The following is a 115,343-nucleotide window of genomic DNA, read 5'->3' on the forward strand; positions in this document are numbered from 1 at the left end:
GTTTCGATCCTGCTGCCTTTGACCTCCAGAGCGTCAACGAACGCCTCTTCGAGATCAAATTCTGATCGTCAAGACGGCCGTCAAATGTCGCTTACTCTCTGTCGACGGGCCTGAATTCCCTTTCCACCTCGACGTCGACGGGTATCAGCACGGCGCAAAGTGGCGTGGCTTCGTTGTCGACAGGCGTGAGTTCGCTTTCGACCGGGTTGAGCACCACCAATAGCAATGTGGCGTCGCTTTCGACTTCAACCTCGACGGGTATCAGCACGGCACAAAGCGGTGTGACCTCGTTGTCGACTGGTGTAAGTTCGCTCTCGACCGGCCTGAGCACCACCAACAGCAACGTAGCGTCGCTGTCGACTTCGACGTCGACGGGCATCAGCACGGCGCAAAGTGGTGTGATCTCGCTGTCAACGGGCGTGAGTTCGCTGTCGACCGGCTTGAGTACCACCAACAGCAATGTGGCGTCGCTCTCAACCTCGACCTCAACGGGCATTAGCACAGCGCAAAGCGGCGTGACCTCGCTGTCCACCGGCCTGAGCACGACCAACAGCAATGTGGCGTCGCTGTCGACCTCGACCTCCACTGGCATCAGCACGGCACAAAGTGGTGTGGCCTCGTTGTCGACAGGCGTGAGTTCGCTTTCGACCGGCTTGAGCACCACCAACAGCAATATGACGTCGCTGTCGACTTCAGCCTCGACGGGCATCAGCACGGCACAAAGCGGTGTGGCCTCGTTGTCGACTGGTGTGAGTTCGCTCTCGACCGGCCTGAGCACCACCAATAGCAACGTAGCGTCGCTGTCGACTTCGACCTCGACGGGTATCAGCACGGCGCAAAGTGGTGTGATCTCGCTGTCAACGGGCGTGAGTTCGCTGTCGACCGGCTTGAGTACCACCAACAGCAATGTGGCGTCGCTGTCGACTTCAACCTCGACGGGTATCAGCTCCGCACAAAGCGGTGTGACCTCGTTGTCGACGGGCGTGAGTTCGCTGTCGACTGGTTTGAGCACGACCAACAGCAACGTGGCATCGCTTTCAACCTCGACCTCGACTGGCATCAGCACGGCGCAGAGCGGCGTGACCTCGCTGTCCACCGGCCTGAGCACGACCAACAGCAACGTGGCATCGCTGTCGACTTCAACCTCGACGGGTATCAGCACGGCACAAAGCGGTGTGACCTCGTTGTCGACCGGTGTAAGTTCGCTCTCGACCGGCCTGAGCACCACCAACAGCAACGTAGCGTCGCTGTCGACTTCGACGTCGACGGGTATCAGCACGGCGCAAAGTGGTGTGACCTCGCTGTCAACGGGCGTGAGTTCGCTGTCGACCGGCTTGAGTACCACCAACAGCAATGTGGCGTCGCTCTCAACCTCGACCTCAACGGGCATTAGCACAGCGCAAAGCGGCGTGACTTCGCTGTCCACCGGCCTGAGCACGACCAACAGCAATGTGACATCGCTGTCGACCTCGACCTCCACTGGCATCAGCACGGCACAAAGTGGTGTGGCCTCGTTGTCGACAGGCGTGAGTTCGCTTTCGACCGGCCTGAGCACCACCAATAGCAATGTGGCGTCGCTGTCGACTTCCGCCTCGACGGGCATCAGCACGGCACAGAGCGGTGTCACCTCGTTGTCGACGGGGGTGAGTTCGCTGTCGACCGGCTTGAGCACCACCAACAGCAATATGACGTCGCTGTCGACTTCAGCCTCGACGGGCATCAGCACGGCGCAAAGCGGTGTGATCTCGCTGTCAACGGGCGTGAGTTCGCTGTCGACCGGCTTGAGTACCACCAACAGCAATGTGGCGTCGCTCTCAACCTCGACCTCAACGGGCATTAGCACAGCGCAAAGCGGCGTGACCTCGCTGTCCACCGGCCTGAGCACGACCAACAGCAATGTGGCGTCGCTGTCGACTTCGACGTCGACGGGCATTAGCACGGCACAAAGCGGTGTGACCTCATTGTCGACGGGTGTAAGTTCGCTCTCGACCGGCCTGAGTACCACCAACAGCAATGTGACATCGCTGTCGACTTCAACCTCGACGGGTATCAGCACGGCGCAAAGCGGCGTGACCTCGTTGTCGACGGGCGTGAGTTCACTCTCGACCGGTCTGAGCACGACCAACAGCAACGTGACGTCACTGTCGACCTCGACGTCGACCGGCCTCAGCACGGCGCAAAGCAGTGTGAGCTCATTGTCAACGGGCGTAAGTTCGCTCTCGACCGGCCTGAGCACGACCAACAGCAATGTGACTTCGCTGTCGACCTCCACCTCAACCGGCATCGCTTCGCTGTCGACAGGAATTGCTAACGCTGTTCAATACGACGACGCGTCGCATACGAAGGTCACGCTCGGCGGTGCAGGTTCGACCACGCCGGTCACGCTGACCAACATTGCCGCCGGCACGAACCCGACCGATGCGGTCAATTTCGGACAGTTGACCTCGTTGTCCACCTCGACCTCGACCGGTATCAGCACGGTGCAGAGCGGCGTGACCTCGCTGTCCACCGGCCTGAGCACCACGAACAGCAACGTGACCTCGCTCTCGACTTCGACCTCGACCGGCATCAGCACCGCGCAGAGCGGACTGACGTCTCTGTCCACCGGCCTGAGCACCACCAACAGCAACGTAACCGCGCTGTCCACCTCCACCTCGACGGGCATCGCTTCGTTGTCGACGGGAGTGGCGAACTCGATTCAATACGACAACACATCGCATACGAAGGTCACGCTCGGCGGCGCAGGTTCGACCACGCCGGTCACGCTGACCAACGTTGCCGCCGGCACGAACCCGACCGATGCGGTCAATTTCGGGCAATTGACCTCGCTGTCCACCTCCACCTCGACAGGCATCAATACGCTGTCGACCGGCCTGAGCACCACCAACAGCAATGTGACCTCGCTGTCCACGTCGACCTCGACGGGCATCGCCACGATTCAGAGCGGCATGACGTCGCTGTCCACCGGGCTGAGCACCACCAACAGCAACGTCGCATCGCTGTCGACCGGCCTCACCACCGCCACCAGCAGTGTCAGCGCGCTGTCGACCGGCATCGCCGCCGGCACAGTGGGCCTCGTGCAGCAGGTAGGCGGCGCACCGGGTAACGGTGTGCTCACGGTGGGCGCAAATACGGGCGGCACCAGCGTCGACTTCGCCGGGACCGCGGGTGCGCGTCAGCTCTCCGGTGTCGCCGCCGGCACGGCGCCGACCGATGCGGTGAACGTGAGCCAGTTGCAGGCGGTGGCCTCGGTGGCGAGCGGCGCGGTGCTGTACAACAACGCCGCACACACGAGTGTCACGCTCGGCGGTGTGGGCGCAGGCTCGGCGGTCGCACTCACCAATGTCGCGGCGGGGACGATCTCCGCGAACAGCACCGATGCGGTCAACGGTAGTCAGCTGTTCGCGCTCGAAACGCAGGTGAATACGCTCACCGGTTACTCGATCGGCAGCGGTTCACTCGGTAGCCAGACGGCAACGGGACCGCAAACGGCGTCGAGTTCGCCGTACGTCGCGGTGAATTCGACCGGCAGCGCCGCAAGCGCGACGGGCACGGAGTCGGTGGCGGTCGGCGGCAATTCGACCGCGAGTTCGAGTAACAGCGTTGCGGTGGGCTCGGGCGCGAAGTCGACCGGCGCGAGTTCGACCGCGATCGGCTCGAACGCCTCGGCGTCCGCACCGAACTCGGTGGCGCTCGGGGCCGGCTCGATCGCCGACCAGCCGAACTCGGTGTCGGTGGGTTCGCCGGGCAATGAACGCACCATTACCAATGTGGCACCGGGCGTGAATCCAACCGACGCGGTCAACATGCAGCAGTTGAACTCGGTTCAGCAAGGTGTGAACGCCGTGGCACGCCAGGCATATTCCGGCATCGCGGGTGCAACCGCCTTGACGATGATTCCGGATGTCGATCCCGGCAAGACGCTGGCGGTCGGGATTGGCTCGGGTAACTACATGGGCTACTCGGCGGTGGCGATCGGCTTCTCGGCGCGCATTACCGACAATCTGAAGGTGAAGGGCGGTGTCAGTACCAGCGCCTCGGGTACGGTCTACGGCGCCGGTATCGGCTATCAGTGGTAACGCGAAAACCCGTGCGATGAAGGAGCGGCCATGAGTGTCCTGGATTACACCGATCGTTTTGTTACCAACCTGTTGGTGGGGGCACTCGTGACCTGCTGGACGATGTCGGCAGTCGACTACTTCGACTGGTTCGACGATGCGGCCGCCGGCCTCGAGCCTGAAGTCGTGCAGGTGTGTCTGGCCGCGGTACTGGTGACGGCGCTTCTGTTCGTCTTGCCGTGGCTGTGGCATGCGCTGGCACGCTACCGGCGCGCGCCTTTCGGCGTGACGCAAGGGTGTGCCGGGGCGTGCCCGGGTCGGGTGACGGGCATGGCGTTCGGCCTGTTCGCCGCCGTGTCGATCCTCGCGCAGATGAGGTAAGCAGGGTGCCAATGCAACAACTAGACTGGATAAACAAGGCATCCCGAGCGCTCAAGGGCCGGCATGTCGAGGGATCGATCGCAACGGGTCGTGAAATAGCGTCGATGTCTCTGTCGGTCGCGGCGGATCGGGTTGGACACCTTCGCCGCGAGCGAAGGTTCGTCACATTGCATAGAGGTTGAATCGTGCGAATCGGAATTTCTGTCGTGACGCATGCCGGCCAGAATATCTGGCAGAACGGCCTGGGTCAGAACGTCATCTTTCTTGCTGAGTTGTTTCAGCGCCTGCCGTTCGTGCAGTCGGTGGTGCTGATCGACGTCGGCGATCAGGGCGTCATGCCGGCCCAGGTCGATCTGGCCGCGCGCAATCTGCGTTTGATGAGGACGCACGAGGCGACCGACCAGGTGGACGTGATCGTCGAAATGGGGGGCGCGCTCGATATCGAATGGCTAGACCTGATGCGCGCACGCGGCAAGAAAGTCGCGTTCTACTGCTGCGGCCAGCCGTATGTGGGTCTCGCCGAGCCGGCAGTGTTCTCGAAACCGACACATGCATCGCGGCCCGATCGTTGCGACGAAGTCTGGTATCTGCCGAAGGACGCTGCATTCGCGCCGATGATGCGCATGCTGCATCGCTGCGAGGTACATGAAGCGCCGTTCGTCTGGCATCCGCAGTTTATCCAGCAACGTATGCAGGAGGTCGAGGCGCTCGGCATGCGCTACGGCTACGCGGCGCACGACACGACGACCGCCGGCGCACGTCGCGGCCTGCGCGTGGCGATTTTCGAGCCGAACATTTCAGTCGTGAAGACCTCGCTCGTGCCGATGCTCGTCTGTGACGAGGCCTATCGGGCCGATCCCGGCGCGGTGGAAACCATGCATGTGCTGAACACGCTGCATCTGAAAGACCATCCCACCATGCTGTATCTGGCCAATTCGCTGGATCTCGTGCGCGAGCATAAAGCCACGTTTCATGGCCGACACGACATTGTCGGCTTCATGGTGCAGCACGCCGATGCCATCGTGTCGCATCAATGGCAAAACGATCAGAACTATGGCTATCTCGATGCGCTGTACGGCGACTATCCGCTGGTTCATAACTCGCCCTGGCTCAGGGACGCGGGTTACTACTATCGCGGTTTCGACGCGCGCGCGGGCGCCGCGCAATTGCAGCACGCGGCGGTGGGTCATGCGAGCGGTCTCGACGATTACCGTGCCCGCTCGCAACGGCTGTTCGCCGAGGTCGATCCGTTCAGTCAGCACAATCTCGACGCCTACGCGGACCGGCTTTTGCATCTGTGCCGAGACGCGAAATTTGTCCATCGTGCGAGTCACTCATGAACGTTAAACCAGGCCCGCAATCCCAGCCCCGAAAACTGCGCGTGGGTGTGTCGATCTTCGTGCGCAAGGGCGAGCAATCGGTATGGGAAAACGGCATTTACCAGAACTGCATTTTTCTGGTGATGCTGCTGATGCGCTCGCCGCTCGTCGAAGCGACCTATCTGGTCGCGGGCGGCGGCGATGGCCAGCCCGAGGACGCGCGAAATTTTCTGGCGGATTCACCGGTGCCGTTGATCGATATGGACACGGCGGCAAACACGCTCGACGTAATGATAGAGATGAGCGCACAGTTGGCGCGCGAATGGGTCGTGGCGTTTCGCGAGCGCGGCGGCAAGGTCGTGTCGATGCGAGTGGGCAACGACTATGTGATCGACATCGAGCGCATGATTTTCGATAAGCCGCATGGATTACTGGTCACCGCCGCGCCGTATCACGAGGTCTGGACGCTGCCCGAATACGAGAACACCTGTGTGCCGTATTACGCCAGCACCGCCCGCTGCCCCGTGCGCACGATGCCGCATCTATGGAGTCCGGTGGTACTGGAGCGCGAAGTGGCGCGTCTGCCGGACGGCCTGAGCTTCGGCTACCGGCCGGGCCGCCACCGTTGGCGGGCCGGCATATTCGAGCCCAACATCTGCATGGTGAAGACGAGCTTCATTCCGCTGCTGACCTGCGAGGCGGCGCATCGCGCCGATCCCGACATGCTTGAACGCGTTTGGGCGTACAACACGTTCCATCTGAAAGAGCACGTGAGTTTCAACGGCTTCGCTCGCAGTCTGGATATCGTCAAGCACGGTCTGAGTTCGTTCGAAGGGCGCTTTCCGCTCTGCCGCGTGGTGGCGGAGCAGGTCGATGTCGTCGTGAGCCACCATTGGGAGAACGCGCAGAACTATGTCTACTACGAAGCGCTGTACGGCGGCTACCCGCTGGTTCACAACTCGCATCTGATCGGCGAGTGCGGATATCGCTATCACGACTTCGATTGCGAGGAGGGCGGCCGGGCCCTGCAGCGGGCCTACGCGGAGCATGACACCCATCTCGACGCGTACCGGCGCACGGCCAATGACTTCCTGCACGGACTCCATCCCGAGAACGAGAACAACGTGCGGATTTACAGCGATGCGCTTGCGGCGCTCTATGAACATGCCTAAGTGGAGTGCGACATGAATGGGCTACGCATCGGCATTACGATCGGATTACATCATGCGGGTGAAACGTTGTGGAACAACGGCATCAAGCAGAACGCCGTGTTCCTCGCCGAGGCGCTGCGGCATTGTCCGCAGGTGGCCAGCGTCGCGTTGGTCAATACGACGGCAGTGGCGGTTACGTCGGCGTTGCCGTGGGATCTCTCCCGCTATCCCACGATGAGCTTCGACACCGCGAAAGACGTCGTGGATGTGCTGATCGAACTCGGCGGCCAGATCGACGGCGCGCAGACCGATTACCTGAAACAGCGCGGCGTGCGGCTGGTCTCCTACTGCTGCGGCTTCGAATACGTCCACGCGATGGAATCCGTGCTGTTTCGCCGACCGCTGTGGGGCGAGCACCTGTTCGTCAACCAGCGCTACGACGCCCTCTGGGTCATTCCGCAGGTTGCCAGTATCAGCCAGTCCTACTTCGAGGTCTTGCGGCGTCAAATCGCTCGCGTCGTACCGTTCGTGTGGAGCCCAATGTTTCTCGACGAGCGCGTCGCCGCGCTTGCGCATGCCGGCGAATACCACGTCCGGCCCGGCGCTAAACGCCTGACCGTGATGGAACCGAACCTCAATATCGTGAAGTTCTGTCTGTACCCGACGCTGATCGCCGAATTGGCCTACCGCGAGCGACCCGAGAGCATCGCCATGCTGCAAGTGACCAACGCGGACACGATTGCGAAAGAAAGTCTCGAGTTCATCACATTGATGAACCAGCTCGATATCGTGAAGGAGCACAAGGCGGTCTTTCTCGGCCGTCGCGATACGCCGACATTCCTGGCCGAGCAGACCGATATCGTCATTTCGCACCAGCTTGAAAATCCACTCAATTACTTCTACCTGGAAGTGTGCTGGCAGGGTTATCCATTAGTCCATAACGCACCGCTTTGCGACGATCTTGGCTACTACTATCGCGACAACGACGCCGAAGACGGCGCGCGGCGCGTCATCGAAATCATCGACACGCACGATGCGCAGGCTTCGGCGTATCGGGTGCGGCAGCGGGCGCTGATCGACCGGTACTTGCCGGATAACGAACACCTGATTGCGACATACGCCGCGCTACTCGACGAATTGATGACACGAGCGATTCGCTGAAAGAGGCCTGTTAATTGCGCCCCATCGGAAGCGGACTTCGATGCAGCCCTTTTATCGCGCCAGACGCATGACGTGCTGGGCTCGTGCTTCAGGGCAGACGCCCCCCACCCAGTCACGCCCTGCCCCCCCAACAGGGGGGCTGTTTTGCCACACGCCAGCGTTTATCGTTATTTCACAAAAGTTCACTAGAACCATGCGCGGCGGATGCATCGAGCGCGCAAACCCGATCACTGCCGATTCCGAGCCTTGCAAGTCCCTTTCGCGCTTGCCTGAATCGACCATTCGCAGGGTCTCAATCCCAATCCTGCAGTCTTTCGCCCGCTCTGTCGGGCGTTGGATTCGCCGGTACGCAAGCTAGAAAGTAGAAGGTGAGACGTGAATATTCTTTTGGTGGAAGACGATCCGGCGCAAGCTGACGCCGTGGTACGAGTCATGCAGCAATCCGGGCACATCATCAACAAGATCGATCGCGGCGAGAGTGCAATACGCTTTCTCAAGGCGAACGAGGTCGATCTCGTGGTGCTCGACTGGCAGTTACCGGGAATGACCGGCTTCGACGTGCTGCAGTGGATTCGCCGCAACCTGGGTTCCGAACCCGCGGTGCTGTTCGTCACGAGCAGGATGCTGGAGGTCGACATCGTGCAGGCGCTCGAGGCCGGCGCGGACGACTATGTCGTCAAGCCGTTCAGGACGATCGAACTGGTGGCCCGGATCGGCGCGCTGCTGCGTCGCATTTCGCGCGCGGAGAAGATCGACAACACGCTGACGGTTGGGCCGTATGTTCTCGATACGGTGCGGCGCAGCCTCTCGCTGCATGGCAAAACAGTCGTGCTGACGGCCAAGGAATTCGATGTGGCGGCGTACCTCTTCGCCAACGTCGGGCGAGTGGTGTCCAAACATCTATTGACGAAGCTTGCGTGGGGGCGTGAACTGGACAGTAGTTCTCGCACGGTCGATACCCACATCTACCGGCTTCGGCGAAAGCTCTCGCTGCGTCCGGAAAATGGCGTGCTTCTCAGTACGGTCTATACCCACGGATGGCGGTTGAACGAAGTGGCGTCGACTAACGCGACGAGCGAGGCATCAAGCGACGCATCGAGCTATCCGGCGGCGGAAGATCACGTCGGGTAGCGTCCTGGCGTCACTCAGGGGCGCGTCGATCCGCGGCGACTCTGTGTCCGAGAGCCGTCTGCACCGCTTCGATACGTGAACTGACGTCGAGCTTGTCGAAGATGTTCTTCAGATGCCATTTGATCGTCTCGGGCGCCACCTTCATCAAGCGGCCGATTTCCTTGTTCGACAGGCCGCGCGCAACGTAGTGGAGCACCTCGAGTTCCCTGGTGCTGAGCATGGCCCCCGCCGCCGTGACCACCGAGGTCGGCAAGAGCGATGCGGGGGCGGCATCGACCTTGTGGAACGCCGACAGCAAACGGTCGGCGTAGGTGGTTTCGTCGCTGGACGCGTTCCCCGGATCCCGGCGAAACCTTTGTAATAGCGCACGAACCTTGGGCCCTTCGTCGACGAAGCTGGTAATGATGCCGATCGGCTCGCCGAGGCGCAGCGCACGCCTGAGCGTGACGAGCGCCTGATCGGCGGCGCCGCATTGTTCGAATGCGACGGCGAGCAGCAGGGAAATGACGGCTTCCTGATAACGCCAGCCCATGCCGGCCACGGTATCGAGCGAACGCGCCAGAAAGTTGACCGCTTGATCGGGGAGGTTTTCAGCGAGCAGAACGCGGGCGTTCAGGATCGAGTAGCTAGTCCAGGTTTCCACCGCGGACCCCGGCCGCGTCTCGTGCGGGGTCAGCAAGCTCGCGCTGAGGTCATTCGCAATCCGCCGTGCCTCGACGAGATTTCCGCCTTCGATGAGCAATCGCACTGTCTCCACGTCGCATGCCAACTTCAGACGCGACCACTGGCGAGTGATGGCGACCTGCCGACCATCTTCGAGAACGGCCAGCGCCGAACCCGTCTCGCCTTCACGCCACAAAAGACGTGACGCGGCAAAGGTATGTCGTATCAGCGAACCGACCGGGCAGGCCTCCAATGCAACAGCCGTACGACCGGATATCATCTCCCGTGTTCGCTCGAGTTCATTGCATTCGTAGTAGATCGTCGAGAGGCAACAGGATAACGCCACTGTGCATGCCGCCGAACGACCCAGCAGTTTTTCCGCTTTCGGGAGCGCCATTTCGAGTGTGCGTCGGGCTTCCGGGAAGTCGCCGTGTATTAGTGCGGCAAGACCGAACATGCAATTTCGAACCATATCGGAGTAGCTCGCATCCGGACTCTGTTCCATCCGATTTTTCGCGACGTTCCTGATCCGTAGAATCTCGTCGAACTTTCCTCGATACATCAAGCCATAGAACTGCATTGTTTGCGCGCAGCGCTTGACCCACGGCGCCACCGGCGCGGTCGAGGCATCCGCGGTGCGCCCGAGTTCAAGGGCACGTTCGCTGTCGTCCGTAATGGCGGCGATCAGGGCGCCGACCGCGTTCGCCTCCGTCAGGGTGCCGTCGTCGATCGAGCCGCTATCGTCACTAAGCATCCGCTCGATGTCGCCTGTCACAGAAGACATTTCTCTGACTGCGTGGGTGATCTGAAGCGACAGCCCGAGTGCCCATGCTTTCGCGAGACGCAAGCGCAACCGTCCTTGCAAGACCTCCGGGGGCAGTCTGCCGATCCAGGCGAGCAAGGTATGCGGGTCGCCACGCTCGAGCATTTCCATGGCGCAATGCTCGACCCACTGCGCAGCCAGTTCCAGTTCGCCGGCAGCCAACGCATGCCTGACCGCCTCGGGCCAGAGATTAGCCTGCGCAAACCATCGGCATGCGCGACCGTGCAACAGAGGGACTTCGTGCGGCATCTGGCGAATCAACCGGCGCCGAAGCGCGTCGGACAGCAGCGCGTGATAGCGGTACCACTCGTGCCTTTCGTCGAGCCGCCGAATGAACACATTGTGCCGTTCGAGCCAGTCAAGCTTGCTTGCGCTTGCGCGTCGTCCCCCCATCACCGCGTCGCATACGGCGGGAGAAAGACGTTCGAGTATTGACGTGTTCAGCAGGAATTTCAGCACCGACGGCGGCAAGTGGGCAAGCACGGTATCGTTCAGGTATCGATCAATGCCGGCGCCGGTTCTGACAAAGTGATCGGCGACTTTAGCCGCGTCGCCCGCTTGACCCAACGCAAGGGACGCCAGTTGTAAGCCCGCCACCCATCCTTCGGTCGCCTCGTTCAATAACCGGACGCTGGTTCGGTCGAGCGAGCGCGTGCCGGTCTGGTCGAAAAACGTTTGGGCGTCGTCGATCGAAAAACGCAGATCGTCGATGTTGATGCGCGTTAAGCTTTCCGGCGCTCTGTATTGTCCGGGCATCAATGTAGTCTCACCGCGCGCGCCGAGCAGAACGTGCAGGTTATTGGGCGCATAGCGTAGCAGGCGGGAGACAATCGCCACGACGGGTTTGGCGGTGAGGCGATCGGCGTCGTCGAGGATAAGGAAGACGTTTCGTCCACACGCGGCGATGCCATTCAGGAGCACCGATATGACGGTTTGGATCGGGGTCAACGCATCGTAATTCAGGAGTTGTTGCGCCTGGCCGGCGATGTCCTCCGACGCTCGGGCAAGTGCCGCCACCAGGTAGGCGCCTAGCTGGTGCGGATTGTCGTCCTCTTCGTCGAGACTGAGCCAGGCCACCGCATGTTCCTGCTCCGACAGCGCTTCGGTCCAACCGGCCAGGAGTGTCGTTTTGCCGAAACCCGCGGGCGCAGTCACGACGGTGACGCTGCGAGTCCGGCGCTGTCCGCTGAGCCGATCGAGCAACGCGAGCCGTGACACGCAGTTCTGTGGAAGGCGAGGTGGAACCATTTTGGTCTGGATCAGCGACACGTTCCACGTGCGCCCAAAATTGTCTGTAGATACTTCCATACTTGTCTCCACCAGCCCATCCCACGAACGTCCACACGTTATCCGGTGTGAATGTTATGCAAGTTACTCAGTATCTTAGTCTCTGGAATGCGTATCCGGCATCGATCGGCCCAATCATCCAGAAGCGTAGCGCACCGACTGAGCGCTCGCCGATTTGCCAAATGTTCACGGTGTGACCATGCGGCCGCTGATATCGTCGAAGTCGCCTGAAAATCAAACCGCGTCTGATGATGCAGCAGGGCATCTAAGCGCGCACAAAAATTCAATGCCAGAGGTCGCAAATTAGCGGATGTTGACCATTGTTTCCCTTACCCGAACCGGACGTGTGCTGCCCTCGGTGTGGCCGCTCGATTGTCTGCCCACGTCTGTCCATGCGTGGCGAAGGTTGCCACCGCATGTCAGCCTTCGTGCGGAGCGAGATGCGCCTTACGCGTCGGTTCAGACACTGTGCTGGGAACCGCGCCGCATGGTGCCGATTGTTGCGCCTGCAACTACGTTGACGGTACCGCGCTTGGTGCTGCGAACATTTGATGTTCCGCCTGATGCGCCAACGGTGTCTAGCCGTTCGCCAGTGAAGTGGCGTTTGATAGCCGGTGGTGTTTTTCTGATTGGGGGGGCGGCGATGTACGGCTGGCTTGAGCCGGGTTATTCACCGCTACGACCCAACACGTCGCCCGTCGAAAGCGCCAATAGCGCCAGCGTGCCATCGCACACGACGCCGCACGCTTTGGTGTTCCGGATTGAATCCGTGCCCGTGCCAGCCGTCAAAAAGACGAGAGCGGTCTTTGGTGAGCAGAAGCGCGTCGGCAAAGCGGTACTTCCGGTTTCGCATGCGCATCCATACCACCATCCGCAAGCGCCGAAACTCGCGAGGCGGCTAACCGCGTTGCTCTCATCGCGCCCGGCTTCGCGGCCCACGCCTGTTGCAACTAGCGGTCCGCTCGATAGTGTGCCGGCACGACAGGTAATGACCCTGCCCAATAGAGATGCCGCCGACTGGATGAGTCACATGACACAGCGCCGCATCACAGAGGTCGCCGAGAAGTTCTCCCAATAGCCGGGCGTTGGCCGGATCGACTCGACCGTCCGGTCATTACGGTTGTGCCAGAACAAACGCGATACGGCGATTGGCAAAGCGCCCGCTTGCCGTGGCGTTGCTGGCGATGGGGCTGGCCGCGCCATAGCCTCTGGCCGTCAACAAATCCGGTTTCACGCCCGTCTCCATCATGAACGCACGCACCGAGTCGGCACGTTTCTGGGAAAGCGCCAGGTTGGCCCGCTCGTCGCCCGCGTTGTCGGAAAACGCCTCGATATTCAACGGCACGGGATGCCCGCCGTCTGAACAGGCTTTGAGAAGTTGTGCCGTTTCGGCGAGGTTTTCCCGGGCGGAGGAGGGAATGTGTCCGCTGGATTCCGCGAAATCCACGACCTGCAAATTCAGAACCTTGATGACATCCGCGCTGGCGCATCCGCCACCTGCATCGAGCATTTTCGCCATCGCGCTCAAGAATGACACGGTCGCTTGATCGACGGCTTGATCGGCTTTGAACTGACCGATCTGCCACGACTGACCGAACACGCTCTGCAGACGTCGTTGCCAGCCAAGCGCCAGGTTCGTCGCCGCGCCGCTTAGCTCGATGTGCGTTCCCTCTATCGCGACCTCCGCGCGAGGTACGGCCATCAAGCGCAGGAGTTCGTCGATATGCGACATCCAGCTGGCTTGTCCTGAACTCAAATCGACCTTCAGTTCAGCAGCGAAGCGGCCCGCGCCGAATTGTCGAGTCAACGCCTCGGCCAGTACGTTCCGCTCGGCGTCGCTACTGACGGTTGCAGTCAAGGTCGGTAAGCCTGCCTGGTTCACACTGAAGGCGAGTTGGCCGTTCCGTGTGGCCAGGTTCGATACGGGATCCGACGCCGACTGCGCGGCCGAAGCCGCGGTTGGCGTCGAGGCGGGCGTGGTCGCGCCTGCCGGCGTGGTCGCCGAAGCGGCGGAGGGAAGCTGCGGCGAGGATGAGCCGATAGGCGGCTGGGCCGGAACCGCAAGCGCGGCGGATGCGGTCGCGGGTATGGCCGGCATAGCGGGCGTAATGACCCCCTCGCTCGACTCACGCAACGACGTTATCCGTTCTACACCCGGCTTGGCGTGAAAATAGCCGTACGTGAAAACCCCGATCAGCACGGCGGACAGCACCGCGAACAGTAACCCGACGAACCTGCGCGAAGACCGCGTACCCGTTGCAGGCGCAACCGTTTCGTGCAAGGAGGAGGGGGCCGTACGCCGGACGACATCCTCTTCTGCATGCGACGGCTGCGTCAGAGTCGTGGATACCCGTTCGAGCCGCCCGAGAATCGAAGCGTTAAAGTTGGCGGCGTTGTCGAATCCGATCGAATCGGCCGTGTCATGGGTCAAGAACTTCGAGACCGCCGGCAGTTGAGCGCCGAGCAGTGCCGGTAGTCCACTCGACGTGCCTTCTTCGAGCAGCACGTGATGTTTCAACACGCCAAACAACACAGCGCCGACCAGCGCGGTCATGACGTGTGCCGCCTGCGGGGGAATACCGGTTTGATTCGATATCGGGTCGCTGGCTACCGCAATACGTCGACCAGTACCGCGCGCAATAAGTGACTCGCCGACGACTTCAAGATCTTTAATACCCGACATGGTGCTGCACTGCTGCGCGAATTGCTCGCCGATACGAGCATTCGAGTCGGCTGACATTACGGCGGAAAATAACCCCGCCACGCCGTTGGGTGTTACCGCGCTAGCCATTAGAGATGCGATCAGGGCAGGGCCGGTATGCGCGACGACCTTCATGAGCAATTCCGCCGGCAGACCAATTTTTTCCGAAAGACCCGGCCAGAGTGACGCGGAAAAGACGTCGTTCACGGATTGGGAAAGATCGATGCTCTTCATTCTTGGCCTCTTCTCATTGCAATGCTTCGAACTTGCCGTCGACAATTCGATTCAGTTGCCCGGTGACTGGACGGTGTGCGGGATTGGGCGGTCCGGACGTGCTGCATAGGCGTCATGAGACTCGGGGCCGCGATCCCGCCATGCCGGATGTCCGTCGGGCTCCTGGCTGTTGTGAAGTCCCGGTCCCGCGTGGTGGCCATCGTCGAAAGGTTGGGCGAAAGCGGCGAACGACGTGGCGAGGAGAGACGCGATCACATGGTTCGCGATCGTTTTTGATTTCATGATGGTTGCTCGAAAGAAGATAGATGGCATGGGAGACCCTTGCCGTAGCGCCTCGATCCGGTAAATAAAAAACGGTCTACCGGGGGATAGACCGTTAACGAAGTACTGCATACCGGCAATGCCGCTCGACAGTCACAATCTCTCGACTGGGACGTGGGTTCTGCGACCCCGGCGACGCACCCACTTTAAACGCCGCGCAATTCGTTGAATGTGAACTTTGGTGAGCTTTAATTAAACGACTCGACTGGTGTCGCGGATTGATTACAGGGCTTAAAAAGCAGATTGAATTGAATCGTGGACGTGATAACTTCCGCGCTGTCTTTGGGTTGGCATGCGTTGCTGCTCATTGGCGCATGCAACCAATCAAGCTTAAATACCCGATATGTACAACCTCCCGCCCATCGCCGGGCACGTTGCCGTTAATGCACGGCAATACAGCGACCAGCGCGTGAATGTCACTCCTGCCAACCAGATCTTCACGACCGGGTGGTCGATATGAACGCACGCGATGTTCTCAAGGGAGCGCTCTGGGTTCTTGGGCTAGTACTGGTCTTGCTGATTCTGGTCTGGTGCGTTCCGCCCGTGTTCTCGCAGACCACGTTCAGGTGATCTCATTCCAGCGAGAGAAGGCGGGCGTGGTTTGTCGATTCAACGGACAGGTTGAAGCTCAACGCGACGGGATGCTCTTGCCCTCGGGCGGCCGCCAGTCGAGTCCGGCGGACTCGTCGGCACTGCGCCGGCGTCGTTGGGACGGCGGGCGTCGAACCGAACGTGCGGCCGCGTCCATGAACCGGACGTGATCGTCGAACAGTTCCCACAGTACATTGCCGAGAAGGCCGCAGCGCAACCAGATCCCGAAGTGCCGATGACAGGTCTTCGCGTTGGGAAATCTGTCGGGTAGATCGGCCCATGGTTTTCCATGGACGAGTTTCCAGAGAATACCGTTCAGGGTCGCGCGTCTATCGGCCGCGGGGCGTCCGCGCGTTTCGGTGCGGGCGTAGAACTGCGTGAACAGCGGCTCGACGTGAGTCCACTGAATATCGGTCACGTCGCCATGTTCCACGCCGGGAATCGCGTCCGATACGTGCAATACGGCCCGCAACGACTGCGGACCGGTGGTTTCCTGTTTCATCGTGCCTGGTGTTCGAAATAGCGGTCCGCGATTAACACAGTCAGTGAAATGCAATTCACTGGCTATCCGGTACGATTTCCACTCGCCGGTTTTTCGCGCGCCCGCTCGGCGTTTCATTCGATGCCACAGGATTCGCCTGGCCATACCCCGTCACGAGGAATTGCCGCGCTCTCAGGCCGTGATCTCTCAGGTACTGCGCGACGCTCAGCGCTCGACGCGTCGACAGCGCCTGGTTATAGGCGGCGCTTCCAGTCGAATCCGTGTAGCCGTTCACGGCGACCGTATTAAGCGTCGCGCCCACCGCTGCATTGATCAGCGCGTCGAGACGGTTGCGCGCATCCGACGTCAGCGTGGCCTTATCCAGATCGAAACTGGCGTCGCCATTCAACGAGACTTTTTGTGGTGCCGGCGGAGTAGGGGAAGCCGTTGGCGCTGCCGGTTGCGCGACCGGCGCCGCGGGAGCGACGACAGGCGCTGCTTGCGTGACAGGTGTCGGGACACACTGGAACATCAGGGTGTGCACGTCGCGCTGGCTGCCGGCAGCCGCGAGCGGCGAAATTTCGCGGAACGGGTGCACGGGTCGATTACCGCAGATTTCACGCGCCTTCGAGTAGCAGGTGTTCGAACTGTCGAAAAGCCCATTGCAATTGACCTGGAATGCCTTTTCGTTATTCGGCAGGGCGATCGTGTAGGCGCTAAATGTGGGTCCCGACGCGGCGGAACATCCCGCAAGCGTACCCGCGGCCAACAGCATCAATCCGAGTTTCCGTGTCATTTCAACCCTGCTCGTCGTAGTCAATTTCATCGCCATTTATCGTCTCTTCGAAAAGTCACGCACGCGTGCCTCGTTGCACGCTTAAAGGATTGCAATCCTCATGCTGCAACGCAGAGTTGATGCTAGCGATTCCACAGACGTCGAATGTCACAGAATGTCGACTGATGCGGCCATCCGACGTGCGCCGACCGAAATAAAACCCGGGTACGCCATGCAGGCAATGAAGTGACATTTGTTCGCAACGTCGCGACTCTTCGGGTCGTAAGATCGTTTTTGATGATGCCGTTCCTCGGCGGCAGCCATCGCTCTCGTTGGACGAAGTATTTCCGTCAAGCGCGCCGATCCCTCTCTCCGTCGGCGCGCCTTTTTTTGTTTTTCCCTCGATGCGAGGCAAGCGTGCTCGCCTTGGGGCGACGGCCGAAGTGGGTTATTTGCCACCGCTCCGCTCTTGCGAGGTAATGGCTACGACGCCATGATCGAATTTCTGAGCCCTTGCGCCATGCCCGAACTTCTCCCGGTATGCGGCCGGACTCGTGAGCGCGATACGTCGGAAGTGCCGGCGCATTGATTCCTCCGAGCCGAACCCCGCCAACTCGGCGATGCGGCCAATCGGCAAGGGCGTTTGCGCTTCGAGCATCTCACGGGCCACCGCCACGCGTTCACGCACAAGCCATTCGTACGGTGCCATGCCGGCGGTGTCATGAAATTGCCGTTGCAACGTACGCGGGCTCATCGCAGCCCGTTCTGCCAGCGAGCGCAGCGTGTGCGGCAAAGCAGGGTGCTGGCGCACCCAGTCCATCAACTTCGCCAGACGTCCGCTCTCGTCCCGCGGCATGGGACGCGGCACAAACTGCGCCTGACCGCCTTCCCGATGGGGCGCCACCACGAGCCTCTGTGCGACCCGATTCGCCACCGCGCTACCGTAATCGCGTCGCACCAGATGAAGCAGCATGTCCAGCCCCGCAGCCGAGCCCGCCGACGTGATGATCTGTCCTTCGTCGACATACAGCGCATCGGACTGCACGCGCACTAGCGGGTAGCGCTGCTGCAGTTTCGTCGCGTATCGCCAGTGGGTTGTGACGGTTTTGCCGTCGAGCACGCCAGCCGCTGCCAGTACGAACACGCCGGAGCAAATCGAGCAAAGACGCGCGCCCCGCTGGTAGGCAGCGCGGATCTTCTTTAGTAGCGCGTCGGGCGGCAATTCGTCCGCGTCGCGCCAGCCGGGCACCACGATCGTATCCGCGAGCCCGAGCAGCTTGAGCGTGTAGGGCGCGGCGACCGTGATGCCGCCTGCGGCGCGGAGCGGTCCGGGCTCGCTCGCGCAAACCGCGAACCGATACCAGTCGACACCGAGCTCCGGACGTTCGAGCGCGAACAGTTCGGTCACGCAGCCGAATTCGAAAGTACAGAGCCGGTCGTAGACCAGTGCGACGACGAGATGATTGTCCATGGCGCGATGTTACTGGAGATTGACGATTACGCCACTTATGCGGTTCGCGACCCGACGCCAGAATGAGGCTCCTGGATCACTTTGCCAGGGCCATGTTCATCGGAGCACTCATGCAGGATTCAAACATGCTGACTACCAACGCCGTCACCGCCGTTCCCGCCGCCGATAGCGCGGCCGCGCTTGCTCACTTCCGCGCGACGCTGCAATTCGAAACCGATTGCTCCGATATCGCCAGCGCGCTCGCCAGCGGCGCGCCCGGTTTCGTCCTGCTCGATGTGCGCAGTCCGGCGCTGTTCGCGAAGGGCCATGTGCCGGGCGCGCTCAATCTGCCGCACGGCAAAATAGTCGAGTCGAAGCTGGTGACCTATCCATCCGATACGCTTTTCGTCACGTACTGCGCGGGTCCGCATTGCAACGGGGCGACACGTGGCGCGATACGGCTTGCGCAACTGGGCCGGCCGGTGAAGGTCATGATTGGCGGGATCACGGGATGGCTCGACGAGGGCTGCAGCCTCACGGTGAGCGATGCTGTCGGGTGATCGCGTTGAAGGACGCCAAATGACGGTGCCTTGAAATCGTGATGGGGGAATAGTCACGGCTCCAATTGCGCCGAAGGTCGGCTCCCGATTTGGAGCCGACCGGTGGCTGCGTAGGGTGCCGTTGGACCGCTACGCTACTTCCGGTCGATTGCCACCGTTCCGGCCTTGCGAGGTCGTGGCGGCGAACCGGCGAAACGCGGCCACGCCCAAAATTGCGCGAAATAGGCTATGTCGTAATCGATGCCCGACTCTATTGCATCGTCTTCACGCAGCGCGGCGAAACCTTCCGGGTTATCAGTCTGCGCAAAGCCAACAAGCGGGAGATTGACCGATATAAAAAAGCAACCAGCGTTGATTCGTAACACGCAGGAAGAGGAGGCCGCGATCGCACGCGGCATCGCGGCCGATCCTGACACGTTTGAGCCAACCGACGAGCAGTTCGCGCAGATGAAACGTCGAGGCGACCGGCCGAAGCTCGCCAAGCCGAAAGAGGCCGTTACCGTGCGCTATGACGCCGATATTCTTGAGCGATTCAGGGCCAGCGGCGACGGATGGCAAACACGCATGAACAACGCGCTGCGCGACTGGCTTCAAACGCACCACGTCTGAACGCAGCGAAACGCGATCCGGCTTGCGGGGGCGCTAGACGCCCCTTTCTCTTTTGCCACTGTAAATGCGGACGGCATAACATTGTTTCTCACAAGTTTTTTTGAACATTAGAAATCTCTCCTGTGATAGCGTTCCATCGCCAATTGCCGAATTTCATTCACAGGAGCCGAAATGCCGTTCGACAAATCTGCCGCAGCTCAATATGCAGATATCCACGCCGAGTCACAAAGTACAGGCAACTGCGCGAGATACGTTCGCCTCGCTGTTGAGGCCGGAGGAATATCTCTGCATCACGCACATTTTGCGAAAGACTACGGTCCGTTACTTGAGGCTATGGGTTTTCGTGAAACCAGCCTCGCACCGCAGCAAGGCGACGTAGTTGTGATCCAGCCGGCTCCAGGGCATCCCGCAGGGCACATGGCGATTTTTGACGGTTCGATATGGGTTTCTGATTTCAAACAGACGCATCCCGGTCCGCAAGGGTTTTATCCGGGACCGGCCTATCGACAGGCACACCCGACCTACAAAACCTACCGATACAACTGAGACGGAAGATGAAGAAATTATTGACGCTCGCTGTCTCTCTTGTCCTGCTCATTAGCGCAACGATTTTTCAGCATTCGGCGTTCGCGGATACCTCAACGCCAGGCGACAGTACCAAAGCGTTTTACAGTTGGTATATCAAGGTGCAATCAGGCGCGAAGTATCCGCTACTGGACAAAAACATTTACAGCTACGTGATGAAGGCAACTGTCGACAAGTTGCGGGACGACTATCACCATAACCGCCTGCCCGGCGACAGCGACTATTTCACGAAAGTCCAAGACTACGACGACAAGGACTGGGCGAACAACATCGCGACGCAACCGACACTGATGCTCGGCGATGCGGCTGTTGTTCCTGTGACGTTCGGATCGACGGATAAGGTCAGTGTGCTGGTATTTCTGCGAAAGCAAGGGAGCGCCTGGAAGATCGTCAAGGTTGACGACACGCTCGACTACAAATAGCCCGTCAAGAAAACGGGGGATTTCGAAAGTGAGCATGCAAAAGCCTGCGAATTGCAGGCTTTTTTGCGGGTAGGGCCGCCTACGCAGCCGCAATGCGCTTGGTGCGCGGAATTAGGAAGGCTCTCCGCCCCGTTAGAGCTAAGGCCTGTGCTTTCGTGCATGTAGGCCGGGGGCAATACCGGAAAACATTCGACCTGAGCGCCACATGCGCGGCAGCTCGAAAGCCTGCTCATGCCAACGCGCAAGCACCGCTGAAAACCGGCCTTCGTGCTTGGCACGCCGGATTTCGTCGACGACATTCAATCCGCCAACATAGAGCGCGAAGCTGCGTCGGCTAGACAGAAAGTGCGGCGCCTACACGCCAATCCAGGCAAGCAATTCGGCCAGTGGGACGTGGGGCGCTGCGGGTTCTGGATCGATGTTCGCGACTACAGCAGGTTCGTCGGAAGACGTAGGGACGTTCTGATTCTCAAATGCTGAGCGCGTCGAGCGCGAGCCGGCAGAGCAGTTCGATGCGATTTCACTTGTAAGCACCGTCGAACGAAGGTTAGCCGTTTAATTTGACATAAGATAAACGAACTTACTAACTAAAAGCTGGCGTTACACCTGCGGAGCCCAAGCCCCACAAGCGTTAGCGGGTAGCGCCAGCCACCGAAAACCCGTGGAAAATTTTTCCCAAGCACCCATCCAGATCGACTGGACGTCGGGCGATTTCGCGCGCTCGTAAGCAGCCGCCGCGATAACTTCCATCGGTTCGATACCGCAAGCCACAGCGATTTTCAGAGCAGTCGTTTCGTCGAAATGGCTGCGTCCTGCACGGTAGCCGCTGATCGTCGAGGCGCGAATATTCAGCGCTTTCGCAAGCGCGTAGTCAGATTCGACTTTGAGACAACGCTTCGCGTCGTCCAGATAGTCAACTGTTCCTTTCATCTTGTAACCCCTTGAAATTCAAGATTAACCCTGATGCGTAGCGTAGTTCGATGTTCGAGAATATGCAACGATCGAGGGTTACGAATGATTCGAGCCCTTGACATAGTTTTAGGTCTCGAACTATCCTCCGCCTGTCGCCTTGGCAGCCGGTGTTCTACCCCGCCGGTGCTGGAATTGCTCCCCAGCCGCCGGGCGACTTCTGCGCTTCAAATCGTTCAAGGGGTAGAGCAAGGGGAGGTTACATGCGACACATTTCGTTGCAAGTTACACACGCCGGTATCAAGTTGCCGGTAACAGACCGATGCGTTTTTGACGATGCCGAAGCAATTCGGCGTGAGCTGAACACGCATAATCAGCTGCAGCGAGCGCGCTACCGCGCACGCCAACAAGGTCGGCCGCACCTGACTGTCGTGGGTACGGCATGACGAACGCAGATATTCAACAAGCAAAGCCGCGCGTAGTCGCACCGGGCGTCCTGGAATGCGGCCCGTACTTCGAGCAACATGCGCGCGGTGGCTACTTCATCGTCGGTCGCCGGCAAATCCACTGGTACGAAGAAACTGCGCTGCGCGGTGATCCGTTTTTGCTGACCCGCGACGAGGCGCTAAACGCCGCTCTGCACGAAACGGCGGGGCGCAAATGAATCCCAACGTCACGCCAATCGATCAACAGCCGGGCCGTACCGAGCTGATTGAAGACCTCGCATCGTTCGGTGTCGGCGCCGGGGTCATGATTCCTCCATTCGTCCTTTACGCACCGCCGCGCACGGCTTGCAGTGATCGCGCGGCGGCTCGTGCGTTGGACGAACTGCGCCCCCTCCTTGGCAAACTGGCGCGACGGCACCGCGTCATCCGGTAAAACATCTCATGAAAGACAAGCAGATCCGCAAGCCGATGCCCCTGTGGGCGATCTGGCTACTGTCCGTGCTTGCTGTTCTCGCGTGGAGCGCCATCAACGGCGAACCGCAATCAAGCGAGCCCGCGGCAGTTCGCGTGCTTATCCGCGCCTGATTGCAAGGGAGACAGGCGTAATGTGGATCTATGCGAATGCGGTGAATTCGGAGTTGCCGAAGCTTGCCGCCATGCAGAAGGCGCGCAAGCGTCTGCCGTATAAGTGGTACCGGCGGGCTTATCGAAATGCTGAGAGCGCGGGGCGTGATAGCGCGAGCAAGCGCGGTGCGGCGCATCTGTTCGACATGAACGCGGCCAATCGCAGCATGGCTGCGTTTGTAGATGAACACGCCCCGGATTCGATGCCGGTGCGCCCCGACGCATCCGATTACGAAATCTGCATGAAGGCGCGCACGCTCGCCAACGATTTTGTGCTTCGCGCGCTCGGGCTCGACGCCAATCAAGCGCTCGTCGTTGCGGCTCGTACCTGTGCCGCTTACGGCGTCGCGCTGCCGGCCTTCGACAATCCGGCGCAACAGGTGCTTCGCGTGAAGTGCGAACTATGGTGGCGGCGGCAATTACGGCGTCTGCACATCCGTTCGCTGGAGCATTCGAACATCCGTCTGCATTACGTCCACTACAAAGCCGAGCCTTACGCGAGCGATGAAGCGGTGCGCCGGCGCATCGCGCAGAACCGGCGCAACACGGCAACCCTCGAATCCGTCACGCTGGAAAACGAACTCGGCCACCGTTTCACGCTCGCCGAACTAGCTGCAAAGAGTGTTTCCAACAAAGCACTGAAACGCGGCGAGTTGATGACGCGTTTGCGCGGCTGTGAAGACCTTGCAATCGCGGCGCACTTCCAAGGGGTGATGTTCACGCTGACTTGCCCGAGCCGCTTTCACGCGATTCGCCAATTGGGTAACGGCACCCGGTTCATTCCGAACAAGAAATACAACGGCGCATCGGCTCGCGACGGGCAGGTGTATTTGCGCAAGGTGTGGGCGCGGATTCGTGCGCAGCTCAAGCGAGAAGGCGTGACCTACTTCGGCATGCGTGTGGCGGAGCCGCACCACGACGCTACGCCGCATTGGCATGGCCTGATTTTCTCGGACAACGTCGATCGCGTGTGCTCGGTGATGCGCGCTCATGGTCTGCGCGACTCGGGCGACGAGGCTGGCGCGCAGGCGCGGCGTGTGAAGTTTGAGCGCATCGACAGCGCGAAGGGCTCGGCGGTCGGCTACATCGCGAAGTACATCGCAAAGAATATTGACGGCCACGCGGTGGGCGACCACAAGACACAAGAGGGCTACACCGTCCAGGCGGATATGTGGGGCGAAGACGAAATCACACCGTCGCAGCGTGTCGAAGCGTGGGCGGCGCTGTGGGGCATCCGCCAGTTTCAGCAGTTCGGCGGTGCGCCTGTTGGCGTGTGGCGTGAGCTGCGGCGTGTGAAGGTCGAAGACCTCCCAGCCGCCGAAGAATCACCGGCGATCGTGGCCGCATGGCATGCGGCGCAGAAAACCGAAATGCACAAAGCGGACTGGGCGGAATACGCGCGGGCTATGGGTGGCATCGCGGGTGAAGAGCGTCTGATTTACGTTAAGCGCACCACGCAGCATCGTGAAGGCCGGTACGGTATCGCGCCGGTCAAAGTACCGCACGGCGTCGCGGCAACTGGCGTTGCGTACATCGTCGACGGTATGTGCGCGTACTCGAAGGAAACAGAAATTTTCGTTCCGGCAACTCGCTTTGAGTGGCGGAAGGTTCAGCGCAGCGGCGAAGCCGCGAGCACTCGGACTCGTGTCAATAACTGTACGCGCAGCGTTCGGCCAGGGGTGGCTGACCGGGCTGCCCAGTTGGATCGCAGCAATGAAATCAGCGTCAGTGGGGAAGGGGACTGCGCGGAATGGGGTCAATGGAACCTGTAGAGCGAGGAATTCCCATGACACAAATGAAGATCGATTGCCCTTGCTGCGGCGGCGAATTTGACGCACGCCATACAGAGGGTCTGTCCACAACGCTGCGGCGCATGTATTTCGTTTGCGAAGACTGCGGCTATCGCACGCCGGCGGGCTTCGAAATCCTTTTCTCACTGTCGGCGTCGTCCCGGCCGCGGGAAGGCGTGTTGCTGGAGGTTCGACCGTCGCCGATGCTGCGCGGCGCGGTGAACGCGCGCACGACAATGAATCGGGAGAACCGGCCGTGAGATTCACGATCGCTTGCCCGCATTGCGGCGCTCGCGGTATCGCGCGAGCGATGGAAAAGAAGTCGGAAACGGATTGGGAGATTGACTTCCAGTGCGACGACGTGACGTGCGGTCACACATACCGCACGAAGCTCGAAATGTTCCCGCCTGAACTGCCGATACCTAAGCGGCAGAGGCGAAGCAATACCGAATTGCAGTTTGATCTTTAACCAGCTCCGGGGGGAGCGATGAACTACGAAATGACCATGCCAACGAGAGCCCAACCAGCCTTACTAGCGCTCGCGGCGACGGTGGCTGCTGCCTGTTTGTCGCTACTCGCCGGCTGGCAGCGTGGCGGGTTGCTCGCAGAACGCTTGCTTCTGACCTGTATCGGCGTCGTGTTGGTTGTCGCCGCTCACCTACTCCCTGCCTTGTGCCGCCCGCATGGCTGGCGCATTCGGGCGCTCGGCGCTTTACTGTGGATGGGCTGCATGGCGGCAACCTGCTACGGCCACGCGGTGTTTTTCGTCATGGCCCAGCAACATGCCGGCGAGATTCGCGCGGCAGCCGTCCCGGTAATCGTACCCGCAGTCTCCGCGCCCGGTCGCGATCTGGTCGCGATCGCCAGTGACCGCGCCGGCGTCGTGGCACGGCTGGCCCGCGTGGCTGAACGCAAGTGCGGCGAGAAGTGCGCGGCGGTGCGCATCGAACACACGACTCTTACTGCGCGGCTCGCCGCACTCGACGTCGAGTCGGCCGAAGTCACGCGTTGGGATCTGGCGCTGGAGCGCGCGGACGCCGAACGCGCCGCGGCGAAAGCTGATCCGGTCGCCGAGTTACTGACCACTTTCGGCGTGGCCGCCAGCCGCGTCGATCTGGTCGCCGGCATGGCGTTCGCCGTGGTCCTTGAGGGTGTCGCATGTTTCTGCTGGTTTCTTGCGCTGCGGCCTGCCGAAGCGCCCGCCCAGGCAGTCACGCCCGCACGGGAAGCCAGTCACGGCCTTAGAGTCACGCCAGTCACGGCCGCCAGTCAGGCCGTTGCGCCGGGTGGCAATGATGCGATCAAACCGGAGCAAACCGCCACGGCACCAACCGCCGAGCAAGCGGCTGACGTGACTCGGGTGCTTACCGCGATCCGCGACGGAACGCTACGCGGCACTGTCGCTGAGATTCGGAGGTACGTCGGATGCTCGCAAGCGAAAGCCGCGGCCCTTCGCAAACAGATCGCGCAACAGGCACAAGCCAGTCAAGCGAAGACGGAGTCCATTGCAGGGAAACGGAATCTCTAAACTCCACCAAATCTTGTGAGACCGGCGATATCCTCGAGATTCGGTACACATTTGTACGACGATACTTCGCTGCGATGCGTGGTGCGGCTTGAAGATGCTGCGCCATCGCCGCATAGTATCCTGTCTGCAATTTACAATGCGAGGAAGCCCACTTGTCCATCGATATCGACGCATTTGCGCATGCAATTGAAAGCGACCTCACAAGCAATCCGCCCACATATAATGAATCTCCTTATTACAGCAAGGTGCAATTGACTGCAAAGCCCGACTCGTCGGCGCAGATATTTTTAGAGAATGACGAGTTCACGAAACCGTATTTGAGTAAAAATATTTACCACGGTTCGGGACAGACAAAAATTCAAGCTTGGGCACTCGCGTCCTGCGCATTAACGTACGCGAAAGAAAAAACCCCAAAAGAAGCAGCAGAAGCGATTGATGCCATATTCAAGGCCATTGATGCACCAGTAAACGATATTGCTTTAATATCGGGAGTATTCGTATCAAGAGTCCATGAAATTACAGATAATATATGGCTCGCTCCGATATCAGAATCCCCTTCATTTCAAATTAAAGCTGCCGTGGCGGAATACAATGATTTTTTGAAGGATTACATGCTAGGCAGAGGCGCGTCGCCATTTTTTGATATGGGGTTTGATGCACCTAAAGCCGTGCTCTGGCGAAAGCGATCTATGCCATTTGGGTTCAACGTGACCAATGGGGGCGCGGCTGATGCTGGAGCCGAGCAGTTATTCGCACTGTCGCATCTGCTAACACTCGTAGGGCCTTGCTCACCAAGCATCCGGCAATATGTTACCGAGCTTGATGAAAGCATGCCGTTCAAGCGTTACTTATCCCAAACGACGTACAGTCGAGCGGAAGAAACAAAGACGAATTCCATAACGGAGATTCATGACGAGGATATTGAGGAATATAGGACCATAGTTAACGACTATTTCCGTTTGAGTAGCAAGGTGAAAATGTTTATATCCACTCCGCTCGTCAGACTTAATTTGGCAATTAAACATATAAGTGAAGTGGAGAAGGCGATTGATTTAGGGATCGCCATGGAATCACTTTTTTTATCGGATAGTGATAAAAATTCACCAATCGCACTGCCCTTGAGATTGCGCGGCGCGTGGCTGCTTGGGGAAACGCAGGCAGATCGTGATATTTTATTTAAAAAATTTCAAAAACTGTACGACCTCAGATCTTCTGCTGTTCACAGTGGCTCTCTCGGGAAAAACAATCCTAAAAGTCCAAATTCTGATTTGCTCGCGGGTGGCGTCGAACTGTGCGTTTCGGCGATACGGAAAATCATAAAAAACGGTGAGGTGCCGGAATGGACAAATCTACTACTTGGCGGACGCTATTAGCCCGAGAGAAACCGACCGGAGAGCTATACCCTTGCTGCCCTAAAAGGCGACCGCTGTTGGCCTGTCGTCGTATCGCTGGAGCGGCGACATTCGCGTAGCACAGCGAGACGCATTAGAAGCCAGCCGAGCCGTTGCGAGGAATACCCGACGCGCGCATCACATCGCATCATGCAGTCGGGTCTGAAATCGCCCCGAACCCCGCGCATATTGGCACCGCACCGGCCGGCGGCCTACTGCATCAAAACGGGCCACCCAAGAGGAGGGCAGGCGGGGAGGGGGACTGCGTTATCACGCCTCTCAAGCGGGGCCGCTCACCGGCCGGCGGGTGCGCGCGCAGAAGGGTCGCAGCAAAGCGGCAACCTTCTTAACTAAATAGTTGACAAGGTTGCCGAAAAGCTTATACTGCAGTACGTAAGCTAAAAAGCTTACTCCTCAGCCGAGCAGAAGACTCCGCGAGACTCGCACACAACCTCTTCCCGGGAGCACATGACATGAAACTAACCCCCTTCGGACTTTACGTAAGAAAGCTCCGACTCGATCTGGGGCTTACGTTGAAGACTATGGCGGACGCTTTAGCCGTCAGCTCTGCATATTTGAGTTCGATCGAACTCGGCGACAAACAGCTCACCGCGAAGATCGCGGAAGACGCCGTCGAATTCTTTCAAGGCAGGATCGGCAGTAACCAGATCGAAGAGCTGCGAGAAGCAGTTGCGCGATCGGTTGATATTGTTCCGGTGTCCTCGTTAGATAGCGACGAGAAAGTGTTGGTCGCAGCGTTCGCGCGACGGCTGACCGAGGGTGCCGGTGTTCCTAACGAAGTGATGAACTGGCTGAAGAGAGAGGGCAAGCATGGTCGTTCTAAATGAATCGCCGTTCGGGCCGAAGCGACCGAGCGGCTATAAAGTAGCGCCTATGAATCGTCGGCAGTTGAGAGCAGTTGCTGACGAGTTACGCCCTGTTTTGATCGACGCTGGATGTTATCGAAAAGGTCCGAACTATCTGGACGCGAGTCATTTGCTTGAGAACGTCTTGCACCGCGCCGAGTACACGTTTCATCCAGAGGACTCGCCTGAACTGGTCGAAACAGCAGCTTTCGCGATTCCCGAGCGGCGACTCATCGTGATTCGGCAAGACGTGTACGAGAAGCTCGAGCAAGGAAATGCATTTTCTCGCTACACGGTGGTGCATGAGTTCAGCCATATCGTGCTCGATCACGCTGTGACTTTGCACCGCGGTGCAGTACTGGGTCAGCACGAATGGTGGGAGGACAGCGAGTGGCAAGCGAACAATCTCACCGCGGAATTGCTCATGCCTGTGGACGTCGTGCGGGCTTTGCAGGGTAACTTGGAACAGATGCAGGCGCAGTGCGGGGTTAGCGCACAGGCTGCAGAGAATAGGCTGAAAAATCTGAGGAATGAACGTCTGATATGAACAGAGGACTAGAGTTGGCGCTCTAGCCCTCCATTGAGCGGTGTCGGTAAGCGTTGTTCCGCCCACCGGGCTCGTAACGTCGATTTGCAGCCGGATTGTAGGTCCCGGGACATTCGAGCGCAAGAAAAAAATACAACGAGCCTCTTACATGGAGGTCGCTATGTTCGGAATGAACGTACGTCCTAGGCTTGTCCGTGTGAGCCAATATGTTCGCTTTCGGTTTGGCCGATTCGAGCATGTTTGCACACACTGGCGATCGTCGCCTAGTCGATAAGTAAGATGCGCGGCCATTGTGCCGCGCCTCGCCTTACACCTTCGTTCGCGCCAACGGTGCGAATGGGGACGCACGCACACAATCTAGGCTCTTAGGAGTTTCAAAATGGCAACTTGGTATCTGGTTCGTGTAGAGCTTTTAAACAACGCTACGTGGAGTGACTATACCGATCTCCACGCACGCATGAAGGCTGCTCGCTACGGAACATCTGTAGCAGCCACAGACGGGCGTCGATATTCGCTGCCCCCGGCCGAATACTTTGGCGAATTTGGTTCAGATCTGAATTCGGTAAGGGCACTCGCGCAGAAAGCAGTAAGCGGCGGCTTACGTGCGGGGTTGGCGTTTCGGCTATTCGTTGCCCGCGTCGATGCGTGGGCGGGACATAATCTGGCCGCTGCGTAAGCTTTGTGCACGGGCTCCCCCGTTATTGTTTGCGGGGGAGCATACTTCTTTGTGGTATGCGAAAAATAGTGACTAAATACTATGGAAAAACCGATATCAGCTATCGCTACATGGTTTGAGAAACTGCCTGCGGACGAGAGGGACAATGCCGCGTTTTTGATTTATTCCGGTATCGCCGCCATGATCGGCGATAAAGACTACGACTGGGCGAACGAACCTGGCGATGCTTTCCTCGCGTGGTTGCGTGCGCCTGCTGGCGACCCGGCCGCGGAACTTGCGAAACTTCTGCTAACCAGAGAGCACGTCCGCTTCACATTAATTGACGATTTCGGAACGGCTGAAAAGTGGGTTGAAGCCGAAGCGCGGAACCGCGCCGTACTTGAGAAAGCCCAGACGGACCCTTCGTTGAGCCATTTGATTCCCACGGCGGAGAAGATACTCGCACGAATGCCCGGTCACCGTGATGCGGCCATCAAGCTCGCCGACGAGTGGCGAACGACAATCGCACCGCTCATCACAGACGAGCGGATTCGGAAATGGTACGACGCCGCGCTATTCGAGGGCATTACCTTCGCTACAGATTGATACTTGGACGCTGTCGCACGATTGCTATTTTTACCCGTCAGCGGCCCGAATACGGCTAACTTCGGCCACTGACGATTCCAATTTGGAGCAGTGAGTTCCACCTCATCAGACTCCGGTGCGCTTTATGCTGTAGGAATTAAACCGTACAACATCTTCACCGATCCACTCGTTAAGTTGTGTAAAACGACGCTGGAGCGGTTCGATTTCGTTAGCGCCAAATACCTCCGCCGCAGTGTCCGCGGCACCGAATCCGCCGGTGTTGCTCGGCACCACACCGATAAGCTGCGGCGGTACGCGATGGGCTGCAAGCAGGTCGTCGCGAGTCACGTTCTTGATGTTGAAAAACTCGTCTTTCGCCGTGACCTCGGACACCGGAATGAGCTGGATCCCTTCCTTTTTGCCGGCCGGCGCGTACATGAACAGGTTGCGGAAATTGCCCGGCCCCTTGCTGTTTTTCAACGCCTCGCGCAATGCGTCGACGTCTTCCTGCTTTTGAGCTGCATCCGTCATGTACAGGATGAACCCGGCGTGCGATCCATTCTCGTAGTAGCGGCGGCGAAACAGCGTCGCCGACTCGTTGAGCCAGGCCGCGTGCAGCGCGCCGAGATATTCGGGGAGGCCATACACCTCCTGATTGATATCCGGCTCCATCAGATGGTGAATGCTGCCGGCCGCGAATTCGTGCTTTTCCTGAATACCGTTGATCTGAAAAAACCGCTGCAGGTCGGTTGCCCGCCGCATGTATTTCGACGGCGCGCGTTTGAGCGCGAGCGTTCCGCCGATGCGATTCTGTTGTTTCTCAAGATAGCCATTTCCGAACACCATGAAGTCAAGCGCCCACTTGTCGAATTCTTCGCGCGTGAGCAACCTGTGGGGAATGAACGTGGACGACAGCACATTGCGCTTGAAGTAAATCGCGGAGCTGTGATGCACGCCGGCACGGAACGACTTCGCCAGACCTGCGAGTGACACCGGCGGCTCGAACCAGTCGCCGGCCGACCAGCTCTCGACGTAGTCCAGAATCTCGGCCCGGTCCATGACCGGCATCGCGTCGCCGAACGTGAAAGCTTCGGCGCGTGCCGGCGGTTCTGCTGCAAGCGTGGTCGCCGCGGCGTGTGTGTGGTTAGGTTTGCGTTTGCTCAATTTGAAAACTCCATAAAACCAGTGTTGTTCGCGGTCACGCCTTCCAGCGGCTCATTGCCGAGTGCGTGCAGACACGCCCATGCAAGATCGGCGTGGCCGGTTTCCTCGCTGCGACTCGCCTCGTAGGTGACTTTTCTGCCGCTCGCGGTCATCGTTTTGCGGATCGCCATGAACGACTGCGCGAGATCGGTCCATCCGGCGTCGAACTCGAGTCGGCCCTTACCGATCACGGACAGGCCTTTCAGAACGAGCTGCCCCTTGACCTCAGGCGAGTAGTTGAGCGCCACCGCGTGCGGATAGAACTGGCGAACGAGTTGATAGACGCCCTGGCCGATGCCGGTCGTGTCGATCGCCATATATTCGACGTTGTATTCCTGCGTGACGCGCTTGATGGCGTCGGCCTGGGCTTCGAAGTCCATGCCGCGCCATTGCTCCTTGTGCAGCACGCGAAACTTGCCACCCGGCACCGCCGGGGGCGCCACCACGATCAGGCCGGCCGAGTCGCCGGATAGCGCCGGGTCGTAACCGACCCACACCGGCCGCCACGCGAAAGGACGGGGCGCGAGTGGCTTGAAGTCTTCCCACAGCTCCCACGAATCCACCATGCAACGCTGCAGGTCCGCGAGGGGGAAAATCGATGCTGTGTCGTCAATGAAATGACACATCAGCAGATTCAGATATTCCTCGGGGCTGTATTCGAGCCGCAGCTCGTCGAGATCGAAAAGGCTGCAGCCACCGGCCACCGCGTCTTCAACCGTCACGATCTGGCGCCACTGCCGGTCCTCGCAGAGCCGGCCGCGGGCAAGCGCCTTGTGCGTGACGTCGAGATGCAGGTGATCGACCTTCGCGCGGCCGCGGTTGAAGTGGTCGCCGGTCCAGAACGAATAGGCCTCATGCTGCATGCTCGACGGTGTGGAGAAATACGTTTTTCTCCACCTGCTATGCATCGCCATGCCGGATGCGACCTTGTTCAGCTTGCGAAAGCCACCGACCCAGAAATACTCATCGAAATAGAAGTTGCCGTGATAGCTCTGCGCGGTGCGCGCGTTCGTGCCGAGGAAATACAGCATGGCCTCGTTCGGCAACAGGATCGGCTCGCCAGACAGATCCACGTCTGCGGCTTCGCGCGCGAACTGGCACATGTACTGTCGGAACACGTGCGCCTGTGCCTTGCTCGCCGATAGAAAAATCTGGTTGCGGCCTGTCTCGATGGCATCGACCAGGGCCTCGCGGGCGAAATACCACGTCGCGCCGATCTGCCGCGATTTCAGGAGGTTGCGCGTGCGTTGATCCCGCTGGCGATACCAGACCTTCTGGTAGTCGAACAGCGAGTCGCGGAACGCCTCGACGATCCTGTCGCGTTGCTCGTCGCTGAATTCGTTGCGGGCAGCCTTCTGTTTGCGCGGCGCCGTGTTGCGAGCCGCGATGTTCGGATTGAGGTCGCTCTCCCGGCCTGTCTCGCCGTACTTGTGGACACGCGCCATGCGTTCGACCTGACGCATCAGCAGATCGACTTCCTTAAAGTCGCGACCATCCTTTTCCGGCTTCGCGATCAACACCGCAAGTCGTGTTTCCAGCGACGACTCGATGCGCTCGATTGGCGATGCCTTGTCCCATTCGTCGCGCTGTTTCCATGCCTCGACGGTCGCACGCTTCAGTTCGAGCTGGCGTGCGATCGACGTGACCCGCCATCCCTGCCAGTACAACGCGCGAGCGATGCGGCGGGGGTCGGCATTCGATTCAAGTACAGGGGCGATGTCGGCGGTTTCTAGCATGGCGCCAAGTTTCTCGCGACGCGCGCGCGCAAGCATCCCCGTGCGTCTGTACCCATATCGGGGACATGCGCCAACGGTTGAGCCGCAGCGCGTGCAAACGCAAGATACGAACTCACGCAAACCAACCCTTCACACCCTGCAGGAGACCTGACAATGCAATGCCGCAAACTGTCTCTCATGTCGTTCGCCGTTGCGGCGATCGCATTCGCTTTCACGATGGACGCACACGCGGCGACGCTCGCCGTGAGTAGCGCCCTCAACCACGCCGATCTGATCGGCGGCCACCTCGGCGCCGGTGCGCTCGCGATCGGCTCCGTCACAGCGGCCGGCGCCGGTCAATCGGTCAAGCACGCGGCGACCCGGTTTTTCCGCATCGCGGTTGAAGGCGCGACGAGTGACGGCCGGACGATCGACCGCGCGTCGCTCACGCAGATGGCGAAGAACTACAACCCGGAGATGTACGGCGCGCGGCTGAACCTCGAACACTATCGCGGCATCATTCCCGACAGCCCCTTTAAGGCATATGGCGACGTGATCGCGCTGGAAACCCGCAATGAAACTGGCCCGCTCGCCGGCAAGCTCGGCCTGTATGCGCAGATCGCCCCGACGCCCGACCTCGTCGCGCTGACGAAGGCGAAACAGAAGATTTACACGTCGTGCGAAATCGATCCGTCGTTTGCTGACACGAATCAGGCGTATCTGGTCGGCCTCGCGGTAACGGATAGCCCCGCCAGCCTCGGTACGCAAATCCTCTCTTTCGCCGCGCAGAACCCGACCGCCTCGCCGTTCGCCGGCCGCAAGCTCAAACCGACGAACCTGTTCACCGCAGCCGAAGACCCGGTGACGATTGAATTCGACGAAGTCGCAGCGCCGGCGTTCGGCGCGCTGCTCTCCCGCGTTGCCGAACTGCTCGGCAAGTCGAAGAAAAAGGAGGCGACCGACGACACGCGATTCGCCGACGTAGGGCAGGCCGTCGAAGCGCTCGCCACACACGGCAAACAACAGGCCGACGCGGTCGATGCGCTGACGAAAGCCGTCAAGGATCTGTCCGACCAGCGTGAAGCCGATCGAAAGGCATTCGACGAACTGCACACGCAGCTTTCGAAGACCAGCAACACGCCGACACGGCCGCCGGCGACCGGCGCCCCTGCTGCTGTTGTCACTGACTGCTAACCCGCGTTCGCCCCTCTCACCGTTACCCGGAGAATTTACAAATGCGCAATGAAACCCGGATTGCCTTTAACGCCTACGTTGAAGCAATCGCCAAACTGAGCGGCGTTGAAAGCGCCGCCGTGAAATTCGCCGTTGCGCCGAGCGTGCAGCAGAAGCTGGAAACCCGCATTCAGGAGTCGAGCGACTTTCTGAAACGCGTCAACATGCTCGGCGTGACCGAACAGCAGGGCGCCAAGCTCGGCCTCGGCATCGGCGCGCCGATCGCGGGCACGACCGACACGACAAAGCAGGATCGCGAAACGACCGATGTAAGCGACCTCGACGAAAACGGCTACGTCTGCACACAGACTAACTTCGATTCACACATCACCTATTCGAAGCTCGACGCTTGGGCAAAGTTTCCCAACTTTCAGGCGCTTCTGCGTGACGCGATTATCAAACGCCAGGCTCTCGACCGTATCGCGATCGGCTTCAATGGCACCTCGCGCGCAGCGACGTCCGACCGCACGAAAAATCCGCTGCTGCAGGACGTGAACAAGGGCTGGTTGCAGAAGTATCGCGATCAGGCCGCGGCTCGCGTGCTGCACGAAGGTAGCAAGACGGCCGGCAAGGTTCAGGTCGGCAAGGGCGGCGATTACGAAAACCTCGACGCACTGGTTTTCGACATTCTCGCGAGCATGGTTGATCCGTGGCACCAGGACGACACGGAGCTGTTCGTTTTCTGCGGCCGTGGCCTGATGCACGACAAGTATTTCCCGATCGTCAACACGACGCAGGCGCCGACCGAAACCCTCGCGGCTGACGTAATCATGAGCCAGAAACGCATTGGCGGGCTACCGGCATGGCGGCACCAGCGTTCAATCCCTACACCTGACGGCAACGGGAATCGAACGCTGGTCCACCGCCATCACTTTCTGAGTTACGGCCATGAATAGCTTTATCGCGACCGCCGAACCAACCACGCCGCAGACACCCGGCTCGCCGGCCACTGCCGCGATCGTCACGAACGATGGCTGGTTCCCCGACATCGACATGAACGCCTTGCGCGCGTCGATGAAGCTCGACGGCACCGTGACCTATAAGCGCTTGCGTGACGCCACGCTCGACGCGATCGCTAGCGTGAATGCGGAGCTGGGCACATGCAGACCGGCGAAGGCCGCCGAAGGCGATCCCGATCCGACGCAGTTTTTCGGCACGCAAAACCGCTACCTGTATGCGGGCGCCGAAATCGTCGCCGATGTAGTGAAAACCATTCCGGCCTGACGCCGGCAACGCCACCGGGACAACTCCCACACCACCTATCAACAGGAGTAGGACAACATGGCGCAGGACTATCACCACGGCGTACGCGTCGAAGAAATCAACCAGGGCACGCGCCCGATTCGCACGATCTCGACGGCGATCGTCGGCGTCGTCTGCACGGCCGAAGACGCCGACGCTACCGCCTTCCCGCTCGATACGCCCGTGCTGCTGACGAACGTTATTTCCGCGCTCGGCAAGGCCGGCAAGAAGGGCACGCTTTACAAGACGCTGAACGCGATCGGCAAACAGACGAAGCCGGTCACGGTCGTGGTGCGCGTCGCTGAAGGAAAGGACGACGCCGAGACGACCTCGAACGTCATCGGCAAGGTGACGGCCGACGGCAAGTACACCGGCCTCAAGGCGCTGCGTTCGGCACAGGCCTCGCTCGGCGTGAAGCCGCGCATTATCGCGGCACCCCTGCTCGACACGCAGGCCGTGGGCACGGAGCTGGCCGCCACGGCGAAGGCGCTGAAAGGGTTCGCCTATATCTACGCCGCCGGCGCGAAGACGAAGGAAGACGCCACCGCCTACCGCAAGCAGTTTGCCGCGCGCGAAGTCATGGTGATCTGGCCGAATTTTCTGGCGTGGGACGACAACACCAACCAGACGGTCGAAGTACCGGCCACGGCCTACGCCGTTGGTTTGCGCGCGCTTATCGACCAGGCAACCGGCTGGCACAAGACGCTTTCCAACGTCGCGGTCAATGGTGTGACGGGTATCAGCATCCCGGTTTCGTGGGATCTGCAAGACCCGGCCACCGATGCCGGCTATCTCAACGAACAGGAAGTGACGACGCTCATCAACCGTAACGGCTATCGGTTCTGGGGCTCGCGCACCTGCTCGGACGATCCGCTGTTCGCGTTCGAGAACTACACGCGCACCGCGCAGGTGCTGGCCGACACGATGGCCGAAGCACAGATGCCGGTCGTCGACGGTCCGCTTAATCCGTCGCTCGCGCGCGACATTATCGAAAGCATCAACGGCAAGTTCCGCGAGTGGAAATCGCAGGGCTATCTGATCGACGGTTCGTCATGGTTCGACCCGGAGCCGAACACGACCGACGTTCTCAAATCGGGCAAGTCGTACGGCGCAGCAATCGCACAGGCGGCCGCCGTGCCGATCGTTCGGGCGACCGTACCCATTGACACCCGGCCGCCCCTGACAGCGGCACCAGCGGGCGCCAGCGCGGCCGGCAATGTGGCGTCGGCCGCATTCGGCCCGATCACCATCAACATTTACCCGCCGGCGGGCATGGACACGGCCGAAGTCGGTCGAATGGTTCGCGCCGAGCTGGAGCGCGCGCAGCGCTCGCAACAGGCGCGCCGTGGGTCGAGCCTGTCGGACCAGTAAGCGGAGAAAACAGACATGATGATGTCCCTCGACCAGTTCGTGTTTAGCCTGACCTCGGCACCGTTCAGGGAGCTGCAGCGCCAACGCAACTGGAAACACCGCACCAGCTCGCGCGTCGGCGCCCGCGACTCAAGCCAGTTTGTCGGCGTGGGCGATGACACGATCACGCTCGCCGGCACCGTGGCGCCCGAGTCGGTCGGCTCGATCGCGTCAATCAAGGAACTGGCGACGATGGGCGACGCCGGCGATGCGTATGTGCTGGTGGACGGCGCCGGCAATGTGTACGGCGCTTTCACCATTGACTCGCTGAACGAGACGCAGACCTATCACACGAACGAAGGCATTCCGCGAAAGATCGAATTCTCCCTGACGCTGAAACGTGTGGACGATGAAGCGCTATCGATGGTGAAACAGAAGGCGAAGGCCGACGAGGTAGACGAATAATGTTCGCAGCCAGGAACAACGCCACCGGCCGCACGGCCGCCCCGGTCGATCACGTCGAACCACAAGCCGATTACCGTGTGACGCTCGACGGTCGCGACCTGTCGCGCCTCATTGCACCGCGCCTCATTTCCCTTTCGATTTCAGAGTCGCGCGGCGACGAAGCCGACATGCTCGACCTCGTACTCGACGACTCGAAAAACGACCTTGCTATCCCGAAGCGCGGCGCTGAAATCAAGGTTTCGATCGGATGGGTCGGCGGCCCGCTGATCGACAAGGGGACATTCACCGTCAACGAAGCCGAACACAGCGGCGCGCCGGATACGATCACCGTGCGCGCCCGCTCGGCGTCGATGACCAACGAAATGCACGAACGCCGGGAAAAGAGCTGGCATGGGCAGACGATCGGCGCGATCGTGCGCGCGATCGCAACCCGTCACTCGCTCAAGCCGGCGATCGGCGACGCGATCGCGAAGATCCTGATCGACCATATCGACCAGACGCACGAAAGCGATATGTCATTTCTGACGCGCCTTGCGAAGCGCTACGACGCCGTGATGAACGTGAAGGATTTGCGCTTGCTGTTCATGCCGATCGGCACCGGCAAGACTGTGAGCGGCAAGGCGCTAGGCGTGATCGAATTGACGCGTTCGAGCGGCGACCGGCACCGCTACCACGTCGCGCAGCGTGAAAACTATGCGGGCGTGCGCGCGCATTACCACTCCAACGCAAAGGGCAAACGCAAGTCGGTTGTGATCGGCGGTGAGAACAACAAGAACATGAAGGTGCTGCCGGAAGACTACGCGACCGAAGCCGAAGCGCGCGCGGCGGCGCAGGCCGAGTATGACCGCACACAACGCAGCCAGGCGACATTCGACTACACGCTCGCCCGCGCGCGGCCCGATGCATTCCCCGAAATGCCCGTGACCGTTTCCGGCTTCAAACCGGAGATCGACGCAACGCCGTGGCTGGTGAAGAAAGCGACGCACACGATCAACGATAGTGGGTTCGAAACGGTGCTGGAAATGGAAATGCGCGACGACCCAACCACGGAACGGCACCGCTCGCACTTCCGGAAAGGCGGCTAGGTGTTCTTTTGATAGAGTGTTGACGGTCAGTTTTGACCGGACATGCATACCGCATGAATGCCGCAAATTGCGCGGCCGGTGCGGCCATTCAAATGGGAGCGAATGCGATGCCGATAGCATGCACGGGAGTGGGTTTCTACAAGGCCTTTAAAGACAACATGGACGCCCTCGGGCTTGACGTTCCTTCGAGCATTTCCACGGCGCCCGCCAATGTGCTCGCCCGTGTCGGCGCAATGGTGGCCGCTGCGGAGAAGCTGGGCAAGACTGCATCGATTGGTGAAATCATCGGAGCGACGACAACGAGTGAAAAACTACTCGCTTTCGGGGCGATCTATGCATCCTTCTGGCTCGGCGCCGCTGTCGGCAGTCTGATGGTCGCCACCGACGCATATCTCGATTGTGGCTCGACGCCGAACGCGACCGCGAAGGGCGTTCAGAAATTCACATTCGACACTGGCATTCGTGTTTCTGCCCAAACGCTTTTTGTCATGCAAACAAACCCCGAAATTTTCACGGTCGGCGCGCCTGGCCGAATCGCGTTCGTGAAAAAAGCAATCATCCCGGCCGGTCGGCTGCAAGCGGTGGGCGTGCAATGAAAGTTGGCTCGAAAGAATGGTGGGTTGACCGGGCCGCACTGATCGCGGTCGCAGTGGGATGCGCGGCTCTCGCGTGGCTGTTTTCTGTGGCGGCGGGAACCTATGCAACCGAGATATTGCTCGTCATCGTTTTCGTCGCGCTGATTCTCGATAACAGGCGGATGCGCAAACTCCTAAAGGAGCGCAATCCGCCTGCCTGACCGCAATGGCACTTTCGCAAGGGCGCCGGGTAGGCGACTAGAGCCGGTTTCGTACCGGCTTTATTGTATGCACAAAAATATCTTGCAACAAGGGTTTTTTGTGCATACAATAATCACATGCAAATCGAATTCGACCCGGTCAAAGACCAAACCAACCAAGGCAAACACGGCGTGTCGCTGGCGATGGCTGAAGAATTCGAAATGGAAGCGGCGCTTGTGTGGCCTGATGACCGATTCGACTACGCCGAAAAACGGTTCAATGCTCTCGGCCCCATCGGCGATCGAATCTATTCGCTGTCCTTCACCATGCGCGGCGAAACGCTGCGTGCAATCAGTCTGCGCAAGGCAAACCGTAGAGAGGTGCTTAAATATGTCAACGAAGCGTAAATTTCATATCCCCGACGCTGCGGAAGATGCGGCACTCACCAAGGCGGCTGCGAGCGATGCGGACAATCTGCCGCTTACCGAGGCGCAATTGAAGCGCATGCGTCCTGCGCGCGAAGCGCTGCCGGCGTTGGTTGGCAAGCCGGCAGCGGAAGCATTGCTCAAGCGTCGCGGCCGGCCGGCGACACCGATCGACCAACACAAGGTCCGCACGACGATCCGACTCGATCCTGACCTTATCGACGCGTTTAAAGGCACCGGCGACGGGTGGCAATCGCGCATGAACGATGCCCTTCGCGAGTGGGCCAGCTCTCACGGTATGATTCGTGGTCGATGATGCCAAACGCGTGGAACACAAAAAAGCCTGCTAAGTGCAGGCTTTTTTTGCGCGTGGGTGAGGGCGGTTATTCCGCCGCCATGTTCTTTGACTGGCGCAAGTTTGACAACACGCGTCGCCGCGTCGAACGAACCTCGCCTGTTTCCCGCGCAAGTTCGCGACAATAGCTTGTCACCTCGCTGGCGACTCTCGCGACAGCAATGCTGTTGATATCGCGCTCCGAAAAAACAGGACGGATCTTTGAGTTTGAGTGCAGTCGCCACTCAGGTTTTATTTCACAAAAGATCGCAACGCCGGGTTTGCCCAAAGCCGCGGCGATGTGCATCAGTCCTCCATCCGCGCCGACAAAAAACGAACTCTGCTGTATCAGCTCGGCCGCAGCGGCGACATTTGGAAGGTCTACGTATGACTCGACGTGACCGCATTCCGGCAGCTCGCAAACCGCCTGGACAGTCTCGCGTGCCGTCTCGCCTGCACCAATCAGGACGAAGCTCGGACGTGCGATCCGCTTCGGCCAGCTCGAAGTAATCAGGCGAATCAGCTCAGGCCAATTTTCGTATCTGCGACGTTTGTCGCCGCCGCCCACTGCGACCGAAATGGTGAACGGCCGCGATTGCCGCGTGCCTTGAGTCGGAATTGTCAATGCGGGTTCGATCGGGCCAGCTTCACGCGGTTTGAAGACGCGCGCGATCTGTTCATAAGCGAGCTGTATCCTCGAAAACCGCTCGTCCCGCCGATGAGCCATGATTGACAGCCACGGCGTGAACGGATGGTATTGAAGCTTCTTGAAAATGGTTTTCGTCGACAAACTCTGAACAATCACCATGTCGTATCGCGCGTCGCAATCATCAAGCGAACGCGACACGCGCCGGAAACACTCGTCGTCGATAAACAGCTCTATTGGACCGTGCGGCATACATAAGTCGATGGATATGCGCGGGTCAATAAGGAACCTCTGAGACAGGTCCATGATGGCATCGCCGATCGTGGCCCAGTCGTAATACCACAAGAGTTTGCGCGTGGTCTGAGGCGCATCGCTTGCGATCAAAAGCTGCTGTCCGCTCAAAAGCATTAGCGCGTTGCGTTTAATGCTCGATACGGATAAAGCTTGCGGAATTGACAGCCTGGTCTTGAATGTTTTGCGGCTGATGCCTGCCATTGACTTCCCCGGATGAAAGTTATTGTTATGTATTTGTAATGATAAGACGATTATAGCGAAGACGGCACGCAAGCTGAACGGCATCGATCCAGCGCCTCTCAACGTGCCGGTTCTTGATGCACATAGGCTGGTGGGTCTGCACCGGCGAATAGCCTCCCGGCGCGCCACATACGCGGCAATTCAACCGCCAGCGCATGCCAGCGCTCAAGCACCGATGCAAATGTGCCTTCACGCTTCGCACGGCGGATTTTGTCCACCACATTCCAGCCGCGCACGTAAAGCGCGAAGCTGCGTTTGCTCGACAGGAAATGCGGCGCGTGAATGCCGACCCATGCGAGCATTTCGGCTGGCGGCACGTCGGGCGCTGCGGGATCGGGATCAATGTTGGCGACGACCGGACTTTTGTCCTGCCGCGTCGGGCTGGTGGAGTTGGTAAGAGTCGCGCCGCTTTCCAGCGCGAGCAGGCGAAGCATTTCGATGCGATGCCAGGGAATTGGCGAGCGGCCGGCAACGTAGTTGCGGATAGTCCGCGAGCAGCAGCGGAGTTTTCGGGCGATTGCGGCGATCGTAAGGCCGCCGGTCAGCTCCAGAAACTCAAGCACACAGCCGTGTCGTTGCTCTGCGGACAACTGGCAATCCCCGCTGAAAGTCTGAAGGGCGCGTAAACTAACGTAAACATTACAATCGTGCAAAAACCGCTACAGATTGTAAGTATCGAGGTGAAGCGGTTAGCAAGTTCATTTGACATAAGATAAATTATCAACATTGTTTTTGTCAGGGCTTTTTAGAAATGTCCGGTTCTGGCTCATTAGAACTGTCCGGTTTCCTGCTCCGGGCGGGCTGCGGTGGCGCATGCTGCGACATCCCAGCCCGCCCGGAGCCTGACCATGAACGGACGTGGATTCATCACGATCAGCATGCACGAGCTCGAGCGCGTGAAGATCATCGAGGCGGTCGTCCAGCGCCGCCTGACCATCGTACAGGCGGCTGAACGGCTGCAGCTGTGCGAGCGTCAGGTCAGCCGGCTGGTGCGGCGCTACGAAGCCGCTGGACCGGCCGGGCTCGTTTCGGCGCGGCGTGGGCAGCCCGGCAATCGCGAACTGCCGGTGGATCTGCGGGCGCGAGCCATGGCGCTGGTGCGCGAACGCTATGCCGATTTTGGGCCAACGCTGGCGTGCGAGAAGCTGGCCGAATGTCATGGCGTGGTGCTGGCGAAGGAAACCGTGCGGCGCTGGATGCGGGATGCCGGGCTATGGGTTCCACGCAAACAGCGGCCGCCGAAGGTCCATCAGCCGCGAAACCGGCGCGCGTGTCTGGGCGAACTGGTGCAGATCGACGGCAGCGATCACCGCTGGTTTGAGGAACGCGCGCCGGCGTGCACGCTGCTGGTGTTCATCGATGATGCAACGGGCCGGCTGATGGCGCTGCATTTTACGGCGACCGAATCGACCTTCAGCTACTTCGAGGCGATGCGCGGTTATCTGGAACAGCATGGCAAGCCGGTGGCGCTGTACAGCGACCGCGCGAGCGTGTTTCACTGCAACAGCCATTCCGTGACACCTGGCAAGGGCGTGACGCAGTTTGGCCGGGCGCTGTACGAGCTGAATGTGGATACGTTCTGTGCCAACAGCAGCCAGGCGAAGGGGCGCGTCGAGCGCGCCAATCTGACGTTGCAGGATCGCCTCGTGAAGGAGTTGCGGCTACGCGGCATCAGCACGAAGGAGGCGGCCAATGCTTATGCGCCCCACTTCATCGCTGACTTCAACGGCCGGTTCGGCAAGGTGCCCAGGAGCACATTCGATGCACACCGGCCGCTGCGTGCCGACGACGATCTTGATCTGATCCTGACGGTTCGTGTACCGCGGCGCGTGTCGAAGGTGTTGACGGTGCAGTACGACCGCGTGATCTACCTGCTGGAAGACACGGTGGCAAACCGCCGCCTCATTCACAACTATCTGGACGTGTTCGAGTATCCGGACGGACGCATCGAGATCAGGGTGAATGGCGCTGCCCTGCCCTGTGTGCCGTACGACCGGCTCTCGGAGATTGATCAGGCGGCAGTGGTCGATAACAAGCGGCTGGGACACACACTGCAACTTGCCCAGGTGATCCAGTCGCAGCGTGATGACCGGCGGGCGTCGGGCTCGCCATCGCGGACCAATCAGGGTGAAGCGCCACGGTCGAAGGAGCGAAAGGTGGGCACCCGCAAGCAGCGCGAACTGACCCGGGAGCAGTTGAATGAAGCGATTCTGGGAACTGCCGGAATGCGGGTTGGCTCGGTGCTTAAAAGCCCTCCAACATAGATATTTCTGAACCTCAGAACCGGACATTTCTAAAAAGTCCCAACCCGGACATTTAAAACCAGCCTTGACATTATTTGTTTTGAATCTATCTGCCAAATACGCAAGCAAAACCACCGCCCCCAAAACCCCGCTAAATAGCATTCCGCCCAAGCTCCTCCACCGCGCGGGCAAGGCACGCGCCAAATGCATCGCACGCACCGCTGAGCGGCTCGGATTCCAACCAGGCGATTGCCGTCGAAAATCGAATGGTCGGAACAAACGGGCGCATCACGAAATCTTGCCTATTGCAGCTTTCCGCAATGAGCCGATTGACAATCGCTATGCCGATACCACGTGCCGCCATCGCACACGCGACACTCACCGAGTGAACTTCCGCCACCACGTTAGGCTTTACCCGCGCGCTGCGAAACGCGGAGTCGATGTCGAGACGCAGCGTGCTCTGGCGCCACAACAGCACAAGCGGCACCCCGTCCAGATCGGCCGGTCCTACGTTCGCATGGCCGGCGAGCGGATGCTCGCGCGGCATGACGCAGACCGACTCGCCGTCAAATTCCCATTTCGTCGCGATCCCGGGCAGCCGCGTCGGTAGGCGCACAAAGGCCAGATCGACCTCGCGGCTCAGCAGCGCGCGCTCCGACGCGTCGTAGTTGCCGGCAAAGACTTCCAGCACCGCGTCACGATGCGTCTCATAGAACCGCTCGACCACGGCCGGCAGCAGAAACTGCGCGAACGTATTCGGCACCATCACGCGTACCAGCTTGCGGCGCGTGCCCGCGAATCGCAGTTGATGAGCGTGCCGCTCCAGGCACCGTGCCGCCTCGACAATCGTCTCCACGTCCTGCAATAGCGCATCCCCTTCGCGTGTCGGCGTGAGACGGCCCTGCTCACGCACGAACAGGCTCAAACCCATATCCTCTTCGAGCTGCCCCAACAGACGGCTCACCGCCGATTGCGACACGCCGAGTCTCTGCGCGGCAGCCGTCGTCGTACGCAGCGAGGAAATCGCCGCAAAAGCTTCGAGTTGTTTGAGGTTCATTTCAGATTACGCATAGAGGTATGTCGGATCGGCATAAGGTTGCGGAGATGTTTTTGCCGACGAACTATCACGCCATTGCCCCGGCTCGGGGCTGTTTCATCGCTGGCGTCGCAGCGCATTTTCATCATTCGAGGTCTTAGAAGCAATGATAGCTTTCATCATCCGGCGGCTGGTCCAGAGCCTGGGCGTGCTGATACTGACATCGGTACTGGTCTTTTGCGGCGTGTTCGCGATCGGCGACCCGATCGCGATCCTGGTGCCCGCGGATGCCACGCCCGCCGAAGTCGCCCAGGCCGTCAGCTCGCTTGGCCTCGACAAACCGATGTGGCAACAGTATCTGCAGTTCGTCGGACGAGCGTTGCACGGCGACCTCGGCCGCTCGTTCGTGTTCAATCAACCGTCTATCCAGTTGATTTTCGAACGTCTGCCCGCCACGCTCGAACTCGCGTTCGTGGCGCTGATCCTGGCGTTGCTCGTCGGCCTGCCGCTCGGTCTGCTCGCGGGACTGAAGGCCGGCTCGCCGCTCGATCGCGCGGTGATGACCGGATCGATTCTCGGCTTCAGTCTGCCGAACTTCTGGCAAGGCATCATGCTCGTGCTGATCTTTTCGGTGACGCTCGGATGGCTGCCGTCGGCCGGACGCGGCCAACAGGGCGTGCTGCTCGGCATCCACACGAGTCTCGCGACGTGGGACGGTCTGCGGCATCTACTGCTGCCCGCGCTCAATCTGTCGCTCTTCAAGATGTCGCTGGTGACGCGCCTCACGCGTGCCGGTGTGCGCGAAACGCTGCCGCTCGACTATGTGAAATTCGCCCGTGCCAAAGGCCTGCGAGAGCGGCGCGTGATTTTCGTTCACGTGCTGAAGAACATCATGATTCCCATCGTGACGGTGGTCGGCATGGAGTTCGGTTCCCTGATCGCGTTCGCCACGGTGACCGAAACCATTTTCGCGTGGCCGGGGGTGGGCAAGCTCATCATCGACAGCATTACGAAGCTCGATCGCCCGGTGATCGTCGCGTATCTGCTGATCGTCGTTGCAATGTTTACGCTGCTCAATCTGCTCGTCGATATCGTCTATTCGCTGCTTGATCCGCGCGTGCGACTGGAGGCAGCATGAGAGTCGCAACCGCTTTCGCGTGGCGTCCCGATCGCAATACCACGACCGGCATCGTACTGCGCAGCCTGTTCGGCAATCCGGCCGTTGCCGTGGCCACCTGTGTCTGTCTCGCGCTGGTGATCGTCGCGTTGTTCGCGCCGTGGATCGCGCCACAAAACCCCTATGACCTCGCCGCGCTCAATCTCGTCGATGGCCGCTTGCCGCCCGGCGCGCGCGGTGCGAGCGGTCATCTGTATCTGCTCGGTAGCGACGCGCTCGGCCGCGACATGCTCGCGGCAATGATGTACGGCCTTCGAATCAGCCTTGGCGTGGGCCTGACGAGCGGCCTGTTCGCGATGGCGCTCGGCACCACGCTCGGCCTCGTCGCCGCCTACTTCGGGCGCCGCGTCGACACGCTCATCATGCGCGCCGTCGATCTGATGCTCGGCTTCCCGACGATACTCGTCGCGCTGATGACGCTGGCGATTCTCGGCCAGGGCGTCGGCAAGGTCATCCTCGCGCTCGTGATCGTGCAATGGGCGTATTTCGCCCGGACCGTCCGCTCGGTCGCCGCGGTCGAGCGTCGCAAGGAATATATGGAAGCCGCGCTGTGTCTCGGCCTCAGCCATCGGCGCGCCCTCTTCAGCCAGCTGCTGCCGAACTGCCTGCCGCCGGTCATCGTCATCGCGCTCGTACAGATCGCCGCGGCCATTTCCACCGAAGCCACGTTGAGCTTTCTGGGCATCGGTCTGCCGGTCACGCAGCCGTCGCTCGGCCTGTTGATCGCCAACGGCTATCAGCAGTTGATCGCGGGCTTCTACTGGATCAGCGTGTTTCCCGGTTTGCTGCTGCTCGTGCTCGTGTTCAGCATGAATATCGTCGGCGACCGCGTGCGCGAAGCGCTGAATCCCCGCTTGCAGAAATAGGACGCCGCATGTCATCACCCACCCTGTCCGTGCAGAACCTGTGCACGCATTTCTTCACCGCTGCCGGCGTGGCGAAAGCCGTCAACGACGTGAGCTTCGACGTCGAGGCCGGCGAGATCGTCGGTCTCGTCGGTGAATCCGGCTCGGGCAAGTCGATCACGGGCTTCTCGGTGCTCGGCCTGATCGACGCACCCGGACGCATTGTCAGCGGCCGCGTGCTGTTCAAAGGCAACGACCTGACCACCCTCACCCCCGAATCGCTACGCCAGCTACGCGGCAATCGCATCGCCATGATCTTCCAGGATCCGATGATGACGTTGAACCCCGTGTTGCGGATCGACACGCAAATGATCGAAGCCGTGGTCGCGCATGCGAAGGTCTCGAAACGCGCCGCGCGCGAGCGTTCGCGCGACGCCCTCGCGTCGGTCGGCATTCCTTCGCCGGACGAGCGGCTGTCGGCCTATCCGCATCAGTTGTCGGGCGGCATGCGCCAGCGCGTCGCCATCGCGATTGCGCTGTTGCACGATCCCGAACTGATCATCGCCGACGAACCGACGACCGCGCTCGACGTCACGATCCAGGCGCAGATTCTCGCGGAAATGCAAAAGCTGTGCGCGCGTTCGCGCACCGCCATGGTCTGGGTCAGTCACGATCTCGCGGTAGTCGCGGGACTTGCCGATCGGGTGTGCGTGATGTACGCGGGCCGGATCGTCGAAACCGGCGACGTCGATACGATTCTCGACCATCCTCGCCATCCGTACACGATCGGGCTCGTCGATTCCGTGCCGGAGAAAGCCAGACGTGGCGAACCGCTACGGCAAATTCCCGGGGTGGCGCCGAGCGCACTCAAGTTGCCGGCCGGCTGCACATTCGCGCCGCGCTGCGCGTACGCCACGTCGTTGTGCCGCAGCGCCGAGCCGCCCGTGACCGGCACACCCACGCACAAGTACCGCTGTTTTTATCCGCGCACCGGAGCGCAGGCATGAATGCACCCTATCTGATGACGCCGCTGATCGAAGCCGATCAGGTATCGCGGCGTTTCGTCCGCCGGTTGAATTACGCGGAGCGCCTGGCTCGTGTGCTCGGTGCGCGTGTCGAGGCGCAGACCGTCCATGCGGTCGACTGCGTCGATCTGACGATTCATCGCGGCGAAGTAGTCGGACTCGTCGGCGAATCCGGCTGCGGTAAATCCACGCTCGGCCGCATGCTGGCCGGCATCGTGCCGCCTTCGAGCGGCTCGATCGTGACCACGGAGAAGAACGCCGGGCCGCGCTCGCCCGACAGTACACGTAGCGAGGCTCACGCCGCACGCCGCCTGCCGCGTCATCGGCTCGCCACGCAAATGATCTTCCAGGACCCGCTGTCGTCGCTAAATCCACGCAAGCGGGTGCGGGACATTATCGGCGAAGCGCCGCTCGCGCACGGTATCGTTGAACGCAAGCAACTGGACGCTTATGTGGTGGACGTCATGGAGCGCGTCGGCCTGAATCCCGATTTCCGCGACCGCTTTCCGCACCAGTTTTCCGGCGGCCAGCGTCAGCGTGTCGGCATCGGCCGCGCCCTCGCGGTCAAGCCGGATTTTCTGATCTGCGACGAATCGATTGCCGCGCTCGACGTATCGATCCAGGCGCAAATCATCAATCTCTTCATCGACCTGCGCAACGATCTCGGGCTCACCTATCTGTTCATCAGCCACGACCTGGGCGTGGTCGAACACATCAGCGACCGCGTTGCGATCATGTATCTCGGCCGGATCGTGGAAATCGCGCCGACCGTCGAACTGTTCGCGAACCCGCAACACCCGTACACCATCGCGCTGCTCGCACAAGTGCCGCGGTTGTCGAACCGCAAGCGCCAGTTCGAATCGATTCGCGGCGAAATCCCCTCACCGCTCAGCCCGCCCGAAGGCTGTCATTTTCATCCGCGCTGTCCATCCGCCACGCAGCGCTGCAGGACCGAGAAACCCCTGTTGCGCGCCACTGGCGCAGGTCATCAGGTGGCATGTCATCTGGTGGAGGTGCGATGAGCGCGTCCCCACTCCTGCTCTTGCGCCGTCGCGGCGCACGGCGTGCCGCCGCGCTGACGCTCGCCTTCGCGCTGGGTTGGTCGGGCGTCACCGCTACCGCCCAGGCGCGGTCGTTGACGATCGCGCTAGCCTCGGAACCGTCGTCGCTCGATCCGCTGTTCTCGCGCACGCAAAACAATATGCAAACCGCCGAGAACATGTTCGAGCGGCTGATCGATCAGGACGTCAACCTGCAGGTGCGCCCCGGCCTCGCCGTATCGTGGCGCGCGGTCGATCCGACGACGTGGGAATTCCATCTGCGCCCGAACGTGCGCTTCTCCGACGGCTCGCCGATGACCGCCAACGACGTGGCGTATTCGCTGCGCCGCGCGCGCTCGGTGCCGAACAGTCCCGCGCCGTTTTCAGGCGCGGTGGCGAACATCGCGCGCATCGATATCGTCGACCCGCTGACGCTGCGAATCGTCACGCAAACGCCGTCGCCGGCTTTCGTCGAGCAGATCGGCTTGGTCTACATCGAATCCCAGCGCGCGAGTGCCGGCCACGCCAGCAACGACTACCGCTCGCCCGCCGTTGCGGTCGGCACTGGACCTTATCGCCTGAAACGCTGGGTGCCTGGCGACCGACTCGAACTCGTGCGCAACGATAACTACTGGGGCAAGCGCCCCGCGTTCGATGCCTGCACGATCCGCTTCGTCTCCAACGACGCCGCGCGGCTGTCGGCGCTGCTGTCCGGCTCGGTCGATCTGATCGACAACGTCCCGCCCATTACGATCGACCGTCTTAAGCGCGATCAAAACGTGTCGTTGTTCTCGGGTCCGTCCGCGCGGCTGATCTATCTCGCACTCGATTCCTCACGCGACACGTCGCCGTTCGTGCATGCGGTGAACGGCACGACGATCGCCCGCAATCCGCTGCGCGACGTGCGCGTGCGTGAAGCGATCTCGAAGATGATCGATCGCGAGGCAATCACGAAACACCTGCTGAACGGCGCCGGGTTGCCCGCTGCGCAAATCGTGCCGCCGGGCATGGGCGGCTATGACGCCCAGTTGCAGCCGGATCGCTACGACCCGGTAGGCGCCCGACGACTGCTTGCCGAGGCGGGTTATCCAAACGGCTTCGGGCTCACCATCCACTCGTCGAACGATCGCTTCGCGAGCGACAGCGATCTGGGACAGGCAATCGGCCAGATGCTGGCACGCGGCGGTATCGCGGTGGACAACGTGGTCACCCAGCCCTACAACGTCTATGCCGGCGCGGCGGCGCGAGGCAGCTACAGCGCGTTCGTTTTCAGCTTCGGCAATTCGACGGGCGACTCCGCAATCGCCCTCACTAACGTGCTCGAAAGCTATTCGCGGGAAGCCGGCACGGGCGCGTTCAACCGCACCCGTTATTCGAACCCCGCCCTCGACCGTCTGCTGCGCGAAGCGGCCACGACGTTCGACCCCTCTCGCCGCAATGCGCTGCTCGAACAGGCGGCACGGACCGGCTTCGGCGACTACGGCATCGTGCCGCTCTATTTCCCGATCGACTTCTGGGCAACGCGCCGCGGAATAGTCTTCCACGCGAACAAAGCAGAACGCACTTCGCTGCTCCTTATCGATATCCAACCATGACCCACACTTCTTCTCCCAGCCCGGCGGTGGCGCAACTCGCCGATCTGATGGTAGCGATGCGCGACGGCGTGCGCCTCGCCACCGACGTTTATTTCCCCAACGGCTACCGCGTCGGTATCGATCAACCGCTTCCCGTGATTCTCGAACGCACGCCGTACGGCAAAACCGAAGTGTCGCGCGCCGAAACCCATCGCGGCGCGCCGCCCGCGAACAAGGCGGACATCGCGCGCTACTTCGCCGCGCACGGCTATATCGTGGTGTTTCAGGATTGCCGCGGCCGCTTCGAATCGGAAGGGGTGTTCATCAAATATGTCTCGGAAGGTCCGGACGGTTTCGACACGATCGAATGGATCACGCGGCAGCCGTGGTCGAACGGCAGGATCGGAACGATGGGACTCTCCTACGCCGCGCACACGCAATTGGCCGCCGCGTGCCTGAATCCGCCGGGACTCGCGTGCATGGTGGTCGACTCCGGCGGCTTCGCGAACGGCTATCACTGCGGCATCCGCCAGGGCGGTGCGTTCGAGTTGAAACAGGCCACCTGGGCCTTCAATCGCGCGAAGAACAGCGCCGCCGCGCGAGACAGCGCGCTCGTCGCGGCAGCGCTGGACGCCACCGATCTGCGCCAGTGGTTCTCGCGGATGCCGTGGCAACCCGGCCATTCGCCGCTCGCGCCGGTGCCCGAATACGAGCGCTATCTGTTCGAGCAATGGACGCACGACGTCTTCGACGACTACTGGAAGCAGTCGGGCATCTACGCCGAAGGTTATTACCCCACGATGACGCGTGTGCCGACCGTGTTCATGTCGAGCTGGTACGACGCCTACGTCCGCAGCACGCTTGACAACTTCGCCGCGTTCTCCGGCAATCCCGCCACGCCCGCGCATCTCATCATGGGTCCATGGCTGCACGGCGACCGGAACACGCCCTTTAGCGGCGACGTCGATTTCGGCGCCGACGCGATCATCGAAGGTCAGATCGCCGCGGACTGGCTCGAATTTCGTGTGAACTGGTTCGACCGCTGGCTGCAATCGAACGACGAACCCACCCGCAGCGACGCGCCGGTGGCCCGCATCTTCCTGATGGGCGGCGGCAGCGGCAAGCGCAACGCGGCGGGACGCATGGAGCACGGCGGACGCTGGATCCAGTCGTCGCAATGGCCGCTGCCGGGCACGCGATTCGTGCCGTTCTATTTCGGCGCACAGGGAACCCTATCGGACTCGCACGAAGCGAAACATGCGAGGACCGACTCGATTGCCTACTCATTCGACCCGGCGAATCCCGTGCCGACGATCGGCGGCGCGCTGACCTCCGGCGCGCCGGTGTTCGAGGGCGGCGCGTTCGACCAGCGCGAGGACGCACGCTTCTTCGGCACGCGCGATCCTGGCATGCCGCTGTCGGCGCGCCCCGACGTACTCGTGTTCCAGACTGACGTACTCGACGAAGACGTTGCGGTGGCGGGGCCGATCGCGGTGAAGTTGTGGGTGTCGTCCGATGCGCCCGACACCGACTTCACCGCGAAACTGATCGACCTCTATCCGCCGAACGACGACTATCCGCAAGGCTTTGCAATGAATCTGACCGACGGTATCTTTCGCTGCCGCTTTCACGAGTCATGGGCCGAGCGGCGCACGCTGGAAGCACACCGTGTCTACGAGATCACCATCGAACCGTTCGCGACCGCGAATCTGTTCCGGCGCGGCCATCGTATTCGCCTCGATATTTCGAGCAGCAATTTTCCGCACTTCGACGTGAATCCGAATAGCGGCGAATCGCCGGCAACCGCACGTGCCGCGCGCGTCGCGGTGAATAGCGTGCATCTCGGCGACGGCCGTGCGTCGCACGTGCTGTTACCGCTGGTCAACGTGGCATCCATGGAAGCCATGCGGCCCAGCGCGGCGGATGCGCGCGCAACCGGTTAGCAACGCCGTCGCGGCGCGCCTGAAAGCAGCCGCTTAAGCACTCCATTTCAATGAATCAGGCGCCGCGTTCCACGCGGCGTCCGGGGACCTTTTACGCCCGAAATTCCGCGAACGACGGTAGCCGATCCACGCCAGGACGAGTTCCGCCGCTTTCGTCGCATGTCGATTTTTTAACGGCAAGTCCAACTCCAAGAGGAAAAACACCATGCGTAATCAGACACTTCGGGCGACGCTGCTCGCGATGGGCGGGCTCAGCCTGTGCACCGGTGCGGCCCAAGCGCAGTCAAGCGTGACGCTGTACGGCATCGTGGATGGCGGTTTCACCTACACCAGCAACCAGGGCGGCAAATCGAACTACCAGGCGAGCGCCGGCAGCGAGCAGGGTTCGCGCTGGGGCCTGCTCGGCAGTGAAGACCTCGGTGGCGGGAATCATGCGGTATTCCGCCTCGAAAACGGCTTCAATCTGATGAACGGCACGGCCAGTGCAAACGGCCGCATCTTCGGACGGCAGGCGTGGGTCGGTCTGTCCAGCGACCGCTTCGGTACGGTGACATTGGGCCGCCAGTACAACGCTTCGCAGGACTTTCTGGAGCCGCTACAGCTCGCGACCGATTCGGTGCAGTACGGCACCCATCCGTTCGACGTCGACGATGTCAACAACACCTTCCGTACCGACAACTCGATCAAGTACGCCACGCCGTCTTTCGGTGGCTTTCAGGTCAACACGATGTATGCGCTGTCGGGCAACCCCGGCAACTTCGCGACGAATCGCTCGTACAGCATCGGCGCGGGTTTCAACCGCGGACCATGGCATCTCGGCGCGGCGTACGTGGTGCTCGACCATCCCGCGACCGACACGACCGGCGCGATTCCGTCCGACAACTACTTCACGTTCCTCAAGGGCATCAGCAACCAGCGCATCTACGGCGCGGGCGGACTGTACGACATCGGCAACGCAAGCGTGGGGCTGATGTACACGAATACCCGTTTCGAGCTCACCCCCGCGAGCCAATACCAGACCTATCAGAACGCGGAAGCCAGCCTGCACTACCGGATCACGCCGGCGTTGCACGCATTGATCGGCGAGACCTATACCAACGTCTCGACGAACGGCAAGGTCGACTCGTGGCACTACTGGCAAACGACGACCGCATTGCAGTACTTCCTGTCGAAATCCACCGACGTCTATATCGATCTGCTCTATCAGCGCGCGACCAACGCGGTCGCGCAGATCGAGGGCACCTCGGGTCCGTCGAGCAGCGGCACGCAGTTCCTCACGGTCGCGGGTATCCGACACAAGTTCTGACGTCGTCCGCAATCGCGAGGCAAACCGGGCAAGCCTCATGCCGCCCGGTTCTTCTCTGGCTGCGCAGTGGCTTCCAATACGGGAAACTTTAGGGAACTGCAATGAGAATGGCTATTTCAGGCATACGGATCAGGATCGTGCTGGCATTCGGTCTGTGCGCCGCGTTGATCGCGCTGCTCGGCCTGCTAGGCGCGCGTGGCATGTCGGTGCTCAGCGCGAACATGCAGGGCATGTACTCGGCGGACACCGTGCCGCTCGCCGACCTCACCGTCGTGGAGAGTTCCGCATTGAGAATCCGGCTCGGCCTGATGCGAATGCCGTCCCTGCAGCATCGCGGCGATATGGAAGCGATGATCGATCGTCTTGCCACCACCCAGCACGCGCTCGAAACGGCATGGCGCGACTACTATCCGGCGCGCGTCACGCAACCGGACGAGCGCGACGTCGCGCGGCACATCGACGCCGCTATCGCAGCGTTCGCGCCGCAGGCGGCGCACGCTGCCTCGGCCCTGAACGCCGGTGACGCCGCGCTCGGGCAACCCTTGCTCGACGCGCTCGCCGATTCAAGCCAGATCATCTACAACGGCGCCGACCGGATCGCCGCCATCAAGACCACGCATGCCCGGCAAACCGCCAACGACGGCGCGCGGCGCTACCGGCAGCTACTGCTGCTGTGTGGCGGCGCGGTTGCGATCGGACTCGCCGTCGCGGGCGGTGTCGGTGGCTACCTGGTGCGCGCGATCTCGCGACCGCTTAATGCTTCGGTCGCGATCGCGCACCGGATCGCCGACGGTTGGCTGGACAATCCAATCGCGGCGCACGCCGAAGACGAATTTGGTCAACTATTGCACGCGCTCGCGCAGATGGATGCGCGGCTTGTCGATATCGTGCGGCGTATTCAGACGTCGAGCGAATTGATTCTGACGGCCTCCAGCGAAATCGCGGACGGCAACCTCGATCTCTCCGCGCGAACCGAACAGCAGGCGGCCTCGCTCGAACAAACGGCCGCCAGCATGGCGCAGATCGCCGTGACGACTCAGCGGAACGCCACACAGGCGCGCGAAGCCATGCAATCCGCCGCCGACACCGCGCGGATCGCGCGAGACGGCGATGCGGCCGCCGCACGCATGCTCACGACGATGAGCGACATCAGCGAGCAATCCGCGCGGATTGCCGAGATCACGACGTTGATCGAAGGCATCGCGTTTCAGACCAATATTCTCGCGCTGAACGCGGCCGTCGAAGCGGCGCGCGCGGGCGAAATCGGGCGCGGCTTCGCCGTCGTCGCCGCGGAAGTCCGCACCTTGGCGCAGCGTTCGTCCATTGCGGCAAAGGAAATTCGCGAGCTGATCCGCACCTCGTCCGTCACGGTGCAGGCCGGATCGGTGCACGCCGAACAGGTGGTCCGCAAGATGACCGACATCGCGCATGCCATCGACCGGGTTGCCGGCATCAACGCGGAGATGTCGGCGTCGTCGGACGAACAGTCGCTGGGTGTCGAGCAGATCAACAAGGCGGTGAGCCAACTCGACGAGGTCACGCAACGCAATGCCGCATTGGTCGAGGAGGCCGCGGCGGTAACACAGAGCCTCGAGGAACAGGTCAGCCAACAGCGGCAAATGTTGACCGCGTTTCGCTTTAGCGCGGCTTCTCCGGAAGGCCGCTAGCCCATGCCCTACCGCGCAAACTCCTCCCTGAGCGCCGCATAAATCCGCCGATACCGCGCCAGCCGATCCTCGGCCATGGCCCGCTTTGCCGCCTCCGGTTCACACACCTCGACCGTCGCCGGTGCCGTACACACCAGCCCAACGCTCTCCTGCGTCACCGCCAACCGCGCCAACCTCGCGGCCCCCAATGCAGCCCCGACATCGCCGCCCTGATGCCGCCGCATCGCGACTCCCGTCGCGGTCGCGCAAAGCGTCGCCCAAAACCGGCTACGCGAGCCACCGCCAATAAACGACGCCGTCTCCAGCGACGTCCCCGCGCCCTGCAATGCCGCATAGCCATCGGCCATGGCGAACGCCACGCCTTCCATCACGCTATAGGCGAGATCGGCGTCGCCATGAGCGCCCGTCAAGCCCCAAAACACGCCCTTCGCATTCGCGTCGTTGTGCGGCGTCCGCTCGCCGCTCAGATACGGCAAAAACAACGGCGCCCGCTGCGCATCCGCCGTCTCCGCGCAACTGACCAGGTCGGCCACCTCCTTGCCCAACAACTCGGACAACCACGCCAGACTCGACGCCGCCGACAGAATCACACTCATCTGATGCCAGCGCGCCGGCAAGCAATGGCAGAACGCATGCACCGCCTGCGCGGGATTCGGCGCGAACCGGTCGGTGCCGGCAAACAGCACGCCCGATGTCCCCAGCGACAGAAACGCGCTACCCGCATCGGCAACGCCCATCCCGATCGCGCTCGCCGCGTTGTCGCCCGCGCCACCGCACAACGTCACGGGGCCCGCAATGCCCCATTCGCGCCGCAATCCGTCGTGCAATTGCGCCGCCGCATCGCTGCCTTCCACCAGCCTCGGCATATGCTCGCGCGACAAGCCCGTTGCCGCGAGCATCCGGTCCGACCAGTCCCGCTTCGCGACATCGAGCCACAGCGTGCCGGACGCATCGGACATATCGGACACGAACTCGCCGCTGAGCCGCCACGCGACATAGTCCTTCGGCAGCAGCACTTTGTGCGCGGCGCGAAACACGGCCGGCTCGTACTTCGACAGCCACAGCAGTTTTGGCGCGGTGAAGCCCGGCATCGCCAGATTGCCGGTGATCGAACGCGATTCGGGCACCAGCGCCTCAAGTTCCACACATTCGGCAAACGCGCGGGTGTCGTTCCACAGAATCGCCGGACGCAACACCTGCCCCGCGCGATCGAGCAAGGTCGCGCCATGCATCTGCCCGGACAGACCGATCCCGCGCAGCGCGGCAAACGCGCCGGGATCCGCGGCCCGCACCTGCGCGATCGCATCGAGCGTGGCATGCCACCACGCCTGCGGACTCTGCTCGGACCAATGCGGATGAATATGCTCGACGTCGAGTCGCGCGCTACCGGTGGCGATCGTGGTCGACGCGTCGTCGGTGAGAAGGGTTTTTACCTCGGAGGTGCCGAGGTCGATGCCAAGGAAGGTCAAGAGTGTCGTCCTCGTGTTGGCAGCCTACCGTCATGTCATGCAGACAGGTGCACGGTCAAGCCGCGATCATGTGTTCGTTGAGCTGATGCAGCGCGCGAAATTTCGACGGCGGCATCGCCTTCGTTTCCAGGAATTGACGATTGAAATTCGACAGATTATTGAAGCCCACGCGATAGCAGATCTCCGTCACGCTCAGCGTGGAGCACATCAGCAGTTCACACGCCTCGTTGATACGCAACCGGTTCTGGTACTGCACGAACGTGCAGCCGGTGTGCCGCCGGAAAAAACGCGTGAACGTGCTGACGCTCATGCCGGCCAGTTCGGCGACATCCGCTTCGCGCAACGTGCCCGGCAAATTCTGTTGAATGTAGGACAGCACCTGATTGATCGTGGACTGCATGTAGCGATGCGCGTTGACATCGTACGAAGGGCCCGCGAGCAACCTGCGCTCGCCGCACGACGACAAACGGTCGAAGATCGACATCAGCAGTTCGACGCGGCGGCAGCCGTGCGAAACGGCCAGTTCCAGCATCCTGGGCGCAATCGCCAGACCCACGGCATCCGGAAACTGGATGCCGCGCGCGGCGTCGTCGATCAGGCCGACGATCGAATGCAGTTCGGTGAATGCGGCCGCCATCCGTTCGACCGCGTCGCGCGAGAACTGCAGCACCACGTCGCGCGACGGCACGGTGTCGCCCTCGCCCACTTCGCTGATCCAGTTGTGCGGCAGATTCGGTCCGGTGATCACCAGGTTGCCCGGCGCGAAATCGCCGATAAAGTCGCCGACGAAGAACTTACCCGTCGACGCCCGGATCACATGAATCTCATACTCCGGATGAAAGTGCCATTTGGCCACCGTATGCGGGTAATCGTGCGCCCACGCGCGAAACGATTCGTCGCGCCGCGTGTGCACCAACTCCAGGTCTGGATTCATACCGTCTCTCCTCCTCGGCCGTCTCGACGCCGCGCTTTTTCGTTAGTGCAAAGCCGCGCCCTGTACCTTCGCGTCCTGGTGCGGCGCGCTGCCGAACTGCTGCGTGGCGCGCTGCGCAGCGGGCAACGAGACGTTCTGCTCGGTGCCCGCATCGAAAACATGCAGGTCGGCGACTTTGAACTGGAACGTTACCACGCTATCGCGTTGCGGCAGGTCGCTCGCCGGTATCAGCGCGGCCATCCGTTCGCCAGCGAAATCGAACGTAACGAGCGCTTCCGCGCCCAGCAGTTCGATCAGCTCGACGTTGCCGCCCAGCTTGAGCACGCCGGGGTCTTCTTCCGCTGACGCCAGCTTCAGATAGTTCGGCCGGATCGCCAGCTTCACCGCCTGACCGCGTTGCAAGCCGGCGAAACGCGCACCGGCAAGCGGCCAACGCTCGCCCTGCACGTCGACGAAACAGCTGTCGCCGATTCGTTCGACCACGCCGGCGACGAGATTCATCGCCGGCGTGCCGATGAAACCCGCCGCGAACAGCGTCCGTGGAAAATGGTAAAGATCGGACGGCGTACCGGCCTGTTCGATCCGTCCGCCGCGCATCAGGATCACCCGGTCGGCAAGCGTCATGGCCTCAAGCTGGTCGTGCGTGACGTACACCGTGGTGGTTTTCAGGCGCTGATGCAAACGCTTGATATCGCCGCGTAGTTGCGCCCGCAACTTGGCGTCGAGATTGGACAGCGGCTCGTCGAACAGAAACACTTCGGGCGTTTTTATCATCGCGCGCGCGATCGCCGCGCGCTGCTGCTGGCCGCCCGACATAGCGCGCGGTTTGCGGTCGAGCAGCGCGTCGAGGTTCAGCATCGCGGCCACTTCACGCACGCGACGATCGATCTCCGCGGCCGGCACCTTGAGGCGGCGCAGACCGAACGCGACGTTGTCGTACACCGTCATATGCGGATACAGCGCGTAGTTCTGGAACACCATCGCGACGTTGCGTTCGCGCGCTGGCAGGTCGTTGACGACCGTTTCGCCGATCGCCAGATCGCCGCCGCTGATCCCTTCGAGACCCGCGATCATGCGCAGCATCGTGGACTTGCCGCAGCCCGACGGCCCAAGCAGGACGACGAACTCGCCGTCGTCGATTTCCATATCGAGCGGATGCAGCGCGGGCGGGCCGCCGTCGTAGTGTTTCGTCAGACCTTTGCAAACGATTTTAGCCATGGCTCAATCCATTTCGATCTGGATTTTGACGTCGTTCGGGTGCCCCGCCGCCGCCTCTTCGAACGCCTTGAGGCCATCGGCGAACGCGAACTTGCGCGAGATGAACGGCTTCACGTCGATCATGCCCGAGCTGATCAACGCCAGCGCGCGCGGGAACACATTCGCATAGCGGAACACCGATTCGAGCCGCGCCTCTTTTGCCTGCATCGCGACGACGTCGAGCGGCACGCGATCCACCGGCATGCCGACCAGCACCGCGCAGCCGCCGGGACACAGCAGGTCGAACAGATCGTCGTAGACCTTCGCGTTGCCGCTCGCTTCGAACACGACGTCGGCGCCCCACCTTGTGGTGACGTCCTGAACCACGTCGGTCAACTTCTGCTCGCGTACGTTCACCGTCGTTACCGCCGGATTGCCGGCGAACAGCGCCAGCTTTTCCTTGATCACGTCCGCGAGAATGACGCGCGACGCCCCGCCCGCCAGCGCCGCCAGCGCCGTCATCGCGCCGATCGTCCCGGCGCCGATCACGACGGCGACGTCGCCGGGTTTCATGGCGGCCTTCTTCGCGGCCTGCAAGCCGATCGACAACGGCTCGACAATCGCGCCCTCCGCGAACGACACGTTGTCCGGCAGCCGGAACGTGAAAGCCGCCGGATGCACGACGTAAGGCGTCAGGCAGCCATGAATCGGCGGCGTCGCCCAGAACCGCACGGCGGGATCCAGGTTGTAGAGACCGCGCATGGTCGCGGGCGAGTCGAATTGCGGCACCCCCGGCTCCATGCACACGCGGTCGCCGACGCGCAGATGCGTGACCTCACTGCCGGTTTCGACCACCGTTCCGGACGCTTCGTGGCCCAGCACCATGGGCGCTTCGACCTTGAATGGACCGATGCGCCCATGCGCGTAGTAATGCACGTCGCTACCGCACACGCCGACCGTATGAATCTTGATCCTGACGTCGCGCGGCCCGACGTCGAGCGGCAGATCGATATCGCGCAGCGCGAGTCGGCGTGCTTCTTCGAGTACGAGGGCTTTCAAAACATTCTCCTTACTTGCCTTTGAGCATTGAGTTCAACAGCCGGCTCAGCACGCCGACGAAAATGATCGGCGGTAACGCGAGCAGGACCGTGGACGCGTTGATCACACCCCACGGCACTTCCTGCCCGAGCGACGTAAATGCGGACGCCACCACCGGCAGCGTCGCGCTTCTCGACGAGGTTAGCGCCAGCGCGATCATCAGTTCATTCCAGACCAGCACGAAGCTGAACACGATGCCGCCCATCAGCGTGGTCGCGCTGATCGGCAACGCGATCCGCCAGAACACGCCGTATGGACCGTAACCATCCAGCGTGGCCGCCTCTTCGACTTCGCGCGGCAGACGCTGAAACACCGGGATCGACAGCCAGGTGATGGTGGACAGCGTGACCAGCAGATACGTCACCACCATCGAAAGTTTGGTGTCGTACAGGCCCAGGTCGACCCAGATTGCAATCAACGGAATCGCAACCGCCACCGGCGGCAAAAACCGCAGCGACAGCAGAAAGAATTGAATGTCGCGCTTGCCCGGCACGTGATAACGCGCGATCACATAAGCAGCAGGCACACCGAGCAACGCTCCCAGCAACACCGCGAAGCCCACGATCGACAGGCTATTGCCCAGTCCGATCAGCACCTCCGGGCTCGACACGACCTGACGGTAGTTGTCGAGCGTCGGTGTAAAGATAAAACGCGGCGTCGGCGTGACGATGTCGAGCAGGTTCTTCAGCGAATTGAGGAACGCCCAGAAGATCGGAAACACGGCCACCAGCGCAAGCGCCAGGCCAAACGACCATGCAGCGCCGCGCGAAATCAGTCTTCCCATTTGTTCACCCGCTTCCAGATGAAAGTGAAAATCAGCGTGGTCGCCACCATCATCAGCACGGCCATACTCGACGCATACGACACTTTTCCGGACAAGCCGATTCCTTGCGAATACGCGTACATGTCGAGGGTTTCCGTGGTGATGCCCGGTCCGCCTTTCGTCATCACGTAGACCAGATCGAACGAGCGCAGCGATTCGACCATCTTGATGAACACCAGACTCATGATCGGCACCTTCAGCATCGGCAGCGCGATATACGCGTACACCTGCCACGTGCGCGCGTAATCGAGCCGCGCGGCTTCGAGCGGTTCGGGCGGCAGCGTCTCCAGCAGCTTCAGCACGACGACCGCGAAAAACAGCCCCCATTGCCAGATGTCGACGAGCGCCACCGCGTACAACGCCAGGTGCGGGTCGGACAGAAAAGCGGTGTTGTCGACGCCGAGCAGTCCGAGCACCCAGCTCAGAATGCCGGTGAGCGGCGAATACATGAACTTCCAGATAAACGCCGCCGACACGCGCGGCAACAGCACCGGCACGATCAGCAGCAGCGAAATGACACCGCGCAGGCGGCCGTGAATCTGCTCGAACAGGTAGATCGCGATCAGCACGCCCACCACGACGGCGCCTAGCACGGTGGCGATTTCCCAGATCGCCGAGACCTCGATCGAATTGACGAAGCGCCGGTCCGAGAACAGCCGCGCGAAATTGCGGAACCACACGTACTCGCTATCCGGATAGCGCAGCACGCGGTTCTTCAGCGCGAGATTGATCGCCGCGATGGTGGGCACGAGACCCAAGACCGCCATCACGGCGAGCGGCGGCCCGAGAAATACGAACGGCAGGCTGGTTTTGCCCCGATTGAACATTGACGTCTCCGACAGCGGGGTCGAGCGCGAACCCAGCGTTCGCGCTCGACCTCCGAACCGATCTGCTGTGCCCCCCGCCGCGCGCGGCATGCAAGCTGCGGCCAGGAGGCGGCCGCGTTACTTCTTCGCGCCGTGTTCCATCGCGTCCTGCGCGTATTGAACGGCGTCGTTCAGGGTGGCCTGAACATCGGGCTGCGTGCCGGTGAAGATTTCTTCCAGCGCAATGCCGAGGTTGTCGCCGATGTCGGGCCACTGCGGGCTCGACCAGATCGTGACCTTGGTCACCGGATTGGTATCGTTCAGGCCGGCGAGAATCTGCGGCTTGACGTGCTTCTGGAAGTAATCGCTCTTGATCGTGCTGGCCCGGTTGTAGTCGCTAAAGACGTTGTCGCGCAGGCGAGCCTGCTCCTGGTCCTTGCCGGTCGCCCAGGCAATGAACTTGCCTGCGGCCTGGCGCGTGCATTCGTCCTTGGCGCCCACCGACGAAATCGCCAGCCCGTGACCATAGGCCGCGGACGGCAACGGCGCAGGCGGTCTGACGTAGCCCACCTTGTCCGCCACGCTCGACTTGGTCGGGTCTTCCATCCAGTCGGCGAACGGTGTCGATTCGATCATGAAGGCGACCTTGCCGGAGCGGAACGCTTCGAGCGCGTTGCTCCAGTCGTAGGTCGCCGCGCCGGGAGGCGCGTATTTGAAGAGGTCGCGATACAGCAGCGTGGCTTTCACGGCGCCCGGCGAATTGAAGGCTGCCGCCTGATTCTTGTCGGTCCACGTGCCGCCTTCGGCGAGCATGAACGGCGCCCAGCGCCAAACGTTCATGCCCGAGCCGCGTTGCCCGCGTGCCACCCAGCCATACATGTTCGGCGGCGCATTGAGCTTCTTGATGTCGGCGACGAGTTCGTCGAGCGTTTTCGGCACCGGCAGATGCGCTTTCTCCAACAGATCGCGACGATAGAACAGGAAGTCGCCGCCGCCGATCAGCGGCGCGAAATACGCGACGCCTTTATAGCTCGCCACCGCGCGACGGCCGGGCAGGAAGTCGTCGTAGTCAGCGTCTTTCGGGTAGTACTTCAGGAGCGGCACGACCCAGCCGGCCGAGGCAAACTCGGCGACGTTCGCTTCGTCGACATAGTAGATCTGGTAGGAACCCGCACCCGTCGACGCATCCAGCCGCGATTTGGAGCGCCGGTCGTTCTCGCCGAAGTAATTGATTTCAACCTTGGTGCCGCTACGCTTTTCATAATCGGGCAGCGACTTCTCCATGACCGTCAGGCCGAGGCTCTTTTGTGCCAGCACCTTGAGCACGGGAACGTTACAGGTCTGCGCCGTCGCCAGCACGGGAAGGCTTGCGCCCACCACCGCGCACGCTGTCAACCAATGAATGGATTTCACTCTTGTCTCCGCTTTTGGAATGTTCTTTGGCATCGCCATACGGGCGCTGCGTTAGGCAGCAGAGCATGCGTACGGTGAGGAGAACTGTAGTGGCCGGGGCCAGAGGCGAGCCACTGCAAAAGGCGGAAAGTGCTGATACTTTTTGCGCGAACATTGGGTGCGCTGCACAAAATGTGTCAGTGAGGGAAATGGCACCTGTGCGTGAGCGACACGCGGGTCTTTCGAAGTACCAGCGTGCGAGCAACGACGGGAACTACAGCAGACCCGCGTAATGCACCGCCACGAACAACGCGGCACCGCCCGCGATCAACACGATCGCGTTGATGCGCGTTTTCATCACGAGCACGGTGGCGCCCGCGGCGGTGAGCCAGGCGATCCAGCCGCCGTCCAGTTCCTTCATCAGCACGTAGACCGCCGCGAGTATCAGACCCGCCGCGACCGGGCGCAAACCGGCCTGCAATGCGTTCAGCCAGCGCGCGCCTTCGTGCCGGTTCCACACATGCACGACGCCGTACATCAGGAACGCGGTCGGCCCGAACAGGGCCAGCGTCGCGACGAGTGCGCCGCCGAGACCGCCGACCTGCCAGCCGATCAACGTCGCGAGCAACGACGCCGGCCCCGGGGCGAGCCGCGCAATCGCGAAGTCGCTGAGGAACTGCGCGTGCGTCATCCAGTGATGCACGTCGACGACTTGCCGCTGAACCTCGGCGATGATGCCCTGCCCGCCGCCGACCGTAACGATCGACAGCGGTGCGAAGACGGCGAACAGGGCGACTAGATTTCTGGACACGGAATAGCGTTGGATGAAAGTTGGCGGACGCTCGTTACTGCTGCGGTGGTGCCGAACGGAGATATTCGTAGCCGACGCTCAGCGCTCCGGCGATCAGCACGGTCCACACGAGCGACACGCGGAACAACGCGGCCGCCGCGAAGGTGGCGATCAGCACGAGGTACGGAAACAGCCGGCGCGGCAGTCGGCGGGCCGCCGTGATCGCCATGCTCAAGGACAACCCGATGGCCGCTGCCGCCGCGCCGGCCAGCGCGATATGCGTGAGCGGCAGATAGGCGATCGCCGAGAAGAACACGCCGAGCAGCACGATCGTTACCGCGGGCGGAAACACGATGCCGCAAAATCCGGCGACCGCGCCGCGCCAGCCCAACAGACGATAGCCGATCCAGATGGCGAGATTCTTGACGTTGACGCCGGGCAGCGCCTGCGACAGCGCGAGGCCGTCGAGAAACTCCTCTTCGGTCAGCCAATGCCGGTCCTGCACGAACTCGCGCAGGAACCAGCCGCTCAGCCCGCCGCCGAAACTCGTCAAGCCGATGCGGGTGAAAATCAGGAAGAGCCCGAGCGTGCTCACGTCGCCGGTCGATGAACGCTTGCGCGACGCGAGGTCGTCGCGCTTCACGGCCGGGTTGGTTGTTTCATGCCCGTTTGTCGCGTCTTTACCGTCCGTGCCTTCGACCAAGGTCTTCTCCCTACGCGCGTTGCAAGGCGGGTGAAAGTTAATGACGTCGTTGCCGCCCAACGACGCGGATGGATTGAATGATATCCGCACATGCTCATACGCAGGGCTGCAAGCGTTCAGATTGGATTCCGGGCATGGGTGCCGCCAAGCCCGTTAAAATCGGGGGAATGCGGGTCCGCGAGCTTCGCTTCAAACCCGCGAATCCCAAACCCGTCAACTCACCCGGAGATCGAAGTCTTGCGTGTAGGCCGCCCCGTCAAAGCCCTTCCCCAACCCGACTGCGATTACTGCGGCACGCGTGCCGTTCTCGCGCGCGGCGGCGACGAGAGCTATCCGTATCGTGACGATCACGGCCCGGTGTGGATTTGCGCCGCGTGTCAGGCGTGGATCGGCATTCACGCACGCAGCACGCGCAACGTGCCGCTCGGGCGGCTCGCCGACGCCGCGCTGCGCGACGCGAAAAGCCGCCTGCACGACGTGCTCGAACCGTTGGTCGCGGGCAAGATCCGGCGTGATCGGGTGAATCCGTTCGAAGCGCGCGCGAGGGCGATCCGCTGGGTGGCCGAACAACTCGGGTTCGATCCGCTGCCGGCGTCGATCCACAACCTGTCGCTGGAACAATGCGAACAGGCGATCGCCCACGTCGAGGCTTTCATCGCGCAGCGCCGCGCCGCGCCGCCGGACGAGCGCGTTTGAGCAGGCTTCAGCGCGTTAAACGGCGTCGCCCGTCGAATTTTCGCGCTGCATACCCGCCTCGTGCGCGGTGTGGTGCCCACGCTCCGCGCGATCGGCCTGCAAGACCCGGCGCCCAGTACGCGTGCCCAGCACCAGCAGGATCGCCAGTACACCGGTGCCGAACAGGTAGCTCGGCGGAATAAAGCGCGCGTCCGTGAAGTGCGCCACCAGCGAGATATAGAACGGTGCCAGTCCGCCGAACAGCATGACTGACGTGTTGTACGAAATGGCCACGCCGGTGGAGCGCCCCTGCACGGTGAAAATCTTCACCAGCATCCCCGGATGCGCGGCGCCCTGCAGCGTCAGGAACAGAATACCGACCACGCGCACGACCATCAGACTGCTCTCGGTGGGCTCGGCCAGCAGGTACGCAAACAGCGGAAACACGCAGATCAGCCAGCCCGCGATAAAGAAGAAAAACAACCGGTATGCGCCGACCCGATCCGCCAGCAAACCGAACACCGGCGACAGCACACACATTACGATGCTCGTCACGAACACCCCTTGCAGCGACGAACTCAGCGACAGATGCAACTGCATCTGCGCGTAGGTCGGCAAATACGCATTCCACACGTAGTTCAGCGAGGTGCCGGCGATCATCACGCCCATTGCGCACACCACGGCGTCGCCGTTATCGCGGACAAAGTCGCGCATCCGCTCGCGCACCGGTGCCCGTGCCGCCGGGCGCGCCTGCATGCGGTGAAATTCATCCGATTCGTCGACGTGATGGCGGATATAGAAACCGATCGGGCCGACCAGCGCACCGATCAGGAACGGCACGCGCCAGCCCCACGCCGTCAGATCCGCATGCGACAAATGCTTCGACAGCAGGAAGCTGCACCCCGACGACAACATCGCCGCGACGCCGATCGACAGCATATTGAAGCTGCCGTAAAACATCTTGCGCCCAGGCGGCGCGACCTCGTAAATCGTCACCGACGACAGCGCGAACTGCGCGCCTACCGCAAAACCCTGCACCAGACGACCGATCACCACCAGCAGCGGCGCGAGCAACCCCAAGGTCGCAAACCCCGGCGTCAGCCCCAGGATCAGTGAGCCGACCGACATCAGGACCATGATCCACGACAGCACCTTCACGCGTCCGACGCGATCCGCGGCCATGCCCATCAGCACACCGCCGAGCGGACGCACCAGGAAGCCGACTGCGAACGTCGCGAAGGTCAGCAGCAAGGCCCCGCTGCGATCGACGGTAGGAAAGAACACCCGCGCGATCATGCTCGAAAAATACGAGTACACCATGAAGTCGAACCACTCGAACGTGCCGCCTATCACGGTCGATACGATGGTTTTCCAGAGTCTGGCCGGATCGCTTGGGGTGGGCATGGGTTTAACCTCCGGCTCGCAGCGTGCGCAACACCTGCGCGAAGAAATCCTGAACCACGTCGACGACCTGCATGCCGTTGTGGGCGATATTGGCCAGCTCGTCGAAACGCACGCGCACACCGGCGGCTTCGAACGACGCCTGCAGCGTGCGCAGCCGTTCCGGACGCGTCGCGCCGGCGTCGTTGATACCCGGCAAATACATTGTGCTGTCTTCGGGCACCGTGATCTCCCACGTCTCCAGATCCGCGCGACCAACGATCATTTGCACCGGCACACGCTGCAACGCGGCCAGATCAAACGATTTGCCGAAGTGACGCTCGAAACCGCCCAGGCCTAGCCACCAGTCTTTCGAATGATCGAGCACGGTGACGTTGCCCGGCGCGCCGATCGACGCGGCCCACAGCCGCTCCGGATGCGCGTACGCAAAGCGGTTCACATACTGCCCACCGCCCGAATAGCCGAACAGTGCGAAGCGCTCGAAGCGTTTGCCATAACGTTCGCCCACTTCGCCGACCATGTCGAGCAGCACCTGGTCGTAACGGATGTCGCCGTCGATCAAACGCTTGAAGCCGTTGCGATCGCCGTCGCCGCGCACGCCGACCGGAAACAGCGGGCACAGCACGATGCAACGGTTCCAGCGGCCGAACGGCGCGAACGCGTCGCGGTACTGCGTGAACTGGCGGCCGGTGCCGTGCATCGCCACCACCAGTTGCACGTCGTTGCCGGTCGTCAGGACTTCGGGCGGCACGTACAGCACATACGGAAAGCGCGCGTCGTGGCGGCTGGCGTACACGGTGGTCGAACCGAGGTCGTATAGCGCTTGCGCCTGTTCATGACCGGGTGCGGATCGCTTCTCTGCATCGAACATCTGTCATTCCTCTTTGACGGCATCAAATACGGCTTTCAAGCCGTGTCACGCGAACACACCCCGCTCAAGCCACCTCGGAAAGCGGCTCGCGATGCAGGCTGTAGCGCGTGAAAACACGATTCAACGCGGGCATCGGCGCAACATCCATTTCGCCAGCGGCCGGCTGCATGACGATCATCGCGACGGTGGCGGTCATCGTGTGACGCGTGCCCGGACGCGGCGGACGGCACACCGAATACGGCGTGCCAAACGAATCGAACAGCGCCGCCTTGACGGCGTCGCGGTCCACCAGCGGCGTGGCGTTCAGCAACTGGCGTACGCGCCAGTCGCGGTAATAGCTGTCCGGCGAGCTCTCGCAGCCGGTGTCCAGCAGCTTGGTGCGCGCTACCGGGCTGACCCAGTGGTTCGCGTGTACGATCAGCTGATCGTCGCCCGGATAGATCGGAAACGCTTCGTTCGGCGCGCATTCGAAATCGATGCCGAAACCCTCGGCCATGCCGAGCATGATGTTGTTCGAACACGATTTCGGCGTGGTGGCGATCACCCGCAACGCGTTCGAAAACACCGGTTCCTCCAGCACCCGGCGACGCAGCAGCGACAGCGGCACACCCATCTGCATGAAATCGCGCTCGGACTCCAGATAGTTCGCGGTGATCGACACGCCGGCGGCATTCAGCCCGCTGCGTGCGAGGCCGCCCGCTTCGACGAAGGTCAGGAAGTCGGGGCCGTCGTCGTTGCGTACGCGCAAGACGATGCCGGTGTCGACGCAATCGGCCTTCCAGTCCCAGTTCTGCGCGTGGATCAATTGTCCGTTCGACGAGCGCGAAGGCAGCACCAGCAAGCCCGTGCAACCGTCCTCGTCGTCGGCTTGCAGTGCCATTTCGGCGCGCGCCTTGGCCAGCACCTCGGTGCGGGCGTTGATCATCACGATGTCTTCGAACGGCACGTCCGCTCCTTCGGCGATGCCGCGCATCTCGTCCAGATAGGCCGGCTGGAACTCGCCGATCACCTGTTCGAGCGAGCGGATCAGCGCCGTCTGCGAGGCCTCGCTATAGCCGAGATTGCGCAAGGTCTGGCCGTAACGGGAGGCGCTCAGGCGCACTCGCGCCGCGGCCGCGCGGCCGTATTGCACCCCGCGCTCGTGCGGCTTGCCCGACACGCTGATCAAGGGAAACTGCGAAAACTGCTGGTTTTGCGACATGTTGGGACTCCTCGCCCTGGCTGCCAGCGACGCCGCCACGCGGGCTCCGGCCTCGCGCCGACGACATCGACTCGATTCGTGACAGATCGATTTTCATGAGCCACAAATAAAATAAAAAGCGTTATTTTCTTTACTGAAAGGAAAGAAAATTTTTTGTTTCGTGCGATCATGCGGCGTGGGCCGGCGACGGAAATTCGTGCTTCGAGAGCACGTCCCGTGGGCTTTTGAGGAGAATTCGGCATGAGTGAAATTCGAATGCTGCGCACGTTTCTCGCCATTGAGAAACACGGCACGATGGCGGCGGCCGCCGACCGCATCGCGCTAACACACGCGGCGGTGGGCGCGCAGATGCGCACGCTGGAGCGCGTGTGCGAGCGTCAATTGTTCGACCGCAGCGGGCGCAGCATCCAGTTGAACGACGCAGGCCGCTCGATCATCGAGCAGGCGCGCGCGGTCGTGGCCGCGTACGACTCGCTCTTGCGCGGCGTCGCGGACGAACTCAGCGTGGAAGGCTCGATCACGATCGGCTCGACGGTGTCGTCGATGGGCTTCCTGGCGGCCAATGTGATCCGGCTGAAGGTCGCGTATCCGCGCCTGAAGGTACGCCTCGCGCACGGCGACAGCGCCCAACTCGGGCGCCAGGTGCGGGCGGGCGAAATCGATGCGGCGGTGATCGTCAGCGAACCGCGTGTGACCACGTTGCCCGAGTTATGGGAACGTCTTTACGACGAGCCGCTGGTGCTGCTGGTCAATCCGGCAAGCGCGCCGGCCGACGCGACCGTGAGCACACTGCTCAAGCGCTTGCCGTTTATCGGCTTCGAGACGTCGTCGCTGACCGGCTCGCATGTCACGAGTCTGCTGCGGCGGTTGCGCGTCGACGTCAAGCCGATTCTGGAAATGAATTCGATCGCCGCGATCGCCGATCTGGTGCGGCAGAACGTGGGCGTGTCGATCGTGCCGCGTCTGCGGCATGCCGCGTGGGACGACGACCCGCTGCTCTCGGTCAGGCCGATTCCGGGCACGGCGTGGCGGCGACACATCGGCTGGTACGAGTTCGGGCGCCAGCCGCTGGCCACGGCGATCGTGAAGAATCAGTTGCTGGCGGCGCTGGCGGAGTGACTGGAAAGCCGTCAACTCAAGACGATTCATAGAACGGCCGCAAATCGATTTCCTGCGACCATGCCGTGCGCCCTTGCCGATGCGGATGCCAACAAGCGGGCCATCTCGCCGGGTCGAGCAGGCCGTCACCTCAAGCAGCGCGCCACTTCGCATCCGACACGATCAGCTTCTTCGGAATCAGCTTCAACTCGCTGAACGTATCGGCGATCTGTTGCTGATAATCGAGCGTGGCGGCGTCGATGGGTTGCACGCCGAAACTGCTGCGATTCAACGCCAGTTCGAGCGTCGGCGCATCCAGTCCGACGAGCGGCGACAACTGCCCGGCCACCGCCGGAATGTGATCGCGGCTCCATTTGTCGACCTGATCGAGTTCGGCCAGCAGTTCACGCAGCAATCGCGGTTGCGTATCGGCGAACTTGCGCGCCGCGACGTAGTACTGCGTGTTGCGCACCAGACCTTCGCCATTGACCAGCACGCGCGCGTTGGCCTGCCGTTCGACGGCGGCGAGGTACGGATCCCAGATCACCCAGGCGTCGATACTGTTCTGCACGAAGGCGGCGCGCGCGTCGGCCGGCGTCAGATACACCGGTTGAATGTCGGTGTACGACAGGCCTGCCTGCTGCAAGGCCTTGACCAGCAAAAAGTGAACGTTCGAGCCGCGGTTCAGCGCCACCTTCTTGCCGCGCAATGCTGCGACCGAGCGAATCGGCGAGTTGTGCGGCACGACGATCGCCTCGGCTTTCGGCGCGGGCGGCTCGTTGCCGAGGTAGACGAAGTCGACGCCGGCGGCCTGCGCAAAGATCGGCGGTGTTTCGCCGACGGTCCCGACATCCACCGCGCCCGCGTTCAGGCCTTCCAGAAGCTGCGGGCCGGCCGGGAATTCAAGCCACTGCACCGAAATGCCCTGCGCGGCGAGGCGCTTTTCCAGCGTGCCGCGCGCTTTGAGCACCACGAAGTTGCCGTATTTCTGGAAGCCGATGCGCAAGGTCTTGCCGTTGGACGGCGCTTGCGCGCGCGCCTGCCGCGAGGGCAACAGCGTGCCGGCGGCGAAACTCGCCACGCCGGCTGCGGCGGCTTTCAGTAAGGCACGCCGGCGTGGGTCGCTCAGCTCGATGCGTGCGAAGGTGTCGGTGTCGGATGAGTCGCGAGATGTCATACGCTTGCCAGGTAAATAGGTGGAATGGCCGGGAACGATCACGACACACTATGAGAGAGACCCAGCCGCAAGCGAACCAATTTATTGTGATTTCTAAAGAAGCATCGGTTCGGACGCTACGACCCGTGGTGATCGTGGTCCGCGCCGTTGGCGTCCATCAAACGCTCGCCGGACGCACGCACCCACGCCGCGATCTCCGGCCACGCGTCCTTCAGCGTGCGCGAACCCATGAACAGACCGATGTGGCCACCCGGCACGAGTTTCCTGACGATCTTGCCGGGCGCCGTGCCGAGATACTTCACCGCATCGAACACCTGCTCTTTGGTGGTGATGTCGTCCGCCTCGCCGGCCAGCAGATAGACCGGACAGGTGACGGCCCGCAGATTGAGCGTCTGGCCGAGCGCGACGAATGTGCCTTTGGCGAAGCGGTTTTCCTTGAAGAGCTGCACGATGGCCTGCAGATACCAGCGGCCCGGCAGATCGATCGGATTCTCGTACCAGCTCTCGAAGATTTCTTCCTTGCGCAGGTACGCCGGATCGTCCATATGCTCGTAGAGGTCGATATGGTCGGTCATGTAATGCTGCTCCGGATGCATGTTCTTCCAGCCGCGCAACATCAGCTTGCCGCGCATCACGCCGCGCCCCATGTCGACCAGTTCCTGATAGAACGACGTGGGGTACGTCTGTGCCATCCTTCTGACCGGACCGTCGCCCGCGTCGGTGTCGATCGGCGAGCCCGCCAGCACGAGACTTGCCACCTTGTGCGGAAAACGCGCCGCGTACATGGCCGCCATCCAGCCGCCCTGGCACAGACCGACCAGGTTGACGCAGCCGCCCACTTCGTCCACGCAGACATTGAGTTCGGCCAGATACTGGTCGATTTCCAGATCTTTCATGTCGTCGGTGGCCGACTTCCAGTCGGTGAGATAAAGCCGTGAGAGCCCATGGTCGCGCAGCGTCTCCATCAGGCTCTGGCCGGGCTGATAGTCGGCAATCATTGCGCTGTGCCCGGCATAAGGCGCGTCGACGATGGTGGGCATGCCACGCGCGTGCGGCGTCGAATAGTCGCGGAACACCATGGTGCGCAGATCGAGCAACGGCTGGTTTTGCGAAGCCAGCGCGGGGCGCAATTCAAAGTGGATCTTTTCTTCCTCGGCGAGAAACGCGAGGTTCCTCGCGGACAGATCCGCAGTGGTTTTCAACATCGCGGCGGCCGCGGCCATTGGCCAGAAAAACGGCAGAGCGAACGCATAGGTCGGATTCGGCAGAGGCTCACGCATGCTGGATCTCCCAGATCGCGTCCAGCGCCTGCGTGATCACGCGATTGCGATGCGCATACAGCGCCGCGACCGCGCAACTCGCCATGCGGGCGCGTTCGTTGTCGGCACGGCTCGTCAGGATGATCGGCACGCGCGCGCCGAGCACGATGCCGGCCGCGTCCGCCTTCGCCAGATAGGTCAACTCCTTGGCCAGCATATTGCCGGCTTCGAGGTCCGGCACCAGCAGAATGTCCGCGTCGCCGGCCACGGGGGAATTCAGATGCTTGATCGCCGCCGCTTGCGCGCTGATCGCGTTGTCGAGCGCGAGCGGACCGTCGATGATCGCGCCACTGATCTGGCCGCGATCGGCCATTTTGCAGAGCGCGGCGGCGTCGAGCGTCGACGGCATTTTCGACGTGACAGTTTCCAGCGCGGACAGCACCGCTACTTTGGGCAACGCAATCCCCAGCGCGTGAGCCAGCTCGATCGCGTTGCGCGCGATGTCGGCCTTCTGCTCCAGCGTCGGGAAGAGGTTGACCGCGGCGTCCGTGATGAAAAGCGGCTTCGGATAGGTCGGCACGTCCATGATGAAAACGTGACTCAGGCGCCGTTCGGTGCGAATGCCGGTGTCCTTGCGGACGACTTCCGCCAGCAGTTCGTCCGTGTGCAGACTGCCTTTCATCAGCGCGTCCGCTTCGCCGGCCCGCACCTGTTCGACGGCTTTCGCGGCCGCCGCGTGGCTATGCGGCGCATCGACGACGCGGCAGGCGGTCAGATCGAGTCCAAGCGAGGTCGCCAGACGACGGATGCGGCCTTCCGGACCGATCAGCGTCGGCACGATCAGTCCGGCGGCAGCGGATTCCACGGCGCCGCGCAACGAGACCTCGTCGCACGGATGGGCCACGGCGGTGCGCACAGGCGTCAGCGCACGGCAACTGGCAATCAGCGCATCGTGATGGCGATGCGGACGGGGCACGGTCATGAGCAGCACACTCCTGAAAAACAGCATGTCGAGTTGTTGAAGGGGGGATTCCCGCAAGGGCATCGGGGCGTTGCGCGACGCCGCCGTGCCGCGACGAAGCCATGGTATTAGGGTGAATCCCTGGGCCATTGATCTAACTCAAGCCGTACCCGGTATCGAACGCCTTACCCTGTGATGAACCGCACGACGGAGGGGCTCGATGGAAGTGCCCTCTTCGTCCCGGCACCTCTATCACATGAAGAAGGAATGGGGGCATGCACATCCGCGAAATCCGCTCGAAGATCCGCAGCGTGTCGGCGACCCGCAAGATTACTCGCGCGATGGAAATGATGTCGCGCACCAGAATGGCCAACGCGCAGCGGCGCGCCCGCACGTTCCGTCCGTACGCGGACCGGATCCGCGAAATCGCATTGCGTTTGCGCGAGGACAGTCCCGACTATGTGTCACCGTTGTTCGTCAAGCGTGCCCGGATCGCGCGAGTCGGGCTGATCGTGGTCAGCACCGACCGTGGTCTGTGCGGCCCGCTCAATAGCCGGCTGCTAATGCGCTGCGCCGAGCGCCTCAACGAATGGCAAGGTGCCGGCATGGAGGCCGAGGTGATCGTGATTGGCGCGCGTGGCGCCGGCCCGTTGATGCGGCACGGCGCCAATATCGTCGCGCGAACCGCCGCGTTGGGCACTAATCTGCACTTCGAATCTTTCTTCGGCGCGGTGACCGTGCCGCTGAGCGGCTTTCTCGCCGGCCAGCTCGACGAGGTGTACGTAGCGTACAACCACCTGAGCAGCGCGCTCTCGTATGAGCCACGCATCGACCGGATCTTGCCACTCGGCGAATGGCTGCGTGAGGGCGAAGAGGGTCAGCGCGCGGGTGCGGTGAGAACCGAATACCTGTATGAACCGAGCCCCAAACCGGTCGTGGATGCGTTACTGCTCCGTTATGTCGAAGCGCTGATCTACCAGGCGGTGGCCGAGAACAACGCCTGCGAGCAATGCGCGCGGATGTTCGCGATGCAGACGGCCACCGAGAACGCGGACCGCGTGATTCGCGACCTGCGGCATCTGTATCAGAAGACGCGTCAGGCGCAGATCACGACCGAACTGTGCGAGATCGTCGGCGGTGCGGCGGCTGTGTGATCGGTCGTCCGGTCTCTGGGCGTTCTTCGACAAGACGACATGGGAGAGCTTGATGCAAGTCGACATTCTGAGTGTCGAACACATGCTGTACTCCGGCGACGCGAGCTTTATCGTCCTACCCGGCTTGATTGGCGAACTCGGCATTTTGCCCGGACACGCGCCGCTGCTGACGCAAATCAAACCGGGCGTCGTCACGATTCACGAGCAAGGCAAGAACGCGCAACAGCGCATCTTCGTGGCGGGCGGCATTCTGGAAGTGTTGCCTGACTCCGTGATCGTGCTGGCCGATCATGCCGTCAGAACGCCGGAGCTTGACTCCACCAAGGCCAACGACGCGCGCCGCGAAGCGCAAGCCTTGCGGGCGCGCTATGCGGACGCGCGCCGCCCGGGTTTCGATTTCGCGGCGGCCAAAGCGGAACTTGCGGATGAGTTGGCGCGCTTCTTTATGCTGGCGCTGCGGCACGGCGCGCAGGAATAGCCGAACCGCTGCTCGGACGGCAGCGGCAGCAACCCTACTCAGCCGTTCACCGAATCCAGATTCAGCGTAATGATCTTGACCGACACATCCTTGCAGGTCTTGTCACGGCAGATGCCACTGAACCAGATCTCGCCGCCACCGATCATCACGCCCTGATCGCGCGAGAACAACGTCGCATAGGTCTGATGCGCGACCAGATCGATCAGCTTCGGCGTGAAGATCGCGTCGTAATGAGCGACGAAATCGCGCTTCGTGCGCAGCGTCACTTTCTTGCCATGCAACGCAACGGTGATCGGATATTTCACCATGCCCGCGACGGCCGGCTTATCGCCACGCGCCACGGCCTGCTTCAATTGGTCGAAGAACTGCCGGTACGGCACGTGGGAGCCGAACAGAAAGTCCATCCGCGCATCGACCGCCTGATCGGTCTGGGCATCGCTCTGCGTATCGGTCTGTGCGCCAGTCTGTGCGACAGCGGAAGGCACGCAGCCCAGTGCAAGCGCGACGCCGAGCATCGCGCCCGCGATCGATTGCACGTAAGCCGTACGTCGGTGTGAAGTGAGGCGTTTCATTGCGGCGTTCTCTTCCCATTACATTATAAAAAGGACGCTCATTATCACCTCTTCCCTCACCCCGCCTCGGTATCCCGTCCCGAATCCGTCACGTCGATCCCATAGCGCTTGAGCTTGGCATAAAGCAGTTGCCGGTTGACGTTCAGGCGCCGCGCGGCATCGGTGCGATTGTTGCCGCTATGGCGCAGCGCGCGGCGAATCAGCATCTCCTCGAGCCTGGCCAGCGCGGACGGCAAATCCTCATCCGGCCAGTCGAACTCGAGCGTGGAATCCTGCGGCGAGCGCGCGTCCTGCAAAAACGTCAGGTCGGTCGCGTGGATGTACTCGCCGCGCACCATCACCGCCGCGCGCTCCATTGCGTTCTTCAGTTCGCGCACGTTACCGGGCCACGCGAAGCGGATTAGCAACGCGGCGGCGTCGGCGGATAAGCGCTTGCCGGCGGCCACGCGTGTCAGAAAATACTCGGCGAGCGGCACGATATCGGCAATCCGTGCCGACAGCGGCGGCAGATGAATCGGCACCACATGCAGCCGGTAAAACAGGTCCTCGCGAAAACTTCCGTCGCGTACGCTGCGCTGCAGGTCGCGGTGCGTCGCGGCGATCACACGCACGTCGACCGGCACCGGTTTGCCGCCGACCGGCACGACCACCCGCTCCTGCAGCGCGCGCAGGATCTTGGCCTGCATTGCCATGTCCATGTCGCCGATCTCGTCGAGAAACAGCGTGCCGTGGGCAGCCTGACGAAACGCGCCGTCGCGATCGGCAGTGGCGCCGGTGAACGCGCCGCGCGCGTGACCGAACAGCTCGCTCTCCAGCAGATCGACCGGGATCGCCGCGCAGTTCACCGCGACGAACGGCCGATCGTGACGCAAGCCGTGTTCGTGAATCGCCCGCGCCACCACTTCCTTGCCGGTGCCGGTCTCGCCGGTAATCAGCACCGTGGCGTCGCTGTCGGCCAGCACGCCGATGGTCTTCTGCACCGTCCGCATCGCCTCGCTCGAACCGATGATCGCCTCGGCCTCCTCCGCCGGAAAACTCGCGCCCGGCTCGGCGACGCTCGACAGCATGCGCTGCAACACCTGCGCGAGATCCGCGCGGCCAATCGGCTTGGTCAGGTGGTCGAACGCGCCCAGCCGCATCGCCTCGATCGTGTTGGACGCCGTGGCGTGCGCGGTCAGCACCGTCACCGCCGGCGCCTTGGGCCGCGCCCGCAAGCGACGCAGCACCTCGAGTCCGTCGATGCCGGGCATGCGCAGATCGAGAAACATCGCGCTGACCGGCTCGGTGTCGAGCAGTTCGAGCGCGCTCAAGCCATCGGCGGCGAGGCAGGCGGTATGGCCGAGATCGATCACGACTTCGGCGAGCGCATCGCGCATGGTGGCGTCGTCGTCGACGATCAGGATGTGGGGCATGGCAGGATGATCTCGAAAGTAGTGCCGTGGTCGGTCGATACAAAATGCGCGGCGCCGCCGTGCGCCACCGCGACTTCGCGCACGATCGACAAGCCTAGACCGGTGCCGTCGGGCCGTCCGGTCACGAAGGGTTCGAACAGATGATCCTGAATATCGGCGGGCGGCCCCGAGCCGCGATCGTGCACGGCCAGCACCAGCGCCTCCGTGCGACGCAGCGCGGCGACCTCGATCCGGCTGCCGGCCGGCGCGGCGTTGATCGCGTTCAGAATCAGATTGTCGAGCGCGCGCTGTACCTGGTCCGGGTCGAAGCGCGCTTCCTGCCAATCGGCCGAACTCGCGATCGTCACCTGTCTGGCGGCGGCGCGCTCCGTATGTTGCGCGACGCACGCTTCGAGAAACGCGCTGACTTCGATCAGCTCGCGTTTCGGTTCGTCGTGTTCGGTGATGCTCAACAATCGGCGCACCAGCGCGTCGAGCCGTTCGATCTCGCCGAGAATCACGCGCAACGCCTGCGGCTGACGCTCGGCGCCGCCTGCGACCGCGCTTTCCGCCTTCAGCCGCATCGCCGCGATCGGGTTGCGGATCTCATGCGCGACGCCGGCGGCCACCCGGCCGATCGCGGCGAGACGCTCGGCGGTCGCCATCTGCCGCGCGAGCGTGTCGCCCCGCTGTCGCGCGGCCGACAACCGCCGGCCGGCCTCGTTCAGCGCGAGGACGATCCGGTCCAGCTCGCGCTCGCGGGTGGGCGGCAACACCGGCAGGTCGGCCACGTCGTACGAACTGAGCGCTGTCTCGATCTGCGACACGTGGCGCGACCAGGTCATGGTCAGATGCGTCAGCAAAGCGGCCGCGATCAGCACCGTCACCAGCAGCACGGCCTGGCCGGCCATCAGTTGATAGTAGCTGCGGCCCGCAAAGGTGAAGGTCCACGTCATGGTCCACGCCGTCAAATGCGGGATCGGTCCCGGCAGCGGACAGGCCGAGATCAGCAAGGTCTGCGAGCGCGCGCCGTAACGGTGGCTGGCCGCGCGGTCGCTGCTCAGCGCGGCGGCATTGATCTCGCGGATGCGCGGCAGCTCGCCGCCCGGCGGATCGGTGCGCGGCGCGGCGCCGTCGTAGGTGGGGAACGCGTAGGCGAGCGAGCCCGTGTCGCCGTGCCAGATGCCGCCCTGCACGCCCGGCCGGTTGCGCAGCGCGTTCTGCACGACGGCACTCAGACGGCCGCGTGCGGCGGTGTCGTCGGGCGCGGGCGGCGCGGCGCCCCAGTCGGCGCCATGCAGACGGTAGGCCGACACGATCGCATCGCAGGCGCGGGCGTTTTCCGCGGCGGCCTGGCCGACCTGCGCCGCCGCCGACTGATGGAACAGTCCCACCATCAACCAGGCGGTCGCGCCCGCCGCGACGACCAGCAGTGCAAGCAGCACGATCAGCCGGCCGCGTAACGATCGAAGCATGGTGTTGTCCCGTGTTTTATCTCTGGCTAGCTGTGGCGGTGTCCCGCTGCCGCACTCCCTGCGCCATCCCTGATGCGAATGGTATGCCAGAGCGAAGCTATCCGGCATGGAGGCCGCGTTCGCAGCGTATTGGCGGGCATTTCAACGGCGTGGCGAGGGTCTCCGATGCGGCGCAAGCCTGTACCGCGCTCGCACCGTTACGGGTTGTGTGCTCGACATTGTCCTGATTTGCGACACCTTGCGTCGTGAATCGCGACAACCGGCTGTGGCTTCCGCGCATGCGAACTCGAAGGCATCGGCATTGCGTGATTGGCACGGCAGTTGCAGAGCATGACCGGCACACCACCCTGTCCGATCGAACGAGGCGCACGTGAAAAGAACCCACCTGAAATGGCCCGCGCTCGTCGTCCTCGTGCTGCTGATCGGAGTGGCCGTCTGGTTGCTGTGGTTCCGGCATCCCGCCCGCAAGGCGCCGGCCGTGCCGCCCGGCACGCCGGTCTCGGCCGTCGCGGCGAAACTGGCCGACGTGCCGGTCTACATCGATTCGCTCGGCACGGTCACGCCGACGCGCACCGTGACCGTCATCACCCAGGTCAACGGCATTCTCGATTCGGTCGATTTCAAGGAAGGCCAGCTGGTGCGTCGCGGTCAGGTGATCGCGCGGATCGATTCGCGCGCGCTCGAAGCGCAACTGGTGCAGGCGCAAGGCACGCTGACGCACGACAAGGCCGCGCTCGCCAACGCGCAGCTCGACTTGCAGCGCTACCGCCAGTTGATCAAGGTCGGCTCGATCACGCAACAAACGCTCGACACCCAGATCGCTACCGTCAATGAAGATCAGGGCACGGTCGTGTCCGACACCGGCAACGTGAAGAACCTGCAGGTACAGGTCGGCTACTGCACGATCACGTCGCCGGTGGACGGTGTGGTCGGCCTGCGGCTGGTCGATCCGGGCAACTACATCACGACGACCAGCACGACCGGCGTCGCGATTATCACTCAATTGCAGCCGGCGACTATCGTCTACGCGGTGCCGGAAGACTATCTCGGCCAGATTCATCGCGCCATGTCGCGTGGCGCGGTCGCCGTGCTCGCCTACGACCGCGACAAGAAGACGCTGCTGTCGCACGGCACCTTGCTCGCCGTCGACAACCAGGTGGACACCACCACCGGCACGGTCAAGGTGAAGGCGGAGTTCCCGCAGTCCGGCGACGCGCTGTTTCCGAACCAGTTCGTCAATGCGCGGATGCAGGCGGACACGCTCAGGCAGATTCCGGTGATTCCGACCGCGGCGATCCAGCATGGTACGAACGGCGATTTCGTGTTCGTGGTCGGCACGGGCAACAAGGTGGCGCTGCGCAATGTGAAGGCGGGGCCGGTGAGCGGCGACAACACGGCGATTCTCGACGGCGGCGTGAAGGCCGGCGAGCAGGTGGTGACGGACGGCGCCGACAAGCTCGACAATGGCTCGGCGGTGCGGGTGGTGGCGGCGACGCCGGCGGGGGCATCGAGCGCATCGAGCGCCGCCACCGCTCCCGCCTCCAACTAACAGCCGGTCTCCATGAACATCTCGCGCCCCTTCATCGAGCGGCCGATCGCGACCACGCTGCTGATGATCGCCGTGCTGCTGGCCGGTCTGCTCGGCTATCACCTGCTGCCGGTCTCGGCGTTGCCCGAGGTCGACTACCCGACCATCCAGGTCTACACGCAATACCCCGGCGCAAGCCCGGACGTGGTCAGCTCGTCGATCACCGCGCCGCTCGAAGTGCAGCTCGGCGAAATGGCCGGCCTGAAAACGATGAACTCGACCAGTTCGAACGGCGTCTCCGTCATCACGCTGGAGTTCGATCTGTCGCTGTCGCTCGACGTCGCCGAACAGGAAGTGCAGGCGGCCATCAACGCCTCGGCCAGCTACCTGCCGGCCAACCTGCCCTACCCGCCGGTCTACAGCAAGGTCAATCCGGCCGACGCGCCGGTGCTGACGCTGTCGCTAACCTCGAACACGCTGCCGCTCACAAAAATCGAAGACCTAGCCGACACGCGTCTTGCGCAGAAGATTTCGCAGATCTCCGGCGTCGGCCTCGTGACGATCAGTGGCGGCCAACGGCCGGCGGTACGCATCGAAGCGAATTCGGGCGCGCTGAACTCGCTCGGCCTGTCGCTCGACGACGTGCGCACCGCGCTCGGCAACGCCAACGTCAACCAGGCCAAGGGCAATCTGGACGGCAAGTACCAGGCCTATTCGATCGGCGCGAACGACCAGCTGCAATCGGCCGATCAATACCCCGACGTGGTGCTCGCGTACAAGAACGGCGCGCCGATCCGGCTCGCGCAGGTCGCGACCTCCGTGCAGGCCGCCGAAGACGTGCAGCAGGCCGCCTGGACCAACAGCACACCGTCCATCGTGCTGAACATCCAGCGTCAACCGGGCGCCAACGTGATCGACGTGGTGGACCGCGTGCAGAAGCTGTTGCCGCAATTGCGCGCGAGCCTGCCGGCCACGCTCAAGGTCGCGGTGCTGACCGACCGCACGCAGACCATTCGGGCTTCCGTCACGGACGTCGAATACGAACTCGCGGTGGCGGTCGCGCTGGTCGTGATGGTGATCTTCATCTTCCTGCGCAAGGTCGCCGCCACGGTGATTCCCGCGGTGACGGTGCCGCTGTCGCTGATCGGCACGCTCGCCGTCGCGTACGGGCTGGGCTTTTCGCTGAACAATCTGACGCTGATGTCGCTGACCATCGCGACCGGCTTCGTGGTGGACGACGCGATCGTGATGATCGAAAACATCACGCGCTACATCGAGGCTGGCGACACTCCGATGGAAGCCGCGCTGAAAGGCTCGAAGCAGATCGGCTTCACGATCATCTCGCTGTCGGTGTCGCTGATCGCGGTGATGATTCCGCTGCTGTTCATGGGCGACGTGGTCGGCCGGCTGTTCCGTGAATTCGCGCTGACGCTGGCCATCGCGATCGTGATCTCGGCGTTCGTCTCGCTGACGCTCACGCCGATGATGTGCTCGCGCATGTTCAAGGAGCATGAGGAAGAACACCGCGTCGACTTCTTCGACCGCGTGAATCGGCGCTATGTGCAGGGGCTCGGCTGGGTGCTGGAGCATCGCGGTTTGACGCTGCTCTCCGTGGCGCTGACCGCCGCGCTGACCTTCGCCATTCTGCTGCTGATGCCCAAAGGCTTCTTCCCCGAACAGGACACCGGCCTGATCGAGGGGATTTCGCAGGCGGCGCCGAGCATTTCGTTTCCGTACATGGTGCAGAAGCAGCAGCAACTGGTCGGCGATCTGCTGAAGGATCCGGCGGTGGCGAGTCTGTCGTCGTTCGTCGGCATCAATCAGACGAGCCCGACGCTCAACCAGGGCACCGTGCTGATCAACCTGAAGGGCAAGGGCGATCGCGACAGCAGCGCGGCCGTGATCCGGCGCCTGTCGGACGCGACCGCGGGCCTCGCCGGCATGCGGCTGTTCCTGCATCCGGTGCAAGACTTGACGCTCGACGACACGATCTCGACCACCAGCTACCGCGTCGGCCTCCAGGCCACGGACCCGGATGTGCTCAACGAATGGACCGGCAAGCTGATCGGCGCGCTGAAAAAAGACCCGACCTTCGCCGACGTGCAAAGCCAGGCGTCGCAGCAAGGCAACCAGATTCAATTGACGTTCGACCGAGCCACCGCGTCGCGGTTGGGCGTCACGCCGCAAGCCATCGACGACGTGCTGTACGACGCGTTCGGCCAGCGCCAGGTGTCGACCATTTACACGCAGCTGAATCAGTATCACGTGGTGCTGGTCGCCGACAAAACCTCGGGCAACCTGTCCGACCTGCTCTCCGGCCTTTACGTGGATACGTCGTCGGGCGGCGTCGCGCCGCTTGCCAGCATGGCGACCATGAAACTGATCCACGCGCCGGTCACGATCAACCGTCAGGGGCAGTTCCCGTATGCGGACGTGTCGTTCAATCTGCAGCCCGGCTATACGCTCGGCACCGCCGTCACGCGGCTCGCCGACATCGAGAAGCAGATCGGCCTGCCGATGACGGTGCAGGCGTCGCTGGAAGGCACGGCGGCGACCTTCCAGTCGTCGCTGTCGAACGAGGCGTTTCTGGTCGGCGCGGCCATCATCGTGGTGTATCTGATGCTCGGCGTGCTGTACGAAAGCTTCATCCACCCGGTGACGATTCTGTCGACGCTGCCTTCAGCGGCGCTCGGCGCCTTGCTCGCACTGGTGATCACGGGCACGCAGTTCGACATCATCGGCCTGATCGGCATCGTGCTGCTGATCGGAATCGTGATGAAAAACGCCATCATGATGATCGACTTCGCGCTCGAACTGGAGCGCAACGAAAAGCTCCCTGCGGTCGAAGCGATCCGGCGCGCCGCCGAACTGCGTTTCCGGCCGATTCTAATGACCACGATGGCCTCGCTGTTCGGCGCGGTGCCGCTCGCGTTCGGCACCGGCATGGGCTCGGAATTGCGGCATCCGCTCGGGATTGCGATTATCGGCGGCCTGGTGATCAGCCAGTTGCTGACGCTGTTCTCCACGCCGGTCATGTATCTCGCCATGCACCGCGTCGAGGATCGCTTCAGCAAACGCGACCCGCGACCGGCCGCGGCGGAGTGACGCGATGAACCTGTCCGAACCGTTCATCGCGCGTCCCATCGCGACCGGCCTGCTGGCGATCGGCATCGCGCTGTTCGGCGCGCTGGCCTTCAAGCTGCTGCCGGTGGCGCCGCTGCCCGAGGTCGATTTTCCGACCATCAGCGTGCAGGCGACCTTGCCGGGCGCCGACCCGAACACCGTGGCGACTTCGGTCGCCACGCCGCTGGAGCGGCAGTTCGGCCAGATTTCCGGCATCACGCAGATGACGTCGGTGAGCTCGCTCGGCGCGACCCGCATCACGATGCAGTTCGATCTGAACCGCGACATCAACGGCGCGGCGCGCGACGTGCAGGCCGCGATCAGCGCCGCGCGCACCAACCTGCCGGCCAATCTCGACGGCAATCCGACCTACCGCAAGGTCAACCCGGCCGACGCGCCGATCCTGATCGTCAGCCTCACTTCCGACTCGGCGACGCGCGGCCAGTTGTACGACGCGGCGTCGACCGTGCTGCAGCAGAAGCTGCTGCAAACGCCGGGCGTCGGCGACGTCACGGTGGGCGGCGGCGCGCTGCCCGCCGTGCGGATCGAACTGAACCCGGACCGCGTGAATCACTACGGCGTGAGCCTCGAACAGATTCGCAGCGCGATCGCCACGGCCAACGTCGATCTGCCGAAAGGCTCGGCCGCCGTCGGGCCGCTGAAATACAACCTCGGCGCGAACGACCAGCTCTACAACGCGTCCGACTACGCGCCGCTGATCGTCAAGCAGAACGGCAACGACGTGGTGCACATTTCCGATCTCGGCTATGTGCGTCAGGACGTGGAGAATCTGGAAAACTACGGCCTGTCGAACGGCAAGCCGGCCGTGCTGCTGATCGTCTACAAGCAGCCGGGCGCGAACGTGATCGACACGGTCAACAACGTCAAGGCCGCGCTGCCGTTTCTCGAAGCGTCGATCCTGCCCACCATCAAGCTCAACATTCTGATGGACCGCACGTCGACGATTCGCGCGTCGCTGCTCGACGTCGAGATCACGCTGGCGATCTCGGTGCTGCTCGTCACCGCCGTGACCTTCGCGTTCTTCCGCAACTGGCGCACCACGCTGGTTCCGGCGATCGTCGTGCCGCTGTCGCTGCTCGGCACCTTCGGCGTGATGTACTTTCTCGGCTTCAGCCTGAACAATCTGTCGCTGATGGCGCTGACCATCTCGACCGGCTTCGTGGTGGACGACGCGATCGTGGTGGTCGAGAACATCATGCGTCATATGGAACGCGGCGAGCCGCCCATGCAGGCGGCGTTGACCGGCGCGCGCGAAGTCGGCTTCACGGTGCTGACCATCAGCGTCTCGCTGATCGCCGTGTTCATTCCACTGCTGCTGATGGGCGGCATTGTCGGGCGGCTGTTCCGCGAGTTCTCCGTATCGCTGTCGGTTGCGATCATCATGTCGATGGTGATCTCGCTGACCGTCACGCCGATGCTCTCCAGCATCGCGTTGCGCAGCACCGGCTACGCACACGACGACAACGAATACCCCAACTCGCGCTTTCACCGCTTCTATGCGCGCACGCTGGGCTGGGTGATCCGTCATCCCGTGCTGATGGGAATCGTGACGATTCTGGTGCTGGCGCTGAACGTGCTGCTGTATATCGTGATTCCAAAAGGCTTCTTCCCGCAGGAAGACACCGGGCGGCTGATCGGCCAGGTGCAGGCGTCGCAGAGCATTTCGTATCACGCGATGCAGCAGAAATTCCTCAAGATCAATCAACTGGTGCTGAAGAATCCGAACGTGCAGGCGGTGGGCGGATTTGTCGGCGGTTCGAATTCGGTCAACACCGCGCTGCTGTTCGTGACGCTCAAGCCGCTCGGGCCGCGCAAGGCAAGCGCCGATCAGGTGATCGCGCAGCTGCGCCGCTCGCTCGCCAATATTCCCGGCGCGCGGCTGTTCCTGCAATCGGCGCAGGACATCACCGTGGGCGGCCGGCAAAGCGGCGCGCAGTACCAGTTCACGATGACCGCCGACGAGCAGACCGATCTGGACAAATGGGTGCCCAAGGTGGTCGCCGCCATGCATAAGCTGCCGATGCTGCAGGACATCAACACCGACCAGCAGGACAACAGCATGCAGGCGAGCGTGGCCGTCAACCGCGATACGGCGGCGCGACTGGGGGTCAATTTCGCGTCGATCGATCAGGGCCTGTACGACGCGTTCGGCCAGCGCCAGGTGTCGACCATTTACAAGTCCGCGAACCAGTATCACGTGGTGATGGAACTCGCGCCCGAATACTGGACCGATCCGGCCGCGTTGAAGGCGATCTACGTGCCGGCCGGTGCGGCCGCCACCTGGGGCAGCGGTTCGACCGGCGGCGGCACGTCCACCGCGCCGAGCGTCGCGACCTCGGCGAGCGCGGCCTCCGCTGCGGCGGCGGCCGTCAGCGCGGCGGCGGTGGCCGGTCCGGGCAGCCGCACGGCGACGCCCTCCACCGCCGTGCTGTCGAACGGCAACGCGCTGGTGCCGCTGGCCGCGATGGCGCATTTCTCGATCGCGCAAACGGCGATCTCGATCAACCATCAGGGCACCTTCCCAGCCGTCACGGCGTCGTTCAATCTCGGGCCGGGCGCGTCGATCGGCCAGGCCACGCAGCAGGTCGACGAAGCCGTCGCGCAGCTCCGCATGCCGGCCAGCATTGTGGGCAGCTTCGCGGGCACGGCGCAGGTGTTTCAACAATCGGTGGCGAGCGAGCCGATCCTGATCGTCGCCGCGCTGCTCACCGTGTATATCGTGCTCGGCATGCTGTACGAGAACCTGATGCATCCGCTGACGATTCTGTCGACGCTACCCTCCGCCGGCGTCGGCGCGCTGATCGCGCTGCTGGTCACCAATACGGAGTTGTCCATCATCGCGCTGGTCGGCGTGATTCTGCTGATCGGGATCGTCAAGAAGAACGCGATCATGATGATCGACTTCGCGATCACCGAGGAGCGGCAAGCCAATCTGCCCGCCGAACAGGCCATCACGCGCGCGTGCCTGATCCGCTTCCGCCCGATCATGATGACGACCAGCGCCGCCATTCTCGGCGCGCTGCCGCTCGTGTTCGGCTCCGGCTACGGCTCGGAATTTCGCAAGCCGCTGGGCATTTCGATTATCGGCGGACTGATTTTCAGCCAGATGCTCACGCTTTATACGACGCCCGTCATCTATTTGTGGCTCGACCGCGCGTATCAGCGTCTGCGCCGTCGACGTCATGGGAGGGAAGCCACATCATGAAGAGCAGAATGTCGAGGGCGAATGGTGCGGGTCGCGTGACTCGTCCGGGTCGGGTAGATCGCGTTGCGGGCGCGCCGCTCGGCTGGCGGCTCACGCTGGCCGCCCTGGCGGCGCTGTGCATGACCGGCTGCGCGGTCGGCCCGGATTACCGCCAACCCACGGTGGCGATTCCCGCGACGTTCAAGGAAGGCGTGAACTGGCAACGCGCGCAGGCCGATCCGCAAGCGTCGCTGTCCAGCACGTGGTGGCAGGTCTATCAGGACGACACGCTGACGGATCTGATCGGCCGCTCGCTTAAGGCGAATCAGTCGATCGCTGCGGCCGAAGCCGCGTACCGGCTTGCGCAGGCCACCGTCGACGCCAACCGCGCGAGCCTCTTCCCCGTGATCACGGCGGGTCTTTCGGCGACGCGTAGCGGCACCGGCAATGGCGCGGCCAGTTCGGGTATCAGCAGCACGACGGGCAGCACCGTGGCCGGTATACGGAATTCGGTCAGCGCGACAGCCACGGCCAGTTGGGAGCCGGACCTGTGGGGCGAAGTACGGCGCAAGGTCGAGTCCGCGAAAGCCAGCGCGCAAGCCAGCGACGCGCAGTTAGCCGGCGAACGCCTGTCGATCGCGGCCACGCTCACCAACGACTATTTCGCGTTGCGCCAGGCCGATCTGGACATCGACTCGCTCAAACAGCAGCAACAGATCGACGCACGCATTCTCGACATTACGCGCACCGCGTTTCTGCAAGGCACCGCATCGAACGACGACGTGCTGACCGCGCAAGACACACTGGAAATCGTGGTCGCGCAATTGCAGACCACCGAAACCTCGCGCGAACAGAACGAGCATGCGATCGCCGTGCTGATCGGCGTGCCCCCCTCCGGCTTCTCGCTGCCGCCGAAAAACGACTACGCGTTCGCCAATCCCTCGGTGCCGCTGGCGTTGCCGTCGCAATTGCTCGAACGGCGCTACGACGTGGTGAGCGCGGAACGCACCGCTGCCGCAGCGAACGCGAAAATCGGCGCGGCCGAAGCGGCGTTTTTCCCGGTGCTGGATCTGTCGGCGCAAGGCGGCTTCGAGCACAACGCGTTCGCGCATCTGTTCTCGCTGCCGAGCCGCGTGTGGACGCTGGGCCCCGATCTGGCCGCGACGATCTTCGACGGCGGCGCGCGCAGCGCCGCAGTGCGCGAAGCCCGCGCGACTTACGATGAAGACGTGGCCAACTATCGCGGCGCGGTGCTGACGGCGTTTCAGAGTGTCGAGGACAGTCTGTCGTCGATCAATCATTTGCAGCAGCAGGCCGCGGCGTATGGCGAGATTTATCAGCGTAACCAGCAGTTGTTTGCGAGTCAGCGCGCGCAGTTGCTGGCGGGTACGGCGAGCGAGGAAAGCGTGCTCACGCAACAGTTGACGTTGTTGCAGGCGGCGCAGTCGTTGACGGATAGTCAGTCGCTGCTCGCGCAAGGGAGCGTGGCGCTGATTAAAAATCTGGGGGGTGGCTGGCAGTGGGATGGGGCTGCGGCGAGCACGGCGGGTGCGTCCGCGCCGGTGGCGTCATCCTCGGCTACGACTTCAGCGTCGGCATCCGCCTCGACTTCGACGCCGGCGCCGTAAGCGCCACGCCAGCTACCGCCCGCTCACTCCTTCCCCCCCATCTGCAACCGCGCCAGCAACTCGCGCCCCTGACGGGTCAATTGCAACGTCATTTCATGCGGCTGACGCTGCCGCACTTCGACCAGCGCATAGCGGCGCAACGCCAGCACGTCGGGGTCCAGCGGCTCGATACGTTTTTCCGTGTCGCGAAACAGCATGAGCGTCGCGAGTTCGTGATGACTCAGCATCCGGCACCTCCGTTCATCAAAGCGTGGCGATGAGACGATAGTAGTCAGACGCCGCGACAGTTTGGCTACAGACACGTTTCCGCGTCTTACGAGCACGCGGACTTCACAACGGCCAATCCGCCCGCAACCCCGGCGTGCACAGCCCCGCGCCCTCGCCCCCACGTAAACCGGCGTAACTCGCCGCGATTCCGGCGGCAAAAAGCTCACGATCGTGCGCAATCCCCGACGATCCGCACCGCAGTCCGTCAACATCCGGTCGAATTCGAACCTTAGACCGCCTCACCCCAGCGGCGGAATTTCATCGAACGTAGGGAGTTAACATATGTTGTTATTATTTTGTTTACTGCAACATATGGATCCAGGCGCCATGGCGTGCCGCTAACGATCGTTCGATATCACTGGGGAATGAGATGGTCCGGGAAAAATTGTTGATGTTGGCCGTGCTGGCATCGACCGCACACGGGGTGTTCGCGCAAGACGCAACCCCGACCATGACGAAGATTCAAACCACCGGCCTGATTTCGATCGGCCATCGCGAAACATCGGTCCCGTTTTCCTATGTGGACAGCGACAATCAGGTGATCGGCTTTTCTCAGGATCTCTGCAACAAGGTCATCGAGGCGGTCAAGGCGAAGACGAAACGGTCCGATTTGCGTGTCCGGTTCATTCCAGTGACGTCGCAAAACCGCATTTCGCTGGTTCAGAACGGCACCGTCGACCTGGAATGCGGCGTGACGACGAATCTTGTCGCCCGGCAAAACCAGGTGGCGTTCTCCGACACCTTCTTCGTGGCCACGACCCGCCTGTTGACGCGCAAGGACTCCGGCATCAAGGACTTCCCGGATCTCGCGGGCAAGACGGTCGTGACCAATCAGGGGACCACGTCCGAGCGCATCCTGAGAAAGATGAACGAAGAGAAGAAAATGAACATGCAGATCATTAGCGCCAAGGACTATGGCGAGGGGCGCCTGACGCTGGAAACCGGCCGCGCGGTGGCGTACATGATGGACGACGTGTTACTGGCGGGCGCGCGCCCGCTGACCGCGAAACCCGCCGACTGGGTGCTGGTCGGCACGCCGCAGTCTTCGGAGGCTTATGGCTTCATGCTGCGGAAAAACGATCCCGAGTTCAAGAAAGTCGTCGACGATGCGATGCAGCAGGTCATGAAGGGCAAGGAGATCAACGCGATGTACGACAGGTGGTTCATGAAGCCGGTCCCGCCGAAGAACCTCACGTTCGACTTCCCGATGAGCGATTCATTGAAAAAGGTCTACGCGAATCCGAACGACACGGCGTTCGAATAAGCGCTGGAGAGCCGGTGTTGCGCGGTCACGGCTGTGTCCGCGCCAATTACGCGGTCTGGTTCAGAACGCGCCGCTCAGTGCCGCGACGGCGACGACGAGCACCTGCACGATCGCCAGGAGCGTGACGAGCCGGACGAGACGGGCGACACCGCGCACGCGTGCATCGAGCGTGCGTCCGGCCTTCGTTTCGTCGATCCAGCCGAGCCGTTGCAAGGCGTGGTCGAGTGCCGCGAGCGCGTCGTCTTCGTTCGTCAACGCGGTTGAATGCGCGAGCGCGCCGAACAGGCGACGATCGAGCGCGACGCGAATCAGCAGCCACAGTGCGAGGATCGCCACTGCGCCGCTCACGCACACCACCGCGACGCACAGCCACGCCCCCAGCGCGAAAGCGAGCGCGAGTCCTAGCCACGCCGCCACCTGCGTGCAGATCGAGACGATCAGCCCGGCGTCGAGCAGGCCGCGTGCAGACGCGATTTTGAATGGCACGCTGGCGGATGTGTCGTTCATGGTCGAGCCTCGGGTCCAGGCCGCGTGTCGCGCGGCGTTTCGGCGTGCCGCGCTGCAGGGTGTGGCGCTTCGTTCGGCGTTTCATGGCCGGCTTCACGCGCCACCTCCTGCCGAATCGGCGAACGCCAGTCGATATACCGCTGCAACAACGCCACGCCCGGCGCCCGCACCACCACCTGCGGTCGCGCTTCCCGCAACAGCGCGAGCGCAGCCTGGGCATCGTGCAACGGCAAATGCGCGGCAAGCCACGCGGCCACCGCCAACGCGCTGCGCGAATAGCCGAGCGCACAGCACACCAGCACGGTATGCCCCTGCTCGTGCAGCATCTCAATTGCGGCGACGGCTTGCTGCAACTGCGCGAGCGTCGCCGGCAGCAAGTCGAGTTGTGGCACGCACACATAGCGGATCGAGGGGTCGCGCCGGGCCCATCCGGGCATTTCGGCGGTCAGATCCACAATCGCGGTCGCACGCGCCAGCCTGGCTTCGCGACGCGTCGGCGTACGCCCCACCAGCACCGAGTGACCCACCGGCGACCATGCCGCATGACGAAACGTCCACGCGCGCGAATTGACGAACATGCCGAACACGGTGGGCAGGAAGAGTGCCGAGGTGACCCATGCAAGACCGCCGGATTCGTTCTTCTGATACAACGCGGCATCCACCCGCCAGTAGACAATCGCGACGCACAGCACGGCCAGCGCAATCCACCCGAGCAGTAACGCCGCGAACGGCGAATGCGGAATCGTCACGCAGGCGGCAATCAGAAACATCAGCGCCAGCGCCGCATAGCGCCGCGCAATGCGGCGGGCCTGCGCCAGCACGGCGGCCTCGATCGGTTCGTCGGCGGCCCGCAAGCGGGACGTGCCATCGCCCCGCCGCAACGGAAACAGAAACAGCGCGAAGCAGCCCACCGCCGCGCCGGTCGGAATATCGATCGAATGATGCTGGTAGGTGGTCAGCACGGAAACACCGATCAGCGCGAACCAGCCATGCAAGAGCCAACGCCACGCACCGCGTGCATACGACGCATACACAGCCCACAACACCACCAGCAAACCGATATGCAGCGACGGCGCCTGATTGAACGGTTTGTCGAAACCCGCAAGCAGCGTGAACAGCGCGCCGCTCACGCCATCGGCGGCCGGCCGCTCGAAGCTGAAGCGTAGCGGCCACGCGATGAAACACACCACCGAAATGACCTGCACCGTCAGCAGCCGCTTGACGTGGTCGAGCAGTTCATCGCGCCAATGCCACGGAAAAAACGACAGCGCGTACAGCAGATCGATCGACCAGTACGGCACGATCGTCCACGGCCAGAACGGAATGGCATGCTCCCAGCCGAACGCGAACGAAGGCACGCTCGCATGCCTTCCGGCCAGCCAGTTCGCGAACCCATAGGTCGAGAAGAACACGACGCCCATGCCCGCCAGCAGCAGGCATTTCAGCGCGAAGGTAGCCGGCCGCGCGACGGCTGCGCCGCGTTGACAGGCTGATGCGTCAATACGCGCGCCACTGCCGCTCATACGTCCGCGACCCGTTGCGCGACGCTCACCGTGAAGATGCCCCATTCGTCGATGCGTTGCGCGATCTTGCGAAAACCCGCGCTCGCCACCAGCTCATCGAGCTCGGCCTGCGAGCGACGGCGCATCACCCATGCGGCCTCGCCGCGATGGTTCTTCAGCGTCCGCGCGATGAACTCCAGCTGCGGATGCCACGGTTGCCCCGTATAAACCAGATAACCGCCCGGCGCGACCGAACGCGCGAGACCGCCGAGCGAAGCGCGAATCATCGCGTTGTCGCTGAACAGTTCGTACAGCCCCGATACGATCGCCAGATTCGGGCGCGGTTCGAGCGTGGCGAGCGCTTCGGCGTCGAACGCGTCGCCCTGTTCGAAACGCGCCTTCGTGCCGAAGCCCTTCTGAATGATGAGCGCGCGGCCGGCCTCGACATTCGGCGGACTGTAGTCGCGCAGCAGAATGTGTTCGATGCCGGTCCGGCTCAGCGCGGCTGCGCCGATTGCGTCGAGCACATAGCGCCCGTGCCCCGCGGCGATATCGACGATCCGCACCGGTTGGCCGTCCCGCCGCAAGCGCGCGATGGCATCGGCGATCAGCGCTTCGATATGAATCTTGCGCTGACGAATGCCCCGCCAGCCGATCGAGTCGAGGTAGTTGCGGTCGATCAGCCGGCCGAGCGGCGAGCGCCCTTGCGCGCGATTGCGGTACACATAGTCGAGCGACGAGCCGGAATCGAAGCCGCGCTGGAACCCCAGCGCGATCCCCGACGAGAACCACGACGACAACCGCAAGCCGCCCCGCACCAGCGCCCAGTAGACACCTTTCAACGGCTGTGGCGGCTGCGTCAGACCGACGAATTCGTCATGGAACGGCCCGCGCTGATGCGCGTCGAGCAACGAGACCGGCGCGCTCGGCGCGTCGTATTCCTGCAGAACGAACGCGCGAATCGGTGCGATGGCGCGGTCGCGCTCCAACTCGCCGAGCGTGTCGTGATGAAAACCGTCGAGCACGATGCGCTCCTTGCGCGTCGAGCTCAGCCGTTCGTAAAACTGGTCTTGCGGCTCACGACGCACGACCCAATCGGCACCGGAAATCAGCACCTGGGTCGGCACCTTGATGGCGGCGGCGTCGGCCACCACACGTTGGGCCATGTCGTGCAGATCGAGCAGCATGTTGACCGCGATCGCGCGCGCGATCAGCGGATCGGACTGATAGCTCGCGACGCGCTCGGGGTCGTGCGTCAGCAGTTTCGGCTTCACATAACTGTTGACGAAGAAGCGCCCGCGCAGCCGGTACATGAGCCGCAAGGCCGGCAATGCGAGCGGCACGTAGAGCTTGATGCTGAAGGCCGGCGCGGCCAGCACGAGCGCGCGCAGCGGCGGCGCGTAATCGTGCACCCACGCGGCGGCGAGTACGGCGCCGACACTCTGGCCAATCACCGTCATGTCTTCGATCGCAATGCCATGGGTGTCGCGGATATGCTCGGCGAACGTCTGAACGTCGCGCACCGAGGCCGCCGCGCTCGGGCTGTAGCCGCGTTCGCCTGGCGAGTGGCCATGCCCCCGCGCGTCCCAGGCGAAGAACGCGTGCTCGGACAGATCGAGTTCGTCGACCAGATGCGCCATGCGCGCCGAGTGTTCGTGACCACGATGAAACAGCAGCACGGCGCCACGGCAACGCTCCCCAGCAACCGGCCAGTGACGGTAGAACAGCGCCTCGCCGTCGTGCGTGACAAACGTGTGTTCTCCGGCGGTGCGGATCGTCATGGAAGTCCCCTCGAACGTGGAATGCTACTCGCGGCCCGGCTGCGTGCCCCGCCGGGTTTCCGGTTCAGCGCGCCTCGGCCACCCCGTTGCGCACCCGTTGGCCAATCGTCACGAGCGCCAGCACGACCAGCGCGCGCCACAGCCACGCGGCCCACGGCGCAACCGTCAGGCCGAGGCCGATCCACAGGGCGAACGCGCCGATCACCACCGCGCGATCGCTCTTGCCGAGCGGGCCGTCGTAGCGGCGCGTGGCGCCCGCCAGCGGGCCGATCAACCCCGCGCATTCGACTACCGCGGCGGCCAGCGCGAACGCCCAGATATCCGCGGCATTGAATGCGGGAATGACCAGAAACGGTAAAACGAGAGCGATGTCGGAAATCACGTCGCCTAACTCGTTCAGATAGGCACCGAGCGCGCTCTTCTGGCCGAATTCACGCGCCAGCATGCCGTCGATTGCATTCAGCGCCATGCGCAGGAACAGCCAGACCGGAATCAGCAGAAAGAGCCGGTAAAAGCCCGTGGCCACCAGCGCGCCCACCACGATCGAGCCGAGCGCCGCGGTCACCGTGACCTGGTTGGCCGTTACACCGACGCGCGCGAGTTGGCGCACCAAAGGCCGCAGCAGATTCTGGAACTTCGGTTTGAGTGCGTAGACGCTCATATTTATTTAACAGTTCAAGCGGGTTGACCGGCCCATACACCCATTATCCGGAAACGGAATTGTCCCGAGCCTATTTTTTCGAGCGATTAGAAACAGCGACATCGTCATTTAAATGGGAGGAAAGGTCAAGAATCGCCCTGCTCTCTAAATCGATGTGGTGATCGGTGGGAAAAATCGTCATAATGCCGCGACCGAAACACCACCGGCGTTCAGAATGGCGCAATCAATGAGTCGGATTCAATGAGTATCTGGCACGCATGGCAACGCGATTGTCTGCTGGGTGTGGTGCGTCTCGTCGCAGGCGCTTATCCGGTCTGGCATCACGGCACACCGAACGCCACGCAGAAAATCTATTTCTCCAATCACACCAGCCACGTCGACACGCTGGCGATTCTCGCCGCGCTGCCGGGCGAGTTGCGTTCACAGGTGCGGCCGGTCGCGGCGCGCGACTATTGGGAGCGCGGCAAGGCCAAGGTGCATATCGCCAATAACCTGCTCAACGTGGTGCTGATCGACCGCAAGAAGGAAGGCGACGGCGATCCGCTGGAGCCCGTGCGCGAAGCGTTGCGGCTCGGCTATTCGATCATTATTTTTCCGGAAGGCACACGCAGCGCCGAGGCCTTGCCGCAGGCGTTCAAAAGTGGCCTGTACCGGCTCGCCGGCGAGTTTCCAACGGTCGAGTTGTGCCCGGTCTATCTCGAGAACCTGCAGCGCATCATGCCCAAGGGCGCGATCTGGCCGGTGCCGCTGATCTGCAAGGTGCATTTCGGCGCGACGATCACGCTGGCCGACAACGAACCCAAGGCGGATTTTCTGCAGCGCGCGCGGGAGCGCATCGTCGAACTTTCGCCGGTCCGTCACGCGGATTGATTGACGGGACTCGCAAAACAACAACGGGGAAACACACACGATGAGAACCGCGTTCTGGGAACTCGTGGCCGGCCTGACCGGCTTTCTGGCGATCGCTTCGGTGATCGGCGGCCTGCTCGCCTGGCGCGACGGCGGCCGCAGCACGACGATTGCCAATCTGAACCAGCGCATTCGCGCGTGGTGGGGAATGATCGCGATCATGGCAATCGCGATCGGCCTGGGACCGACCGCCACTTATATCGTGTTCGCCTTCGTGTCGTATATGGCGCTGCGTGAGTTCATCACGCTGACGCCCACCTCGCCGAGCGATCACACCACGCTGTTTATCTGTTTCTTCATCGCGATTCCGGTGCAGTACCTGCTGCTGTGGGTGAACTGGTACGGCATGTTCTCGATCTTCGTGCCGGTGCATCTCTTCATCACCTTGTCGCTAGTGTCGGCGCTCACGCAGGACACGCATGAATTCCTGAGCCGTAGCTCGAAGATTCATTGGGCGCTGATGGTATGCGTGTATGGCCTGAGTCACGCGCCCGCGCTGCTGATTCTGGATATTCCCCGCTATCAGGGCGAAAACGCGCTGCTGCTGTTCTTCTTTCTGCTGGTGGTGCAGATCAGCGACGTGTTCCAGTACGTGGTCGGCAAACTGTTCGGCAAGCGCAAGATCGCGCCGAAGTTGAGTCCGTCGAAAACCGTCGAAGGGTTTATCGGCGGCGGCCTGCTCGCCACGCTATCCGGGGCGGCGCTATATCGGATCACGCCGTTCAGTTTCGGCGCGGCGTTTCTGATGTCGCTCGCTATCGTGCTGGCGGGGTTCGTCGGCGGACTGGTGCTGTCTGCCGTTAAACGCTCGCTCGGCGCGAAAGACTGGGGGTCGATGATTGCCGGACACGGCGGTGCGCTCGATCGGGTCGATTCGATCTGCTTTGCCGCACCGGTGTTTTTTCACCTGGTGCGGTATCTGTATGTGAATTGAGGAACTGGCGCGGTTTAGCTGGCGCCGGGTTGCGGCTTAGTTGTTCGAGCAACCACCGCAGCTGCTTGAACTGCAACTGCTGGAGCTGCTGCAACTGCTCGAACTGCAACTGCTGCTGTCGATGCCGCCGCCGGAACCGCTACTGCTGCTGACGACCGCCGGCACGTTGAGCGCGCGCGCGTACGTGGCCCACGCAGTGCCCGACAGCGCGCCGACGCCGAGCAGCGCCGTGCGCCACAGCAAGGCGTCGGATACCTCCGCGTCGTTCGATGCGTTCTGCTCGCGGGCCGGGGCGGACTGGTTCTGCTGACCCGCCTGACTCCCCGCCGCCGCATACCGCGCGCGGCACTCGGCAAGCGCTTGCTGGCCGCCCTTCGTCGGGCCGCCGCGGCCCAGGCCCGGTAGCCGTTTCATGACGATCACATAAGCGATTGCAAACAGGATCACGCCGATCACCAGCAGCATGACCGGCCGGTCCCGGCTCATGCCGACGCAAATCTTCGCAAAGCCGAGCATCGCCACGCACAGCGCCAGCACACGCGCGACGAACAGCAAGCCGCGCATGCCGCCACGTTTCCATAGCCAGCCGCATTCGACCAACTCGGCGTCGAACGATTTTTCCTGCTGCATCAATTGCGCGCGGAACGCCACGTAGTCGGCCCGGCCGTCTTGTCTCGCCCGCAACCATTGCCACGCCGACGCATAACGGCCCGCCATGGCGATGTTCTCGGCCTTCACGGAGGGTTTTCTGCTTGGGTAAGGCGAGAAGCTGATCGCGCCGGCATCGATCAGCGCGAGTGTCGCGACGCGGGCCATGCGTTGCACGCCGCCGGTGAGGAACGCGGCCTGGTCGGGCGTCATCGCGCGGATCAGGGTGGGTGCGCCGTGGATGCCCCACGCGCGCCGACGGTGTTCGAATTTCTGCGCCCAGTAGATCAGCAGCAGAACGCCGAAACACAGGGCGAGATAGAACCGCAGAAAGTCTCGTCCCGCGTAATTCAGGACGTTGAAGTCGAGCGTGGTGAAGTCGCCCGCGTAGGCGCAAGTGGCAACGGTGGCAGTGAACAATGCCAACCCGCCGAGCGGCAAACGACGTGCGCGGTAGGCGTTCCAGCGGCGCGCCAGACGGGTGATGACGTGATCGTTGTGCGCTGTGTGCTCTGTGTGCTGCCTCTGCGCTTTGTGCTTGGCGTGCGCCTTGTGTGAGCTTGCCTCGTCCGGCTGCGCAATCCGCGCGGCGTTGTCGGCCAGCGACGGCAAACGCGGCCAAACCGCCACGGGCGGCTCCGCACCGAACAAACGCCGGTAGTCGTCGAGCGTTTGCGCATACGCCCGCGCGTAAGTCTCGGCCTCGCCGGGCGCGCCGTTGCCCGGCGTGTGATGCAGTGGCGCGCGCAGCACCTGGGCGCAAAACACGTCCCAGTATTCGCGGGTGTATTCAAGGTGCAGATGCCACGCGGCATCCACCGCTTTAGACGGCGTTGCGACCTGCCCCGTCGTCACCGCGAGCAGCGTGAAGCGCTTGTATTCGGCGATCACCTCGGCCGTATGGTCGCGCGACCAGCCTTCCCGCTGCGCAAGACGCACGCTGTACGGCAGCGCGACGTTCGGCGCGTCGAGCGAATAGGCATCGAGCCGTTCGATCAGCGCCTGCTGGGCGGCGCTCATGGGCTGCGGCGACCGTGTGGCTGACGGCGTGACGGCCGCCGACGAAGGGTTTGAATATCGGCGCATGGATCGGTAAAAATCGCGCGGCGCAATCATTCGACGAACAAGCGCCGAACTGTTGGAAAATGGCCGCCCATTTAAACTGAAATGAGCGTGCCGTTTTTGCAGTCGGTTAATCGCATTGGATTCTAATCGAGCGGAACGCTGTGTGTATAGCGTTTCAACGATGGCGTTCAAGGCATGCTCACGCCTGAGAAATGATCCGATTTCCGAAGCGCGCTCGTCGAGCGAGCGGTATTACAGCGGCACGAAATAAATACCCTTCGCGAAACTGGAAAACCGTCGCCGCGTTGCTTTTATTGATTTCGCCGCAAGGACGGTGAATACGCGATCAGAACTTCGGATGGCACTCGAAATTAACCGACGACCCATGCTCGGTCAGCATCTGCACGCCGCTGACGCTTTCCGTGTTGACGCTGGTCAGCATGCCGCGACGCTCGCAGTAGTCGCGCGCCTCGGTCATGGCGTGCTCGTGCGCGCGCGCCCAAGCCATCCGGCCGCCGGTTGCGCTGGCGGCCACCGTGTAGGTGTTGGGTTTGTCCGTGGCGACGACGTCGCTTGCCGACGCGCAACCCACCAGACTCGCGCACGCGAGCGCGGCGGCGATCAGCGCGCGCCAGCCGCTGGAAGACGCCGCCCGCGAAGCACGCCCGCCAATCGCAACGGACGCCGCCGGTCGTTCGGGGCGCCGGTCCGGGACCGTTTTGAACATATATCACCTGCACTTTTTAGCCGGTTCATCGAGGATCAAATTATCCGCAATCACGCGACGAAGATCAGCCTCACCGACTGAAAACACTGTTGCGAGCGGCTTAACAATGTCACTGGATGTAAGCGCAGTTGCAGGCGGAACGGCGAACTGCGCACGCCGTGCTGGCTTGTGTCGTTGAAAGCCGAGAGTTGAAAGTCGAGAGTTGAAAGCCGAGAGTTGAAAACCGAATGCCGAACTCCGCCGAAATGCTTGCCGGCGACGCCGGCGCGGCGCGCCAAAAGCGCCCGTGAATCACCCCGCGGCACAGGGTTTGCTGGAGGATCGCATCGTAGCTTTCCGCGGAGCGCGCAGACATGGCCGATCAGCGATCCATTCCACCAGGACTGGCACCGACACTGCCCGCCGACGCCCGCGGCATGATCGGCAACATGACGACAACCGCGCTGGTATCGCTGCGCGGCGCGATCGACTTCATGTGCTTCCCCCGCATCGACTCGCCGGCGATTTTCGCCGGTCTGCTCGACCCGGAGCGCGGCGGCGCGTTCTCGATCGAACCCGCCCTCGACGCCGTCAACGTCAACGTCAAGCAGATGTACCTGCCGGACACCAACGTCCTGCTGACCCGCTTCATGACGCGCGACGGCGTATGCGAACTGCTCGACTTCATGCCGGTGCCCGAAGATCGTCCCGCTGGCGACGCCGAAGCCGCCGCGCCGCTGCCGAACTGCGTGATTCGCGTCGTACGGATGGTGCACGGACGCATGACGCTCAGACTGCGATGCGCGCCGCGCTTCGACTACGCGCGCGGCGACCACACGCTGCATCGCGAAGAAGGCGCGGTGGAATTCCACGCGCTCGACGGCAGCTTGCAACTGCGGCTGAATAGCAGCGTGCCGCTGTCCGTCGACGAACGCACCGCGCAGACCGAATTCGAACTGCATGACGGCGAGTCGGCAGGCTTCGCGTTCGGCGACGCCGCGGCGTTGCGCGAGAAGACCTTCGATTGCGACACGGTGCTGAGCGGCACGATCCGTTACTGGCAAGCCTGGTCGGCGCAGTCCACGTATCGCGGCCGCTATCGTGAAGTGGTGATGCGCTCCGCGCTGACGCTCAAACTGTTGAGTTCACGCGAATATGGCGCGATCGTAGCCGCGCCGACTTTCGGCCTGGCCGAAGCGCAGGACGGTTCGCGCCGCTGGGACTATCGCTTCACATGGATCCGCGACGCGGCGTTTTCCGTGTATGCGCTGCTGCGCCTCGGCTATACCGGCGAAGCGCGGCACTTCATGAAATGGATCGCCGAGCGCAGCCGTCATTGCGATTCGGACGGCTCCCTGAACGTGATGTACACCATCGACGGTCAGAGGCCGCCCGAGGAAACCGAAGCCATCGGCCTCACCGACGGCTCGCACGGTGCGCCGCTGACCGGCAACGCCGCGCGCGACCAGACCCAGCTCGATGTGTACGGTGCGTTGCTCGACGCGGTCTATCTGTACAACAAGTACGGCGCCGCGATCTCTTACGACGGCTGGCGCGACGTCACGCGCACCGTCGACTACGTGGTCGCACATTGGCGCGAACCGGATCACGGTATCTGGGAATTTCGCAATGGCAGACGGGCGCTGCTGCATTCGCGACTGATGTGCTGGGTCACCGTGGATCGTGCTTTAAGGCTCGCGGAAAAGCGCTCGCTGCCCGCCCCGCTCAAGCGCTGGTTCGAGACCCGCGATGCGATTCACCGCGATATCCATGACCGCTTCTGGAACGAGGACCTGCACGCGTTCGTGCAGACGCCGGACTCGGCGACGCTGGATGCATCCGCATTGATGATGCCGCTCGTGCGCTTTATCGGTCCGACCGATCCGCGCTGGCTAAGCACTCTCGACGCGATTGGCCGCGAATTGCAGGTCGATCCGTTGATCTTCCGCTACACGCGGGGCGCCACGCTCGACGGCCTGCCCGGTGTGGAAGGCGGCTTCAGCGCCTGTTCGTTCTGGTATGCCGAAGCGCTGGCGCGCGCCGGGCGCGTCGACGCGGGCCGCCTGGTGTTCGAGAAGATGCTTGCGTACGCAAATCACGTCGGCCTGTTCTCCGAGGAAGTCGCGACCAGCGGCGAGGCCCTCGGTAATTTTCCACAGGCCTTGACGCACCTCGCGCTGATCAGCGCCGCCTATCAGCTCGACCGCAATCTGGACAAGGTCCACGTGCCGTGGACTTGAGGGCGATGCGGTCGTTACGGTCGTTACGGTCGTTACGTCAAGGCGAAGCGTTGCCGCTCGACGCCGCACCGGCCGGCGCACCGCCCGCGTCCGGTGAACCGATATCGTCCGGCGTGGGGGTCGGCGACGAGGCGGCTTCGCCATTGCCGCGCGCTTCGCCGTCGACCGGCCCGCTTGCCGCCACGGGCGCCGATGCGGGCAAGCCCAGCAACGGCGGCAATGCGCGCGGTTCGGCAACGGCAACGGAAGCCGCCGACGCGGCAACAGCCGAAGACGCCAAGGAAGACGCCGCCGTCGAAGCCCCCGCCTCCCCTGTCGCGGCGGCCGGCGCACGACGCGTCGCATTGCGCGTCACGACCGGCGCCTCGGGCTTCCCGGACGACGGGAACAGCTGCTCGAACCAGTCGCGCAAGCGCCCGGTGCGCTCGGCAAACCAGCCCGGTTCCTGTTCCGTTGCGAACTTCACGCGGCTGTCCACCAGCTTCGAGCGCTGCGCGCGCTGGAAGAAGTCGCCGACGATCGGCAGCGCGCTATGCGCTCCCTGCCCCCAGTAGTCGCTGCGCAAGGTCACGCGGCTGTCGTTGAAGCCGACCCACGCACCCGCCACGAGTTGCGGATGAATCAGGATGAACCAGCCGTCCGCATTGCCCTGCGTGGTGCCCGTCTTACCCGCGACATCGCCGCGCACGCCGAAGCGGCTCCGAATACTCGACCCGGTGCCGCGATTCACGACGTCGCGCATGATGTCGATCAGCATGCGGTCGGCGTCGGCGGGCAGTTCCTGTTTCGGCGACACCGGCGCGAACTCGGCCAGCACGTCGCCCTTACGGTTTTCGATGCGCGTGACCATGACCGGCTCCACGTAGCCGCCGAGGTTGGCGATCGTGCCGTAAGCCGAGACCATTTCCTTCAGCGTCACCGGGCTCGTGCCCAGCGCAAGCGACGGCACCGGATCCAGTTCGCTGTCGCGCACGCCCATCGCGCGGGCGAGTCGTGCGACCTTGTTCGGGCCGACCGTTTCCATCAGTTGTGCCGTGATGCGGTTGCGCGAATACGCCAGGCCGTCGCGCAGGCTGATCGCGCGATCGCTCGGCTCGTCCTCGTCGTTCGGGCGCCAGACTTCGCCGCCGGCCAACTGGATTTCGACGGGTTTGTCGACGAACGTATCGCTCGGTTTGGCGCCGGCTTCGAAGGCGGCCGCGTAGACGAACGGCTTGAAGGTCGACCCCGGCTGGCGACGCGCCTGCTGCACGTGGTCGAACGGGTCCTGGGTGAAGTCGCGACTGCCGACCCATGCCCGGATCTGGCCGTTGCGCGGGTCCATCGCCAGGAAATCGGCCTGCACGCGGGTCTTGGCTTCGCACAGCGACTGCACGAAGCCGCGGTCGGACGACACGCGTTTCAATGCATCTTCATCGCTCAGGCCGGTGCTTTTCGCGGTCTGGTACTCCGGCGTTTCGCGTAGAAAGGTTTGCAGCAGATCGCGGCCGTTCGAGCAGCCTGAACGCGCCCCCCATGCCGAGTTGGCGATGCCTTGCAACTGGTTGCCCTGCAGCGTCACCGCCTGGGTGGCCATGGTCTGCAGACGCGAATCGATCGTGGTGCGCACCACGAGGCCGTCGGCATAGAGGTTGTAGTCGTTGCGATCGGCCCACGCGGCGAGCCACTTGCGCAACTGCTGCGCGAAGTGCGGCGCGGGACCGGGCGGCTCGGTCTGACGCTCGAAATCGATCCGCAACGGCTTGCGCTGCAGCGTCTGATAGGCGGCGGGCGTCAGCTTGCCGTACTTCACCATTTGACCCAGCACCGTATTGCGCCGCTGCAATGCGCGCTCGGGATTCAGCACCGGGTTGTAGTAGCTATTGCCCTTGAGCATGCCGGTGAGCGTCGCGCTCTCCAGCACGGTCAGGTCGGACGCCGATTTGTCGAAATAGGTGCGCGCCGCCATTTCGATGCCGTACGCGTTATAGAGGAACGGCACCGTGTTCAGGTAGGTCTCGAGAATCTCGTCTTTCGTGTAGAGCGCCTCGATCTTGAAGGCCGTGATCGCTTCCTTGATCTTGCGGGTCAGCGTCGGCGCGCGGCCGATTTCATCCGGATAGAGATTGCGCGCGAGCTGCTGCGTGATCGTCGAGCCGCCCTGGCGGTCGCCGGAAAACGTATGCAGCGCGGCCGACGCCGTGCGGCGCCAGTCGAGACCCCAATGCTGGTAGAAACGGTGATCTTCGGTGGCGATCAGCGCGTTCACCACGTTCGGTGAAATGTCCTTGAGCTTGACCCACTCGCGGTTGGACGGCTTGAATTCGGCCAGCAGCTTGCCGTCCGCCGACAGAATCTGCGCCGGCTGCTCGATCTTGGCCTTGCGGATATCGCCGATGCTGGGCGTGAACGGGATCAGCACGAGCACATACAGCACCAGCAGCAGCGGACTGCCCGCAAGGGCCCACGCGAGGCCGCGCCGGGTCGGATGGCGCACATGCCACATGGCCCGCGCGATAGGCACGTTCACTCGGGTAAGGCCTTTGTCCAAGGCCGCCAGGAGGGGGGTGATCAGGCGCGTCAATCTAACTTACCGTCGGCTGGGAAAGGCGCAATCCTACCAAGACGCTGGGCGGCGGCTGGATTTTTGCGGTTTTCGGGGGCGACCGTGAGGCGCGCGGTGGCGTGTTGCGGCTCGCCGCGGCCGGTATCGGCCGGCCTTGGCCCGCTTTGGCTGGCCGCGAACGGTGGCGCACAGGGGGCGCACCGGCAAACAATCGCGGCCCACTATAATGTCGGCAATTCCGACAAGAGGTGCTTCATGATCATCAAACCGCGCGTGCGTGGCTTCATCTGTGTTTCGACCCATCCGACCGGCTGCGAAGCCAACGTCCGCGAACAGATCGACTACGTCAAGGCACGCGGCCCCATCGCCAACGGCCCGAAGAAGGTGCTCGTGATCGGCGCATCCACCGGTTACGGCCTGGCCGCCCGCATCAGCGCCGCGTTCGGCGCCGACGCCGCCACGCTCGGCGTGTTCTTCGAGCGCCCCGGCAGCGAAACCAAGGCCGGCACGGCAGGCTGGTACAACACCGCCGCCTTCGAGCAATTCGCCACGGCGCAAGGCCTGTATGCGACGAGTATCAATGGCGACGCGTTCTCCGACGAAGTCAAGCAACGCACGATCGAAGTCATCAAGCGCGACCTCGGCCAGGTCGATCTGGTGGTCTACAGCCTCGCCGCGCCGAAGCGCAAGCATCCGACGAGCGGCGACGTGTTCAGCTCCACGCTGAAGCCGATCGGCAAGTCCGTGACGTTCCGCGGCATCGACACGGACAAGGAAGTCATCAAGGAAACCGTCCTCGAACCCGCCACCCAGGCTGAGATCGACGACACCGTCGCGGTAATGGGCGGCGAAGACTGGCAGATGTGGATCGACGCGCTGCTCGAAGCCGGCGTGCTCGCCGACGGCGCGAAGACCACGGCGTTCACCTACCTGGGCGAGAAGATCACGCACGACATCTACTGGAACGGTTCGATTGGCGCGGCCAAGAAAGACCTCGACCAGAAGGTGCTCGGCATTCGCGAAAAGCTCGCGGCCCACGGCGGCGATGCGCGCGTTGCCGTGCTGAAGGCGGTCGTCACGCAGGCCAGTTCCGCGATTCCGATGATGCCGCTGTATCTGTCGCTGCTCTTCAAGGTCATGAAGGAGAAAGGCACGCACGAGGGCTGCATCGAGCAGGTGTACGGCCTCTACAAGGACAGCCTGTACGGCGCGGCGCCGCACCTCGACGACGAAGGCCGTTTGCGCGCGGATTACAAGGAACTCGATCCGGACGTGCAGGCGCGCGTGCAGGCGCTGTGGGGTCAGGTGACGAACGACAATATCTACGAACTCACGGATTTCAGCGGCTATAAGACGGACTTTTTGCGTTTGTTCGGCTTCGAGATCGCGGGCGTGGATTACGAGGCGGACGTGAATCCGGATGTGGCGATTCCGGGCCTCGTGCAGGCCTGATTAAGATGGGGGTGGTAAGCGTGTTGCGAGGCAATGTATTGCGATGCGTAACCGCCCCCGTTCGGCTGCTTTTGTTGGTGAAGCGCTTTGACAGCCGTTGATCAAGCTGAGAGACGTTGAAATCGATGCTCGACTGCGCCTTCCGTAGAACAGCCAGGCGTTCCAAATCTCACGGTGGAAATGTCGGCATCGCAATCAAACGGGAATAGCCACCCACAATCCGCATTCGGTCAATCACCCTCTCTTACCCGCCGCGACTGCGCCACATACCCGTCCACCGCGCGCATCACTCGCGCCTCCAGCGCAGCCGCATCACGCTCATCGCGCTGCCCTGCGGCGTCGACCATGCCATGCACGATCGCCAGCAAATCATGCGCAACCAGAGCCGTGTCGTCTAACTCGGGCGCGTCCCGTTTCTCCGTCAACGCACTCGTCAGCACGGCATCAACCAGATCCGTCAGCCGTCGACTACGTTCGCCGAGCGGCAACCTGCGCTCCTCGAAATCGATCACGCGCGCCAGCGCCGGCCGGCGCATCTGATGCGCGACCGCCGCGCGCACCAGCGCCTGCACGCAGTCTCGCGAACTCTCCACTAACGCCGCTGCCTCGATGTCCACGACCAACTGCGCCGTCTCGCGCTCGATCAGCGCCACCGTCAACGCGTCGCGATTCGGGAAGTACTGATACAGCGAGCCGATGCTGACGCCGGCACGCTCGGCGACCGCATTGGTCGTGCAGGCAACGAGCCCCTGCGTCTCCAGAATGCGAGCGGCCGCTTCGAGCACGGCTTCGACGGTCTGCGCCGAACGCCGCTGAACCGGTGCTTTACGGGGTTTCAGACGCTGCGCCGCGGTGGATTTAGTCATGGCTGAAGCACGAGTTTGAAACGTGAGTGATCGCTCGTATTCTAGACCTGTTTTCGTGAAATCCGGTCAACCACTTAGCGCTCGACTGGAACCCCAGCGCATCGCGGCCGGCGCGCGCAGCGCCCGGACATCAACAGGGAAACGCCGCCTGCAGTGAACGAAGGATCGCCAGACCGACCGGAAAATCATCGGAAATACCAGGATGATTGGTGAAGAACTCGTCGAGCAACGGGTAGACGTTCTGGTTGCCGATGGCAAGGTCGGTCGGCGGACAAAACAGCGGCGCGCGTTTCTTCGCGACCAGGTCGCCGTTCGCCCAACCCAGCGCGTTGATCGTGCCGGTAATGTAGGCCGCGTAGACCGAGTTGTTATCCGTGTGAGCCCATTTCCGGTATTGGGCGGCCGTCATCTCGGCGTTCGCGTTGAGAGTGAAACACGCTGTCAGCAGTGCCAGCGCCAATGTCGATACCCGCATCGTTGAACCTTCAGGCTATGTCGCAAAAGCGGCCATTGTAGGCGAGCCGGGTCCCACCGCGCAGATGACTGCCATAGGGAGGATTTTGCAAGCATTACATTGGGTTTCCGTAAGCGCCGGAAAGTCGCGCTCCGCCCGTTGGAACCCTACCGAGACCTGCGCTCAGGCCTCGAATGAGAGGACGAGACAAACAGCAAACCGTCCCCCCGTACGACGTTTGCGCACCTTAAGGCGTGCCGTTCCGGCAATACCTGCGGTAACCCTCGCGTGCGGCAAGGCGCGCCATATAGGCCGTGACCGCGGGAAAATCGTCATGTCGTAACGGCGTCTCCAGCCAGCGGTTGATCGACAGCGCGATCGGAATATCGGCAAGCGAAAACGACGGCCCGGCGATATACCCGCCCGTCCGCGCCAGTTGCTGGTCGACCCGTCCCATCTGCCGTGCCCAGTTCGCACGCGACAGTTCGATCTGCCGCGGGTCTTGATGCAGCGGCGACTGCCTGACGAGCGCCAGAAACGCGTAACTCCACGCGCGGTTCAATTCGCTCGCCTGCCAGTCGATCCACTGGTCGCAACGCGCGCGGTCGCACGGATCCGTTGGGTACAACGACTCGCCGTGATAGCGGCCGGCAAGGTAACGGATGATCGAGTTCGATTCCCACAACACGAACTCGCCGTCCTGAATCACCGGGACCATTGCATGGGGATTCAGAGCGAGAAATTCCTGTGCGTCGGTGGCGCGGAAGCCGGAACCCCAGTCTTCCTGTTCGAACGCCAAGGCGAGTTCGGCGCAAGTCCACAGCACCTTGCGGACATTAATCGATGAGGTCTTACCGAGTATTTTTAGCATGGGTTCAAAGCGTAGCGGTGATTTGCCATCCACGACAGGGACAGTTCGCAAGCCACCCGCCAGGCCAGCGCGACGCAATCCATCAACGCGCGGCAAAACCCAAGCCGATCAAGGCGCCCACGCCAGCACCCTGCGGAGCGATCCACCCAAAACCCAAAAACCATGCGATGATTTGATCAAATCTCATCATGCAAAAAAACCCAGCTTCCCGACCGGGCCGCGCGTCGCGCCGCCTTAATCAACCGACTGGAGTCCACCTTGCCAAGCGACCTACGCGACGACCTGCGCGAATTTCTGGAGCGTCACCGAATCCATGAAGTGGAATGCGTGATACCGGACATGACGGGCGTCGCACGCGGCAAGATCGTGCCGAAGAACCTGTTCCTCGCACAGGGCAAGATGCACATGTCGAACGCGCTGCTGATGATCACCGTCAACGGCGAGTTCGCGGATTTCGAGCGCTTTGTCGGGCCGAGCGATCCCGACATGGTTTGCATCCCCGATCCGAACACAGTCCGGCTCGTGCCGTGGGCGATCGAACAGGTCGCGGTGGTGATTCACGATTGCGTCGGGCTCGACGGCCAGCCGATCGGCATCTCGCCGCGCGCGGTGTTGCGGCGCGTGCTGAAGCTGTATGAGGAGCGCGGCTGGCGGCCGGTGGTGGCGCCGGAGATGGAGTTCTATCTGATCGCGCAGAACAAGAATCCGCACGAACCGCTGCGCCCGCCGCTCGGCCGCGCGGGTCGCCACGAGGCGGGCCGCCAGTCGTTTTCGATCGACGCGGTCAACGAATTCGATCCGTTCTTCCAGGATCTGTCGCGTTTTTGCGAAATGACGCGGCTCGGCGTCGAGACGCTCGTGCATGAAGTCGGCGCCGGGCAGATGGAGATCAATTTTTCGCACGGCGACGCGCTCGATCTCGCCGATCGCGTGTTCCTGTTCAAACGCGCGGTGCGCGAGACCGCGTACCGGCACGGCATTTTCGCCACTTTCATGGCCAAGCCGATGGAGCAGGAACCGGGGAGCGCGATGCATATTCATCAGAGCATCGTCGATCGTGAAAGCGGCCGGAATATCTTTTCGCAGCCAGACGGCTCGGCGAGTCCGCTGTTCTTCAATTACATCGGCGGGTTGCAGAAGTACATGCCGCAAGCCATGCCGATGTTCGCACCGTACGTGAATTCGTACCGGCGCCTGTCGCGCTTCACCGCCGCGCCAATCAACGTGCGCTGGGGCTACGACAACCGCACCTGCGGCATCCGCGTGCCGAACGCCGACGCCGACGGCAGGCGGCTCGAGAACCGCGTCCCCGGCGTCGACGTGAACCCGTATCTGGCCATGGCCGCCACCCTCGCCTGCGGCTATCTCGGCATGGTCGAGCAGCAGGAGGCCTCGGCGCCAATGGTCGAAAGCGCCTATGACCTCGAATACGAATTGCCGCGCGGCCTGGAAGACGCGCTCAAGGCGCTCATGAAATGCACCGAACTCGCCGCGATATTGGGCGAAAGTTTCGTGCACGCCTATTGCTCGGTGAAGGAAAAAGAATTCGAGACCTTCTCGCAAGGCATCACCGCGTGGGAGCGCGAGCATCTGCAACTGCTCGTCTGAACGCGGGCCGCGCCTGAAACCCTCACTGGAGAGTCCACCCTTGAATACCCGTCACGGCATCAATTGGGCGCGGGCGCAGGCACTTGCCCAGCGCGAGCGTCAAGCGTTTGTCGAGGCCATGCCGAAGTCGCGCGCGCTGTCCGAACGCGCGGCGCGCCATCTGCTGTTCGGCGTGCCGCTGCACTGGATGAACGACTGGTCCACGCCCTTCTCGCTTTACGTGGACGAAGCGCGCGGCGCGTCGTTCACCGACGCGGACGGCCACCGCTACGCCGACTTCTGCCTCGGCGACACCGGCGCGATGTTCGGCCATTCGCCGCCGCCCGTGGCGCGCGCGCTGGCCACCCAGGCCGCGCGCGGCCTGACCACGATGCTGCCGGGCGAAGACGCCGCGTGGGTCGGCGAAGAACTCGCGCGGCGCTTCGGGCTACCGTACTGGCAGTTCGCGATGACGGCGAGCGACGCCAACCGCTTCGCGTTGCGCTGGGCGCGCGCGGCGACCGGCCGGAAACAGATCGTCATTTTCAACGGCTGTTATCACGGCACGGTGGACGACGTGTTCGTCGACCTCGTCGACGGCAAAGCGGCGCAGCGCGGCAGTCTGATCGGCCAGGTGCATGACCTGCTCGAAGCGACCCGCGTGATCGAATTCAACGACCTCGCCGCGCTGGAGAACGCGCTGAAAGACGGCGACGTCGCCTGCGTGCTCGCCGAGCCGGCGCTGACCAACATCGGCATGGTGCTGCCGGAGCCGGACTACTGGCGGCAAGCCCGGGCGTTGATGCGACGCTACGGCACCTTGCTCGCGATCGACGAGACGCACACCATCAGTTGCGGGCCGGGCGGTTATACGCAAGCGCATGGGCTCGAACCCGACCTGTTCGTACTCGGCAAGCCGGTGGGCGGCGGTTTTCCGTGCGCGGTCTATGGCTTTAGCGCGGAGTTGGCCGAACGCGCGCAGCGCGCCAAACGCGACGCGCCGCCGGGTCACTCGGGCATCGGCACCACGCTGACCGCGAACATGCTGGCCATGAGCGCGATCCGCGCCACACTCGCCGAGGTGATGACAGACACCGCCTACGCGCATATGTTCGCGCTCGCCGAGCGCATCGAGAGCGGACTTCGGCAAGTGATCGCGCGGCACGGGCTCGGCTGGTGCGTGACGCGAGTGGGCGCGCGCAGCGAATTCCAGTTCGCGCCGCAGCCGCCACGCAACGGCACCGAAGCCGGACGGCAACTCGACCCCGAACTGGAGCAGATCGTGCACCTGTACCTGCTCAATCGTGGCGTGCTGATTACGCCGTTTCACAACATGATTCTGGTGTGCCCGGGCACGTCGTTGCACGACGTGGAGCGGCTCGTCGGCGCATTCGACGAGTGCCTGGGCGAATTGGTGTGATAAGCGCCGGGTATGCTTTCATGCGGAGCCACGCAGCGTCGGGTAACGAGGCTCGTCTAACAGGCGTACGAAGCACGAGAACCACACGAGTCGCACAACGGCCCGCAACGCTAAACCGCCGGCCTTTTCCCGCACCCGCCCCACAGCGCGCGCCACGAGCTTTATGAAAACTTCGCTTCACCAGACGCTGCAGGACCAGACCTACGACACGCTACGGCAATGGCTGACGATCGGCCGCTTCGTGCCGGGCGAGCGCATCAAGATCCGTCACGTGGCGGCGGAACTCGGCGTCGGAGAAATGCCGGTGCGCGCCGCGCTGCAGCGGCTCGCGGCCGAATCGGCGTTGGTCAACGTGCCCAATTGCGGCGTCACGGTGCCGCGGCTGTCCAAGGCGCAATTCGACGACGTGCTGCGTGTGCGCCTGATTCTCGAAGGTCAGGCCGCCGAACTGGGCGTGCCGCATCTCGAGCCACACGACCTGGCAACGCTGGCGCATCTGAACACGCAAATGGCCGACGCGCTACGCACGACCGACACCAAAGGCTATCTCGACGCCAACGAAGCATTCCACCTGATCCTGTACCGGGCGGCCGGCTCGCCGCTGCTGCTCGAGTTGATCGAAACGGTGTGGCTGCAGGTCGGGCCGATTTCGAATCTGCTGTTCGACGACGCGCACTTTGCCGGCACGCTCAACGACGCCCACGACGAACTCCTGAGCGCCGCGACCGCGCGCGATGCCGCCGGTGCGCGCCGGGCAATCGAGCGCGACTTGAACCACGCCGCGCGCTGTTTGCGCGAGCAGTGCGACTAGCGGCGAGTCCGCCGATTCAGGCCTTCAGCGTGGCCTGTTCGAGAATCATGTCGTACAGCGCCTGCGCCGCCGGCGACAACTGCGCGGTTTTGCGCGCGACGAGAACCAGCGTGCGCGACACGACCGGATGCGTGAGCTCGACGGTCCGAACCGTGGGATAGGCGCCCTTCTGCAACGCTAGCGCCGGCACCACGGCGGCGCCCACCCCTTGCGCAACCAACCCCACCGCGGTCGAACTGCGCTGCACTTCGTAGAACGAGCGCAAGGCCAACTCGCTGGTCGCCAGCGCGACGTCGAGCAACGCGCGGTTGCCGCTCACCTCGCCGGCAAAGATCAGCGGATGCGATTGCAACTGCCGCCACGCGAGGCGCCGCCGTTTCGCGAGCGGATGATCCTGATGGCAAATCAGCACGTAGCGGTCTTCGGTCAACGGCACGCTCGCCAGATCCGGATGATGATCGCGCGCGATATTGATGCCGAACTCGACCTCCCGGCGCAGCACCGCCGCCTCCACCGCCGACGACGCGTGATCGAGAATCTTGATGCGGTTATGCGGATAGCGCGCGGAATACGCTTGCAGAATGCGCGGCAAATATTGCACGCCGACGGTCGGCACGCAGGCGATCGAGACATCGCCGCGACGCGCCACGCCGGTTTCGCGAATTTCGACTAGCGCGTCGGCGAGTTCACCAAGCAGGCGTCGCGCTTGCGGCAGAAAACCGCGGCCGATTTCCGTCAGCGCCATGGAGCGCGTGGTCCGTTCGATCAGCGTGACGCCGAGAAAGGTTTCGAGCTTACGCAAACGCTGCGTAATGGCCGTTTGCGTGACGTGCAGCGAATCGGCCGCGCTTTGAAAGCTGCCGCGATCCGCAATCGCGACGAAAGCCTGAACACCGAGCGTGTCGATTTTCATTAGAAAAATGAAGGAATCGGGAAGATAAATTCATTTTACTCCGCCCACGACGCCGCCGAGAATAGCCGCATCGGATCGGTTCAAGATATCCCACACGGGGCCGGTGACGACCGGATTCCGCTATCGCACACTCACCAACACCCACGAACACAGAGGAGCGTCACATGACATCGACGACGGATTGGTATGCGAAACAGTACGTGCTGTTCGAAAACGAGCGTACGCGTCCGGTGAAGGATCTGCTGGCGGCGGTGCCGGCCACCGACGTCCGGGTAGCGGTCGACATCGGCTGCGGGCCCGGCAATTCCACTGAAGCGCTGGCCGCGCGTCTGCCGGGCGCGGCGGTCAGCGGCCTCGACAGTTCCACCGACATGGTCGCGGCGGCGCGCAAACGTCTGCCGCAATTCCAGTTCGACGTCGTCGACATTTCCACCTGGGAAGCGCCGGGACCGTACGACCTGATTCTCGCCAATGCCGTGCTGCAATGGGTGCCCGACCACGAGCGGCTGTTTCCGTCGCTGGTGACGAAACTCGCGGCGGGCGGCAGCCTCGCGGTGCAGATGCCGGACAATCTCGACGAACCGGCGCACCGTCTGCTGCGCGAAATCGCGCTCGATGGGCCGTGGGCGTCGAAGCTGGCCGGCGTCGAACGCACCATGCGGCATGGCGCGGCCTGGTATTACTCGCTGCTCAAGCCGTTGTGCGCGCGGGTCGACGTATGGCGCACCGTCTACCATCATCCGCTGACGGGCGGCGCGGATGCGGTGGTCGAGTGGTTCAAGGGAAGCGCGCTGAGGCCGTTTCTGGCCAGGCTCGACGACGCCGACGAGCCGGCGTTTCTGCAGCGCTATCGGGACGAGATCGCGCGGGCGTATCCCGCGTTGGACGATGGCACGGTGTTGCTGCCGTTTCCGCGGCTTTTTGTCGTCGCCACGCGCTAGGTTTGCGGGGTTGCGCGCGGTTCGACGGCGCGACGAAATTGCGTGCTGGCGGTCGATTCCGCGCGGTTGGGCTGGCGCGACATGACGCGCTGATGGGAAAGGTGCGCCAGGATACGTCAGACGTTGCCGCGCGCGAATTCTGCGTGATATTGTTCAGTGAAAGCGGAGGACGGTGGTTGCCGTTCTCACTGACCTGCCTATTACCGCAGCGAGCGTCGCCATGAGTGATGTACGCCACCATCTGAGTCCACGTGACCGTCTTGAGCTGTTGTGCTGGCTCACATGCGGGAGTCTTGGCGCTTATTACCTGAATGAAGATTGGCCCGACGCGGCGTTTCATGTGCAGGCCGCGCACAAGTGGCTCGACCGGCGCTCGCGCGAGGCGGATTGGCTGAGTATTGCCAGGTTGTCCGCTACCGCGGTTGAGATTGCGAGGCGGCATGCCGGGTTTGTCGAGGCCGATTGGGCTCGGGATGCGGTCGAGGAAATTCTTGATACCGATGAGCTGGATCCTCAGGCCAGGCTCGTTCGGCAGGTTTTTGCGGATTGTCAGAGCGCGCTTGCCGATCGGCGGGTGGCGGATTAGGGGTTGGCGGGTTTGGCTATCTGGCCTGTCTGGTCTGTCTGGTCTGTTCGAGGCAGCGCGCGGGCAAGCGGCTAAAATACCGGGGCACCGCGCCGTCGCGCGCCACGTCCCCGGTCGAACACCTTGAAACGCAAAATGCCCGCGCTGAACGCGCTCAAAGCCTTCGAAGTCGCCGGCCGCACGGGCAGCTTCACCCGCGCCGCGGAATTGCTGAACGTGACCCAGAGCGCGGTCAGCCGGCAGGTCCGGCAACTGGAAACGCAACTGGGCGAGACGTTACTGCAACGTCATCATCACCATCTGGAGCTCTCGGCCGCCGGCCGTATCCTGCTGCAAGCGTTGCAACACTCGTTCGACCGCATCGAACTCACCGTGCGCAGCCTGCAGGATAAAACCCACCGCAACCGTCTGCGCATCAACGCCCCGCCCACGTTCACGAGCCGCTGGCTAATGCCGCGTCTGGGGCGCCTGCGCGACGCCTATCCGCATCTCGAACTGAGCCTGTCGACCCGCATCGACGACAACCTCGCGGAGTCCGGCGTGCTCGACTGCGCGATCCGCTTCGGCAACGGCGAATGGGAAGGTTTCGACAATCGTCTGCTGATGAACGAGCGGCACATCGCCGTCTGCGCGCCGGGTTTGCTCGCACGTCAGGCGGGCCGCGCAGCGCTCGACCTGAACCAGTTCACGCTGCTGCATGTGCTCGCCAGCGCCGATCAGCGGTATCTCACGTGGCAGCATTGGCTGAAGGCGGCGGGCATCGACAATGTCGACACCAGCGGCGGCTATGAATTCGATCTGCTCGACCACGCGATTCGCGCGGCGATCGACGGGCTCGGCGTCACGATCGCCGATCGCCACATGATCGGCCGCGAACTCGCGGAAGGCCTGCTCGTGCCGGTGCTGAACGTGCATGTGGATGGCCACCAGTCGTACTGGTTCGTCACGCGCCAGGGGCAAGACGATTTACCCCACGTGGCGTTGTTTCGCGACTGGCTGCAACAGGAAATCTGGCTGAGCGGCATGGCGCTCGATTCGTCGGAGTCGGCGCCGCTGGGCGACACGCTTTGATCCGCACGATAGTGCCGCGCGAGCGGACATGGAAAAGCCGCGCCGATACGTTGCGTATCGGCGCGGCTTTTTATTGCGTTGAAGACGATAACCCGTCAGCGCTCAAGCCGCGGCAGCCAACTCCGCGGCCTTGGGTCGATGCGCGGCTTCATGCGCCGCATCTTCGAGAATCATCTCGGCGCCCTTTTCCGCGACCATCATGGTCGGCGCATTGATATTGCCGGATGTGATGTTCGGAAAGATCGACGCATCCACCACCCGCAGACCCGCCATGCCATGCACGCGCAAACGCGCATCGACCACCGAGGTACTCGGATCGTCGCCCATCGCGCACGAACCGCACAGGTGATAGATCGAACCCGACTGCTCGCGGAAGTACTGCAGAAAGCCTTCACGCGTATTCACCTGCGGCCCGGGCGAGATTTCCTCGACCGTGATCGCCTTCAGCGCCGGCGCCGCCATCACCTGGCGCACCAGTTCGCAACCCTGGATCACCTCGTCGATGTCCTTCTCCGTGGTCAGCGCGTTGATGCGAATCTTTGCGGCATCTTCGGCGCGGTTCGAGGCGATCTCGATCGAACCGCGGCTGGTCGGACGGCACGGATTGAAGGCCAGCAGGAAACCCGAATACGGTTCCGGTTCGAGGCTCGCCTTGTTGCTCTTCGGAATGCGATACGACAGCGGGTTGAAGTAGAGCTGCAGATTCGGCTGCGTCTCCTGTTCGTTGCCTTTGAAGAAACCGCCCGACTGGTTCACGCTCATCGCGAGCGGCCCTTTACGCGTCAGCAGATACTGCAGACCGAGTTTCAGCTTGCCGAGCAGCGGCCGCATCTCGTCGTTCAGCGTCTTCATATTCGCGCGGTAATAGAAGCTAACGCACAGATGGTCCTGCAGGTTCCGACCCACGGCGGGCAGCTCCTTGACCATCGCGATACGATGCCGAGCGAGCAACGCGCTGTCGCCCACGCCGGACAATTGCAGCAGCTTCGGTGAATCGACCGCGCCTGCCGACAGAATCACTTCACGGTTCGCCGTGAATTGCCGCGCCGCGCCGTTTTGCGTGACGCTCACGCCGATCGCGCGCTGATTGCCGTCGAATAGCACGCGGCTCACGAGTACTTCACGCTCGACCGTCAGGTTTTTGCGCGACAGCACCGGATGCAGATACTCGAAGCTGCTCGACGAACGCTGACCGTTACGCGTATTCACGTCATAAATGCCAGCGCCTTCGAAGTTCGCACCGTTGAAGTCGTCGCTGCGCTGGTAACCGGCCTGGTCGCAGCCCTTCAGGAACACGTGGCAAATCGGGTGCACGTCGTCTTTCATCGGCGAAATACGGATCGGACCGTCCGCGCCGTGATATTCCGTGTTGCCGAGCGGATGCGATTCGAGCTTGCGGAAAACCGGCAGCACGTCGCGAAACGCCCAGCCTGGGTTGCCCGCCGCGGCCCAGTCGTCGAAATCATGCGGCTGGCCGCGCACGTAAATCATCGCGTTGATCGAGCCCGAACCGCCCTGCACCTTGCCGCGCGGACAATAAATCGGCCGGTTGTCGAGTTCCTTTTCGGGCTCGCTGTAGTACATCCAGTTGTAGGTTTCGTTGTAATACGTCTTGGTGAAACCCACCGGAATCTTGAACCAGAACGAGCTGTCCTTGCCGCCCGCTTCCAGCAGCAGCACCGAATATTGGCCCGACGCCGACAGGCGATTGGCGAGAATGCAGCCCGCCGAACCCGCGCCGACGATGATGTAATCGTAGTTCATGCTCTATGTCGCCAGACGGCGCCCAATCCATTGAATACTGATGCCACGTTCAACCGAGGCGTAACCACTTTTGCCGCTTAACACCGCTTCAACCCTTGGCCGGCGCGAGGTCTTTCACGTCGGCGGGTTGCGCGGCCATCTGCAGATGCAGACGCTCGCCGGTGTACGGCGTGTGCTGCCTGACGACGTCCATGTTCAACTCGACGCCGAGGCCCGGTTCCTGCGACGGAATGATGTAACCGTCTTCCCATTGAATCGGCT

At 62.5% G+C, this 115,343-nt stretch carries 103 protein-coding genes and 2 pseudogenes (1 of these 105 running past the window's edge); 61 read left to right on the forward strand and 44 right to left on the reverse strand.

The annotated features are described in order from the left end of the window. Positions 1–95: 95 nt before the first annotated feature. The 6 genes and pseudogenes from B0G83_RS39575 to B0G83_RS14665 all read left to right on the forward strand — a co-directional run. A pseudogene (locus B0G83_RS39575) lies at positions 96–4,079 on the forward strand (YadA family autotransporter adhesin); the annotation flags it as partial. Positions 4,080–4,109: 30 nt separating this feature from the next. After that, on the forward strand, positions 4,110–4,439 hold the full coding sequence (locus tag B0G83_RS14645; RefSeq protein ID WP_105508130.1) for a hypothetical protein: 330 nt from the start codon (positions 4,110–4,112) through the stop codon (positions 4,437–4,439). Between the two features lie 185 nt (positions 4,440–4,624). Further along, on the forward strand, positions 4,625–5,779 hold the full coding sequence (locus B0G83_RS14650; RefSeq protein ID WP_105508131.1) for a DUF2827 domain-containing protein: 1,155 nt from the start codon (positions 4,625–4,627) through the stop codon (positions 5,777–5,779). Then, entirely contained in the window at positions 5,776–6,930 is a 1,155-nt protein-coding gene (locus B0G83_RS14655; protein ID WP_105508132.1) for a DUF2827 domain-containing protein, read from the forward strand. The genes B0G83_RS14650 and B0G83_RS14655 overlap by 4 nt, the downstream gene beginning before the upstream one ends. Positions 6,931–6,942: 12 nt before the next feature. Next, a complete protein-coding gene (locus B0G83_RS14660) occupies positions 6,943–8,070 on the forward strand; it encodes a DUF2827 domain-containing protein (protein ID WP_105508133.1) in 1,128 nt (375 codons plus the stop codon). A gap of 375 nt (positions 8,071–8,445) precedes the next feature. Further along, complete coding sequence (locus B0G83_RS14665) at positions 8,446–9,201, forward strand: response regulator transcription factor (RefSeq protein ID WP_105508134.1); 756 nt, start codon at positions 8,446–8,448, stop codon at positions 9,199–9,201. 10 nt (positions 9,202–9,211) lie between these two features. On the opposite strand, the gene B0G83_RS14670 is transcribed toward B0G83_RS14665, so the two are convergent. After that, a complete protein-coding gene (locus B0G83_RS14670; RefSeq protein ID WP_105508135.1) occupies positions 9,212–11,995 on the reverse strand; it encodes a LuxR C-terminal-related transcriptional regulator in 2,784 nt (927 codons plus the stop codon). 466 nt (positions 11,996–12,461) lie between these two features. On the opposite strand from B0G83_RS14670, the gene B0G83_RS38165 reads away from it, so the two are divergent. Next, a complete protein-coding gene (locus tag B0G83_RS38165; protein WP_146120237.1) occupies positions 12,462–13,052 on the forward strand; it encodes a hypothetical protein in 591 nt (196 codons plus the stop codon). A gap of 36 nt (positions 13,053–13,088) precedes the next feature. On the opposite strand, the gene B0G83_RS14675 is transcribed toward B0G83_RS38165, so the two are convergent. The 5 genes from B0G83_RS14675 to ftrA form a co-directional block, all read right to left on the reverse strand. Next, positions 13,089–14,909, reverse strand: a complete 1,821-nt coding sequence (locus B0G83_RS14675) for an OmpA family protein (RefSeq protein ID WP_105508136.1) — start codon at positions 14,907–14,909, stop codon at positions 13,089–13,091. 51 nt (positions 14,910–14,960) lie between these two features. Continuing rightward, on the reverse strand, positions 14,961–15,191 hold the full coding sequence (locus tag B0G83_RS38170) for a hypothetical protein (RefSeq protein ID WP_146120238.1): 231 nt from the start codon (positions 15,189–15,191) through the stop codon (positions 14,961–14,963). 667 nt (positions 15,192–15,858) lie between these two features. Beyond that, positions 15,859–16,323, reverse strand: coding sequence for a transposase (locus B0G83_RS14680; RefSeq protein WP_181156875.1), 465 nt, complete (start codon positions 16,321–16,323; stop codon positions 15,859–15,861). A 55-nt stretch (positions 16,324–16,378) separates the two neighbouring features. Continuing rightward, the gene (locus B0G83_RS14685; RefSeq protein ID WP_105508138.1) at positions 16,379–17,098 is read right to left on the reverse strand and encodes an OmpA family protein; all 720 of its coding nucleotides are present in this window, start codon (positions 17,096–17,098) and stop codon (positions 16,379–16,381) included. A 427-nt stretch (positions 17,099–17,525) separates the two neighbouring features. Continuing rightward, complete coding sequence (gene ftrA / locus B0G83_RS14690; RefSeq protein ID WP_105508139.1) at positions 17,526–18,548, reverse strand: transcriptional regulator FtrA; 1,023 nt, start codon at positions 18,546–18,548, stop codon at positions 17,526–17,528. Positions 18,549–18,673: 125 nt separating this feature from the next. On the opposite strand from ftrA, the gene B0G83_RS14695 reads away from it, so the two are divergent. The 4 genes from B0G83_RS14695 (at position 18,674) to B0G83_RS14715 (ending at position 20,703) form a co-directional block, all read left to right on the forward strand. Beyond that, positions 18,674–19,087 carry a rhodanese-like domain-containing protein gene (locus tag B0G83_RS14695; protein WP_105508511.1) on the forward strand — a complete coding sequence of 138 codons (414 nt, stop codon included), beginning with the start codon at positions 18,674–18,676 and terminating at the stop codon, positions 19,085–19,087. A 333-nt stretch (positions 19,088–19,420) separates the two neighbouring features. Beyond that, the gene (locus tag B0G83_RS14705) at positions 19,421–19,696 is read left to right on the forward strand and encodes a BrnA antitoxin family protein (RefSeq protein ID WP_258167918.1); all 276 of its coding nucleotides are present in this window, start codon (positions 19,421–19,423) and stop codon (positions 19,694–19,696) included. A 171-nt stretch (positions 19,697–19,867) separates the two neighbouring features. Next, on the forward strand, positions 19,868–20,242 hold the full coding sequence (locus B0G83_RS14710; protein WP_105508141.1) for a CHAP domain-containing protein: 375 nt from the start codon (positions 19,868–19,870) through the stop codon (positions 20,240–20,242). An 8-nt stretch (positions 20,243–20,250) separates the two neighbouring features. Further along, a complete protein-coding gene (locus B0G83_RS14715) occupies positions 20,251–20,703 on the forward strand; it encodes a DUF3828 domain-containing protein (RefSeq protein ID WP_105508142.1) in 453 nt (150 codons plus the stop codon). 600 nt (positions 20,704–21,303) lie between these two features. On the opposite strand, the gene B0G83_RS14725 is transcribed toward B0G83_RS14715, so the two are convergent. Beyond that, complete coding sequence (locus tag B0G83_RS14725; RefSeq protein WP_105508143.1) at positions 21,304–21,633, reverse strand: helix-turn-helix domain-containing protein; 330 nt, start codon at positions 21,631–21,633, stop codon at positions 21,304–21,306. Positions 21,634–22,054: 421 nt separating this feature from the next. Here B0G83_RS14725 and B0G83_RS14735 point away from each other — a divergent pair, with 421 nt between their 5' ends. From B0G83_RS14735 to B0G83_RS14775, 12 genes are all read left to right on the forward strand, one after another. Further along, the gene (locus tag B0G83_RS14735) at positions 22,055–22,276 is read left to right on the forward strand and encodes a hypothetical protein (protein WP_105508145.1); all 222 of its coding nucleotides are present in this window, start codon (positions 22,055–22,057) and stop codon (positions 22,274–22,276) included. Next, the gene (locus B0G83_RS14740; RefSeq protein ID WP_105508146.1) at positions 22,273–22,491 is read left to right on the forward strand and encodes a hypothetical protein; all 219 of its coding nucleotides are present in this window, start codon (positions 22,273–22,275) and stop codon (positions 22,489–22,491) included. Before B0G83_RS14735 ends, B0G83_RS14740 begins: the two co-directional genes overlap by 4 nt. 8 nt (positions 22,492–22,499) lie before the next feature. Further along, complete coding sequence (locus B0G83_RS38635) at positions 22,500–22,643, forward strand: hypothetical protein (RefSeq protein ID WP_181156877.1); 144 nt, start codon at positions 22,500–22,502, stop codon at positions 22,641–22,643. 20 nt (positions 22,644–22,663) lie between these two features. Continuing rightward, complete coding sequence (locus B0G83_RS14745; RefSeq protein WP_105508147.1) at positions 22,664–24,454, forward strand: replication endonuclease; 1,791 nt, start codon at positions 22,664–22,666, stop codon at positions 24,452–24,454. 14 nt (positions 24,455–24,468) lie between these two features. Then, positions 24,469–24,732 (forward strand): ogr/Delta-like zinc finger family protein, encoded by a 264-nt coding sequence (locus B0G83_RS14750; RefSeq protein ID WP_181156879.1) that lies wholly within the window; start codon positions 24,469–24,471, stop codon positions 24,730–24,732. Beyond that, positions 24,729–24,941 (forward strand): ogr/Delta-like zinc finger family protein, encoded by a 213-nt coding sequence (locus tag B0G83_RS14755; protein WP_105508149.1) that lies wholly within the window; start codon positions 24,729–24,731, stop codon positions 24,939–24,941. The genes B0G83_RS14750 and B0G83_RS14755 overlap by 4 nt, the downstream gene beginning before the upstream one ends. 36 nt (positions 24,942–24,977) lie before the next feature. Continuing rightward, on the forward strand, positions 24,978–26,000 hold the full coding sequence (locus tag B0G83_RS14760; RefSeq protein WP_258167897.1) for a hypothetical protein: 1,023 nt from the start codon (positions 24,978–24,980) through the stop codon (positions 25,998–26,000). 152 nt (positions 26,001–26,152) lie between these two features. Further along, positions 26,153–27,373 (forward strand): HEPN domain-containing protein, encoded by a 1,221-nt coding sequence (locus B0G83_RS38175; protein ID WP_146120239.1) that lies wholly within the window; start codon positions 26,153–26,155, stop codon positions 27,371–27,373. 491 nt (positions 27,374–27,864) lie between these two features. Next, positions 27,865–28,239, forward strand: coding sequence for a helix-turn-helix domain-containing protein (locus B0G83_RS14765; RefSeq protein WP_105508150.1), 375 nt, complete (start codon positions 27,865–27,867; stop codon positions 28,237–28,239). Beyond that, positions 28,223–28,804 (forward strand): ImmA/IrrE family metallo-endopeptidase, encoded by a 582-nt coding sequence (locus B0G83_RS14770; protein ID WP_105508151.1) that lies wholly within the window; start codon positions 28,223–28,225, stop codon positions 28,802–28,804. The genes B0G83_RS14765 and B0G83_RS14770 overlap by 17 nt, the downstream gene beginning before the upstream one ends. Positions 28,805–29,183: 379 nt before the next feature. Then, a complete protein-coding gene (locus tag B0G83_RS38180) occupies positions 29,184–29,480 on the forward strand; it encodes a hypothetical protein (protein WP_146120240.1) in 297 nt (98 codons plus the stop codon). 81 nt (positions 29,481–29,561) lie between these two features. Beyond that, positions 29,562–30,065, forward strand: a complete 504-nt coding sequence (locus tag B0G83_RS14775) for a hypothetical protein (protein WP_105508152.1) — start codon at positions 29,562–29,564, stop codon at positions 30,063–30,065. Positions 30,066–30,170: 105 nt separating this feature from the next. Here B0G83_RS14775 and B0G83_RS14780 read toward each other — a convergent pair whose 3' ends face one another. Both B0G83_RS14780 and B0G83_RS14785 read right to left on the reverse strand, forming a co-directional pair. Further along, positions 30,171–31,208 (reverse strand): phage portal protein, encoded by a 1,038-nt coding sequence (locus B0G83_RS14780; RefSeq protein ID WP_105508153.1) that lies wholly within the window; start codon positions 31,206–31,208, stop codon positions 30,171–30,173. Further along, entirely contained in the window at positions 31,205–32,983 is a 1,779-nt protein-coding gene (locus B0G83_RS14785) for a terminase ATPase subunit family protein (RefSeq protein ID WP_105508514.1), read from the reverse strand. The genes B0G83_RS14780 and B0G83_RS14785 overlap by 4 nt, the downstream gene beginning before the upstream one ends. A gap of 153 nt (positions 32,984–33,136) precedes the next feature. Here B0G83_RS14785 and B0G83_RS14790 point away from each other — a divergent pair, with 153 nt between their 5' ends. The 10 genes and pseudogenes from B0G83_RS14790 (at position 33,137) to B0G83_RS14835 (ending at position 39,854) form a co-directional block, all read left to right on the forward strand. Beyond that, complete coding sequence (locus B0G83_RS14790) at positions 33,137–34,156, forward strand: GPO family capsid scaffolding protein (protein ID WP_105508154.1); 1,020 nt, start codon at positions 33,137–33,139, stop codon at positions 34,154–34,156. A gap of 41 nt (positions 34,157–34,197) precedes the next feature. Further along, a complete protein-coding gene (locus tag B0G83_RS14795) occupies positions 34,198–35,091 on the forward strand; it encodes a phage major capsid protein, P2 family (RefSeq protein ID WP_105508155.1) in 894 nt (297 codons plus the stop codon). Then, positions 35,084–35,419 (forward strand): head completion/stabilization protein, encoded by a 336-nt coding sequence (locus B0G83_RS14800; RefSeq protein WP_105508156.1) that lies wholly within the window; start codon positions 35,084–35,086, stop codon positions 35,417–35,419. The genes B0G83_RS14795 and B0G83_RS14800 overlap by 8 nt, the downstream gene beginning before the upstream one ends. Positions 35,420–35,476: 57 nt before the next feature. Beyond that, positions 35,477–36,544: pseudogene (locus B0G83_RS14805) on the forward strand (phage tail sheath protein); the annotation flags it as partial. A 279-nt stretch (positions 36,545–36,823) separates the two neighbouring features. Continuing rightward, positions 36,824–37,252 (forward strand): phage tail protein, encoded by a 429-nt coding sequence (locus tag B0G83_RS14810; RefSeq protein ID WP_105508158.1) that lies wholly within the window; start codon positions 36,824–36,826, stop codon positions 37,250–37,252. Continuing rightward, positions 37,252–38,337 carry a phage late control D family protein gene (locus B0G83_RS14815; RefSeq protein ID WP_105508159.1) on the forward strand — a complete coding sequence of 362 codons (1,086 nt, stop codon included), beginning with the start codon at positions 37,252–37,254 and terminating at the stop codon, positions 38,335–38,337. The genes B0G83_RS14810 and B0G83_RS14815 overlap by 1 nt, the downstream gene beginning before the upstream one ends. A gap of 53 nt (positions 38,338–38,390) precedes the next feature. Next, on the forward strand, positions 38,391–38,933 hold the full coding sequence (locus B0G83_RS14820; RefSeq protein ID WP_258167898.1) for a hypothetical protein: 543 nt from the start codon (positions 38,391–38,393) through the stop codon (positions 38,931–38,933). After that, positions 38,930–39,133 (forward strand): hypothetical protein, encoded by a 204-nt coding sequence (locus B0G83_RS14825; RefSeq protein ID WP_105508160.1) that lies wholly within the window; start codon positions 38,930–38,932, stop codon positions 39,131–39,133. Before B0G83_RS14820 ends, B0G83_RS14825 begins: the two co-directional genes overlap by 4 nt. A gap of 117 nt (positions 39,134–39,250) precedes the next feature. Continuing rightward, positions 39,251–39,520, forward strand: a complete 270-nt coding sequence (locus B0G83_RS14830; RefSeq protein ID WP_105508161.1) for a BrnT family toxin — start codon at positions 39,251–39,253, stop codon at positions 39,518–39,520. Then, the gene (locus tag B0G83_RS14835) at positions 39,504–39,854 is read left to right on the forward strand and encodes a BrnA antitoxin family protein (protein ID WP_105508162.1); all 351 of its coding nucleotides are present in this window, start codon (positions 39,504–39,506) and stop codon (positions 39,852–39,854) included. Before B0G83_RS14830 ends, B0G83_RS14835 begins: the two co-directional genes overlap by 17 nt. 67 nt (positions 39,855–39,921) lie before the next feature. On the opposite strand, the gene B0G83_RS14840 is transcribed toward B0G83_RS14835, so the two are convergent. Together B0G83_RS14840 and B0G83_RS14845 are read right to left on the reverse strand one after the other, a co-directional pair. Next, positions 39,922–41,013, reverse strand: a complete 1,092-nt coding sequence (locus B0G83_RS14840; RefSeq protein WP_181156882.1) for a glycosyltransferase family 9 protein — start codon at positions 41,011–41,013, stop codon at positions 39,922–39,924. A 98-nt stretch (positions 41,014–41,111) separates the two neighbouring features. After that, positions 41,112–41,615 (reverse strand): IS21 family transposase, encoded by a 504-nt coding sequence (locus B0G83_RS14845; RefSeq protein WP_258167899.1) that lies wholly within the window; start codon positions 41,613–41,615, stop codon positions 41,112–41,114. A 285-nt stretch (positions 41,616–41,900) separates the two neighbouring features. On the opposite strand from B0G83_RS14845, the gene B0G83_RS14850 reads away from it, so the two are divergent. Continuing rightward, positions 41,901–43,316, forward strand: a complete 1,416-nt coding sequence (locus tag B0G83_RS14850) for an ISNCY family transposase (RefSeq protein WP_105508165.1) — start codon at positions 41,901–41,903, stop codon at positions 43,314–43,316. Between the two features lie 130 nt (positions 43,317–43,446). On the opposite strand, the gene B0G83_RS14855 is transcribed toward B0G83_RS14850, so the two are convergent. After that, the gene (locus tag B0G83_RS14855) at positions 43,447–44,352 is read right to left on the reverse strand and encodes a LysR family transcriptional regulator (protein WP_105508166.1); all 906 of its coding nucleotides are present in this window, start codon (positions 44,350–44,352) and stop codon (positions 43,447–43,449) included. A gap of 145 nt (positions 44,353–44,497) precedes the next feature. Between B0G83_RS14855 and B0G83_RS14860 the strand changes: the two genes are divergently transcribed. The 8 genes from B0G83_RS14860 to B0G83_RS14895 all read left to right on the forward strand — a co-directional run bounded on the left by B0G83_RS14860 (position 44,498) and on the right by B0G83_RS14895 (position 54,908). Then, positions 44,498–45,469, forward strand: coding sequence for an ABC transporter permease (locus B0G83_RS14860; protein WP_105508167.1), 972 nt, complete (start codon positions 44,498–44,500; stop codon positions 45,467–45,469). Beyond that, positions 45,466–46,374 carry an ABC transporter permease gene (locus B0G83_RS14865; protein ID WP_105508168.1) on the forward strand — a complete coding sequence of 303 codons (909 nt, stop codon included), beginning with the start codon at positions 45,466–45,468 and terminating at the stop codon, positions 46,372–46,374. Before B0G83_RS14860 ends, B0G83_RS14865 begins: the two co-directional genes overlap by 4 nt. Positions 46,375–46,382: 8 nt before the next feature. Next, positions 46,383–47,360 (forward strand): ABC transporter ATP-binding protein, encoded by a 978-nt coding sequence (locus tag B0G83_RS14870; protein ID WP_105508169.1) that lies wholly within the window; start codon positions 46,383–46,385, stop codon positions 47,358–47,360. Next, positions 47,357–48,400 (forward strand): ABC transporter ATP-binding protein, encoded by a 1,044-nt coding sequence (locus B0G83_RS14875; RefSeq protein ID WP_219849021.1) that lies wholly within the window; start codon positions 47,357–47,359, stop codon positions 48,398–48,400. The genes B0G83_RS14870 and B0G83_RS14875 overlap by 4 nt, the downstream gene beginning before the upstream one ends. After that, complete coding sequence (locus tag B0G83_RS14880) at positions 48,397–50,013, forward strand: ABC transporter substrate-binding protein (protein ID WP_105508170.1); 1,617 nt, start codon at positions 48,397–48,399, stop codon at positions 50,011–50,013. The genes B0G83_RS14875 and B0G83_RS14880 overlap by 4 nt, the downstream gene beginning before the upstream one ends. Continuing rightward, positions 50,010–51,935 carry a CocE/NonD family hydrolase gene (locus B0G83_RS14885; protein WP_105508171.1) on the forward strand — a complete coding sequence of 642 codons (1,926 nt, stop codon included), beginning with the start codon at positions 50,010–50,012 and terminating at the stop codon, positions 51,933–51,935. The genes B0G83_RS14880 and B0G83_RS14885 overlap by 4 nt, the downstream gene beginning before the upstream one ends. A gap of 205 nt (positions 51,936–52,140) precedes the next feature. Next, positions 52,141–53,241 (forward strand): porin, encoded by a 1,101-nt coding sequence (locus B0G83_RS14890; protein WP_105508172.1) that lies wholly within the window; start codon positions 52,141–52,143, stop codon positions 53,239–53,241. Between the two features lie 101 nt (positions 53,242–53,342). Then, positions 53,343–54,908, forward strand: coding sequence for a methyl-accepting chemotaxis protein (locus B0G83_RS14895; protein WP_105508173.1), 1,566 nt, complete (start codon positions 53,343–53,345; stop codon positions 54,906–54,908). 8 nt (positions 54,909–54,916) lie between these two features. Here B0G83_RS14895 and xylB read toward each other — a convergent pair whose 3' ends face one another. The 9 genes from xylB to B0G83_RS14940 all read right to left on the reverse strand — a co-directional run bounded on the left by xylB (position 54,917) and on the right by B0G83_RS14940 (position 64,060). Then, positions 54,917–56,377, reverse strand: coding sequence for a xylulokinase (xylB, locus tag B0G83_RS14900; protein ID WP_105508174.1), 1,461 nt, complete (start codon positions 56,375–56,377; stop codon positions 54,917–54,919). 55 nt (positions 56,378–56,432) lie between these two features. After that, complete coding sequence (locus tag B0G83_RS14905) at positions 56,433–57,311, reverse strand: AraC family transcriptional regulator (protein WP_105508175.1); 879 nt, start codon at positions 57,309–57,311, stop codon at positions 56,433–56,435. Between the two features lie 42 nt (positions 57,312–57,353). Next, positions 57,354–58,529 carry an ABC transporter ATP-binding protein gene (locus B0G83_RS14910; RefSeq protein ID WP_105508176.1) on the reverse strand — a complete coding sequence of 392 codons (1,176 nt, stop codon included), beginning with the start codon at positions 58,527–58,529 and terminating at the stop codon, positions 57,354–57,356. Positions 58,530–58,532: 3 nt separating this feature from the next. Continuing rightward, positions 58,533–59,567 (reverse strand): NAD(P)-dependent alcohol dehydrogenase, encoded by a 1,035-nt coding sequence (locus B0G83_RS14915; protein WP_105508177.1) that lies wholly within the window; start codon positions 59,565–59,567, stop codon positions 58,533–58,535. A gap of 10 nt (positions 59,568–59,577) precedes the next feature. Next, entirely contained in the window at positions 59,578–60,390 is an 813-nt protein-coding gene (locus B0G83_RS14920) for a carbohydrate ABC transporter permease (protein ID WP_105508178.1), read from the reverse strand. Beyond that, on the reverse strand, positions 60,378–61,256 hold the full coding sequence (locus tag B0G83_RS14925) for a carbohydrate ABC transporter permease (protein WP_105508179.1): 879 nt from the start codon (positions 61,254–61,256) through the stop codon (positions 60,378–60,380). The genes B0G83_RS14920 and B0G83_RS14925 overlap by 13 nt, the downstream gene beginning before the upstream one ends. Before the next feature lie 117 nt (positions 61,257–61,373). Next, positions 61,374–62,681: a sugar ABC transporter substrate-binding protein gene (locus B0G83_RS14930; protein WP_105508517.1), complete on the reverse strand. Its 1,308-nt coding sequence runs from the start codon at positions 62,679–62,681 to the stop codon at positions 61,374–61,376. A 220-nt stretch (positions 62,682–62,901) separates the two neighbouring features. Beyond that, positions 62,902–63,438, reverse strand: coding sequence for a chromate transporter (locus B0G83_RS14935; RefSeq protein ID WP_035549959.1), 537 nt, complete (start codon positions 63,436–63,438; stop codon positions 62,902–62,904). A gap of 34 nt (positions 63,439–63,472) precedes the next feature. Further along, positions 63,473–64,060 (reverse strand): chromate transporter, encoded by a 588-nt coding sequence (locus B0G83_RS14940; protein ID WP_105508518.1) that lies wholly within the window; start codon positions 64,058–64,060, stop codon positions 63,473–63,475. Between the two features lie 297 nt (positions 64,061–64,357). Here B0G83_RS14940 and B0G83_RS14945 point away from each other — a divergent pair, with 297 nt between their 5' ends. Further along, the gene (locus B0G83_RS14945; RefSeq protein WP_105508180.1) at positions 64,358–64,816 is read left to right on the forward strand and encodes a zinc-finger-containing protein; all 459 of its coding nucleotides are present in this window, start codon (positions 64,358–64,360) and stop codon (positions 64,814–64,816) included. A 15-nt stretch (positions 64,817–64,831) separates the two neighbouring features. Here B0G83_RS14945 and B0G83_RS14950 read toward each other — a convergent pair whose 3' ends face one another. The 3 genes from B0G83_RS14950 to B0G83_RS14960 all read right to left on the reverse strand — a co-directional run bounded on the left by B0G83_RS14950 (position 64,832) and on the right by B0G83_RS14960 (position 68,268). Further along, a complete protein-coding gene (locus tag B0G83_RS14950; protein ID WP_105508181.1) occupies positions 64,832–66,199 on the reverse strand; it encodes an MFS transporter in 1,368 nt (455 codons plus the stop codon). Positions 66,200–66,203: 4 nt separating this feature from the next. Then, complete coding sequence (locus B0G83_RS14955) at positions 66,204–66,956, reverse strand: hydrolase (RefSeq protein WP_105508519.1); 753 nt, start codon at positions 66,954–66,956, stop codon at positions 66,204–66,206. A 175-nt stretch (positions 66,957–67,131) separates the two neighbouring features. Beyond that, complete coding sequence (locus B0G83_RS14960) at positions 67,132–68,268, reverse strand: C45 family peptidase (RefSeq protein ID WP_105508182.1); 1,137 nt, start codon at positions 68,266–68,268, stop codon at positions 67,132–67,134. Between the two features lie 240 nt (positions 68,269–68,508). On the opposite strand from B0G83_RS14960, the gene B0G83_RS14965 reads away from it, so the two are divergent. After that, positions 68,509–69,387, forward strand: a complete 879-nt coding sequence (locus B0G83_RS14965) for a LysR substrate-binding domain-containing protein (protein ID WP_258167900.1) — start codon at positions 68,509–68,511, stop codon at positions 69,385–69,387. Positions 69,388–69,517: 130 nt separating this feature from the next. Here the strand turns inward: B0G83_RS14965 and B0G83_RS14975 are convergent, their stop codons facing one another. The 3 genes from B0G83_RS14975 to B0G83_RS14985 form a co-directional block, all read right to left on the reverse strand. After that, positions 69,518–70,543: a sulfonate ABC transporter substrate-binding protein gene (locus B0G83_RS14975; protein ID WP_105508184.1), complete on the reverse strand. Its 1,026-nt coding sequence runs from the start codon at positions 70,541–70,543 to the stop codon at positions 69,518–69,520. A gap of 116 nt (positions 70,544–70,659) precedes the next feature. After that, the gene (locus tag B0G83_RS14980) at positions 70,660–71,823 is read right to left on the reverse strand and encodes an alpha/beta fold hydrolase (protein WP_258167901.1); all 1,164 of its coding nucleotides are present in this window, start codon (positions 71,821–71,823) and stop codon (positions 70,660–70,662) included. Further along, positions 71,816–72,784: a bifunctional enoyl-CoA hydratase/phosphate acetyltransferase gene (locus B0G83_RS14985; protein WP_105508521.1), complete on the reverse strand. Its 969-nt coding sequence runs from the start codon at positions 72,782–72,784 to the stop codon at positions 71,816–71,818. The genes B0G83_RS14980 and B0G83_RS14985 overlap by 8 nt, the downstream gene beginning before the upstream one ends. A 254-nt stretch (positions 72,785–73,038) precedes the next feature. On the opposite strand from B0G83_RS14985, the gene atpG reads away from it, so the two are divergent. After that, positions 73,039–73,917, forward strand: a complete 879-nt coding sequence (gene atpG, locus B0G83_RS14990) for an ATP synthase F1 subunit gamma (protein ID WP_105508185.1) — start codon at positions 73,039–73,041, stop codon at positions 73,915–73,917. Between the two features lie 52 nt (positions 73,918–73,969). Next, positions 73,970–74,395 (forward strand): F0F1 ATP synthase subunit epsilon, encoded by a 426-nt coding sequence (locus B0G83_RS14995; RefSeq protein ID WP_105508186.1) that lies wholly within the window; start codon positions 73,970–73,972, stop codon positions 74,393–74,395. Positions 74,396–74,433: 38 nt separating this feature from the next. Here B0G83_RS14995 and B0G83_RS15000 read toward each other — a convergent pair whose 3' ends face one another. The 3 genes from B0G83_RS15000 to B0G83_RS15010 are packed head-to-tail and all read right to left on the reverse strand — an operon-like array spanning position 74,434 to position 77,833. Beyond that, positions 74,434–74,967 carry a hypothetical protein gene (locus B0G83_RS15000; protein WP_105508187.1) on the reverse strand — a complete coding sequence of 178 codons (534 nt, stop codon included), beginning with the start codon at positions 74,965–74,967 and terminating at the stop codon, positions 74,434–74,436. Between the two features lie 56 nt (positions 74,968–75,023). Continuing rightward, positions 75,024–76,379, reverse strand: coding sequence for a sigma-54 dependent transcriptional regulator (locus B0G83_RS15005; RefSeq protein WP_105508188.1), 1,356 nt, complete (start codon positions 76,377–76,379; stop codon positions 75,024–75,026). Next, positions 76,364–77,833 (reverse strand): HAMP domain-containing sensor histidine kinase, encoded by a 1,470-nt coding sequence (locus tag B0G83_RS15010; RefSeq protein ID WP_105508189.1) that lies wholly within the window; start codon positions 77,831–77,833, stop codon positions 76,364–76,366. Before B0G83_RS15010 ends, B0G83_RS15005 begins: the two co-directional genes overlap by 16 nt. A gap of 370 nt (positions 77,834–78,203) precedes the next feature. Between B0G83_RS15010 and B0G83_RS15015 the strand changes: the two genes are divergently transcribed. The 4 genes from B0G83_RS15015 to B0G83_RS15030 are packed head-to-tail and all read left to right on the forward strand — an operon-like array spanning position 78,204 to position 87,317. Further along, positions 78,204–79,382 (forward strand): efflux RND transporter periplasmic adaptor subunit, encoded by a 1,179-nt coding sequence (locus B0G83_RS15015; RefSeq protein ID WP_105508190.1) that lies wholly within the window; start codon positions 78,204–78,206, stop codon positions 79,380–79,382. A 12-nt stretch (positions 79,383–79,394) separates the two neighbouring features. Next, complete coding sequence (locus tag B0G83_RS15020) at positions 79,395–82,466, forward strand: efflux RND transporter permease subunit (RefSeq protein WP_105508191.1); 3,072 nt, start codon at positions 79,395–79,397, stop codon at positions 82,464–82,466. 4 nt (positions 82,467–82,470) lie between these two features. Continuing rightward, positions 82,471–85,710: an efflux RND transporter permease subunit gene (locus tag B0G83_RS15025; protein WP_105508192.1), complete on the forward strand. Its 3,240-nt coding sequence runs from the start codon at positions 82,471–82,473 to the stop codon at positions 85,708–85,710. Positions 85,711–85,745: 35 nt separating this feature from the next. Then, positions 85,746–87,317: an efflux transporter outer membrane subunit gene (locus tag B0G83_RS15030; protein ID WP_258167902.1), complete on the forward strand. Its 1,572-nt coding sequence runs from the start codon at positions 85,746–85,748 to the stop codon at positions 87,315–87,317. A 23-nt stretch (positions 87,318–87,340) separates the two neighbouring features. Here B0G83_RS15030 and B0G83_RS15035 read toward each other — a convergent pair whose 3' ends face one another. Next, entirely contained in the window at positions 87,341–87,544 is a 204-nt protein-coding gene (locus B0G83_RS15035; RefSeq protein ID WP_105508194.1) for a hypothetical protein, read from the reverse strand. Positions 87,545–87,975: 431 nt separating this feature from the next. Here B0G83_RS15035 and B0G83_RS15040 point away from each other — a divergent pair, with 431 nt between their 5' ends. Further along, positions 87,976–88,848: a glutamate/aspartate ABC transporter substrate-binding protein gene (locus tag B0G83_RS15040; protein WP_258167919.1), complete on the forward strand. Its 873-nt coding sequence runs from the start codon at positions 87,976–87,978 to the stop codon at positions 88,846–88,848. Between the two features lie 60 nt (positions 88,849–88,908). Here the strand turns inward: B0G83_RS15040 and B0G83_RS15045 are convergent, their stop codons facing one another. The 4 genes from B0G83_RS15045 to B0G83_RS15060 form a co-directional block, all read right to left on the reverse strand. Continuing rightward, positions 88,909–89,355, reverse strand: a complete 447-nt coding sequence (locus B0G83_RS15045; protein WP_105508196.1) for a hypothetical protein — start codon at positions 89,353–89,355, stop codon at positions 88,909–88,911. Next, positions 89,352–90,878 carry a phosphatase PAP2/dual specificity phosphatase family protein gene (locus tag B0G83_RS15050; protein ID WP_105508197.1) on the reverse strand — a complete coding sequence of 509 codons (1,527 nt, stop codon included), beginning with the start codon at positions 90,876–90,878 and terminating at the stop codon, positions 89,352–89,354. The genes B0G83_RS15045 and B0G83_RS15050 overlap by 4 nt, the downstream gene beginning before the upstream one ends. Then, positions 90,875–92,638, reverse strand: coding sequence for a bifunctional alpha/beta hydrolase/class I SAM-dependent methyltransferase (locus B0G83_RS15055; protein ID WP_105508198.1), 1,764 nt, complete (start codon positions 92,636–92,638; stop codon positions 90,875–90,877). Before B0G83_RS15055 ends, B0G83_RS15050 begins: the two co-directional genes overlap by 4 nt. 64 nt (positions 92,639–92,702) lie before the next feature. Then, on the reverse strand, positions 92,703–93,299 hold the full coding sequence (locus B0G83_RS15060; protein WP_105508199.1) for a CDP-alcohol phosphatidyltransferase family protein: 597 nt from the start codon (positions 93,297–93,299) through the stop codon (positions 92,703–92,705). Between the two features lie 240 nt (positions 93,300–93,539). On the opposite strand from B0G83_RS15060, the gene B0G83_RS15065 reads away from it, so the two are divergent. Both B0G83_RS15065 and B0G83_RS15070 read left to right on the forward strand, forming a co-directional pair. Beyond that, on the forward strand, positions 93,540–94,169 hold the full coding sequence (locus tag B0G83_RS15065) for a lysophospholipid acyltransferase family protein (RefSeq protein WP_035550032.1): 630 nt from the start codon (positions 93,540–93,542) through the stop codon (positions 94,167–94,169). A gap of 40 nt (positions 94,170–94,209) precedes the next feature. Then, the gene (locus tag B0G83_RS15070) at positions 94,210–95,142 is read left to right on the forward strand and encodes a phosphatidate cytidylyltransferase (RefSeq protein WP_105508200.1); all 933 of its coding nucleotides are present in this window, start codon (positions 94,210–94,212) and stop codon (positions 95,140–95,142) included. Positions 95,143–95,178: 36 nt separating this feature from the next. Here B0G83_RS15070 and B0G83_RS15075 read toward each other — a convergent pair whose 3' ends face one another. Further along, positions 95,179–96,810 (reverse strand): TIGR04222 domain-containing membrane protein, encoded by a 1,632-nt coding sequence (locus tag B0G83_RS15075; protein WP_258167903.1) that lies wholly within the window; start codon positions 96,808–96,810, stop codon positions 95,179–95,181. A 391-nt stretch (positions 96,811–97,201) separates the two neighbouring features. Beyond that, positions 97,202–97,582: a hypothetical protein gene (locus B0G83_RS15080; protein ID WP_105508201.1), complete on the reverse strand. Its 381-nt coding sequence runs from the start codon at positions 97,580–97,582 to the stop codon at positions 97,202–97,204. A 353-nt stretch (positions 97,583–97,935) separates the two neighbouring features. Here B0G83_RS15080 and B0G83_RS15090 point away from each other — a divergent pair, with 353 nt between their 5' ends. Further along, entirely contained in the window at positions 97,936–99,801 is a 1,866-nt protein-coding gene (locus B0G83_RS15090; RefSeq protein ID WP_105508203.1) for a glycoside hydrolase family 15 protein, read from the forward strand. 37 nt (positions 99,802–99,838) lie between these two features. Here B0G83_RS15090 and B0G83_RS15095 read toward each other — a convergent pair whose 3' ends face one another. Continuing rightward, positions 99,839–102,364 (reverse strand): penicillin-binding protein 1A, encoded by a 2,526-nt coding sequence (locus B0G83_RS15095; RefSeq protein WP_105508204.1) that lies wholly within the window; start codon positions 102,362–102,364, stop codon positions 99,839–99,841. 237 nt (positions 102,365–102,601) lie between these two features. Here B0G83_RS15095 and fabV point away from each other — a divergent pair, with 237 nt between their 5' ends. After that, the gene (fabV, locus tag B0G83_RS15100; protein ID WP_105508205.1) at positions 102,602–103,798 is read left to right on the forward strand and encodes an enoyl-ACP reductase FabV; all 1,197 of its coding nucleotides are present in this window, start codon (positions 102,602–102,604) and stop codon (positions 103,796–103,798) included. A 230-nt stretch (positions 103,799–104,028) separates the two neighbouring features. Here the strand turns inward: fabV and B0G83_RS15105 are convergent, their stop codons facing one another. The 3 genes from B0G83_RS15105 to B0G83_RS15115 form a co-directional block, all read right to left on the reverse strand. Further along, positions 104,029–104,664: a TetR/AcrR family transcriptional regulator gene (locus B0G83_RS15105; protein ID WP_105508206.1), complete on the reverse strand. Its 636-nt coding sequence runs from the start codon at positions 104,662–104,664 to the stop codon at positions 104,029–104,031. A 130-nt stretch (positions 104,665–104,794) separates the two neighbouring features. Continuing rightward, positions 104,795–105,124, reverse strand: coding sequence for a hypothetical protein (locus B0G83_RS15110; protein WP_258167904.1), 330 nt, complete (start codon positions 105,122–105,124; stop codon positions 104,795–104,797). A gap of 241 nt (positions 105,125–105,365) precedes the next feature. Beyond that, positions 105,366–105,989, reverse strand: coding sequence for a glutathione S-transferase family protein (locus tag B0G83_RS15115; protein WP_105508208.1), 624 nt, complete (start codon positions 105,987–105,989; stop codon positions 105,366–105,368). Positions 105,990–106,247: 258 nt separating this feature from the next. On the opposite strand from B0G83_RS15115, the gene B0G83_RS15120 reads away from it, so the two are divergent. From B0G83_RS15120 to B0G83_RS15130, 3 genes are all read left to right on the forward strand, one after another. Beyond that, positions 106,248–107,597, forward strand: coding sequence for a glutamine synthetase family protein (locus B0G83_RS15120; RefSeq protein ID WP_105508209.1), 1,350 nt, complete (start codon positions 106,248–106,250; stop codon positions 107,595–107,597). Between the two features lie 40 nt (positions 107,598–107,637). Beyond that, positions 107,638–108,996, forward strand: a complete 1,359-nt coding sequence (locus B0G83_RS15125; RefSeq protein WP_105508210.1) for an aspartate aminotransferase family protein — start codon at positions 107,638–107,640, stop codon at positions 108,994–108,996. Between the two features lie 163 nt (positions 108,997–109,159). Further along, a complete protein-coding gene (locus tag B0G83_RS15130) occupies positions 109,160–109,807 on the forward strand; it encodes a GntR family transcriptional regulator (protein ID WP_105508211.1) in 648 nt (215 codons plus the stop codon). Between the two features lie 16 nt (positions 109,808–109,823). Here the strand turns inward: B0G83_RS15130 and B0G83_RS15135 are convergent, their stop codons facing one another. Further along, positions 109,824–110,720, reverse strand: coding sequence for a LysR family transcriptional regulator (locus tag B0G83_RS15135; RefSeq protein WP_105508212.1), 897 nt, complete (start codon positions 110,718–110,720; stop codon positions 109,824–109,826). Between the two features lie 164 nt (positions 110,721–110,884). Between B0G83_RS15135 and tam the strand changes: the two genes are divergently transcribed. The 3 genes from tam (at position 110,885) to B0G83_RS15150 (ending at position 113,318) form a co-directional block, all read left to right on the forward strand. Then, the gene (tam, locus tag B0G83_RS15140; protein WP_105508213.1) at positions 110,885–111,661 is read left to right on the forward strand and encodes a trans-aconitate 2-methyltransferase; all 777 of its coding nucleotides are present in this window, start codon (positions 110,885–110,887) and stop codon (positions 111,659–111,661) included. Positions 111,662–111,881: 220 nt separating this feature from the next. Next, positions 111,882–112,247 carry a hypothetical protein gene (locus tag B0G83_RS15145; protein WP_105508523.1) on the forward strand — a complete coding sequence of 122 codons (366 nt, stop codon included), beginning with the start codon at positions 111,882–111,884 and terminating at the stop codon, positions 112,245–112,247. Positions 112,248–112,382: 135 nt separating this feature from the next. Continuing rightward, on the forward strand, positions 112,383–113,318 hold the full coding sequence (locus B0G83_RS15150; protein ID WP_105508214.1) for a LysR substrate-binding domain-containing protein: 936 nt from the start codon (positions 112,383–112,385) through the stop codon (positions 113,316–113,318). Between the two features lie 102 nt (positions 113,319–113,420). On the opposite strand, the gene B0G83_RS15155 is transcribed toward B0G83_RS15150, so the two are convergent. Both B0G83_RS15155 and B0G83_RS15160 read right to left on the reverse strand, forming a co-directional pair. Further along, positions 113,421–115,082 carry a GMC family oxidoreductase gene (locus tag B0G83_RS15155; RefSeq protein ID WP_105508215.1) on the reverse strand — a complete coding sequence of 554 codons (1,662 nt, stop codon included), beginning with the start codon at positions 115,080–115,082 and terminating at the stop codon, positions 113,421–113,423. 88 nt (positions 115,083–115,170) lie between these two features. Next, a protein-coding gene (locus B0G83_RS15160) for a mandelate racemase/muconate lactonizing enzyme family protein (RefSeq protein WP_105508216.1) crosses the window boundary here: on the reverse strand, positions 115,171–115,343 show its final stretch. Its footprint extends 1,045 nt past the window's final position; 173 of the gene's 1,218 nt are visible here — the last part of the coding sequence; the start codon falls outside the window, past its right edge; its stop codon occupies positions 115,171–115,173.

Source organism: Paraburkholderia sp. BL21I4N1 (assembly GCF_002973525.1).
In the GTDB taxonomy this organism is placed as follows: domain Bacteria; phylum Pseudomonadota; class Gammaproteobacteria; order Burkholderiales; family Burkholderiaceae; genus Paraburkholderia.

Coding starts and splice junctions, on each gene's coding strand:
- B0G83_RS14880 (WP_105508170.1), top strand. CDS start 48,397: ATGAGCGCGTCCCCACTCCTGCTCTTGCGCCGTCGCGGCGCACGGCGT.
- B0G83_RS15150 (WP_105508214.1), top strand. CDS start 112,383: ATGCCCGCGCTGAACGCGCTCAAAGCCTTCGAAGTCGCCGGCCGCACG.
- B0G83_RS14795 (WP_105508155.1), top strand. CDS start 34,198: ATGCGCAATGAAACCCGGATTGCCTTTAACGCCTACGTTGAAGCAATC.
- B0G83_RS14710 (WP_105508141.1), top strand. CDS start 19,868: ATGCCGTTCGACAAATCTGCCGCAGCTCAATATGCAGATATCCACGCC.
- B0G83_RS14765 (WP_105508150.1), top strand. CDS start 27,865: ATGAAACTAACCCCCTTCGGACTTTACGTAAGAAAGCTCCGACTCGAT.
- B0G83_RS15045 (WP_105508196.1), bottom strand. CDS start 89,355: ATGAACGACACATCCGCCAGCGTGCCATTCAAAATCGCGTCTGCACGC.
- B0G83_RS14645 (WP_105508130.1), top strand. CDS start 4,110: ATGAGTGTCCTGGATTACACCGATCGTTTTGTTACCAACCTGTTGGTG.
- atpG (WP_105508185.1), top strand. CDS start 73,039: ATGCACATCCGCGAAATCCGCTCGAAGATCCGCAGCGTGTCGGCGACC.
- B0G83_RS14680 (WP_181156875.1), bottom strand. CDS start 16,323: ATGAAACAGGAAACCACCGGTCCGCAGTCGTTGCGGGCCGTATTGCAC.
- B0G83_RS14750 (WP_181156879.1), top strand. CDS start 24,469: ATGACACAAATGAAGATCGATTGCCCTTGCTGCGGCGGCGAATTTGAC.
- B0G83_RS14995 (WP_105508186.1), top strand. CDS start 73,970: ATGCAAGTCGACATTCTGAGTGTCGAACACATGCTGTACTCCGGCGAC.
- B0G83_RS14825 (WP_105508160.1), top strand. CDS start 38,930: ATGAAAGTTGGCTCGAAAGAATGGTGGGTTGACCGGGCCGCACTGATC.
- B0G83_RS38170 (WP_146120238.1), bottom strand. CDS start 15,191: ATGAAATCAAAAACGATCGCGAACCATGTGATCGCGTCTCTCCTCGCC.
- B0G83_RS14740 (WP_105508146.1), top strand. CDS start 22,273: ATGAATCCCAACGTCACGCCAATCGATCAACAGCCGGGCCGTACCGAG.
- B0G83_RS14820 (WP_258167898.1), top strand. CDS start 38,391: ATGAATGCCGCAAATTGCGCGGCCGGTGCGGCCATTCAAATGGGAGCG.
- B0G83_RS14860 (WP_105508167.1), top strand. CDS start 44,498: ATGATAGCTTTCATCATCCGGCGGCTGGTCCAGAGCCTGGGCGTGCTG.
- B0G83_RS14745 (WP_105508147.1), top strand. CDS start 22,664: ATGTGGATCTATGCGAATGCGGTGAATTCGGAGTTGCCGAAGCTTGCC.
- B0G83_RS14815 (WP_105508159.1), top strand. CDS start 37,252: ATGTTCGCAGCCAGGAACAACGCCACCGGCCGCACGGCCGCCCCGGTC.
- B0G83_RS15090 (WP_105508203.1), top strand. CDS start 97,936: ATGGCCGATCAGCGATCCATTCCACCAGGACTGGCACCGACACTGCCC.
- B0G83_RS15145 (WP_105508523.1), top strand. CDS start 111,882: ATGAGTGATGTACGCCACCATCTGAGTCCACGTGACCGTCTTGAGCTG.
- B0G83_RS14930 (WP_105508517.1), bottom strand. CDS start 62,681: ATGCCAAAGAACATTCCAAAAGCGGAGACAAGAGTGAAATCCATTCAT.
- B0G83_RS14965 (WP_258167900.1), top strand. CDS start 68,509: ATGAGTGAAATTCGAATGCTGCGCACGTTTCTCGCCATTGAGAAACAC.
- B0G83_RS14905 (WP_105508175.1), bottom strand. CDS start 57,311: ATGAATCCAGACCTGGAGTTGGTGCACACGCGGCGCGACGAATCGTTT.
- B0G83_RS14770 (WP_105508151.1), top strand. CDS start 28,223: ATGGTCGTTCTAAATGAATCGCCGTTCGGGCCGAAGCGACCGAGCGGC.
- B0G83_RS14675 (WP_105508136.1), bottom strand. CDS start 14,909: ATGAAGAGCATCGATCTTTCCCAATCCGTGAACGACGTCTTTTCCGCG.
- B0G83_RS15135 (WP_105508212.1), bottom strand. CDS start 110,720: ATGAAAATCGACACGCTCGGTGTTCAGGCTTTCGTCGCGATTGCGGAT.
- B0G83_RS14785 (WP_105508514.1), bottom strand. CDS start 32,983: ATGCTAGAAACCGCCGACATCGCCCCTGTACTTGAATCGAATGCCGAC.
- B0G83_RS14760 (WP_258167897.1), top strand. CDS start 24,978: ATGCCAACGAGAGCCCAACCAGCCTTACTAGCGCTCGCGGCGACGGTG.
- B0G83_RS15105 (WP_105508206.1), bottom strand. CDS start 104,664: ATGACTAAATCCACCGCGGCGCAGCGTCTGAAACCCCGTAAAGCACCG.
- B0G83_RS15035 (WP_105508194.1), bottom strand. CDS start 87,544: ATGCTGAGTCATCACGAACTCGCGACGCTCATGCTGTTTCGCGACACG.
- ftrA (WP_105508139.1), bottom strand. CDS start 18,548: ATGGACAATCATCTCGTCGTCGCACTGGTCTACGACCGGCTCTGTACT.
- B0G83_RS15025 (WP_105508192.1), top strand. CDS start 82,471: ATGAACCTGTCCGAACCGTTCATCGCGCGTCCCATCGCGACCGGCCTG.
- B0G83_RS14950 (WP_105508181.1), bottom strand. CDS start 66,199: ATGCCCACCCCAAGCGATCCGGCCAGACTCTGGAAAACCATCGTATCG.
- B0G83_RS15130 (WP_105508211.1), top strand. CDS start 109,160: ATGAAAACTTCGCTTCACCAGACGCTGCAGGACCAGACCTACGACACG.
- B0G83_RS14715 (WP_105508142.1), top strand. CDS start 20,251: ATGAAGAAATTATTGACGCTCGCTGTCTCTCTTGTCCTGCTCATTAGC.
- B0G83_RS14775 (WP_105508152.1), top strand. CDS start 29,562: ATGGAAAAACCGATATCAGCTATCGCTACATGGTTTGAGAAACTGCCT.
- B0G83_RS38180 (WP_146120240.1), top strand. CDS start 29,184: ATGGCAACTTGGTATCTGGTTCGTGTAGAGCTTTTAAACAACGCTACG.
- B0G83_RS14895 (WP_105508173.1), top strand. CDS start 53,343: ATGAGAATGGCTATTTCAGGCATACGGATCAGGATCGTGCTGGCATTC.
- B0G83_RS14980 (WP_258167901.1), bottom strand. CDS start 71,823: ATGCGTGAGCCTCTGCCGAATCCGACCTATGCGTTCGCTCTGCCGTTT.
- B0G83_RS15080 (WP_105508201.1), bottom strand. CDS start 97,582: ATGTTCAAAACGGTCCCGGACCGGCGCCCCGAACGACCGGCGGCGTCC.
- B0G83_RS14920 (WP_105508178.1), bottom strand. CDS start 60,390: ATGGGAAGACTGATTTCGCGCGGCGCTGCATGGTCGTTTGGCCTGGCG.
- B0G83_RS14870 (WP_105508169.1), top strand. CDS start 46,383: ATGTCATCACCCACCCTGTCCGTGCAGAACCTGTGCACGCATTTCTTC.
- B0G83_RS14850 (WP_105508165.1), top strand. CDS start 41,901: ATGAACGGACGTGGATTCATCACGATCAGCATGCACGAGCTCGAGCGC.
- B0G83_RS14890 (WP_105508172.1), top strand. CDS start 52,141: ATGCGTAATCAGACACTTCGGGCGACGCTGCTCGCGATGGGCGGGCTC.
- B0G83_RS14800 (WP_105508156.1), top strand. CDS start 35,084: ATGAATAGCTTTATCGCGACCGCCGAACCAACCACGCCGCAGACACCC.
- B0G83_RS14725 (WP_105508143.1), bottom strand. CDS start 21,633: ATGAAAGGAACAGTTGACTATCTGGACGACGCGAAGCGTTGTCTCAAA.
- B0G83_RS14790 (WP_105508154.1), top strand. CDS start 33,137: ATGCAATGCCGCAAACTGTCTCTCATGTCGTTCGCCGTTGCGGCGATC.
- B0G83_RS15005 (WP_105508188.1), bottom strand. CDS start 76,379: ATGCCCCACATCCTGATCGTCGACGACGACGCCACCATGCGCGATGCG.
- B0G83_RS15020 (WP_105508191.1), top strand. CDS start 79,395: ATGAACATCTCGCGCCCCTTCATCGAGCGGCCGATCGCGACCACGCTG.
- B0G83_RS38165 (WP_146120237.1), top strand. CDS start 12,462: ATGGTGCCGATTGTTGCGCCTGCAACTACGTTGACGGTACCGCGCTTG.
- B0G83_RS14960 (WP_105508182.1), bottom strand. CDS start 68,268: ATGTCGCAAAACCAGCAGTTTTCGCAGTTTCCCTTGATCAGCGTGTCG.
- B0G83_RS14865 (WP_105508168.1), top strand. CDS start 45,466: ATGAGAGTCGCAACCGCTTTCGCGTGGCGTCCCGATCGCAATACCACG.
- B0G83_RS14985 (WP_105508521.1), bottom strand. CDS start 72,784: ATGACCGTGCCCCGTCCGCATCGCCATCACGATGCGCTGATTGCCAGT.
- B0G83_RS14660 (WP_105508133.1), top strand. CDS start 6,943: ATGAATGGGCTACGCATCGGCATTACGATCGGATTACATCATGCGGGT.
- B0G83_RS14840 (WP_181156882.1), bottom strand. CDS start 41,013: ATGGCAGGCATCAGCCGCAAAACATTCAAGACCAGGCTGTCAATTCCG.
- B0G83_RS15155 (WP_105508215.1), bottom strand. CDS start 115,082: ATGAACTACGATTACATCATCGTCGGCGCGGGTTCGGCGGGCTGCATT.
- B0G83_RS14810 (WP_105508158.1), top strand. CDS start 36,824: ATGATGATGTCCCTCGACCAGTTCGTGTTTAGCCTGACCTCGGCACCG.
- B0G83_RS14855 (WP_105508166.1), bottom strand. CDS start 44,352: ATGAACCTCAAACAACTCGAAGCTTTTGCGGCGATTTCCTCGCTGCGT.
- B0G83_RS14875 (WP_219849021.1), top strand. CDS start 47,357: ATGAATGCACCCTATCTGATGACGCCGCTGATCGAAGCCGATCAGGTA.
- B0G83_RS15075 (WP_258167903.1), bottom strand. CDS start 96,810: ATGAGCGCCGCCCAGCAGGCGCTGATCGAACGGCTCGATGCCTATTCG.
- B0G83_RS15065 (WP_035550032.1), top strand. CDS start 93,540: ATGAGTATCTGGCACGCATGGCAACGCGATTGTCTGCTGGGTGTGGTG.
- B0G83_RS38635 (WP_181156877.1), top strand. CDS start 22,500: ATGAAAGACAAGCAGATCCGCAAGCCGATGCCCCTGTGGGCGATCTGG.
- B0G83_RS15000 (WP_105508187.1), bottom strand. CDS start 74,967: ATGAAACGCCTCACTTCACACCGACGTACGGCTTACGTGCAATCGATC.
- B0G83_RS14910 (WP_105508176.1), bottom strand. CDS start 58,529: ATGGCTAAAATCGTTTGCAAAGGTCTGACGAAACACTACGACGGCGGC.
- B0G83_RS15050 (WP_105508197.1), bottom strand. CDS start 90,878: ATGAGCGGCAGTGGCGCGCGTATTGACGCATCAGCCTGTCAACGCGGC.
- B0G83_RS15010 (WP_105508189.1), bottom strand. CDS start 77,833: ATGCTTCGATCGTTACGCGGCCGGCTGATCGTGCTGCTTGCACTGCTG.
- B0G83_RS14655 (WP_105508132.1), top strand. CDS start 5,776: ATGAACGTTAAACCAGGCCCGCAATCCCAGCCCCGAAAACTGCGCGTG.
- B0G83_RS15055 (WP_105508198.1), bottom strand. CDS start 92,638: ATGACGATCCGCACCGCCGGAGAACACACGTTTGTCACGCACGACGGC.
- B0G83_RS15115 (WP_105508208.1), bottom strand. CDS start 105,989: ATGCTAAAAATACTCGGTAAGACCTCATCGATTAATGTCCGCAAGGTG.
- B0G83_RS15040 (WP_258167919.1), top strand. CDS start 87,976: ATGTTGGCCGTGCTGGCATCGACCGCACACGGGGTGTTCGCGCAAGAC.
- B0G83_RS14835 (WP_105508162.1), top strand. CDS start 39,504: ATGTCAACGAAGCGTAAATTTCATATCCCCGACGCTGCGGAAGATGCG.
- B0G83_RS14670 (WP_105508135.1), bottom strand. CDS start 11,995: ATGGAAGTATCTACAGACAATTTTGGGCGCACGTGGAACGTGTCGCTG.
- tam (WP_105508213.1), top strand. CDS start 110,885: ATGACATCGACGACGGATTGGTATGCGAAACAGTACGTGCTGTTCGAA.
- B0G83_RS15060 (WP_105508199.1), bottom strand. CDS start 93,299: ATGAGCGTCTACGCACTCAAACCGAAGTTCCAGAATCTGCTGCGGCCT.
- B0G83_RS14685 (WP_105508138.1), bottom strand. CDS start 17,098: ATGACACGGAAACTCGGATTGATGCTGTTGGCCGCGGGTACGCTTGCG.
- B0G83_RS14830 (WP_105508161.1), top strand. CDS start 39,251: ATGCAAATCGAATTCGACCCGGTCAAAGACCAAACCAACCAAGGCAAA.
- B0G83_RS14925 (WP_105508179.1), bottom strand. CDS start 61,256: ATGTTCAATCGGGGCAAAACCAGCCTGCCGTTCGTATTTCTCGGGCCG.
- B0G83_RS14885 (WP_105508171.1), top strand. CDS start 50,010: ATGACCCACACTTCTTCTCCCAGCCCGGCGGTGGCGCAACTCGCCGAT.
- B0G83_RS14695 (WP_105508511.1), top strand. CDS start 18,674: ATGCTGACTACCAACGCCGTCACCGCCGTTCCCGCCGCCGATAGCGCG.
- fabV (WP_105508205.1), top strand. CDS start 102,602: ATGATCATCAAACCGCGCGTGCGTGGCTTCATCTGTGTTTCGACCCAT.
- B0G83_RS14735 (WP_105508145.1), top strand. CDS start 22,055: ATGACGAACGCAGATATTCAACAAGCAAAGCCGCGCGTAGTCGCACCG.
- B0G83_RS14975 (WP_105508184.1), bottom strand. CDS start 70,543: ATGACATCTCGCGACTCATCCGACACCGACACCTTCGCACGCATCGAG.
- B0G83_RS15070 (WP_105508200.1), top strand. CDS start 94,210: ATGAGAACCGCGTTCTGGGAACTCGTGGCCGGCCTGACCGGCTTTCTG.